Source organism: Variovorax sp. E3, assembly GCF_016082275.1.
In the GTDB taxonomy this organism is placed as follows: Bacteria; Pseudomonadota; Gammaproteobacteria; order Burkholderiales; family Burkholderiaceae_C; genus Variovorax.
This window is the reverse complement of the sequence record NZ_MOWM01000011.1, coordinates 1-106,032: the sequence shown is the minus strand read 5'-3', so window position 1 is coordinate 106,032 and position 106,032 is coordinate 1. Positions and strand designations below refer to the sequence as shown.

General features: G+C 64.0%; 88 protein-coding genes and 20 pseudogenes. 49 read left to right on the top strand and 59 right to left on the bottom strand.

The window, feature by feature from the left end; translation table 11 throughout:
- Positions 1 to 197: 197 nt before the first annotated feature.
- On the bottom strand, positions 198 to 1,127 hold the full coding sequence (locus BMG07_RS06875; RefSeq protein WP_198083926.1) for a LysR substrate-binding domain-containing protein: 930 nt from the start codon (positions 1,125 to 1,127) through the stop codon (positions 198 to 200).
- Between the two features lie 210 nt (positions 1,128 to 1,337).
- Here BMG07_RS06875 and BMG07_RS06870 point away from each other — a divergent pair, with 210 nt between their 5' ends.
- The 6 genes from BMG07_RS06870 to BMG07_RS06845 all read left to right on the top strand — a co-directional run bounded on the left by BMG07_RS06870 (position 1,338) and on the right by BMG07_RS06845 (position 8,189).
- Complete coding sequence (locus tag BMG07_RS06870; RefSeq protein ID WP_198083925.1) at positions 1,338 to 2,192, top strand: alpha/beta fold hydrolase; 855 nt, start codon at positions 1,338 to 1,340, stop codon at positions 2,190 to 2,192.
- 213 nt (positions 2,193 to 2,405) lie between these two features.
- Positions 2,406 to 3,734, top strand: a complete 1,329-nt coding sequence (locus BMG07_RS06865) for a carboxyl transferase domain-containing protein (protein WP_198083924.1) — start codon at positions 2,406 to 2,408, stop codon at positions 3,732 to 3,734.
- A complete protein-coding gene (locus BMG07_RS06860) occupies positions 3,731 to 5,296 on the top strand; it encodes an AMP-binding protein (protein WP_198083923.1) in 1,566 nt (521 codons plus the stop codon). Before BMG07_RS06865 ends, BMG07_RS06860 begins: the two co-directional genes overlap by 4 nt.
- Before the next feature lie 246 nt (positions 5,297 to 5,542).
- On the top strand, positions 5,543 to 6,331 hold the full coding sequence (locus BMG07_RS06855) for an SDR family NAD(P)-dependent oxidoreductase (protein ID WP_198083922.1): 789 nt from the start codon (positions 5,543 to 5,545) through the stop codon (positions 6,329 to 6,331).
- Between the two features lie 27 nt (positions 6,332 to 6,358).
- The gene (locus tag BMG07_RS06850; protein WP_198083921.1) at positions 6,359 to 7,156 is read left to right on the top strand and encodes a hypothetical protein; all 798 of its coding nucleotides are present in this window, start codon (positions 6,359 to 6,361) and stop codon (positions 7,154 to 7,156) included.
- A 103-nt stretch (positions 7,157 to 7,259) separates the two neighbouring features.
- Positions 7,260 to 8,189, top strand: a complete 930-nt coding sequence (locus BMG07_RS06845) for a LysR substrate-binding domain-containing protein (RefSeq protein ID WP_198083920.1) — start codon at positions 7,260 to 7,262, stop codon at positions 8,187 to 8,189.
- A 16-nt stretch (positions 8,190 to 8,205) separates the two neighbouring features.
- Here BMG07_RS06845 and BMG07_RS06840 read toward each other — a convergent pair whose 3' ends face one another.
- Positions 8,206 to 8,892: a GntR family transcriptional regulator gene (locus tag BMG07_RS06840; protein WP_198083919.1), complete on the bottom strand. Its 687-nt coding sequence runs from the start codon at positions 8,890 to 8,892 to the stop codon at positions 8,206 to 8,208.
- A 192-nt stretch (positions 8,893 to 9,084) separates the two neighbouring features.
- Between BMG07_RS06840 and BMG07_RS06835 the strand changes: the two genes are divergently transcribed.
- The 14 genes and pseudogenes from BMG07_RS06835 to BMG07_RS06775 all read left to right on the top strand — a co-directional run bounded on the left by BMG07_RS06835 (position 9,085) and on the right by BMG07_RS06775 (position 21,081).
- On the top strand, positions 9,085 to 10,389 hold the full coding sequence (locus tag BMG07_RS06835) for an ABC transporter substrate-binding protein (protein WP_307866887.1): 1,305 nt from the start codon (positions 9,085 to 9,087) through the stop codon (positions 10,387 to 10,389).
- Positions 10,390 to 10,405: 16 nt separating this feature from the next.
- On the top strand, positions 10,406 to 11,728 hold the full coding sequence (locus tag BMG07_RS06830) for an ABC transporter substrate-binding protein (protein WP_198083918.1): 1,323 nt from the start codon (positions 10,406 to 10,408) through the stop codon (positions 11,726 to 11,728).
- Between the two features lie 11 nt (positions 11,729 to 11,739).
- The gene (locus BMG07_RS06825; protein WP_198083917.1) at positions 11,740 to 12,645 is read left to right on the top strand and encodes a branched-chain amino acid ABC transporter permease; all 906 of its coding nucleotides are present in this window, start codon (positions 11,740 to 11,742) and stop codon (positions 12,643 to 12,645) included.
- The gene (locus BMG07_RS06820) at positions 12,645 to 13,628 is read left to right on the top strand and encodes a branched-chain amino acid ABC transporter permease (RefSeq protein ID WP_198083916.1); all 984 of its coding nucleotides are present in this window, start codon (positions 12,645 to 12,647) and stop codon (positions 13,626 to 13,628) included. The genes BMG07_RS06825 and BMG07_RS06820 overlap by 1 nt, the downstream gene beginning before the upstream one ends.
- Positions 13,598 to 14,341 (top strand): ABC transporter ATP-binding protein, encoded by a 744-nt coding sequence (locus BMG07_RS06815; RefSeq protein WP_198083915.1) that lies wholly within the window; start codon positions 13,598 to 13,600, stop codon positions 14,339 to 14,341. Before BMG07_RS06820 ends, BMG07_RS06815 begins: the two co-directional genes overlap by 31 nt.
- On the top strand, positions 14,341 to 15,015 hold the full coding sequence (locus BMG07_RS06810; protein ID WP_198083914.1) for an ABC transporter ATP-binding protein: 675 nt from the start codon (positions 14,341 to 14,343) through the stop codon (positions 15,013 to 15,015). Before BMG07_RS06815 ends, BMG07_RS06810 begins: the two co-directional genes overlap by 1 nt.
- Before the next feature lie 45 nt (positions 15,016 to 15,060).
- Positions 15,061 to 15,815, top strand: a pseudogene (locus BMG07_RS06805) (glucose 1-dehydrogenase).
- A 26-nt stretch (positions 15,816 to 15,841) separates the two neighbouring features.
- Positions 15,842 to 16,219 (top strand): 4-carboxymuconolactone decarboxylase, encoded by a 378-nt coding sequence (pcaC, locus tag BMG07_RS06800; protein WP_198083913.1) that lies wholly within the window; start codon positions 15,842 to 15,844, stop codon positions 16,217 to 16,219.
- Positions 16,219 to 16,302, top strand: a pseudogene (locus tag BMG07_RS44025) (NAD(P)-binding domain-containing protein); the annotation flags it as partial. The gene pcaC and the pseudogene BMG07_RS44025, both read left to right, overlap by 1 nt.
- A gap of 118 nt (positions 16,303 to 16,420) precedes the next feature.
- Positions 16,421 to 17,116, top strand: a complete 696-nt coding sequence (locus BMG07_RS06795) for an NAD(P)-dependent oxidoreductase (RefSeq protein WP_269758736.1) — start codon at positions 16,421 to 16,423, stop codon at positions 17,114 to 17,116.
- 1 nt (position 17,117) lies between these two features.
- Complete coding sequence (locus tag BMG07_RS06790) at positions 17,118 to 18,338, top strand: alpha/beta fold hydrolase (RefSeq protein ID WP_198083912.1); 1,221 nt, start codon at positions 17,118 to 17,120, stop codon at positions 18,336 to 18,338.
- A 12-nt stretch (positions 18,339 to 18,350) separates the two neighbouring features.
- Complete coding sequence (locus BMG07_RS06785) at positions 18,351 to 19,157, top strand: N-acyl homoserine lactonase family protein (protein WP_198083911.1); 807 nt, start codon at positions 18,351 to 18,353, stop codon at positions 19,155 to 19,157.
- Between the two features lie 14 nt (positions 19,158 to 19,171).
- Positions 19,172 to 19,924, top strand: a complete 753-nt coding sequence (locus tag BMG07_RS06780; protein ID WP_198083910.1) for an SDR family oxidoreductase — start codon at positions 19,172 to 19,174, stop codon at positions 19,922 to 19,924.
- 29 nt (positions 19,925 to 19,953) lie between these two features.
- Entirely contained in the window at positions 19,954 to 21,081 is a 1,128-nt protein-coding gene (locus BMG07_RS06775; RefSeq protein ID WP_198083932.1) for a zinc-dependent alcohol dehydrogenase family protein, read from the top strand.
- Positions 21,082 to 21,245: 164 nt separating this feature from the next.
- Here BMG07_RS06775 and BMG07_RS44725 read toward each other — a convergent pair whose 3' ends face one another.
- The 4 genes and pseudogenes from BMG07_RS44725 to BMG07_RS06755 all read right to left on the bottom strand — a co-directional run bounded on the left by BMG07_RS44725 (position 21,246) and on the right by BMG07_RS06755 (position 26,185).
- The gene (locus BMG07_RS44725) at positions 21,246 to 21,647 is read right to left on the bottom strand and encodes a helix-turn-helix domain-containing protein (RefSeq protein ID WP_374221243.1); all 402 of its coding nucleotides are present in this window, start codon (positions 21,645 to 21,647) and stop codon (positions 21,246 to 21,248) included.
- Positions 21,648 to 22,287: 640 nt separating this feature from the next.
- Positions 22,288 to 23,403 (bottom strand): annotated as a pseudogene (locus BMG07_RS06765) (DUF2855 family protein).
- A gap of 268 nt (positions 23,404 to 23,671) precedes the next feature.
- On the bottom strand, positions 23,672 to 24,112 hold the full coding sequence (locus BMG07_RS06760) for a nuclear transport factor 2 family protein (protein WP_198083909.1): 441 nt from the start codon (positions 24,110 to 24,112) through the stop codon (positions 23,672 to 23,674).
- 50 nt (positions 24,113 to 24,162) lie between these two features.
- Positions 24,163 to 26,185 (bottom strand): annotated as a pseudogene (locus BMG07_RS06755) (FAD-dependent oxidoreductase).
- Positions 26,186 to 26,354: 169 nt separating this feature from the next.
- Here BMG07_RS06755 and BMG07_RS06750 point away from each other — a divergent pair.
- A pseudogene (locus BMG07_RS06750) lies at positions 26,355 to 26,917 on the top strand (PadR family transcriptional regulator).
- Positions 26,918 to 27,006: 89 nt separating this feature from the next.
- On the opposite strand, the gene BMG07_RS06745 reads toward BMG07_RS06750, so the two are convergent.
- The 14 genes and pseudogenes from BMG07_RS06745 to BMG07_RS06680 form a co-directional block, all read right to left on the bottom strand.
- Positions 27,007 to 28,011 carry a CoA ester lyase gene (locus BMG07_RS06745; RefSeq protein WP_198083908.1) on the bottom strand — a complete coding sequence of 335 codons (1,005 nt, stop codon included), beginning with the start codon at positions 28,009 to 28,011 and terminating at the stop codon, positions 27,007 to 27,009.
- 24 nt (positions 28,012 to 28,035) lie between these two features.
- Positions 28,036 to 29,637: a GMC family oxidoreductase gene (locus BMG07_RS06740; protein ID WP_198083907.1), complete on the bottom strand. Its 1,602-nt coding sequence runs from the start codon at positions 29,635 to 29,637 to the stop codon at positions 28,036 to 28,038.
- 19 nt (positions 29,638 to 29,656) lie between these two features.
- Entirely contained in the window at positions 29,657 to 29,983 is a 327-nt protein-coding gene (locus BMG07_RS06735) for a DUF1330 domain-containing protein (RefSeq protein WP_198083906.1), read from the bottom strand.
- Between the two features lie 52 nt (positions 29,984 to 30,035).
- Complete coding sequence (locus BMG07_RS06730) at positions 30,036 to 30,791, bottom strand: SDR family NAD(P)-dependent oxidoreductase (protein WP_198083905.1); 756 nt, start codon at positions 30,789 to 30,791, stop codon at positions 30,036 to 30,038.
- A gap of 12 nt (positions 30,792 to 30,803) precedes the next feature.
- The gene (locus tag BMG07_RS06725) at positions 30,804 to 31,790 is read right to left on the bottom strand and encodes a quinone oxidoreductase (RefSeq protein WP_198083904.1); all 987 of its coding nucleotides are present in this window, start codon (positions 31,788 to 31,790) and stop codon (positions 30,804 to 30,806) included.
- A gap of 27 nt (positions 31,791 to 31,817) precedes the next feature.
- A complete protein-coding gene (locus BMG07_RS06720; RefSeq protein ID WP_198083903.1) occupies positions 31,818 to 32,594 on the bottom strand; it encodes an SDR family NAD(P)-dependent oxidoreductase in 777 nt (258 codons plus the stop codon).
- Positions 32,595 to 32,612: 18 nt separating this feature from the next.
- Positions 32,613 to 34,105 (bottom strand): annotated as a pseudogene (locus BMG07_RS06715) (aldehyde dehydrogenase).
- A gap of 26 nt (positions 34,106 to 34,131) precedes the next feature.
- Positions 34,132 to 35,358 carry a CaiB/BaiF CoA-transferase family protein gene (locus tag BMG07_RS06710; protein ID WP_198083902.1) on the bottom strand — a complete coding sequence of 409 codons (1,227 nt, stop codon included), beginning with the start codon at positions 35,356 to 35,358 and terminating at the stop codon, positions 34,132 to 34,134.
- A gap of 367 nt (positions 35,359 to 35,725) precedes the next feature.
- A complete protein-coding gene (locus BMG07_RS06705; protein WP_198083901.1) occupies positions 35,726 to 36,313 on the bottom strand; it encodes a flavin reductase family protein in 588 nt (195 codons plus the stop codon).
- Between the two features lie 33 nt (positions 36,314 to 36,346).
- On the bottom strand, positions 36,347 to 36,991 hold the full coding sequence (locus BMG07_RS06700) for an NAD(P)H-binding protein (protein ID WP_198083900.1): 645 nt from the start codon (positions 36,989 to 36,991) through the stop codon (positions 36,347 to 36,349).
- A complete protein-coding gene (locus BMG07_RS06695) occupies positions 36,988 to 37,647 on the bottom strand; it encodes an SDR family oxidoreductase (protein WP_198083899.1) in 660 nt (219 codons plus the stop codon). Before BMG07_RS06695 ends, BMG07_RS06700 begins: the two co-directional genes overlap by 4 nt.
- A gap of 64 nt (positions 37,648 to 37,711) precedes the next feature.
- Positions 37,712 to 38,095, bottom strand: a complete 384-nt coding sequence (locus BMG07_RS06690) for a nuclear transport factor 2 family protein (protein WP_198083898.1) — start codon at positions 38,093 to 38,095, stop codon at positions 37,712 to 37,714.
- 69 nt (positions 38,096 to 38,164) lie between these two features.
- Positions 38,165 to 39,334, bottom strand: a complete 1,170-nt coding sequence (locus BMG07_RS06685) for an NADH:flavin oxidoreductase/NADH oxidase (RefSeq protein ID WP_198083897.1) — start codon at positions 39,332 to 39,334, stop codon at positions 38,165 to 38,167.
- Complete coding sequence (locus BMG07_RS06680) at positions 39,318 to 39,968, bottom strand: TVP38/TMEM64 family protein (RefSeq protein WP_198083896.1); 651 nt, start codon at positions 39,966 to 39,968, stop codon at positions 39,318 to 39,320. The genes BMG07_RS06685 and BMG07_RS06680 overlap by 17 nt, the downstream gene beginning before the upstream one ends.
- A 175-nt stretch (positions 39,969 to 40,143) precedes the next feature.
- On the opposite strand from BMG07_RS06680, the pseudogene BMG07_RS41690 reads away from it, so the two are divergent.
- Both BMG07_RS41690 and BMG07_RS41685 read left to right on the top strand, forming a co-directional pair.
- Positions 40,144 to 40,389, top strand: a pseudogene (locus tag BMG07_RS41690) (TetR/AcrR family transcriptional regulator); the annotation flags it as partial.
- 151 nt (positions 40,390 to 40,540) lie between these two features.
- A complete protein-coding gene (locus BMG07_RS41685; RefSeq protein ID WP_269758737.1) occupies positions 40,541 to 40,837 on the top strand; it encodes a hypothetical protein in 297 nt (98 codons plus the stop codon).
- 43 nt (positions 40,838 to 40,880) lie between these two features.
- On the opposite strand, the gene BMG07_RS06670 is transcribed toward BMG07_RS41685, so the two are convergent.
- The 9 genes and pseudogenes from BMG07_RS06670 to BMG07_RS06625 all read right to left on the bottom strand — a co-directional run bounded on the left by BMG07_RS06670 (position 40,881) and on the right by BMG07_RS06625 (position 49,598).
- The gene (locus BMG07_RS06670) at positions 40,881 to 41,672 is read right to left on the bottom strand and encodes an SDR family NAD(P)-dependent oxidoreductase (RefSeq protein ID WP_269758728.1); all 792 of its coding nucleotides are present in this window, start codon (positions 41,670 to 41,672) and stop codon (positions 40,881 to 40,883) included.
- Positions 41,673 to 41,719: 47 nt separating this feature from the next.
- Entirely contained in the window at positions 41,720 to 42,427 is a 708-nt protein-coding gene (locus BMG07_RS06665) for an ATP-binding cassette domain-containing protein (protein ID WP_198083894.1), read from the bottom strand.
- On the bottom strand, positions 42,417 to 43,157 hold the full coding sequence (locus BMG07_RS06660; RefSeq protein WP_198083893.1) for an ABC transporter ATP-binding protein: 741 nt from the start codon (positions 43,155 to 43,157) through the stop codon (positions 42,417 to 42,419). The genes BMG07_RS06665 and BMG07_RS06660 overlap by 11 nt, the downstream gene beginning before the upstream one ends.
- Positions 43,154 to 44,197 (bottom strand): branched-chain amino acid ABC transporter permease, encoded by a 1,044-nt coding sequence (locus tag BMG07_RS06655; RefSeq protein WP_198083892.1) that lies wholly within the window; start codon positions 44,195 to 44,197, stop codon positions 43,154 to 43,156. Before BMG07_RS06655 ends, BMG07_RS06660 begins: the two co-directional genes overlap by 4 nt.
- 8 nt (positions 44,198 to 44,205) lie before the next feature.
- The gene (locus BMG07_RS06650; protein WP_198083891.1) at positions 44,206 to 45,081 is read right to left on the bottom strand and encodes a branched-chain amino acid ABC transporter permease; all 876 of its coding nucleotides are present in this window, start codon (positions 45,079 to 45,081) and stop codon (positions 44,206 to 44,208) included.
- A gap of 129 nt (positions 45,082 to 45,210) precedes the next feature.
- A pseudogene (locus tag BMG07_RS41680) lies at positions 45,211 to 46,403 on the bottom strand (ABC transporter substrate-binding protein).
- A gap of 444 nt (positions 46,404 to 46,847) precedes the next feature.
- Positions 46,848 to 47,867, bottom strand: a complete 1,020-nt coding sequence (locus tag BMG07_RS06635; protein WP_198083889.1) for an alpha/beta hydrolase — start codon at positions 47,865 to 47,867, stop codon at positions 46,848 to 46,850.
- Positions 47,868 to 47,924: 57 nt separating this feature from the next.
- Complete coding sequence (locus BMG07_RS06630) at positions 47,925 to 48,422, bottom strand: nuclear transport factor 2 family protein (RefSeq protein ID WP_307866886.1); 498 nt, start codon at positions 48,420 to 48,422, stop codon at positions 47,925 to 47,927.
- 63 nt (positions 48,423 to 48,485) lie between these two features.
- On the bottom strand, positions 48,486 to 49,598 hold the full coding sequence (locus tag BMG07_RS06625) for an alkene reductase (RefSeq protein WP_198083888.1): 1,113 nt from the start codon (positions 49,596 to 49,598) through the stop codon (positions 48,486 to 48,488).
- 103 nt (positions 49,599 to 49,701) lie between these two features.
- Between BMG07_RS06625 and BMG07_RS41675 the strand changes: the two genes are divergently transcribed.
- Positions 49,702 to 50,304, top strand: coding sequence for a LysR family transcriptional regulator (locus BMG07_RS41675; RefSeq protein WP_307866885.1), 603 nt, complete (start codon positions 49,702 to 49,704; stop codon positions 50,302 to 50,304).
- The gene (locus tag BMG07_RS41670; protein ID WP_307866884.1) at positions 50,244 to 50,645 is read left to right on the top strand and encodes a LysR substrate-binding domain-containing protein; all 402 of its coding nucleotides are present in this window, start codon (positions 50,244 to 50,246) and stop codon (positions 50,643 to 50,645) included. Before BMG07_RS41675 ends, BMG07_RS41670 begins: the two co-directional genes overlap by 61 nt.
- A 146-nt stretch (positions 50,646 to 50,791) precedes the next feature.
- On the opposite strand, the pseudogene ggt reads toward BMG07_RS41670, so the two are convergent.
- The 4 genes and pseudogenes from ggt to BMG07_RS06605 all read right to left on the bottom strand — a co-directional run bounded on the left by ggt (position 50,792) and on the right by BMG07_RS06605 (position 54,591).
- Positions 50,792 to 52,224: pseudogene (ggt, locus tag BMG07_RS06615) on the bottom strand (gamma-glutamyltransferase).
- Positions 52,221 to 52,520, bottom strand: coding sequence for a gamma-glutamyltransferase (locus BMG07_RS41665; RefSeq protein ID WP_269758727.1), 300 nt, complete (start codon positions 52,518 to 52,520; stop codon positions 52,221 to 52,223). Before BMG07_RS41665 ends, ggt begins: the two are co-directional and overlap by 4 nt.
- 54 nt (positions 52,521 to 52,574) lie before the next feature.
- Positions 52,575 to 53,558, bottom strand: coding sequence for a tripartite tricarboxylate transporter substrate binding protein (locus BMG07_RS06610; protein ID WP_198083887.1), 984 nt, complete (start codon positions 53,556 to 53,558; stop codon positions 52,575 to 52,577).
- A 40-nt stretch (positions 53,559 to 53,598) separates the two neighbouring features.
- Positions 53,599 to 54,591, bottom strand: a complete 993-nt coding sequence (locus BMG07_RS06605) for a succinylglutamate desuccinylase/aspartoacylase family protein (RefSeq protein WP_198083886.1) — start codon at positions 54,589 to 54,591, stop codon at positions 53,599 to 53,601.
- Positions 54,592 to 54,740: 149 nt separating this feature from the next.
- Here BMG07_RS06605 and BMG07_RS06600 point away from each other — a divergent pair, with 149 nt between their 5' ends.
- From BMG07_RS06600 to BMG07_RS41635, 11 genes and pseudogenes are all read left to right on the top strand, one after another.
- Complete coding sequence (locus BMG07_RS06600) at positions 54,741 to 54,989, top strand: LysR family transcriptional regulator (RefSeq protein WP_198083885.1); 249 nt, start codon at positions 54,741 to 54,743, stop codon at positions 54,987 to 54,989.
- Positions 54,923 to 55,705, top strand: coding sequence for a substrate-binding domain-containing protein (locus BMG07_RS06595; protein WP_269758726.1), 783 nt, complete (start codon positions 54,923 to 54,925; stop codon positions 55,703 to 55,705). Before BMG07_RS06600 ends, BMG07_RS06595 begins: the two co-directional genes overlap by 67 nt.
- A gap of 280 nt (positions 55,706 to 55,985) precedes the next feature.
- Positions 55,986 to 56,951, top strand: a complete 966-nt coding sequence (locus BMG07_RS06590; RefSeq protein WP_198083883.1) for a LysR family transcriptional regulator — start codon at positions 55,986 to 55,988, stop codon at positions 56,949 to 56,951.
- Between the two features lie 174 nt (positions 56,952 to 57,125).
- Positions 57,126 to 58,373, top strand: a complete 1,248-nt coding sequence (locus tag BMG07_RS06585; protein WP_198083882.1) for a CoA transferase — start codon at positions 57,126 to 57,128, stop codon at positions 58,371 to 58,373.
- Positions 58,374 to 58,547: 174 nt separating this feature from the next.
- Complete coding sequence (locus BMG07_RS41660) at positions 58,548 to 58,889, top strand: hypothetical protein (RefSeq protein ID WP_269758725.1); 342 nt, start codon at positions 58,548 to 58,550, stop codon at positions 58,887 to 58,889.
- 124 nt (positions 58,890 to 59,013) lie between these two features.
- Positions 59,014 to 59,496 carry a hypothetical protein gene (locus BMG07_RS41655; RefSeq protein WP_269758724.1) on the top strand — a complete coding sequence of 161 codons (483 nt, stop codon included), beginning with the start codon at positions 59,014 to 59,016 and terminating at the stop codon, positions 59,494 to 59,496.
- A gap of 355 nt (positions 59,497 to 59,851) precedes the next feature.
- Positions 59,852 to 60,379: pseudogene (locus BMG07_RS41650) on the top strand (CoA ester lyase); the annotation flags it as partial.
- Positions 60,380 to 60,462: 83 nt separating this feature from the next.
- Complete coding sequence (locus BMG07_RS41645) at positions 60,463 to 60,825, top strand: CoA ester lyase (protein ID WP_269758723.1); 363 nt, start codon at positions 60,463 to 60,465, stop codon at positions 60,823 to 60,825.
- Complete coding sequence (locus BMG07_RS06570; RefSeq protein WP_198083881.1) at positions 60,822 to 61,712, top strand: CoA ester lyase; 891 nt, start codon at positions 60,822 to 60,824, stop codon at positions 61,710 to 61,712. The genes BMG07_RS41645 and BMG07_RS06570 overlap by 4 nt, the downstream gene beginning before the upstream one ends.
- A gap of 146 nt (positions 61,713 to 61,858) precedes the next feature.
- On the top strand, positions 61,859 to 62,476 hold the full coding sequence (locus BMG07_RS41640; RefSeq protein WP_269758722.1) for a tripartite tricarboxylate transporter substrate binding protein: 618 nt from the start codon (positions 61,859 to 61,861) through the stop codon (positions 62,474 to 62,476).
- Positions 62,461 to 62,835 (top strand): tripartite tricarboxylate transporter substrate-binding protein, encoded by a 375-nt coding sequence (locus BMG07_RS41635; protein WP_269758721.1) that lies wholly within the window; start codon positions 62,461 to 62,463, stop codon positions 62,833 to 62,835. The genes BMG07_RS41640 and BMG07_RS41635 overlap by 16 nt, the downstream gene beginning before the upstream one ends.
- A gap of 117 nt (positions 62,836 to 62,952) precedes the next feature.
- On the opposite strand, the gene BMG07_RS06560 is transcribed toward BMG07_RS41635, so the two are convergent.
- The 6 genes and pseudogenes from BMG07_RS06560 to BMG07_RS06535 form a co-directional block, all read right to left on the bottom strand.
- Positions 62,953 to 64,449, bottom strand: a complete 1,497-nt coding sequence (locus tag BMG07_RS06560) for a sugar ABC transporter ATP-binding protein (RefSeq protein ID WP_198083880.1) — start codon at positions 64,447 to 64,449, stop codon at positions 62,953 to 62,955.
- Positions 64,430 to 65,545 (bottom strand): strictosidine synthase, encoded by a 1,116-nt coding sequence (locus BMG07_RS06555; protein ID WP_198083879.1) that lies wholly within the window; start codon positions 65,543 to 65,545, stop codon positions 64,430 to 64,432. Before BMG07_RS06555 ends, BMG07_RS06560 begins: the two co-directional genes overlap by 20 nt.
- Complete coding sequence (locus BMG07_RS06550) at positions 65,542 to 67,716, bottom strand: SMP-30/gluconolactonase/LRE family protein (protein ID WP_198083878.1); 2,175 nt, start codon at positions 67,714 to 67,716, stop codon at positions 65,542 to 65,544. The genes BMG07_RS06555 and BMG07_RS06550 overlap by 4 nt, the downstream gene beginning before the upstream one ends.
- A 78-nt stretch (positions 67,717 to 67,794) precedes the next feature.
- Positions 67,795 to 68,618 (bottom strand): annotated as a pseudogene (locus tag BMG07_RS44720) (sugar ABC transporter substrate-binding protein).
- 231 nt (positions 68,619 to 68,849) lie between these two features.
- Entirely contained in the window at positions 68,850 to 69,824 is a 975-nt protein-coding gene (locus tag BMG07_RS06540; RefSeq protein ID WP_198083877.1) for an ABC transporter permease, read from the bottom strand.
- A 367-nt stretch (positions 69,825 to 70,191) separates the two neighbouring features.
- Positions 70,192 to 71,717, bottom strand: a pseudogene (locus BMG07_RS06535) (tannase/feruloyl esterase family alpha/beta hydrolase).
- Between the two features lie 362 nt (positions 71,718 to 72,079).
- Between BMG07_RS06535 and BMG07_RS06525 the strand changes: the two are divergent.
- The 10 genes and pseudogenes from BMG07_RS06525 (at position 72,080) to BMG07_RS06480 (ending at position 85,170) form a co-directional block, all read left to right on the top strand.
- Positions 72,080 to 73,009, top strand: a complete 930-nt coding sequence (locus BMG07_RS06525; protein ID WP_198083875.1) for a LysR substrate-binding domain-containing protein — start codon at positions 72,080 to 72,082, stop codon at positions 73,007 to 73,009.
- A gap of 96 nt (positions 73,010 to 73,105) precedes the next feature.
- Complete coding sequence (locus tag BMG07_RS06520) at positions 73,106 to 74,833, top strand: carboxylesterase/lipase family protein (protein WP_269758718.1); 1,728 nt, start codon at positions 73,106 to 73,108, stop codon at positions 74,831 to 74,833.
- A 137-nt stretch (positions 74,834 to 74,970) separates the two neighbouring features.
- Positions 74,971 to 76,007: pseudogene (locus BMG07_RS06515) on the top strand (AraC family transcriptional regulator).
- A 118-nt stretch (positions 76,008 to 76,125) separates the two neighbouring features.
- A pseudogene (locus tag BMG07_RS06510) lies at positions 76,126 to 77,501 on the top strand (MFS transporter).
- A gap of 129 nt (positions 77,502 to 77,630) precedes the next feature.
- The gene (locus BMG07_RS06505) at positions 77,631 to 78,398 is read left to right on the top strand and encodes a 3-hydroxyacyl-CoA dehydrogenase (protein WP_198083873.1); all 768 of its coding nucleotides are present in this window, start codon (positions 77,631 to 77,633) and stop codon (positions 78,396 to 78,398) included.
- Positions 78,399 to 78,463: 65 nt separating this feature from the next.
- On the top strand, positions 78,464 to 79,204 hold the full coding sequence (locus tag BMG07_RS06500; RefSeq protein ID WP_198083872.1) for a nitroreductase: 741 nt from the start codon (positions 78,464 to 78,466) through the stop codon (positions 79,202 to 79,204).
- Positions 79,201 to 80,852, top strand: a pseudogene (locus tag BMG07_RS06495) (AMP-binding protein). Before BMG07_RS06500 ends, BMG07_RS06495 begins: the two are co-directional and overlap by 4 nt.
- The gene (locus tag BMG07_RS06490) at positions 80,845 to 81,294 is read left to right on the top strand and encodes a MaoC family dehydratase (RefSeq protein WP_198083871.1); all 450 of its coding nucleotides are present in this window, start codon (positions 80,845 to 80,847) and stop codon (positions 81,292 to 81,294) included. Before BMG07_RS06495 ends, BMG07_RS06490 begins: the two are co-directional and overlap by 8 nt.
- A 226-nt stretch (positions 81,295 to 81,520) precedes the next feature.
- A pseudogene (locus BMG07_RS06485) lies at positions 81,521 to 82,867 on the top strand (tannase/feruloyl esterase family alpha/beta hydrolase).
- 1,538 nt (positions 82,868 to 84,405) lie between these two features.
- The gene (locus BMG07_RS06480) at positions 84,406 to 85,170 is read left to right on the top strand and encodes an IclR family transcriptional regulator (RefSeq protein WP_198083870.1); all 765 of its coding nucleotides are present in this window, start codon (positions 84,406 to 84,408) and stop codon (positions 85,168 to 85,170) included.
- Positions 85,171 to 85,224: 54 nt separating this feature from the next.
- On the opposite strand, the pseudogene BMG07_RS06475 reads toward BMG07_RS06480, so the two are convergent.
- From BMG07_RS06475 to BMG07_RS06420, 12 genes and pseudogenes are all read right to left on the bottom strand, one after another.
- Positions 85,225 to 85,861, bottom strand: a pseudogene (locus BMG07_RS06475) (ABC transporter ATP-binding protein).
- Positions 85,862 to 85,916: 55 nt separating this feature from the next.
- On the bottom strand, positions 85,917 to 86,732 hold the full coding sequence (locus BMG07_RS06470) for an ABC transporter ATP-binding protein (protein ID WP_198083869.1): 816 nt from the start codon (positions 86,730 to 86,732) through the stop codon (positions 85,917 to 85,919).
- Entirely contained in the window at positions 86,729 to 87,616 is an 888-nt protein-coding gene (locus BMG07_RS06465) for a branched-chain amino acid ABC transporter permease (RefSeq protein ID WP_198083868.1), read from the bottom strand. Before BMG07_RS06465 ends, BMG07_RS06470 begins: the two co-directional genes overlap by 4 nt.
- On the bottom strand, positions 87,613 to 88,488 hold the full coding sequence (locus BMG07_RS06460) for a branched-chain amino acid ABC transporter permease (protein WP_198083867.1): 876 nt from the start codon (positions 88,486 to 88,488) through the stop codon (positions 87,613 to 87,615). The genes BMG07_RS06465 and BMG07_RS06460 overlap by 4 nt, the downstream gene beginning before the upstream one ends.
- Before the next feature lie 24 nt (positions 88,489 to 88,512).
- The gene (locus BMG07_RS06455; protein WP_198083866.1) at positions 88,513 to 89,766 is read right to left on the bottom strand and encodes an ABC transporter substrate-binding protein; all 1,254 of its coding nucleotides are present in this window, start codon (positions 89,764 to 89,766) and stop codon (positions 88,513 to 88,515) included.
- Positions 89,767 to 89,800: 34 nt separating this feature from the next.
- On the bottom strand, positions 89,801 to 91,129 hold the full coding sequence (locus tag BMG07_RS06450) for an amidase (protein ID WP_198083865.1): 1,329 nt from the start codon (positions 91,127 to 91,129) through the stop codon (positions 89,801 to 89,803).
- 68 nt (positions 91,130 to 91,197) lie between these two features.
- A complete protein-coding gene (locus BMG07_RS06445; protein ID WP_198083864.1) occupies positions 91,198 to 92,589 on the bottom strand; it encodes an amidohydrolase family protein in 1,392 nt (463 codons plus the stop codon).
- Complete coding sequence (locus tag BMG07_RS06440; protein ID WP_198083863.1) at positions 92,586 to 92,834, bottom strand: hypothetical protein; 249 nt, start codon at positions 92,832 to 92,834, stop codon at positions 92,586 to 92,588. The genes BMG07_RS06445 and BMG07_RS06440 overlap by 4 nt, the downstream gene beginning before the upstream one ends.
- A gap of 47 nt (positions 92,835 to 92,881) precedes the next feature.
- Positions 92,882 to 94,357, bottom strand: a complete 1,476-nt coding sequence (locus BMG07_RS06435) for a hydantoinase B/oxoprolinase family protein (protein ID WP_198083862.1) — start codon at positions 94,355 to 94,357, stop codon at positions 92,882 to 92,884.
- Positions 94,354 to 95,442 (bottom strand): hydantoinase B/oxoprolinase family protein, encoded by a 1,089-nt coding sequence (locus BMG07_RS06430; RefSeq protein ID WP_198083861.1) that lies wholly within the window; start codon positions 95,440 to 95,442, stop codon positions 94,354 to 94,356. Before BMG07_RS06430 ends, BMG07_RS06435 begins: the two co-directional genes overlap by 4 nt.
- Entirely contained in the window at positions 95,439 to 97,403 is a 1,965-nt protein-coding gene (locus BMG07_RS06425) for a hydantoinase/oxoprolinase family protein (RefSeq protein WP_269758730.1), read from the bottom strand. The genes BMG07_RS06430 and BMG07_RS06425 overlap by 4 nt, the downstream gene beginning before the upstream one ends.
- On the bottom strand, positions 97,403 to 97,534 hold the full coding sequence (locus BMG07_RS06420; protein WP_198083859.1) for a hydantoinase/oxoprolinase N-terminal domain-containing protein: 132 nt from the start codon (positions 97,532 to 97,534) through the stop codon (positions 97,403 to 97,405). The genes BMG07_RS06425 and BMG07_RS06420 overlap by 1 nt, the downstream gene beginning before the upstream one ends.
- 849 nt (positions 97,535 to 98,383) lie before the next feature.
- Between BMG07_RS06420 and BMG07_RS44715 the strand changes: the two are divergent.
- The 3 genes and pseudogenes from BMG07_RS44715 to BMG07_RS41625 form a co-directional block, all read left to right on the top strand.
- Positions 98,384 to 99,108 (top strand): annotated as a pseudogene (locus BMG07_RS44715) (sensor histidine kinase); the annotation flags it as partial.
- Positions 99,109 to 99,138: 30 nt separating this feature from the next.
- Positions 99,139 to 99,504, top strand: a pseudogene (locus BMG07_RS06410) (winged helix-turn-helix domain-containing protein); the annotation flags it as partial.
- A 203-nt stretch (positions 99,505 to 99,707) separates the two neighbouring features.
- A complete protein-coding gene (locus tag BMG07_RS41625) occupies positions 99,708 to 99,944 on the top strand; it encodes a hypothetical protein (RefSeq protein ID WP_269758717.1) in 237 nt (78 codons plus the stop codon).
- Between the two features lie 245 nt (positions 99,945 to 100,189).
- On the opposite strand, the gene BMG07_RS06400 is transcribed toward BMG07_RS41625, so the two are convergent.
- The 8 genes and pseudogenes from BMG07_RS06400 to BMG07_RS06365 all read right to left on the bottom strand — a co-directional run.
- Positions 100,190 to 101,032 (bottom strand): ABC transporter substrate-binding protein, encoded by an 843-nt coding sequence (locus BMG07_RS06400; RefSeq protein WP_198083858.1) that lies wholly within the window; start codon positions 101,030 to 101,032, stop codon positions 100,190 to 100,192.
- Between the two features lie 41 nt (positions 101,033 to 101,073).
- The gene (locus BMG07_RS06395) at positions 101,074 to 101,808 is read right to left on the bottom strand and encodes an amino acid ABC transporter ATP-binding protein (RefSeq protein ID WP_198083927.1); all 735 of its coding nucleotides are present in this window, start codon (positions 101,806 to 101,808) and stop codon (positions 101,074 to 101,076) included.
- Between the two features lie 81 nt (positions 101,809 to 101,889).
- Positions 101,890 to 102,648: an amino acid ABC transporter permease gene (locus BMG07_RS06390; RefSeq protein ID WP_198083857.1), complete on the bottom strand. Its 759-nt coding sequence runs from the start codon at positions 102,646 to 102,648 to the stop codon at positions 101,890 to 101,892.
- 6 nt (positions 102,649 to 102,654) lie between these two features.
- Positions 102,655 to 103,356 carry an amino acid ABC transporter permease gene (locus tag BMG07_RS06385; protein WP_198083856.1) on the bottom strand — a complete coding sequence of 234 codons (702 nt, stop codon included), beginning with the start codon at positions 103,354 to 103,356 and terminating at the stop codon, positions 102,655 to 102,657.
- A 40-nt stretch (positions 103,357 to 103,396) separates the two neighbouring features.
- Positions 103,397 to 104,149 (bottom strand): SDR family oxidoreductase, encoded by a 753-nt coding sequence (locus BMG07_RS06380; RefSeq protein ID WP_198083855.1) that lies wholly within the window; start codon positions 104,147 to 104,149, stop codon positions 103,397 to 103,399.
- Positions 104,150 to 104,331: 182 nt separating this feature from the next.
- Positions 104,332 to 105,096: a LamB/YcsF family protein gene (locus BMG07_RS06375; protein WP_198083854.1), complete on the bottom strand. Its 765-nt coding sequence runs from the start codon at positions 105,094 to 105,096 to the stop codon at positions 104,332 to 104,334.
- A gap of 16 nt (positions 105,097 to 105,112) precedes the next feature.
- The gene (locus BMG07_RS06370) at positions 105,113 to 105,514 is read right to left on the bottom strand and encodes an acetyl-CoA carboxylase biotin carboxyl carrier protein subunit (protein ID WP_198083853.1); all 402 of its coding nucleotides are present in this window, start codon (positions 105,512 to 105,514) and stop codon (positions 105,113 to 105,115) included.
- Between the two features lies 1 nt (position 105,515).
- Positions 105,516 to 106,032 (bottom strand): annotated as a pseudogene (locus BMG07_RS06365) (allophanate hydrolase); the annotation flags it as partial.

The following is a 106,032-nucleotide window of genomic DNA, read 5'->3' as shown; positions in this document are numbered from 1 at the left end:
CTGATTCCCCTTCCAATTCATAGCGCCGGGCTGAGGCGAGCCCACATTTTCAGTCCGGCCTCTTGGCTCTTTGTCGTTCACGTCAGTGCGTAGTCGCAGGCATGCGGTCATGGCTCGGTAACGGGGCAGCGCCGCTGTTGCCGCCGTAGCTCATTTGTCCGCCGACACCTACCGATCGCCGCGGCCCATGATGGTGACTATGCGGGCCCTACGCGGTACACCCCGCGCCAAGCGCCGGAATTCACGAGACCGCAGACGATGTCGATGACACTTGCGCGCACGACATCTGCTGCTCGATTCAGAGGCACGGCGTCCGACACGCAGATGGCCAACTCGCGCCGCAGACGATGTCTCGCCAGCTGGAGGGCGTCGACCGTCCCCTGCTGAACTTCTTCCGCCACCGCCGCCCACGGCAGCACCGTCAGACCGAGTCCGGCACTCACCAAGCGCACCAGCATGTCGGTTGCGCTGACCTCGCCGACGAGACGGTATCTGAGTCCGAACTGCATGAAAGCCGTGTCGACACGCTGGCGGATCGTACTCGGCGCAGTTGGCAGGACAAGCGGCTGGGCAGCGAGCGCCTTCAAGGTGATCGGCCGCCCGGACGCGACTTCGCCTGCAGGGCGAATGACATACAGATCTTCCATCAGGAGGCGCGTGAGGGCCACTCCGCGGCAAGGCACGGCGTCCACGACGACGGCCACATCGAGCCGTCCCCGCGACACCAGCGTCATCAGTTCGGCGCTCGGACGCTCCACGAACTCGAGCAGGATGCGCTCGTGCGCCGACATGGCTTTCAGCAAGGGCACCGCCAGCATCTTGCCGGTGCTCCCTGGAATGCCGATCGTCACGCGGCCACTCGGATGATCGCTTTCGTCAATGACGGCTGCCTTGGCATCGTCCATCTGCTTGAGCAAGGATCTGGCATGGCGATACAGCACGTCGCCCGCTGAAGTCAGTCGCACGCCCTGGGTGCTTCTGTCGAAGACCCTCGTGCCGAGTTCGGCCTCCAGATTGGCAATCTGCTGAGTCAACGCAGGCTGTGCAATGAAAAGCGACTCGGCGGCGCGGGTCATGTTGCCGAAATCAGCAATCTCGGTGAAGTACTTGAGCTGCTTGAAATCCATCTTCACCCTCTCCATGCATGACGCCGTCGATCTGAATTTCTTATTCGGAGATCGCTATTCCATATTTTTAAATTATTCCATTGAATCCTAGACTGTGGCGCAGGCTCGGAATGAACAACCACCTTGTCCTTCGCTGGCCCCCTGGCGCCCGAGGGGGTCGCCCAGCCATTCTTCCCATCGCTCAACTCAACCAAGGACGAGAACCCGCACATGACCTACGCCGAATCCCAGGGTGCGCGCTTGTATGTCGAGACTGCCGGCTGCGGAACCCCTATTGTTTTCGTGCACGAGTTCGCGGGTGATCTGCGCAACTGGGAACCTCAGGTGCGTTTCTTTGCACGCCGCTACCGCTGCATCACCTTCAACGCCCGTGGCTACCCCCCTTCGGACGTGCCGGAGGATTTGGCGCTGTACAGCCAGGAGCATGCCGTCGAGGACATCGCCAATGTCATGCGCCACTGCGGCGTGGAGCAGGCGCACATCGTCGGGTTGTCCATGGGCGGCTATGCCGCGTTGAACTTTGCTATCGCGCATCCCGCCAAGACGCTCTCCATCGTTGCCGCCGGTGCGGGACACGGCTCCGATGCCGACAAGCGTGATGCGTTTCTCCAGGCCACCGACGCGCTGGCGGACCGCGTGCTTCAGATGGGCATGCAGGATGGAATGCGCGAGTACCTTCACAGCCCCGCCAGGCGGCGCTTCCAGGAAAAAGATCCCCGTGGTTTTGCAGAATTCAATCGCCAGTGCGGCGAGCACTCGGCCACCGGCTCGGCCCTGACGGCGCGCGGGTGCCAGTTGCGTCGCCCTACCCTCTACGCGCTTCAGGACCGTCTCGCTCAATTGAGAGCGCCTACGCTGGTCATCACTGGCGATGACGACGAACTCTGCCTGGAACCCGCCATGTTCCTCAAGCGCACCATCCCCGATGCACGACTATGCGTGATGCCCCGAACGACCCACACGGTGAATCTGGAAGAGCCCGACGCATTCAACCGCGTCGTCGCGGACTTCCTGACTGAGGTCGCTCACACGGGGGCTGAACATGGCGCCCGGGCGCAAGGATGAAAAGGCGCCGGTCAGCGCGGCTGCGATCCTTGTACAGGGTGCGGGCCCAGGAACGGCTCGGCGATGCGGAACGGCGAACGGAAGCTCCCGCGCATCCGCCGTTTGGAAGATTGTGCCGGCCGCGGGAGATGGCCGATCTTGCAGTCTTCCCGGCATGCGCCCGCGCTTCGCACCTGGGCGCAGTCGCGCTCGACGCCGATGGGGGAGGCATGCATGCGATCCCCTGAAGCCCACGCCAAAGCCGCGTGCGCGGCGTCGGTGATGGAGGCGCTGGCCGCCTGCGCCTCGGTTGCCTCCCCCGCCGTCTTCGGTTGCGGAGACCTGAGGTTCAGCTTGCTGACGCTGGAAGGCAGGCCCGCTTTGTGTGTGTGCTTCCACTACGAAGAACGGCAGGGCTCCATCGGGACCCTGGAGGCGAAACAGATCGTTGCCGCTCTCGAGCAAGCACGATCCGATCGATGGGCGGTCGTGTTCCTGATGGAGACGAGCGGCATCCGGGTCACGGATGGCACGGCGGGCATCGCCTCGCTGCGCCGAATCTTGCGCGAAGCGCAAGACGCGCGCATCGACGGCGTCCGCATGCTTGCCGTGGTATCGAAAAGCGCCTTCGGCGGCGCGAGCATGTTGGCGGCCCTGTGCGAGCACAGGCTGATCCAGCCCGGCAGTCTTTTTGCGATGAGCGGCCCCAGGCTCATCACCCAGACCGTGGGACCGCGACGCTTCGATGCAGCCGAACCGGCAAGCGTCCGTGCGCTCATGGGCGGGGACGCCCGCGCGACCACCTCCGATGGATTCCAACTGGTCGAACCGAATCCGGACGCTTGCCGCGAAGCAGTGCTCGACTGGCTCCGCGCGCCGCCTCCAGATCGGGTGAGCCCTGCAACTCTTCGTGCGGCAGGCGTCACGCTGAAGCAACGCCTGCGAGACTGCGAGGCCGTGCTTGCCTCCCCGGACGCGCGCCACCAGTCCTTCGCCAGCCATCACGACGTCCTCCAGGCGCTCTTTCCGGAAGGCCACACACTGCGGGAATCGCATGGCATCGGCATCGCGACCAGCGACGCCCAGCCCGCGCACCGCGCGCTCGTTCTGTCGGCCCCAAGGGGAGTTGACGCGCATCAGGCGCTCGCGCTGGCCGGCGAATTGCTGCACTGCGCTGACGCAACCGCCCTCGCCGGCCATCGAATCAGCGTGCTCGTCGACTCGCCGGGCCATGCATCCACGCCCGAGGACGAACGCCCCGTGCTCTCCGAGTTCCTGGCACATCTGGCGATCACCGTGCGGGTACAGCATCGCCAGGGACGGCGGATCGACGTCATCGTCACGGGCATGGGTGGCGGCGGCATCCAGGGCGCATTGGGCAGCGGCGCCACGTCGGTCGCGATGGCCCGGGGCTCCCGGCTGGTCGTGCTCCCGCCCGCCGCCATGCGAGTCCTCCATAAGGCGCAAGGCGACGAGGAGGGAAACATTGCCGAAGCGCTCGAGACAGCAGCCATCGATTTCCCGTTTCCGGAGCGTTGCGCCACTGCGGGGTCGATCCAATGAGCGACGAAGGCAATTTCTACGACCTCTTCGCGCGCCACGTTCGTGAAGACCCAGGGGCCCCGTGCCTCGAAACTCCCGACGGCGAGGTGTGGACCCGGCGCAGGATGGACGCGCAGTCGGCGCGCTACGCCAACGCCTTGGCACAAGCGGGCTGTACCCCGGGGGACCGCGTAGCAGTTCAGGTGGAAAAATCGCCTCAGGCGCTGGCGCTGTACCTGGCTTGCGTCAGGGCCGGCTACGTGTTCCTCCCCTTGAACACGGCCTACCAGCCCGCCGAGTTGGCGTATCTGATCTCGGACGCTCAACCGCGCGTCTTCATCCACCACGGCGACCGCCCGGAGGTGCTCGAACGACTTGATCCAGGAAAAACACCATCGCGGGTCTTCAGCTTCGACGCGCACGGCGCCGGCTCCCTTGAACGCCTGTTCGCGCCGGGAGGCGACGTCTTCAGGACCGTGCCCTGCCATGGCGACGAAGTAGCCGCCTTGCTGTACACCTCCGGGACCACGGGGCGCCCCAAGGGGGCCATGTTGAGCCATCGCGCAATGTCGCACAGCGCGCTCACGCTCATGGGCCAGTGGCAGTTCAGCCAGGCGGACGTGCTGCTCCATGCGTTGCCGATCTTCCATGGACATGGGCTTTTCATTTCGTCGAACGTGGCCTTGGTGGCCGGGGCGCGGCTGTTGTTCCAACCGAGATTCGATGCTGGTGAAATCGTCGCGGCCCTGCCTCGGGCAACCGTCTTCATGGGCGTTCCCACGTACTACCATCGCCTGCTGGCGGACGATCGGCTCACACCCGCGTCGTGCGACCGCATCCGGCTGTTCACGTCCGGCTCCGCCGCGCTTTCCGCAGAGATCCACAGTGACTTCGAAACCCGCACAGGCCACCGGATCGTCGAGCGCTACGGGGCCACGGAAACGATGATCCTGTGCTCCAACCCGCTCGACGGCGAACGCCGCCCCGGCTCTGTCGGCCTGCCATTGCCTGGCGTGGAGCTGCGGATTGCGGACGCTGAAGATCAGTCATTGCCAACCGGGACCATCGGCATGATCCAGGTACGCGGCCCCGGCCTGTTCAACGGCTACTGGGCCCTGCCGGAGCAGACGCGACAGGAGTTCAGCGCCGATGGCTACTTCCGCACGGGCGACCTTGGCTGTTTCGCAGCGGACGGCTACGTCGCAATCACCGGACGCGCCAAGGACCTGATCATCAGTGGAGGCTACAACGTCTACCCGGCTGAAGTCGAGACGGCGATCGACGAAGTCGGCAATGTCCTGGAATCGGCCGTCGTTGCGATGTCGCACCCGGATTTCGGGGAAGCAGTCGTTGCCTTTGTCGTACCTGTCGATCCGGCAACCCCGCCGACGCCCATCCAGATCATTCAATGGTGCAAGGCCAGGCTGGCGAACTACAAAGTACCGAAACAGGTACACATCGTGGGAAAGCTGCCACGCAACACGATGGGCAAGATTCTCAAAGCACAGTTGCGAGCATGGCTGACAGAGCCGGGTCCAGCCCTGCAGCAATCGGAGCGCCCCGAAACAAGGGCGCCCGAATGAGCGCGTTCTCGTCGGCGAACACATGCCGCGCACATGCGACACCCGCTTGCGCACAAACCGCATCGACAGGAAGAAACGAATCGAAGCCTCAATAAGAGATTGCGATTGCTCGATCGGCATTCCATATTTTCCCGTTATCGCAAATACCCATACATTGGCGCCGTCTGGAAGACGCTGGGTCGAGCCGACCTCTGTGCACCCTCCCCCGTTACCTCCACATCTCACTCTTTTCCTGATGTCACACCCATGAGCGTTCTGAGCAGTCTTTTCGATCCCGAACGCGATGTGGCGCTGGTCACCGGTGCGGGCAATGGCATCGGCCGCGCCATCGCGCAAGGGCTCGTCGCGGAAGGCGTGCGCACCGTGTTTGCGGATGTTCACCCGGAAGCGGTCAGGGCCGCGGTCGCTGCATCGGCCCGCCCAGACTTGGCGGTCCCCTGGGCCGGCGACCTGGCGATCCGCGATGCGCGCGATGCGCTGCTGGCACATGCCCAATCCACGGTGGGCCGGGTTTCGCATTTCGTGCACAGCGCGTCGCCGAAGCGGCATGAAGCGGACCACGCACTGGCGGTGAGGCCAGAGACATGGGAACAGATGCGCGCGGTCAATGTCGACGCAGGCTTCCATCTGGCCCGCGACCTTGCACGCCAACTCATCGCGGCCCGTGCGCCAGGCTCCTTCCTGATGCTGACATCCCTGCATGCCGCCACGCCACGCAACCTGCCGCACTACAGCTCGTCCAAAGCGGCGCTGTCGATGCTGGTGATGGAACTGGCCAAGACCTTCGGCCGCTTCGGCATCCGTGTCAACGCATTGGTCCCAGGGGCCATTGCCGCCGGCGGATTCGTGGCCGATCCTGCATTGGCACGGCACATCCCCCTGGGCCGTCTGGGAAGCGCGGAGGACCTCGTACCAATGGCACTGGCCGTGCTGTCGAGCCGCACCGCGGCCTATGTCACAGGCTCCGAGATCGTCGTCGACGGTGGGCTTTCGCTGACCAACTGGTTCGATGCTCCGTCACTCCAGGAGCCATAGCCCGGCTTCCATTCCAGGAATCACTCCATGAAGAACGAAACCAGCAATCCCAAGACCGTCATTTCCACTGTCGCGGCCTCCGCCCTGATCGACAACCCGGCAGGGGCCTACAGAGTCCTGCCGGCCGGCGCGGCGTACTGCACAGGCATCCTGCCGTACGAAGGCTTCGAGGTTGTTCGTGTGCAGCTCGCACCCTGGTTGCCGCTGGAGCAGGCCTATGCATTCATCGAGGCGCATCTGGCCAGCGTCGGCCGGCCGGTCCAGGCATTCTGCGGAATCGAGATGCGCCAGCCCGCCCCGTTGACGATGGACAATTGGTCCAGCTTCAATGGCCCCTACCTTCAGCGCTTGCACCAATGGGGGCTGATGCACGGCGACTTCAGCGGCGTGTGCCGGTCAAACATCGCGCTCGCCATACAGCCGCCATCAACCGCTTCGGTTTGCGCATTCAGCTATACGAGGCCCGCATCGTCACCGGGCGTGAGTTTCTGTCTTTCCGGCACCGCCGACATCGACCCTCAAGGCAGAGTCATCGCCGAGGGCGAAACGAGTCCTGCCGCGATGCATCGGCGCGCCCGCTACACCATCGACGTGATCGCATCAAGCCTCGCCAAGCTGGGACTGTCGTGGCACAGCGCGAATCAGCTCGCAATCTTCCATGTCCACGAGATTCCCGACCTGTGGGGGCCGGCACTTCTTGGCGAGGTGGGGCAGACCCTGCGCCAGGGCGTGCTCGTCTATCGCGCTCGGCCGCCGATCGCGGGCGGCGAGGTGGAGCTCGAAGCCCGCGGCGCCCGTCAGGACCATATCGTGGCGACCGTGTAAATGCCGCGCCGGTCTTCCTTCTCGACAGCGGACAGCAGGCGCTTCGGCGCTGGCGCCGCCGGCACCGCATCGGCGCGCAGCCGCCGGACGTAGGCGATTCGAGATGGATCTGCGGCAACTTCGCTACTTCCTGCTGGTCGCGGAGGCTGGAGGATTCACGCGCGCCGCGGAACGCGCTCACGTGGCGCAGCCCGCCCTGTCGTCCCATGTGGCACGGCTGGAGGATGAACTGGGCGTCCGGCTGTTTGCGCGAACTTCCAAAGGCGTGGAACTGACGCCCGCCGGAAAGGCACTGTCCGAACACGGGCACGAGCTGTTCAGAAGTGTGGAGCTGGCCAAGGACGCGGCCCGCCATGCCGGCGAAGATGTACAGGGGAATGTGGCCCTGGGCCTGCCCTGCACCATCTCCATGGTGCTCACCCTGCCGTTGGTGACCCAGGTCCGCCGCAACTGGCCGCGGGTGGCTCTGCGCCTCGTGGAAGCTCATTCGGGCTGGCTGCTCGAATGGCTGCTGGACGGCCGCCTCGACGCCGCAGTCCTTTTTGATGCACCGGCCCGCAAGGGGCTCAAGACCGTACCGCTTCTGGACGAGGACCTGTTTCTGGTCAGCCCCATCCGTGCGGCGGGTGAGCGCGACGGCGACACCGCCACCATGGACGAGGTCGCGTCGCTGCCTCTTCTGCTTCCGGCGCGCGGCCACGGCCTGAGGACCGTGATCGAGCGCGCGGCGCAAGCCGCCGATCTGCAGTTGAACGTCGAGGTGGAAATAGATGCCCTGGCAAACATCAAGAAGGCAGTTGCCGCGGGACTGGGTCACACCATCCTGTCCCACGCCGCCATCGCGGGCGAGCTCCAGAGGCAGGAGGTCAGGGTCCGCCGCATCGTCGACCCCGTCGTCATGCGCACCGCCGTTCTTGCCTTTCGAAACGAGCGCGCGCCATCGTTTGCCCGCGACAAGGTGCTGGAGGCGATGCGCCTGCAAGTCACCGAGCTGGTCCAGTCGGGCAGCTGGCCGGCGCGGCTGCACGTGTGATTTCAGCGCGAGCGTGTCACTTCGCTGCGTTCGACGCCTGCACGAAGCTTGCGGCAGCGACCTGAGCCGCCTTGCGCACATGTGCGGCGCAAAGGCTCCGTGCGCGCCGTGTATCCCTTGCTTCCAGGGCATCGACGATCTCACGCAGTTCGGCCAATGTCTGCGGCAAGCGACCGGGCTGGCTCAGTGATCTGCGCCGCAGGAGGGTCACCCTGTTGTTGAGCTGGGTCAGCATCTGCCCCACGATACTGTTGCCGCAACCCTCCAACAGAATCGAATAGAAGCGATTCTTGGCCTCCAGCAATTTCTCGGTGGACACGGGCTGGCCGATCGCCTCCAGCGCATCAAGGGTCTCGCGCAGGCGCTGCATCTGCTGCGCGGTCGCATGTCGGGCAAAGCCCTCGCCCGCCAACGCCTCGAGCGATTCGCGCACGCGATAGATGTCACGCGCCTCCTGCGCGGAAAGGCTCGCAACGGAGGGGCCTCGGTGCGGCACGATCTGGATGAGCCCCTCCGCCTGCAGATGCTGAAGGGCTTCGCGCAACAGCGTCCTGCTGATGTCCAGCGACTCGCACAGCTCGCGCTCGACCAGCTTCGCACCTGGAGGGAAACGCCCGCTCAGGATCGCCTGCCGAAGACGATCCGAGACTTGGGAGCGCAGAGAACTCGACTCGCGCGAAATGGAGAGCACGTCGTCATTCATGGGCCTCGCCTCTCTGGAAAACGCATCGCAGCGAGTATGCCAAAGCCGCATCCCGCCATCCATAACAAAACTGATTGTACGACAATCGTAAATCTGTATTGGACCACCCACGAGGTCCGGCCATAGAGTCTCCGCAAAGGCACACGAAGGTGCCGGACAAATGCAGTTCACAGCTGCGCAAAAGGAGACACAGTGAGACATATCAAGCTATTGCGCGCCATCGGCGCGTTGGTTTGCGGCGCGGCCCTTTCCGTGCACGCACAAACACCGAAGCCCGCCGAACTCAAGATCGGCATCACCACGTTCCTTTCAGGATCGGCCGCGGTGTTCGGCGTTCCCGCCAAGGCGGCGGCGGAACAATGGATCGAAGAGTTCAACGCCGCCGGCGGAATCAACGGCACCAAGCTCGCGCCCGTCTATATCGACGAGGGACTGGGCGGCGACAAACTTCTGTCCGAGTATCGGCGCCTCGTGCAAGACCAGGGCATCAAGGTCATGCTTGCTTCGATCTCCAGCGGGAACTGCAACATCGTTGCTCCGGTCGCGGAGGATCTCAAGGTGCTCAACATCATGTGGGATTGCAGTACTCAGAAGATCCTGGAAGAGCACCGCTACAAGTACGTCTTTCGCACGACGTCGCAGTCGGCACAGCAGATCATCGCGGCGACGATCCACCTGTTGCGCACCAAGCCGGACTTCAAGACGGTCGCCATCGTGAACCCCGACTACGCCTCGGGCCGTGACGCATGGGAGCTGTTTCGCGGCGCGCTCACGGCCCTCAAGCCGGACGTGAAGTTCGTGGCGGAGATTTTCCCGAAACTGGGCGCATCGGACTACTCGACCGAGATCACCCGTTTGGCGGCGATCAAGCCGGACATCGTGTTCTCGAACATGTGGGGTGGCGATGCGGCCACCTTCGTCCGCCAGGCCTCCCAGCGCGGCCTGTTCAAGAACAGCCAGTTCGTCATGCCGCTGCTGGAGAGCTCGCTGCAGCTTCTGGGCAACACGGTGCCAGACGGGGTGCTGGTCGGCATGCAGGGTGACGTCTACTTTGCCGACCCGGAGTTCCAGAACGACCCGAAGGTCAAGGCGTTCGTCGAGAAGTTCCGCGCGAAGACCGGTGCCTATCCGATCTACCCCGTCGGCCACATCACGCAAGCACTGCAGGCCATGGTGGATGCCCATGTCAAGGCGATGAAGGACAACGGCGGGCAGTGGCCGAACACGGAGCAGGTTGCCAGCGCCATGCGCAGCCTGGAATACCGGTCGCTGTCGCGCCCGATCCGCATGCGTGAGGACGGGCAGGCCCTGCAGGGATCGCTGCTTGGCGTCACGAAGATGACGCCCCTGCACCCATTCCCCGTGATCGACCAACTCACCTACATCCCGGCCGAGATGGTCACGGCGCCCGCGGGGCAGAAGTCCACCGACTGGGTCAAAACCCTCAAGCCCGAGCTGCTGAAGTCCCCGCAAATCAAGACAATCGGCGCGCGCTAGTCAAGGACCGTCGGCAATGAAGAACTCCATTCATCATTTCGCACGAAAGCTGACGTTGGCGGCCCTGGCGATCAGCACCGCCGCGACAGGCGCATACGCACAGACCGCGAAGCCGGCCGAATTGCACATCGGCATCGCCACCTTCATGTCGGGCGCCGGCGCGGTTCAGGGCATACCCGCGAAAGCGGGTGCGCAAGTCTGGATCGACCAGGTCAATGCGGTTGGCGGCATCGACGGCGCCAAGCTGGTGCCCCATTTTCTCGACGAAGGCCTCGGAACCGAGAAGCTGCTGACCGAGTACCGGCGTCTTGTTCAGGAGCAGGGGGTGAAGGTCATGTTCGCGGCCATCTCCAGCGGCACCTGCAATACGGTGGCGCCCGTGGCCGAAGATCTGAAGGTCCTCAACGTCATGTGGAACTGCGGCACGGAGAAGCTGCTCGAGGACAGGCAGTACAAATACGTGTTCCGCACCGTCTCCAACGCCGAGATGGAAATGGTCTCGGCAGCCATCCATCTGCTGCGGGTGCGCCCCAACGTCAAGACGGTCGCCGTGGTCAACCAGGACTACTCCTGGGGGCGTGACTCCTGGGAGATGTTCCGCAAGGCGCTACTGACGCTCAAGCCTGACGTGAAGATCGTGGCCGAGCTGTTCCCCAAGCTGGGGGCTCCAGACTACTCCACCGAAATCACGCGCCTGCAAGCCCTCAAGCCCGAGGTCGTCTTTTCCTCGGCCTGGGGCGGCGACCTCGACACCCTCATCCGCCAAAGCACGCAGCGAGGCTTGCACAAGACATCGCAATGGCTGCTGAGCATCGGCGAGGGGTCGATCGAGCGGCTCGGGAAATCGATGCCGCAGGGCGTGATGGTCGGCATGCGTGGCGACGCCTACTTCGCCGATCCCGAGTTCGCGTCGGACCCCAGGCACAAAGCCTTCGTCGGTACCTTCCGCGCCAAGACAGGCAGCTACCCGATCTTCGCCGTCTCCCAGCTCGTCGCGGGCCTGCAGGCCTGGGCCGACGCACATGCCGCGGCGCGCAAGTCCGGCAAGGGCCAATGGCCCAGCACGGAACAGGTGGCACAGGCCATGCGCGGGCTGCAGTTCCAGGGACTCTCGCGCCCGATACGCATCCGCGAGGACGGCCAGGCGATGCAGGGCCAACTGATGGGCATCACCCGAACTGTGCCGGACTACCCCTTCCCGATCGTGGACCAGCTGATCTACGTGCCTGCCGAACTCGTTGCCACACCCGTCGGCCGCAAGAGTTCGGAGTGGATCGGAACGCTCGACCCGGCCATCGTGCGCAGCGATCGCATCCGCGCCATCACCGCTCCACGCTGAGACCGCTTCGCATGACACTCGATCTTTTCCTGCTGGCGCTGGCGGACGGCATCTCCTACGCCGGCCTCCTGTTCCTCGTCTCATTGGGTCTGACGCTCATCTTCGGTGTGATGGGCATCGTCAACGTCGCTCACGGCGCTCTGTACGCCTTCGGCGGCTACACGGCGGCGACCATCACCGCGCTGCTGATCAAGGCCGACGCCGGAACCGTCGTCCTGCTGGCCGGACTTCTGTGCGCGGCACTGGTCGTGGGCGTGATCCTCGGATCGGGCCTGGAAGCCGGGCTGCTGCGCCGCGTCCAGGACAAGGACCCGATCCTGCAACTCCTCGTGACCTTCGCGGCCTTCATGGTGCTCGAGGATGTCCAGCGACTGATCTGGGGAACGGAGCCCTATACGGCGAGTGACATCGTCTCCAGGCTCGGGACACTGGACCTCTTCGACGTGACCTACACGCGGTACCAACTGATCCTGGTTCCGGCGGTGGCCCTTTCGATCTACCTTGGCCTGCTGTACTTCCTGCGACGCACGCCGCTGGGACGCCAGCTCGTGGTGGTCACTCACAACCGGGAAGTGGCAACGGCTCTGGGCATCAACGCGAAGCGGATCGGTCTGTTGACCTTCGTCCTCGGAGGAGTCCTGGGCGCGCTGGGCGGAGCCCTGGCGGCGCCGACCACGTCGCTCGTGCCCGGCGCGGGGACCGACATGATCGTTCTCTCGTTCGCCGTCGTGGCCACCGCGGGACTGGGGCAGATCACCGGCGCACTGATTGCCGCCGTCCTGATCGGCCTGGCCCGTGCCATGGCCGTCTACACCCTGCCAGAGCTCGAGGTGGCCGTTCCCTACCTGATCATGGTGGCGGTACTCCTGGTCCGCCCGAATGGCCTGTTCACGGTCGCCCAGGCCCGGAGGATCTGATGCTGATTCGGTTTCTTGTTTTCGTTGGTTCCGCCCTGGTACTGCTGTTGGGTCTGCTGGCTCCCTGGACCAAGACCCCTGCCATCGTCTCGCTCAGTTTCGGTCTGGCGGCCCTGGGCGTCTCCGTCCTGATGCGCGCAGGGCAGATCTCGTTCGGACACGCTCTGTATGCCTGCGTTTCAGGCTACGCCGTCGCGTTCCTGGCGCGCGCCTGGCCGCAACTCGATGCGCTCACGCTGATCGTTGCGGGAACGTTCGCAAGCCTGTGCGTGGGCGCCATCGTCGGCCTGTTCGTGGTGCGCTACCGCGGCATCTTTTTCGGCATGCTCAATCTTGCCGTGTGCATGGTGCTGTACTCGCTCATCGGCAAGCTCTACACCTGGACGGGAGGCACCGACGGACTGCGCATCGTCCGACCGCACCTGTTGGGCATCGAGCTGGACCGGGGCCATTTCGAGACCGCCCTACTGGTCATTTCGTTGCTGCTCTCCATCGGCCTGGGATGGCTGGTCCAGCGCTACTTCCGCTCCGCGAGTGGCGAAGCCATGGCCGGGCTGAAGACGAACGAAACACGGCTGGAATACCTCGGCCTTTCCGCTCGGCGGATCCTGTGGCAAGGCTACATGCTGTCCGTGGCTCTGGTGGGATTGTCCGGCGCGCTCTTCGCACTGATTCAGGGACTGGTGACTCCCGACATGGGTTCCTGGCTGCGCTCGGGCGAGTATGTGTTCATCGCCATTCTGGGCGGCGCCGGCCATGCATTCGGCGCGTTCGTCGGCGCCCTTGTCTTCGAGCTCGTCAAGCTGTTCGCCGGTGCCTACTTGACCGGCGTCTGGCAGATGCTGCTCGGCGGCACCTTGATCGCAGTGATTCTCGCCGCACCCGAAGGCATCGTCGGGCTCATGTGGCGCCGTTCCACGACGCGGGTCCAACCTGCAAACAAGGAGTCAAGATGGAACCGCTGGTTCGCACGCAAGGCCTGACGCTGCATTTCGGTGGCGTCGTCGCCGCAGACAAGATCGACTTCGAGTTGCATGCGGGCGAGCGCCTCGCGGTGATCGGACAGAACGGGGCTGGAAAGACCACCTTCGTCAACATCTGCACGGGCTTCCTGAAGCCCAGCAGCGGCCGCGTCTTCTTCGATGGTCGCGACATCACGCACTTGCCTGCGCGCGTGATCGTCCATCGAGGCCTGGCGCGCTCCTTCCAGCTGCCTCAGCTCTTCCTGGAACACACCGTACGGCAGTGCCTCGAGATCGCCGCGGCGGCCCGGATGCGTCAGCTCGGCGTCTTCCGCGCGCTTTCCGATTCGGTCGACAAGCACGAGATCGATCACACGTTGGAACTTGTCGGACTTCGCGACCGCGCGAGTCTGCCGGCGTCCTCGCTTCCGGAAGGACACAGGAAGCTGCTCGACGTCGCCATGGCGCTGATGCTGAACCCGAAGCTGCTGATCATGGATGAGCCCACCAGCGGCGTGGCTTCGGAAGACAAGCACACCCTCATGGCCACGTTGATGGGCGCGCTCGAGGAGCGCCGTGTCACCTGCTGGTTCGTCGAGCACGACATCGACATCGTCAACCGCTACGCCACGCGTGTCGCTGCCTGGATTGCAGGCCGCGTCGCCGCGGACGGCCCTCCGGCCGAAGTGCTGCGCAACGAGCAGGTCCGACGTGAAATTCTGGGGAGCGCGTGATGCTGAAACTGGAACACGTGAGTGTGGAGCTGGCTGGCACCAGCGTCCTGCGGTCCGTGAGCGCCGAGTTGCAGGCCGCGACCACCGTGGCGGTGGTCGGGCGCAATGGCGCCGGCAAGACCACCATGCTGCGCACGATCATGGGTCTGTTGGGCGCGAAGGCGGGCTCGATCAGCCTGGACGGCCATGAGCTTGTGGGCCTTGCGGGCCATCGCCGCGCCGCCCTGGGCATCGGCTACGCACCGGAGGACCGTGTCATTTTTCCGACTCTGTCCGTGCTTGAGAACCTGCGCATGCCGTGCGAAGTGCTCCGCCTCGGCGAAGCGGAGATCCGGTTGCGACTCGACTCTGTCTTCCAAGTGGTTCCACAGCTCAAGGAACTGTGCAATCGCTCCGGCGCCGCGCTCTCGGGGGGCCAGGGAAAGATGGTGGCCCTGGGGCGGGCCCTGATGGTCGGCACCCGTGTCGTCTTGCTTGACGAGCCCTTCCAGGGCCTGGCGCCGGTTTTGGCGCTGCAGTACGCCGAAGCCCTGGGGCGATTGCGCCAGCTGCGGCCCGACCTGTGCGTCGTCGTGACCGAGTCGAACGCCAGCTTGCTGGGCGACATCCCCGACCAGACGCTGACGCTGGAGCGCGGCGCCCTGCAGCCCAATGCCGCAGCCTGCGTGGGCTGAACACCTATTCCCATTCCCCCTATCCGTGAAGGAGAGAGCCATCCCATGAGCCAATTGAACAACAAGATCGCCATCGTGACCGGCGCCGCCAGCGGCTTCGGCGAAGGCATCGCCCACGCCTACGTCGCCCAGGGAGCCAAGGTCGTGGTGGCGGACATCAACGGCGACGGCGCCCGCAGGGTCGCGGACGCATTGGGCGCCAGCGCGACCGCCTTCGCGTGCGACGTCTCGGCGCGCCAGGATGTCGACGCGATGGTCCAGCATTGTGTGAACACCTTCGGGGTCCCGGACATCGTCGTCAACAACGCAGGAATGACGCACGACAACCAGCCGATGCTGCAGGTCGACGAAGCGACGTTCGACCGCGTGTTCGCGATCAACGTGAAGTCAATCTACTACATGACGAACGCCGTGCTGCCCGTGCTGCGGGCGCGTGGCACCGGCGGCGTGATTCTCAACGTGGGCTCCACAGCGGGCATTCGCCCGCGCCCCGGCCTCACTTGGTACAACGCCTCGAAGGGCGCGGTCAATCTGCTGTCGAAAGCCATGGCCGTCGAACTGGGCCCCGAAAAGATCCGTGTCAATGCGATCTGCCCGGTGATGGGACTGACGGCCATGTTCGAGCAGTTCCTCGGCATGCCCGACACCCCTGAGAACCGCGCGAAATTCCTGACCACGATCCCGCTCGGGCGTTCTCGGAACCCAGGGACGTCGCGGCCGCGGCGGTTTTCCTCGCCAGCGATAGCGCTGAATTCTTCACCGGCCTCGAGTTCCCCGTGGACGGCGGCCGAACCATTTGATCAATCCACTTCAACAGGAGCATGCAATGAACAAGGAACTTTTTGACAAGGGTCTGAAGACGCGCCGCGAGGTGCTCGGGGCCGAGTACGTCGATGCGTCGATCAAGAACGCCGACGACTTCAACATGCCCATGCAGGAGTTGGTCACCCAGTACTGCTGGGGCGACGTCTGGAACCGCCCGGGCCTGGATCGCCGCACGCGCAGCTTCCTGAACCTGGCAATGATCACCGCCCTGAACCGGCCGCACGAACTCAAGCTGCACGTGCGGGGCGCCATCAACAACGGATTGAGCAAGGACGAGATCAAGGAAGTCTTCCTGCAGACCGCGATCTACTGCGGTGTCCCCGCGGCGATCGACAGCTTCCGCACCGCCAAGGAAGTCTTCAAGGACATGGGGATCTGATGCCCATGCAGAACGTCAAGGTCGGGTTCATCGGCCTCGGAAGCATGGGGCACCCGATGGCAGCCCGCCTCCACGCGGCAGGCTATCCGCTGACCGTGCACGATGCGAATATGGCCAGCGGCGACCGTTTCGCCAAGGCACACCCGGGCGCTGCTGGCTGGCGACCTCGAAGCATTCGGCCCCTGCGACGCGGTGATCCTGATGCTGCCGGACTCGGACGTCGTGGACGGGGTGGTCCTGGGGCAGGCCAGCCGGAAGGGGCTGGCGTCGATTCTGCGCGCCGGCGCCGTGGTCATCGACATGAGTTCTTCGCAGCCCCTGCGGACCCGCCTGCTGGCCCAGGCGCTGAACGACGCAGGCAAGCGCTTCATCGATGCGCCGGTCTCCGGCGGCGTGAAGCGAGCGATCCAGGGCACGCTGGCCATCATGGCGGGCGGGGAAACTTCCGTGATCGAAGCCCAGCGCCCGCTGCTCGCGCACATGGGAACGACATTGACCCACGTCGGCCCGGCTGGTGCCGGACATGCCATGAAGGCGTTGAACAACTACGTCTCCGCGGCGGGCCTGCTGGCCACCGTCGAAGCGTTGCAACTGGGCCGTCAGTTCGGACTCGATCCCGCGGTGATGACGGATGTATTCAACAGTTCCACCGGCAAGAACAACACGACCGAAAACAAGGTCAAGCCCTTCATGCTGAGCGCAGCGTTCAACTCGGGCTTCTCGCTTGCGCTGATGGCCAAGGACCTCGGTATCGCGATGTCCCTCGGACGCGACATCGGCCGCCCGATGCAACTCGGCGAAGAAGTGCTGCAGATGTGGAGAAAAGCATCTGCTGAACTGGGCCCCGGCGCGGACCACACCGAAATGTACCGCTGGCTGGCGGCATCGGGAGACTGAAGTGAACCCCATCGCCGTTCGACTGCGCAAGGCTGCCCAGGCCGCGCTGCGGGATGCAGAGTTCCAGGCCGCCTGCTCGGGACTGGGCGCCACGGTGGAAGCGGTTGTGCTCGGCGACGGCGCCGAGCCGACCACCGTCCACATGGGTGGCGCCGAGCGGGTGCGCCTCTCGGCGGCCCCCGATATCTGGGAATACATCGCACAACCGATCCCTCGGCCAGGCTGGCACTCTTTCGCTGCCGCATCCCGGCAACCCGGCTTCACCGTCGAGGCCGATGCCGTGGCCCGCGCACAGGCGCTGCATGCCATCGAGCGGTGGTTCGAGATCCTGCGCGGCCAGATCGATGCTGGCGCGCAGGATTTCATCGACCGACAGCACCTGACCGGCTCCTATGCGCTCGTGCGCGGCCTGACAGGGGGCCGAGCCGTCTCGTTGTTCCATGAATCCGTCAGTAGAACCGACGCGCCGGCCCTGCTCATGCTGCACACAGCCGGCGCGGACGGACGCCAGTACCACGCCTTGATGGCCGATAAAAAACTGCAGCGCCACTGGAGCCTGCATGCTTTTGACATGCCCGGCCATGGACGCTCGGATCCGCTGCCCGGGGAAGGCTGGGAAGGCTATCGCCTGCGGCGCGACTGGTATGCCGAGATCTGCGTCGCCTTCGTGGCGCAGGTCTTGCGCCGGCCTGTCGTCGTGATGGGATGCTCCATGGGGGCCGCAATGGCACTGCATCTGGCGCGAGAAGCGCCCGAATGGATTCTTGGAGCCGTCGCCCTGGAAGCGCCGCTGCGCTCTCCGGGGAGACGCACGCCGCTGCTGGCCCACGCGCAGGTGAACCAGGCGGCACACAACCCCAGTTACGTGCGAGGCCTGCTGGCCCCCGGCAGTCCGCTCTCCCATCGCCGGTACGCCGCATGGATCTATTCGCAAGGGGGCTACGGCATCTATCCCGGCGACCTCGCCTTCTACAGCGACGATTTCGACGCCGAACGCGATGTTGCGGGACTGGACGGCCGGGAGCGGCCAATCGAGCTGCTGACGGGCTCCTACGACCACTCGGCGACCCCGGCGGATTCCAGAGCCGTGGCCCGGATGATTCCGGGAGCCCGTTTCACGGAGATGCCGGAACTCGGTCACTTCCCCATGACCGAGAACCCGGCCGCGCTGCTGCGGCATCTGCACCCCGCACTGACGCATATTGCAGGCCGGCTGGCCTGAAGAGAGACATCCATGCCTGCCCAACACGAGATCTACGCCCTGCGCTACGCCACGGTACACCGGAAGCGGCGAGACAACTTCATCGTGGCCGACGCGCACGAGGCCGACATGCCGATGGACTACTACGTCTGGCTGATCCGGCGGGGAGCGCGTTGCTGGCTCGTCGACACCGGCTTCAATGCCTCGGCCGCCGCGCAGCGCAAACGCACGATGCTGCGCTGTCCCATCGATTCGCTGCAGCATCTGGGCATCGCTTCGCATCAGGTGAACGACGTGCTGGTCACGCACCTGCACTACGACCACGCGGGCAATCTGGACAAGCTTCCCACCGCACGGATCCATGTCCAGGAACGCGAGCTTCAGTACGCCACGGGACGTTGCATGCGGCACGATGTCTTGCGCCATGCCTACGCCGTGGACGATGTGGTGCAAGTCGTTCGCAGCGTCTATGACAAGCGCGTGGACTTCTACGACGGCGACCACGAAGTGGGGGATGGCGTGCAACTCGTGCATCTGGGCGGCCACACCGCCGGCCTCCAGGCCATCCGGGTCTTCACGGCGCGCGGCTGGGTGGTATTGGCGTCCGACGCGAGCCACTTCTATGCCAATGCGCTCGGCCAGTCCCCCTTTCCGATCGTGCACCACGTGGGCGACATGCTCGATGCGTACGGGCGGCTGATGTCGCTCTGCGAAAGCCCCGATCACTTCATTCCGGGCCACGACCCGCTGGTCCTGCAGCGCTTTCCGCGCCACGGCGACCCAGGCCACGAGATCGTTCGCCTGCACGAGGCACCGCTGGCACCACTTCCCCTTCTGTAAAAAAAGAGAAAAAAATGAACCTCAAAGACAAGGTGGTCCTCGTGACCGGAGGCGGCAGCGGCATCGGTCGTGCGACCGTCGAGCGCTTCGCCGCCGAGGGCGCGCAGGTGGTGATAGCCGATCGCAACCGCGACGCGGCATGCGATCTGGCCCAAGTCCTCGGCGATTGCGCGCTCGGCCTGGAGGCCGACGTGTCCAACCCGGCGTCCGTCAAGGCGATGGTGCAGGCCACCATGCAATGGCGTGGTCAGATCGACGTGCTGGTCAACAACGCCGGATTCGGCATCACGGGATCCGTGATCGAAACCGATGAGGCCGACTGGGACCGCCTGATGGCCACCAACCTGAAGGGCGTATTCCTGTGCTCGAAAGAAGTCATCCCGATCATGGCAAGCGCAGGCGGCGGCGCCATCGTCAACACGGCGTCCTATACCGCATCGGCCGGCATCGCCAACCGCGCGGCCTATGTCGCCTCCAAGGGCGGGATCGTCGCGCTGACACGAGCCATGGCGCTGGACCACGTGGGACAGGGCATCAGAGTGAACGCCGTCGCACCCGGCACCATTGCCTCGCCCTACTTCGACGCCATGTTCGCGCAGTCGGACGACCCTGATGCGTTACGGCGGCAGTTTGACGCCCGTGCGCCCATGCAGCGCATGGGCCGCCCCCAGGAGATCGCGAACATGATTGTCTGGCTCGCCAGCGACGAGGCGTCATTCGCCACCGGTGCGGTCTTCACCGTGGACGGCGGCAGTTCGGCCTGGTAGGCCTTGCACGAAAGGAAAAATCAATGTCCATGAAAATGCGTGCTGCCGTTGTGCATGCCTCGGGCGCGGCGGCACCGTTCGCGCAGAGCCGCCCGATCCAGGTCACCAAAGTGGACCTGGGCAAGCCAGGAGCTGGAGAGGTGCTGGTGCGCATCCGGGCGGCCGGCCTCTGCCACTCTGATCTGTCGGTGATCAACGGTGATCGGCCGCGTGCCATGCCGATTGCACTGGGACACGAGGCCTCCGCGGAAGTCGTCGAATGCGGGGCGGACGTTGGCGACCTGACACCAGGCGACCACGTGGTGCTGGTCTTCGTGCCCAGTTGCGGATGCTGCCTGCCCTGCATGGAAGGCCGACCGGCCCTGTGCGAGCCGGGGGCCGCAGCGAACACCGCCGGCACGCTGCTCGGCGGGCACCGGCGCCTGTCCCTGGCTGGATCACCGCTGAATCACCATACCGGCGTCTCCTGTTTCGCCGAGTACGCAGTCGTCTCCCGCCGCTCCTGCGTGCGTCTGGACATCGACATCTCGCACCGGGAGGCCGCGCTCTTCGGATGCGCGGTTCTCACGGGCGCCGGCGCGGTGATCAACGCGGCGCGGCCGCGCGTGGGACAGTCGGTCGCCATCGTGGGATTGGGCGGCGTGGGGCTCAGCGCCCTGATTGCCGCCGTGGCGGCAGGCGCGGGCGAGGTGATTGCGCTTGACCTGAACGAGACCAAACTGGAACTGGCGCGCGAACTCGGCGCCACGCTCACGATCCGCGCCAACGCGCCGGGTGCCGTGGAGTCGGTCAGAGAGCGCACCAAGGGCGGTGCCGACTTTGCCCTGGACATGGCCGGGGCGGTGCCCGCGTTCGAGCTCGCCCATCTCATCACCCGCCGCGGAGGAACCACCATCACATCCGGGTTGCCGAATTCCTCCGCGTGCTTCCCTCTGGCGCTGTCGCAATTGGTCGGCGAGGAACGCACCGTGCGCGGCAGCTACCTGGGCTCCGGCGTGCCGGCGCGAGACATCCCGAGCTACATCGCGCTGTACCAGCGCGGCCGGCTTCCAGTGGACCGCCTCATGGGGCGTGTCTGGACCTTGGACACGCTCAACGAAGGCTTCGACCACCTGCACTCGGGCTCGGGACTGCGCGATGTCGTCCTGATGGACTGAGATTGAGTGGGAGGATGTACTTGCGCCGAGCGTCGCGACGACCCAGGGCACCTGAGCGAATGCCATGACGCAACTGCAACTTGAACTGCGCAGAGTGCCTGCGATACAGACCTCTTGCGGCCATGGACCGTCTCCTTCTATGACGGCCCAGCCAGCGTATCGGTTCATCTTGCGCCAGTGGTCCAATCGATGGTTTCCCCCACCGATTGATCCACACGAGGCGGCTTCAGCCGGAGAGCCTTGAGGTGGCGCGCCACCGTGGTCTTGCCAATCCCGATTTCTGCTGCCAAGCCACGCGTGCTCCAAGGGGTCGAGTCGCCAGCAGGCTTGGCGTGCAGAGTCTTGTGGATCAGTTCGGCCACTCGCTCGTCGTCCACTGTGCGTGGGCGCCCCGGACGAAGCTCATCGTAGAGCCCGCAGATGCGATCCCGCGTGGACCGTCGTCGCCATTTGTTGGCGGTACCGCGATCAATACCCAACGAGCTGGCGGCCGGGTGCTGGCCTTGCCCCTCTCGCAGGTGAGCGCGATCTCGCCATCGCGCGTGTGTGCGTTCGGGATGGGGCATCTCCAAAAATGCCCTAAACCGCATGCATCTTCAGGGCCGGAAAATTGACGGGACAGGAGGCTGATCGTCGTTCATTGCGTCGTGCGCTGATGGAATCGGCGGCCATTTTCATCCGGAGCGGACGATCTGTCGTCTGTCGTTCTTGCCGCGACGTCGACGACTAGAAGTTGTTCGCAGTGAATTTTGGGATGTCCGCGCCATCGCCAACAAGGCCTCCGCGCGGCTGGCAACGAACTGAGCAAGGCCTCGCACGAAGGCGACTCTTCTTCTTTGTACGCAGTGTCCGCCGCCTGCGCCGGCGCCTCTTGAAGTGCGAACTCGCAGAGTCGCTAGCTCACGTGCGAAGTACCTACGGTCGATGTCCATGCGCACGCATAAGTCTGCAAGCGCGAACGAGCGCCCCGCGTCCAGCTCGAACTCATCCCCGTATGCCATCGCCAGGTCGTGATGAAACGCCTCGTATGCACGACGCTCACCAGTTCATACAGCGACGTCGGAGTGAGCCCTGTGCGGTCGACGAAGAATGAAATGTTCTTGCCGTGCGAATCGCTGTTGCCCAAGAGCAGGGGCGTGACCGCCCCAAGGACCAGGCCCTGCATCCATCCAGCGTCAAGAGGGCTCTTGAGAGGACGCGTACCCGTCACAGTCCGTCAGCTTGTTTGTGAAGCGAGAGAATATGGCCGGTGCGCGGGTCACCTTTTCCCCCTAGCACCTTCGCGTAAGCCGCCTGCACAGCCTCACTGCCACGGTGGTGTTCGACGAGCAGCCATGGCGTTCTCGCGTCGGTCACCGTGGCAAGGAAGGTGCGCCAGGCGGCCACCATGCGCCGGCCGAATTCGTCCGCGCCCCATTCGGTGGTACGGCTTTCGATCTGCGCCGGTACGAAGAAGCGCGTCACGCGCGGACCGGGGAAGATCATGCCAGCACCCTTGGCAGCCAACTTCTCCACGTGCGTGCCACCTATCGCGCAGATGCTCTTGAGGTTTGCGAAGCGCTCATGGATGGTGTTGCGCAGCCCTGCATTGCCGGCGAAGTCGATGTAGACGCAGGCCGTGTCGGCCGCGATGCTGTCGAGCGCGTCGTAGGTCACCAGACGGTCGTAGCAGCCCAGGCTCTCGCAGAAGGCCACGTTGGCAGGCGACGTCAGGCCGATCACCTCAAGCCCCGGGCGCTGGTGCAGCTGGAAGGCCGTGCCGTAGGCCGTCTTGCTCGATGCGCTCGACAATAGCAGGGTGCCAGCGCCAAAGAAATCGTTGTCGGCAATGAACTCGTCGATCAGCCACGAAGTGATGAACTACGGGCGCAGCAGCGCCTGCAGGTCCTCCGTGCCGGTGATGTAGAGCGGGTCGGCGTTGCAGCGAAAGTACTGGTTGTAGAACACATGCAACCCGACACGATGCGGCGTCGCGTCGATCAAACAGGCAGGCGAGAGCTGATCGGGGCTCAGCACTGCGCTCGACGCCAGCGGCCAGTAGCCGTACAGCCGCTCGCCCACGGCAACGCCTGGGTGGCGCGATTGCACCACGCTCGCGAAGCCCCACACCGGGATGCTGCCCCAGCCTTCTTGCTCGGAAGGAAAGAATTGCCAATAGCCCATCACGTCGCCCAATGCGGCGTAGGTGATGTTGTTCGAGGTGAATGCAAAGCTTTCTACGCGCACGCGCACCTGACCATCGGTCAACGGCTGGTCGGTGGCCGTGTGCCGGCGCGTGATGGAAAGGTTGTCCTTGCGGACCAGAAGGCTGGTGGTACTCATGGTCTCGATCTCTACAGTTCATTTAAGGGCACACGGCCACATTGGTTGAGATTGCGGAAAGGCGCTATCGCGTTGCTTGTTCAAGGGTTCCCTTGTGAGGCAACGCGTCATGAAAAGAACGCCTCGGCTCGCGGCCGAGGTGCATATCTTGAAATTCTTCGGCTCCGCTCAGGAAGCGAAGACTTTATGGGTAGGCCGCAAACAGGGACTCCGCAACGTATCGGGTGCGCCCTATCTTCTCTTGCTGGTTGCTGGCTTTTGAAATGCCTCAGGCCTTGACTTTGAAGGCGGGAAGCTTGTCGCCCAGGCGTTTTCCCATCTCGGCGGCCAGTGCTTGCAAGCCGCTCATCGGACGGACCATGACTTCGAACTCCGTGATCTGTCCCTGCGCGTCGAAGCGTATGAAGTCGATACCTTTGAGCTTCTTATCACCAATGTGCGCACTGAACTCCAAAACGATGTCCAAGCCCTCGTCGCTCGCCAGTTGCCGGTGGTAGGCGAAGCCTTCAAACACCTGGATCACCGTAGACAGCGCCAGGATCAGTGCGGGTGCGGATGAGTAGGCCGACATCGCGATCGGCGAGCGAAAGATTGAATCCGGATGAACGATGGTGTGCAAATCACCGAGGTCTTTCTTTTCGATCATCTGATGCCAGAGCTTGAGCGAACGGGCAACTGCAGGATGGGTATTCTTGGGGAGCTGTGACATGGAGGATTTCCTTGAGGTCGGACTAAAGAAGCATGCGCGATTGCTTTTTTTCAGATGCGAGCGGCCAGGGTGATGCCCTGGAGAATCGCGCGCTTCGCGTCGAGTTCGGCGGTCACATCCGCGCCACCGATAAGATGCACCGAAAGGCCGGCCGCGATCAGCGCGTCGTACAGTTCTCGCTGAGGTTCCTGGCCAGCGCAGATCACGATGTTGTCGACGTCCAGCACGCGCTTCGCCATTGACGGTCACATGCAGCCCCGCATCGTCTATCCGGTCATAGGACACTCCTGAACTCATTGATACGCTGCGCGCCTTCAGCGAAGTGCGGTGAATCCAGCCGGTGGTTTTGCCAAGTTGATCGCCAACCTTGGTCGCTTTGCGCTGCAGCATATGCACGCGGCGCGCGGGGGCTTCCATCTTTGCAGGGCGCAGCCCCCCCGCCGCTGCGTAGCTGGTGTCGATGCCCCACTCCTCATAAAACTTGACCGGTGCGACGGCGCCACTCTCCCCGACATGCGTCAGGTATTCGCTAACGTCGAAGCCGATGCCTCCCGCGCCGACTACCGCTACCCGCTGCCCGACCCGCTTGTCGTCGCGCAATACGTCGAGATAGCTCAAGACCTTCGGGTGGTCGCTCCCTTTGATGTCGGGAACACGCGGTTGAATTCCGGTCGCGATCACCACCTCATCGAACTCGGCCGGGATAAGTTGGTCGGCGCCGATGCGCGTGTGGAGCTTCACCGTCACACGATGGAGTTCGAGTTGTCGTGCGAAGTAGCGCAGTGTTTCGAGGAACTCCTCCTTCCCGGGCACTTTCTTGGCAATGTTGAGCTGGCCACCAATCTCGCTGCTGGCGTCGAACAAGATTACTTCGTGACCACGCTGGGCCGCGGTGACCGAGAAGCTCAGGCCTGCCGGGCCGGCGCCAACCACCGCAATACGCTTGCGTATCTGGGTCGGTGTGATGGTCAGTTCCGTCTCGTGACACGCGCGCGGATTGACAAGACAGGACGTGATCTTGCCGGCAAAGGTGTGATCGAGACAGGCTTGATTGCAGGCGATACAGGTGTTGATCTCGTCGGCTCGTCCTTGGCGCGCCTTGCGCACGAAATCGGCATCGGCTAGCAGCGGGCGCGCCATGGACACCATGTCGCAGTAGCCCTCGACGAGCAACCGTTCGGCCACCTCGGGCGTATTGATGCGATTGGATGTCACCAGTGGAATACCCACGTGTCCCATCACACGCTTCGTCACCCACGCATAGGCCGCGCGCGGCACCTTGGTGGCAATGGTCGGTATGCGCGCCTCGTGCCATCCGATGCCGGTATTGAGGATCGTCGCACCAGCGGCCTCGATGGCTTGGGCCAGCCGGATCACTTCTTCCACTGTCGAGCCGCCTTCCACGAGATCGAGCATGGACAGCCGGTAGATGATGATGAAGTCGCGTCCCACCAATTCGCGCGTACGGCGCACGATCTCGATCGGAAAGCGCATGCGGCTGTCGTAGCTACCGCCCCATTCGTCCTCACGCTGATTGGTGCACGCTGCGATGAATTCGTTGATGAGGTAGCCTTCCGAACCCATGATTTCCACGCCGTCGTAGCCGGCGTGTCTCGCAAGTACGGCGCAGCGCGCGAAATCGCTGATGGTCTGCTCAACTTCTTCGGGCATCAGTGCATGGGGATCGAAGGGGTTGATCGGCGCTCGAAGCGCGCTCGGCGCAACCAACTCGGCCTGGTAGGCATAGCGTCCGAAGTGCAGTATCTGCATGGCGATCTTGCCGCCTTCCGCATGTACCGCCCGAGTGACAGCGCGGTGGTGTTCGGCCTCGTCTTCGTTCACCAGCATCGCGCCGCCTTTCATTGGCCGCCCTCGCTCATTGGGCGCGATGCCACCGGTGACGATCAGGCCCACCTCACCTCGGGCGCGCTCGGCATAGAAAGCGGCCATGCGCTCGAAACCGTTCGGAGCCTCTTCGAGACCGACATGCATGGAGCCCATGACCACGCGATTCCTCAAGGAGGTGAAGCCCAGATCGAGCGGAGAGTTCAGGTGGGGATAGTGGCTCACGATTGTCTTGTCCTGTTTATGCAACTGGTTGCGCAAATGTATTCGACTTTTCGCCGCAATGCAACTGGTTGCATAGACGGTGTGAGCCGGCTGGAACGAGCTGACAGGGAAGAAGGTGTGTGACGATTGAGGCAAGATGTCGCGTTTTCAACCGTTGCCGCGTCTACCTCCGATGTCCCTGCCTCATGCACTCCTTACGGCCCTGGTCGAACACCCATGCTCGGGCTCGGAGCTCGCGGAACGGTTCGACCGATCGATCGGGTATTTCTGGCACGCCACGCACCAGCAGATCTATCGTGAACTGGCCCGCTTGGAAGAGGCGGGCTGGATAAAGGCTCTCCCCGCGGAATCAGGAAGGGGACGCAAACGCCAGTACCGGGTTCTTGCTGCAGGCCGCACAGAACTACGACGGTGGGTTGCGCAGCACGAAGATCCCAAACCCTTGCGTGACGAACTGATGGTCCGCTTGCGTGCAGAGGCAGCCATCGGCCCGACCGGTCTGCACGAGGAGATCGCGAAGCGGATGGTGGTGCACCAAGACAAGCTGGCGGTGTATCAGGACTTTGAGCGGCAAGACTTCGCAGACAGCCCCCGAGCCGCGACCGACGCCTGCAGCACCTTGTCTTGAAGGCCGGAATGCTGCATGAAAAGCTCTGGCTGCAGATCACGCAGGAGGCCTTGGAAATTCTCGCGTCTCCCACGTCGGACCGAACGGCATCTTCCAGCGACACGTAGCCATTGCATGCTCCACGGGCCTGACACCGTGGGCGGCGCGAAGGTCTCCCTGTCCGCATCGGTTCCGACACCATGCACAAGGGCCTGGTCTATTCAGCGCCTGCAAAGAAGCGCTCCAGCGCTCCCAGAGGAATAGCCACGCCAGTGATCTTCGCGCGCTTGAGGATGCTCCAGAAGTACCGGTATGTCGCGCGGTCATGCAACTCGCCCTTGTACTGGATGGGTCCCCAGGCCTCGTCCTGTGCCGCCAAGAGGATCGCACTTGCATCCTCGATTTCGTGCAGGTCCGGCCGCATGGCCTCCACGATCGGCTGGATCTGGGCAGGATGGATGCTCCACATGCGCTGGAACCCGAACTGTTGCCGCGCGCGTCTCGCATCGGCGCCGATGGTCGCTGCGTCTTTGAGGTTCAGACACACGTTGTGGGCGGGAACCACGCCTGCCGCGATCCCGGCCGCCACCACGTCGGCCTTGGCGCGCAAGAGCAGCGCATGCTCGAACTGTCCGGGGCTCCTCAACGCCTCGGCGCCGATGGCACCGTGGTGACCGCTGACGAAGTCCATCAATCCGAAATCCAACACCTCGACGTGAGGCAGTTCGGCCAACTCGAAGACGCTGCGAAGCGCTCCATGGGTTTCGATGAGGATGTGAACCGGCAAAGCCGTGGGGCGCCCCGCGCGGCGCGCAACTTTCTGCACGTACTCGATGACCTCGGAAGCGCCCGTCACCGAGGTCGACTTCGGAATGGTCACGTAAGCAAGCCGAGCGCCGGCTGTTCCAACGACCGTATCGACGTCAGCCCGCCAAGAGGGGTGCGTGCTGTCATGGATGCGCACGCCCAACCGGCCAAAGGCGTTCTCCGGCGATGCGATCAGCGCCGCCACCGTCTCGGCGTGCCGCGCCTCGTTGCCGGCCTGCGCACCGTCTTCGCAATCGCAGGTGATGTCGAATACCGGCCCCAATTCCCGCTGCAGCGACATGGCCTTGCGAATCAGCTTCTCGCTTCCGGCGAAGTGCTCGCACACCGGAAGGACCGGAATCGTTTTTTCCCCCGGGAACAGCGCCTTGTCCGGGTGGGTGATGTCTATCGGCATGATCGCTACCTTGGTTGTGCCTGGCTATCGTGCCGCGATGATCATGTCCGAGGCCTTCTCGGCCACCATGATCGTCGGAGCGTTGGTGTTACCGGATGGGATCCGGGGTATCACGGAAGCATCGACCACGCGGATGCCTTCGAAACCGTGCAGCCGCAGCTCGGGGTCCACGACCGCATCGGCGTCCGAACCCATGCGGCACGTCCCGACAGGGTGGTACATGGACTGCGCGTTGCCGCGCAAGTACGCCGCCAGCTCGTCATCAGACTGGTTCCCCTTGCCAGGCATGATTTCGCCGGTGAAGTGCGGCTTGAACGGCTCGGCCTGGAAGATGCGCCGGATCACGCGCAGCCCCTCGATGAGCGGCTTGAGGTCGCGCTCGTCCGTCAGGTAGTTCGCCACCATCTTCGGCGCAACCCGTGGATCGGATGACCTCAGGGTGACGGCGCCGACGGAATGCGGGCGAAGCAAGGTGCAAGAGGCCGTCACCGCCGGTTCGCTGTCCGCCTTGTACATGCCCGATTTGCTGATCATGCTGAAGGGCCGCATCTGGACTTGAAGGTCTGGATCGACGGCATCGGGGTCGGTGCAATAGAAGAGCCCCACCTGCGCCGCCGCCGAGTTCAACAAGCCTTTGCGCGTGGCCAAGTACTTGGCCACGTCCGGAATCATCCGCAAGTTGCTCGAGATCGTACGGTTGATCGAAAAGGACGGGTCTACAGACACCAGGCAGTGCGCGTAGATGTGGTCGTGAAGATTCTGGCCAACGGACGGCATGTCGTGTTTGACCGCGATGCCCAGCGAGCGCAAGTGTTCAGCGGGACCGATGCCCGACAGCATCAGAAGCTGCGGAGAATTGATCGTTCCGCCTGCAAGCAAAACCTCGCGCGATGCCCGCACCGTGTGGGTCTGTCCGGCGTGCCGGTAACGCACGCCCGTCACCCGCCGCCCTTCGACTTCCAGACCTTCCACAGCCGCACCGGTGCGTACCTGAAGATTCTTCCTGTCCCGCACGGGGTGCAAGAACGCCCGGGCCGCCGAGTCGCGGATTCCGTTGTGGATGGCGAACTGCAGATATCCGACGCCCTCCTGCCTGATGCCGTTGAAGTCGTCATTGCGCGGAATGCCGAGCCGCTCGGCCGCGGCGACGAACGCCCGGGACGCAGGGTGCGGTTCGACAAGGGCCGACACGTGCAATTCGCCGTCTCCTCCGTGCAGCGCGGTGGCGCCTGCAAAATGGTTCTCGCTTCGGCGGAAGTACGGCAACACGTCCTTCCATCCCCAACCCGGGTTTCCGAGCGCTTCCCAGCCATCGTAGTCGGCCGGTGTGCCACGCATGTACACGTGGCCGTTGATGGAACTGCTCCCTCCCAGCGTCTTGCCGCGCGGCCAAATGATCTTCCGGTTGTTCAAGCCGGGCTCTTCCTCCGACTCGTAGCCCCAGGTGAGTTCCGGGTGACCCACGACCCGGGGTACTCCCGCTGGCACCTTGAGCCAGATGTTCCGGTCTTCTCCCCCGGCCTCGAGGACCAGCACCCGGTATGCCGAGTCGCGCGAGAGGCGGTTCGCCAGCACGCAGCCAGCCGATCCCGCGCCGATGATGACGTAGTCGTAGCTTTCGTTCACGGTCAATTCCTCGACGCGATCAGCCTTCGACCGCGGCACCGCCGCCAACCGTGCCTTCCAGCACATAGAGGTGGGCGCTCGCGGAATCGAATCGGTACCCGATGACGCCTTGGTAGTCTGGCGAGTCGTAGAACTCGTTGGCGCGCTCGGGGCTTTCGAACTCGAGCAACACCACGCGCTTCACAGACCGGTCACCCTCGCGCACCGCGGGAGCGCCTCCGGACACGAGGAATCTGGCGCCGTACTTCGCGAGCACGGGCTGAACGCGCGGCGCGTACTCCGTGTTGAAGTACGCCTGATCGGAAACTTCGAGTTCGGCAAAGATGTAGCCCTTGGGAGTCGGCATGTTGTTTGTCTTCAGAGATGAATGATCGGCTGCACCGCAGCCGCGTTGGTTGTCAATGGATGTGCAATCCGCCATTGACGTCCAGCACCACGCCCGTGACGTAGCTGGACAAGTCCGATGCAAGGAACAGCATGGCATTTGCGATGTCCAGGGGCACGGCCAACCGTCCCATTGGCACAGTGTGCGCGACATGCTGCTTGCCTGCCTCGTCGATCTTTCCGTCCAGCAGCCCGGTCTCCACCAAGCCGGGCGCTACGGCGTTCACCCGAATGCCGTCCGGCGCCAGTTCCCTTGCCAGTGCCTTGGCGAACGACTGAACGCCTCCTTTGGCCGCCGCATAGTGCGGTCCGCCGAGAATGCCCCCGCCCCGCTGTGCGGCGATCGACCCCATGCAGACGATGGAACCCGCCTGCCTGCCGCGCATGTGGGGCACGACCGCCCGCGACATGTTGTAGGCACCGCGCAGGCTGACATCCATCACCAGGTCGTAGTCTTCGGCCGTGCTGTCCATCACCCGTTGTGACTGGCTCACACCGGCGTTGTTGATCAGGACATCGACATGCCCGAACTGCTCGAGGATCTCGCCCACGACCTGATTGCATCGGGCAGCGTCGCGCACGTCGCACGCCCAGCCTTTGTGCCGCGTCCCGATGGCATCGGCCGCACCCTGCGCCGCGCTGGCGTCGAGGTCGAGCAACGCCACGATCGCGCCTTCCTGAGCGAAGCGCGACGCCGTCGCCCAGCCAATACCCCGCTGCGAGGCGGAGCCCGTGACGACAACGATCTTGTCTTGGAGGAGGAATGCCATCAGAGAGCCTTGTCAGGGGATCAGCACGACGGAACCCAGCGTCTTGCCGGCCACGATGTCGGCGTGAGCTCGCGCGGCTTCGCGCAGGGGGTAGGAATTTCCCACGCGGATCTTCAACGTGCCATCCTTCACCAGGTCAAACAGCGCCTTCGCCCCGGACCGGAAGTCTTCTGCATCCGCGACGTACTGGGTCACCGTGGGCCTGGTGATGAAGAGCGATCCCTTGGTACGCAACTCCATCAGCGAAACGTCTCCCGGGTCGCCAGACGGCCAACCGTAGGACACCACAAGGCCGAACCTGCGTGCACTGTCGAGCGAACGCGAAAACGTCTCCTTGCCGATGGCTTCGTAGACGATCGCAGCACCCTTGCCATCCGATACCGCCTTGACCTTGGCAACGAAGTCGCCATCGGGCAGCAACACCACGTGCTCGCACCCGAAGTCACGCAAAGCCTGGGCTTTTTCCTCGCTGTCGACGGTGCCGACCACCGTCGCGCCCAAGTGGCGCAGCCACTGAATCAGGATCAGACCGACCCCGCCCGCCGCGGCATGCACGAGTGCAACGTCGCCCTTGCCGACGGGACGCAGTCGGGTCGAGAGGTACCAGGCGGTCAGACCGCGAAAGAGCGCGCCGGCGGCAAGATCGGCTGTCAGACTTTGATCCGGCAACGCCACCACGCGCTCGGCCGGCACGATGCGCTGCTGCGCGTAGCTTCCGGCCGTGAAGTACATGTACGCAACGCGCTCACCTTCCTTCACGTGCGTGACGTCGGCACCGACCTCCACGGCCACGCCAACGCCAGCAAACCCCAGCCCCGTCGGCAGGGTCGCGGGCAGCAGGCCGCCCCGGATTTGCGTGTCGATGTAGTCGACGCCGATCGCTTCGTGCCGGATGCGGACCTCGTTCGGGCCCGGCTTGGCAACAGGCTCGTTCACCCACTGCATGACATGGGGCTCACCCGTCTTTTCGACGACGATGCGTCCGTAGGTCTCGGTCATAGATATCCTTCAGTTAAAGAGTCGAAGCTATTGCGCGGTCCAGCCGCCGTCGACGAGGAGGCAGTGGCCCGTCACCATGCCGGCCGCCGCTGAAGCGAGGTAGAGCGCGGCTGCCGCGATGTCTCCAACGCTCGCCATGCGCCCCATGGGAATTCGGGACACCAGTTCGTCGTGCTTGTCCTGGGTGTCAACAATCCGCCTCACCAGGGGCGTATCAACGAAAGTGGGGCCCACGCTGTTCACCCGGATGCCGTGGCATGCAAGCTCCACAGCCATCGCTTTCGTCAAGCCCTCGACAGCGTGTTTGTTCATGCAGTAGACCGTTCGATCGGGCGATCCGACGTGTCCCATCTGCGACGAGATGTTGACGACCACAGCGTTGCGCGCTGCGCGCGCGGGGTCCTGCAGCATCTTGCGAACGGCGGCCTGGGAGACGAGGAAGCACGCGCGCACGTTCAGGTCGTTCAACGCGTCCAGATGCTCCTCGGTGACGTCGATGAACGGCTCCGGAATGTTGCTGCCCGCGTTGTTCACCAGGATGTCAAGCGCCGGCAGTCCTTCGATCAGCCCGCGAACGATCGCGGTCTGCGTCACGTCGCAAGCGTGGGCGTGCACTTGGCACCCGGCCTGCCTCAACGCGCTCGCGTTCGCGTCGAGCTGGTGCGCGTCAAGCGACACCATGTGCACCGTCGCTCCGGCCGCGGCGAACGCCGCGGAGATGGCCGCACCGATGCCGGCACCGGCGCCGGTGACGAGCGCCGTCTTGCCGTCAAGTCGAAAGGAAGGGATTGAAGCCACAGTCATGGACCAGTCCTCGGGCGTTCAGCGGATGACGAACGGATCTGGCGTCTCCTGCGCGGTGCTGATCCACACCGCCTTCGTCTGCAGGTACTCGTTGATCGCGTCCATGCCGTTCTCGCGGCCGATGCCGGAGCGCTTGTAACCGCCGAAGGGCGACATGTAGCTCACGGCGCGGTACATGTTCACCCACACGATGCCCACCTTCAGACGCTTCGGAAGGGAAACCGCGCGCCGGACGTCCTGCGTCCAGACACCCGCCGCCAACCCATACAGGCTGTCGTTGGCGATCTTCACCGCTTCGTCCTCGTCCTTGAAGCGGATGATGCTCAGGACCGGGCCGAACACTTCCTCCTGCGCGATGCGCATGTGGTTGCGCACACCGGTAAAAATGGTGGGTTCGACGAATTGGCCGCTGCCGCACTCGGGCCGGTCGGCGGACTTGCCACCGAGAACGCAAGTCGCTCCTTCCGCGCGGGCGATGTCGATGTACTCGAGGATCTTGCGGTATTGCGGCTGCGTGGTGACGGGGCCGACTTGCGTCGTTGTTTCCTTCGGATCGCCCATGCGCGCCTTGCGGGCATAGGCCACCAATCGCTCCACGAATTCGTCATGGATCGAATCCTGAACAAGTAGCCGCGAACCCGCGACACAGGTCTGTCCTGTTGCAGCAAAGATGCCGGAGATGGCCCCTTTGACCGCATCGTCGAGGTTCGCGTCCGCGAAGACGATGTTGGCGGATTTTCCACCCAGCTCCAAGGTGACGTGCTTGAAGTCCCGCGCCGCCGCTTCGTAGATCTTCTGCCCACCGAATTCGCTGCCCGTGAAGCCGATCTTTGCCACCTTGGGATGCGACACCAGGCGCGCGCGACCTCGTTGCCGAAGCCGGTCACCACGTTGAGGACGCCCGGCGGAATGCCGGCTTCAAGGGCCAGCTTGCCGAGCTCGATGGCCGACACCGACGTGTACTCCGACGGCTTGAGGACGAACGTGTTGCCTGCGGCAAGGCCAGGCGCCAGTTTGTTGACGGCCAGCAGCAGCGGCGAATTCCATGCCGTGATCGCCACACACACTCCCAGCGGTTCGTGCGTGGTGTAGCTGAACGTGTCGGCCTTGTCGATCGGCAGGACGGCCCCCTGGATCTTGTCGGCCAGGCCGCCAAAATACCGGAAGTACTGGGGCAGGTACCCGACCTGGGCGCGCATCTCGTTGATCAGCTTGCCGTTGTCCCGCACCTCGATGCCCGCAAGTCGTTCCGCGTCCCGGGCGATGAGGTCCGCAAAGCGGTAGAGCAGCAATCCGCGAGCGCTTGCGGTCAGTTGCCCCCATGGGCCGTCGAGCGCGGCACTGGCCGCCTCGACCGCACGATCCGCGTCGGCCTGCTTGGCCCTGGGCAGGGTTGCCCACACTTCGCGCGTATAGGGATCGGTCGTTTCGAAGGTCTCGCCGTCCAGCGCTGAAACCCACTCTCCACCGATCAGCATCAGGTAGTTCTCTACCGTCTTTTCATTGCTCATGACCATGCACCGTTCGTGTTCAAAGTTCAGATCGCGCCCGACTTGCGGGCCTCTTCAAGCTGGCCCTGCGACATGTGCAAGAGCTGCCCGTAAACGTCGGCGTTGTCGGCGCCCAAGGATCGGCCGGCATGTCGGAACGACGCGGGTGTCTCCGAAAGCCGCGGGACCGGCGCCGGCAGCACGAGTTCGCCCACGCGCGGGTCCTGGACGGTCATCAGGTTGCCGCGTGCGCGGTACTGCTCGTCCTCGAAGATCTCCTTGATCGAGTAGATCTGAGCGCACGGCACGCCCCCGGAGCGGGTGGCGGCGATCACGTCCTCGAGCGTGCGTTCGCTCATCCACTTCGCGACCAGGCCGTTGATCAGGTCGCGGTTCTCAACCCGGATGGCGCTGGTGGGGTACTGGTCGAAAAGCCGCGGCTGGTCCATGAGAACGGTCAGCCGTTCGAACATCTTGTCGTTCGTGCACGCCAGCGCGACCCACTCACCCGTGCGGGTCCGGTAGTGGCTGTGAGGCACGACGTTCACGGTGTCGGCGCCCATGCGTTCGCGCACCGTGCCGTACTTCGCATAAGCCGGCGCGATCTCGTCGAGCAGGCGGAAGACCGATTCATACAGCCCCAGGTCGATGAACTGACCACGGCCGGATTGATCCCGGGCGCGCAACGCCGTCAGCACGCCGATCGCTCCCCACATGCCGGACACGTAGTCGGCCATCGAGGTCGAGCCAGGCACCACGGGCGGTCCGTCCGCCTCGCCGGCAAGCCACGACAAGCCTGCGAAGGCGTGTGCGATGCGGGCGAAGCCCGGTTCACCGCGCTTGGGCCCGGTCTGTCCGTAGGCGCTGATTCGCAGCATGACGAGGCCCGGGTTCACCTCTCGCAGTGCTTCGTAGCCGAGGCCCCACTTCTCCAAGGTGCCTGGCCGGAAGTTCTCGAGGACCACGTCCGACGCCTTCACGAGTTCGCGGAACATCTGCGCGCCCTGCGGGCTGCGCAGGTCAAGCGTGACCGCCTTCTTGTTGCGTGCTTCGCTCATCCAGACCAGGCTGTCGCCGCACTCGGTGATCGTGCCGAATTTGCGCAACGCGTCACCGCCGTCGGGTTGCTCCACCTTGATGACCTCGGCGCCGAAGTCGGCAAGGATCGTTCCGCAGAACGGCGCCGCCACGAAAGTGGCGATGTCCAGGACACGGATGCCTTTCAACGCACCCGGTGCAAGTTCTTGTGCGCTTTCGTTTGATTCAGGCACCATGATCGTCTCGCGTTGTGTACGACACCGAAGCCTGTGCGCGGCCTCGTTGCGTGTGGTCTGTGGAGTTCATTCGCCAACTTTAGGGGCGGCATGATCAACACACAAACGCGTTTATTCCATCGATTGTGCAGTTCAATTGCACAGTGATGAGCCCGCGCCTTCAGCCGCATGGCGTCTCGAGCTTGCATGGGCGAAAGCGCCGCGCTGGGGCCCTGCGGCTGCGGCTGTCGCAAGCGAACCGCACAGCCGCGCGTGTGCCTCGCCACTCGCATCCCGCGGCTGCCCTGGACCCGACAAGCACGGTCGTCACCTTGTCCAGCGCACCCCGACGATCAATGGAAACGACTTCGCACCCGTTTGCGGGCGGTCAAGCGCTGGTGGCCGGGTGAGCGTTCTTCGCTTCACCGATCGCATAGAAGCGGCCGCCGGCGATGTAGTGAAGGCTGCGCCAGGACGGATCCGCCGTCTCGAAGTTCCAGTGCCCATGGCTGAACACGCGGGTATCGGCCCAGGCGCCGACGATCTCGCCGATGAACAGGTCGTAGCGGTCCTGGTTGTGCGGCTCGGGCATCACGCGGCATGCGAGCCAGGCCGAGCAACCGGCCACGAAGGGCTGCTCGTGCCCGTCGATGTTGAACAGCTCGACGCCGCTGCGCGCGAGCTTGTCCGGTTGCTCGGCCAGACTGCGGTGCCCCACCTGGTAGGTCAGGTCGAGTTGCGCAACGGTCGGCACCTGGATCACGAAGCCGCCGCTTTGCTCGACCAGCTCGCGGGTGCTGGCGATCTTGTCCAGCACCACGGTGAGCTTGGGCGGCGCGTAGTCCAGCGCGCACGCCCAGGATGCGGCCATCACGTTGTCCACGCCGCCATGGCGTGCGGAGACCAGGATCGTGGGGCCGTGGTTGATCAGGCGGAACGCCTTGTCCAGCGGCACCGGTGCAATATGTGGGTTCATGATGGTGGGTCCGGGTGGTGCATGCACGGGCACTCAAGCCATTTTCTCGGACGCAATGACCCTCACGCCTGGCTGCGGCGCCAGGGCCGCTTCGAGCAGTGACCGGGCAATGTTGGCGGCCGGGTTCAGCCGCCAGCGCCGAGGCAGCAGCGGTCCCGCAACTCGCAGCGCACTGACGATCACGCGCTCTCCCAGGCGGAACTCGTCGCGGTGGCCTCCGATCACGCCAGGGCGTACCAGCGTCAGTGCATCAAAACCGACCTGGCGCAGCGCATTCTCCAGCTCACCCTTGACCCGGTTGTAGAAGAACCGCGAAGCGGCATCCGCACCGATTGCCGAGTTCAGGACATAGGTCGGCGTGCCGTGGGCGTGAGCCCATCGCGCCACGGCCAACGGGTAGTCGTGGTCAACGCGGCGGAATGCCGCCTCGGACCCCGCCGTGCGCAGGGTGGTCCCCAAGGTGCAAATGACGGCGTCGGCGCGCCACCAGCCGGCCTCTTCGTCCAACCGCTCATAGTCCACCGGCGGCGACGACAACCTGGCATGCATCGGCAGCGCCCGCCGGGTCGGCGCGACGATGGTGTCCACCCGCGGGTCGGCCAGCGCACGTTGCAGCACGTGACGCCCCACCAAACCGGTGGCACCGACCAGCAGCAATTTCTTGGGGGTCTGCGTCATGCGCGAGAGAACCGTTCGACGGACTCGCCCACCGGCGTGTCGCCCTGGGTCAACTCGATGATCACGCGGCCCACCGCGGGGCGTTCGATGATCTCCAGCAGCGTCGCCGCCACATCATCGCGCGGCACCTCGCCGTAGGGAATGGCCAGGCCCGCGCGCACCTTTCCGGTACCAGGCGCGTCCACCAGCGTGCCCGGCCGCAGAATCACCCAGTCCAGGTCGCTCTCGGCCAGATGCACGTCCGCCAGCTTCTTCACGCGCATGTAGTTCTCGAACGTCTGCGAGACTTGCTCGCCACGAAATGACTCGGGGAAGGCCGACACCAGCAGAAAACGCCGCACGCCGGCCTTCCGCGCGGCGGCCACCGCCAACACCAGGCCGCGCCCGTCGATGGCGTTGGTCATCTCCTGGCCGCCCTTGCCGCCGGCGCCCGCGCAGAACACCACCACATCGCTGCCGGCCATGAGGGTGGCCAGTTGCACGGCATCGAGTTCCAACAGGCTGCCCAGCACCGGCGTCACCCCCAGCGCCTCGAGTTCCCCGGTTTGCGCCGGGTTGCGGTGCAACGCCCGAACCGGATAGCCGCGCTCGCGCAATTGCCTGGACAGGCGACGGGCAATCTTGCCAGCGCCGCCTGCGATGAATACCTGACCCATCATCGATTTCCTTTCATGTGATTGGAGAGTGGGTAGCGCCTCGAGGGCTTGCCGGGACGAAGGATCAGGGCGCCACGTGGGTGTGGAAGATCTTGCTGATCACCGTCCACTTTCCTTCCACTTTCAGCAGGTGGAAGAAATCGGTGAAGCAAAAGCCCGAGACGTCGTTGGTGTCAATGCGCGCGCTGGCGGCGGTGCCGACGATATCGACTCTGACGATGACACCCTGGGCTTCGGGCGACGGGCGGAACCCGCTGTCGATGCCGTCGAACAATGTCTGGATCGCTCCCCCGGTCAGCTTGCCATCGCCATCGACGCTGAACATCGTCGCCTTGTCGCTGAAGGCCGGCTTCATGATGCTGCTCTTGGCCTGCTTGCAGCCTTCGTTGTACTTGTTCAGCACCTCCACAATGGCTTGGTACTCGGGGACGTAGGTGGGTTTGCTCATGATTTCACTCCTGGTTTTTTGGACAAAGTCGATCGGGGAAAAAGCCGGCCGCTGCCGGCCGCGCGGGCGTCAAACCGTGCAGCCGTCCGCAACGGTTTTTTTCGTGGAGACCCAGGGTCCCAACTGGCGAAGCTTGTCTTCGCGGTGATCCAGCCACCAACCGGCCTGGATGTTCCAATCGGCATGCGCCGCATCCGGGCGGGCCGCCCCGAGCGTCTGCTGCGCATGCAACGGAAAGTGCGGATCGCGCAGCGCCGCATGGCCGAGCGCGACCAGGTCGGCTTGCCCCGAGGCGATGACCTCTTCGGCCTGGCGCGGGTCGGTGATCATTCCCACGGCCATGGTGCCGATGCGTGCCTGGCGACGGATCTGCGCAGCGAATGGCACCTGGAAGCCGTATCCGCTGGGGTACTCGAAAACACCGAAGCCGCCGGAGGAGCAATCGACGACATCGACGCCGACCGCCTTCAACGCCGCGGCGAAAGCCACGCTGTCGTCGATCGTCCAGCCACTGCGGCTGCCGTCGACAGCCGACACGCGAACGAACAGCGGCTTGTCCCGCGGCCAGACTTCGCGCACCTCGCGCGCGATCTCCAAGGGCAGGCGGATGCGGTTCTCGAAGCTGCCACCGTAGTGGTCGCTGCGATCGTTGGTCAGCGGCGACAGGAATGCGTTGAGCAGGAAACCATGCGCGCAGTGCAGCTCCAGCACGTCGAAACCTGCCCGCAAGGCGCGGCGCGCGGCGGCGACAAAATCCGCACGCACCTTCGCGATGCCCTCTGCATCCAGGGCCTCGGGTACCAGCCAGCCCTTGGCCGCTGGCCGCGCGCTCGGCGACACCACCGGCCACGGGTGCTCCCCGCGCGCGACATCCCGTTCGTCGAGCGGACCATTGCCTTCGAAGGCTCGCTGGATGCTGGCTTTGGGGCCGGCATGCGCAAGCTGGATGCCGGGTGTCGCACCGTAGGCCTTGGCGAAAGCGGCAATGCGCGACAGGCCTTCGATGTGGGCGTCATCCCACAGGCCAAGGTCGCCATGCGTGATCCGCCCGTTGGCCGAGACCGCTGTCGCCTCCACCATCAGCAGACCGAAGCCGCCGAGGGAAAACCGGCCGTAGTGGGTGGTGTGGTAGTCGTTGACACGCCCGTCTGTGGCCGTGTACTGGCACATCGGGCTGAGGGCGAAGCGGTTTCGCAGCGTCACGCCGCGCAAGGTCAAAGGCTCAAAAAGTTTGCTCATGGTTTCGTTGTCGAGGGATGGATTGATGGATTGCCCGGCGCGCGAAGCGGGCGATGGACCACAGCGCAAGAAGCGCCGCGACCAGCCCACCCCATGTCAGCCAGAGCGTGTAGGGGGTTGGTGGTGTCTGGCCGCGCAGGAGTTGCGCGATGTCGGATACCGAAGATCCCAGGTAGACGGACAGGAAGGTGCCCGGCAGCAGTCCCAGCCAGGAGGCCAGCAGAAAATCGCGCGCACCGATGCGGCTGGCGCCCAGGGCACAGCTCAGCGGCGCGAACGGCACGATGGACGCGAGCCGCAGCAAGAGCGCGATGCGAAAACCCTTCTGCCCCATCGCTTGATCCACGGCAGCGAAATGCGGGTGCCGGCCAAGGCGGCGGAGCACCCAGGGTCTTGCAAGGTATCGCGTGATGCCGAAGGCCAGCAAGGCCGACAGCAGACTGACCGGCGACACCAGCAACGTTCCCAGGAGCGGCCCGTACAAAAAGCCGGCAATGGCCGTCAGCGGCGTGGCCGGCACACAGGCGAGCGTTGCCAGAAGGTAGATGGCCGCGAACAGCAGCGCCCCGAGTACGCCGAGCGCGCGAAGCGCATCCACCCCCACAATCACTTGCTGCAGGATCGGTTCGATCATGCGGCCGCTCCGGCTGGAGATCCCGGGTGGGAGTGCATCAGCTGTGCGACGAACGGACCTCGCACGATCCCGAAGCGCATGACCAGCACTGCCTCTTTCAGAAAATCCGGGCCCCACCCTGCCATAGTTATTTAGCGATGACTACAAAATCGATATTGTATAGTGGACGCTACAGATGTCGTCAAGTTCCTCAGAAATTCCCCAGGCAAGAAGCACCATGTCGAGTAACAGATCGCCCACGGAGCCCCCTCAGAACAAGGGGGGACGTCCTCGCGGCTTCGACCGCGACCAGGCGTTGACGCGTGCACTCGATGTGTTCTGGCGCAGGGGCTACGAGTTGGCATCGGTGGCCGAGTTGTGTTCGGCAATGGGGATCAATCCGCCCAGCCTCTATGCCGCCTTCGGAAACAAGTCGAAGCTGTTTCTGGAAGCGGTGAACTTCTATGAGCATCGCTACTGGGATGCAACCTGGGAGGCGCTCGAAGCCGAACCCGACATTCATCGGGCCATCGCGAGTTTCTTCGATGCCTCCGCTCGCATTCTTCTGTCGCCGCAGGCGCTGTGGCTGCCTGGTGGCGCTGGCTGCAGTCAGCGTATCCGACGAGTCGGTCGAAGTGAGGGAGGCGATCGATGCATTGCGCCGCGAAGGCAAGGCGATCTTCGTCAAGCGCCTCAAGCGTGCTGTCAAGGAGGGTCAGCTTCCTGCGCAGACAGAACTGAAGTCGTTGGCGGGCGCGCTCAACACCATGCTTGAAGGGCTGTCGATTCAGGCACGCGACGGACTGAGCACGTCTGAAATGAGGCGCCTCGCGGCGCATGCAGTGCGCTTGCTGCCGGCCGGCGCATGCGCCGAGGTGACCGCTGCCTAGCGGCAGTGCCCCTCGCAAAGGCAGGCAGCAGGCTGCGCCGTGGCTATTGCGCGGTCCACCCACCGTCGACCAGGAGACCGGCACCCGTGACCATGCGCGCCGCCGGAGACGCAAGATAGACGGCGGCGGCGGCGATGTCCTCGACCTGCCCCATGCAACCCATCGGAATTCGCGAAACGAGGGTGTTGTATTTCTCGGGCGTGTCCACCACGCGGCGTACCAGCGGCGTGTCGATGAAGGTCGGACCGATGCTGTTCACCCGGATGCCGGCAGGGGCCAGTTCCACCGCCATCGCGCGTGTCAAGCCGACCACCGCATGCTTCGTCATGCAGTACACGCTGCGCATTTCGGAGCCGATGTGCCCCATCTGGGAAGCGATGTTGATGATCGATGCGCCCCGGGCTTTCCGGTCACCGTGCTCCTTCATCTTCTTCACCGCGGCCTGCGCCACCACGAAGTACGCGCGCGTGTTCAGGTCCATCAGGTAGTCGAGGTGCTCGTCCGTCACCATGTCCACGGGCTCCGGGATGTTGGAGCCTGCGTTGTTGACCAGGATGTCGAGCTCGGGCAGCCCTGCGATGACCGATCGAATGGCTTCGCTGTCCGTGACGTCGCACGGCTTGACGTCGGCCGACCCGCCCAGGCCGCGGATCCGCCCGGCCACCGCTTCGAGGTCGCTCCTGGTACGTGCGACCAGCACGACGTGAGCTCCTTGCTCGGCCAGCGCCTCGGCCATGGCGGCCCCCAGGCCCTTGCTGGCACCTGTGATCAAGGCGGTGCGACCGTCGATGCGGAAGCGCGATGCGATGGAGTTGGGTGTATTTGGTTTGTTCATGGTGTCTGCCGATGAGGTTTTGGGATGCGAAGCCTGCGGGTGGGTTGCTACATGCCCAGAAACGCCTTCCTGATGCTTTCGTCGTTGAGAAGATCCTTGCCGGTGCCTTCCATCACGATGTGTCCGTTCTCCAGCACATAGGACCGATCCACGATCTGAAGCGTCTTGCGCACGTTCTGCTCGACCATGAGGATCGTGATGCCACGGTCGTTCAACTTCTTGATGAGATCGAAGAGTTCCTGGACCAGCAACGGCGACAGCCCCAGAGAAGGCTCGTCGAACATCAGCAGCTTCGGCTTGCTCTGCATCGCTCGCGCGATGGCCACCATCTGCTGCTCGCCGCCTGAAAGCGTCTTGGCGATCTGCGTGCGGCGCTCCCGCAAGCGCGGCAGGAGCTGATAAGCCTCTTCGAGGCTCTCCTTGCGGACCTTGCGGGCCGCGGGGTGGGTCGAGCCGAGAAGAAGGTTCTCCTCCACGGTCATGAGCGGGAAGAGCCTGCGACCTTCTGGAATTTGCACGATGCCCAACGGCACGCGTTCGTACGCAGGTACGCCGAGTACGGACTTCCCCTCGAACTCCACGTGTCCGCTCGTCAGCTTGAGCAGGCCGGACATCGCGTTCATGAAGGTCGTCTTCCCGGCTCCGTTGGAGCCCAGGATGCTCACGATCTCACCTTGCCTGACGTGCAGGCTGACGCCGGCAAGTGCCTGCATTCCGTCGTAGTGCACCGACAGATCCTTGACCTCAAGCAGCATGGTCGACTCCCAGATACGCCGAAATGACTTGTGGATTGCGGATCACCTCATCAGGCGTTCCTTCGGCGATGTTCTCGCCGTAGCTCAGCACCAGCACGCGCTCGCACAACGCCATCACCGCGCGCATGACGTGCTCGATCATGACGATCGTCACGCCGCGGTCCCGGATGGTCCGCACCAGCGTGATGGCTTCCTCGACCTCGCTCGGCGTGAGCCCGGCCAGGATCTCGTCGAGCAGCAGGAGCTTGGGTTGCGTCGCCAGGGCTTTTGCAAGTTCCAGCCGCTTGCGGTCCACGATGGAGAGGTTCTTTGCGATCTGGTTGATGCGGCGGCCGAGACCGAGCTCGTGAACGATGCGCTCGGCCCGCTCGACCGCCTCGTGGCGGTTGGAGGTTCGCGCGAATGCGCCGACCACGACGTTGTCCAGAACCGTGCGGGACGGGAACGGCTTGACGATCTGGAAGGTCCGGCCGATCCCCAGCTTGCACAACTCGTGGGGCGGGTGCCCCGTGATGTCGGTGCCGCCGAACGTGATCCGGCCGCTGTCTGGCGGGATGTAGCCGGAGATCTCGTTGAACAGCGTCGACTTGCCCGCGCCGTTGGGACCGATGATCCCGTAGATCTGCCCCGCCTGGACCTTGAGGGACAGGTCCTTGGTCACGACCAGCCCGCCGAATCGCTTGTTGAGGCTCTCCAGGACAAGCATCGGTTGTTCAGCCAGAGCGCTCATTCGGCCACCCCCGCCACTTTTGTGGACGATTGCGAGGGCGCCACCGTCTCCTTGGTCGCGGCCGACGTCTGCGGGCCCAACCCGAGCAGGCGCAGAATCGGATGGATGATGCCCTGACCCGGCGGCATGAACAAGATGACCGACACCACCGCCAAGCCGTAGATGATGAGGTGCAGCCCTGAACTCGAGCTGCCCAGATACAGTTGCGTGATGGTCGCCAGCGTCGTCAGCACGATCGATCCGACCAGCGGTCCGAAGACCGTGCCGAGACCTCCGACCACGGCCAGGAACACCATCTGCACCGACAGGTCGATTCCTGCGATGTTGGCGGGCTCCGCGTAGCGGATCAACTGCACGAAGAACGTGCCGCCAATCGCCGTGAAGAAGGCCGACACGCCCGCTGCAACCAATTTGGTTCGCGCCGTGTTGATGCCCAGCGCCTTGGCCGCATCCTCGTCCTCCTTGATGGCGGTGAGGTAGTAGCCGAGTTTGGACCGGTCGATGTACCAGCAGACCAGCAGCACGATGGCCAGGAAGGCAAGGATGATGTAGTAGTACGGCACCTTGCTCAGGAACTGGAAATCCCACAGCCCGGCATCCGGAATCATCGGAACGCGCAGTCCCTCGGCGCCCCCCAGGTCGACAGGGCCGATCTCCTTGACGGTTTGAAGCAGCATCGACAGCGCTTCGGCGAACGCGATCGTCGCCAGTGAGTAGTAGGCCCCCTTCAAACGAAAGCTCGGGATGCCGATCATCACCGCCATGAAGGCCGCCGCAAAGGCCCCGACGATCATTCCGATCCACGGCGACAGCCCGAAATGCAGGGCAAGCAGCGTGGACGTGTAGCCTCCGATCGCCATGAAGGACGAGTGCCCCAGGGACAGTTGGCCGGCAAAGCCGCCCACGATGTTCCAGCTCGTGGACAGGTAGGCGTACAGCAGGATCATCACGACGCTGTGAAGCACGAAGGGGCTCTCGATCACCGCGGGCACAAACAGTGCAACCGACGCGAGGACGATGACGGGTAGGTATTTCTTCATGACGGCCCTCAGTGGTCGTGACGCGAACCGAACAGGCCCGACGGTCGAATGAACAAGAAGATCAGGAAGGCATAGAGCACCACCACGGACGACAGGGTGCTTGGAACCCAGAGCGTGCACAGTGACTCCACGATGCCGATCAGCAGCCCGCCCAGGAGAGCCCCCGGGATGCTGCCCAGCCCGCCCAGCAGCACGGTGAGGAACGCCTTGATGCCGAAGATGCCGCCGATGGAAGGGTGGACGTTGTAGAAGGGAATGAGCGCCACGCCCGCGGTACCCAGAACGGCCAACCCGATGCCGAATGCCATGTTGAAGACTCGGGGCACGTTCACTCCCATGAGCAACGCCGTGTTCCTGCTCTGTCCAACCGCGCGAATCGTGCGACCGAGCTCCGACTTGTGAAGGAAAACGTAGAAGGCGATCGATACCGTGACGGCGAGAACGAAGGCGTACAGCTTGGGCATGGCCACGATCACGGAGCCCCACTGAACCGTTTGGGTCGCAAACGTCGTGGAGATGGAGTGGTAGTTCGGTCCGAAGATGGCGAGAAAGACGTTCTCGATCAACACGCTCAAGCCGAAGGTCAGAACCAGGGCGCCGATCGGCTCGCGCACATCCGACTCCTTGTTGAGTACCCGCTGGATGAGCGCCCAGTTGATCAGGTAGCCTATCGCGAACATCGCGGGGACGACGATGATCAACGAGAGGTAGGGGTTGAGACCGAGCTTGGTGACGCTCATGTACGAGATGAACATGGACACCATCAAGAGCGCACCGTGGGCGAAATTGATCACTCGCATGATCCCGAACACCAAGGTGAGCCCGAGGGCGATCAGGCCGTAGATGGCGCCGATCAGAATGCCTTGAACTAAGAGTGATAGCACGACAGGACCTCAAAGGTTGGGGTGGAGGCACCGGCATGGGCTGGTCCCACCCGTGCCGGATGCGGGCGGCGGCGGTCCCGCCGGCCCGCGTTGCCGGCCAGCGAGTTCGCCGCTACCGCGGAACGACGATCAATATTCGGCGGGGAACGTGTACTTCTGACCTTCGCGCGCCTGGGCAGCCGGACCGACGGTCACTCGTTCGACCTTGCCGTTCACCCGCTTGAACTGCACCAGCACCATGCTGCTGGTGTCGGGGAAGGTGCCGGTCCCATCGAATTTGACGCGATTCGAATAGATCTGCGAGGGGCCGGATTGAAGGTCCGTGGCCGCAAAGGCATCTCGGATCTTGTCCGACTCCAAGCTGCCCGCGCGCTCCAGAACGTCTTTGATCACGTACACCCCGGTGTACTCCTTGGCGGTCTCGTTGTTGAGCAGCACACCGTACTTGTCGCTGAACTTCTTCGCCACGTCTTTCGAGAAGGGCCGGTTGACGTCGGGCTCCCATGCCGACACGTCGAACACGCCCAGGGCGGCGTCGCCGGCATTCTTGAGGTAGTCCGGATCCGATTGCGCCGCAGAAGTTGCGAAGAAGGCTTTGGGCTTGACTCCTTGCTCCTTGAAGCTCTTGGCCATCATCACAGCCGCCGGCATGAACGAATTGGCCAGCAGCACGACGTCGGGCTTGGCAGCCTTCACCTTGGTGACCACAGGCGAGGGGTCGCTGGTCTTGGGGTCAAAGGGCTCGTCCAGGACGATTTGCCAGCCGTGCGAGGGAATGAGCTTGCGCCATTGCAGGGCAGCACCCTGCCCGTAGCCCGAGTTTCGAAAACGAGCGCAACCGTCTTTACCGGGGAATTGGATTCCTTGGCCATCGTCTGTATGAAATCGAGCTGCGCGGCGATGCGCATCGACGTCTTCTCGGCAAGACGGAACACGTACTTGAAGTTGGGTCGGTTGGTGATCGAATCGTCCGAAGAGACGGGCACCCACCAGACTTTCTTGTACCGTTCCGCCACCTCCGAAGCCGGCAGCGTGACACCCGAGTTGTAGGCGCCTGCCAGGAACTCCACCTTCTCCTGCGCGATGAGTCGCTCGGCCTCCTGCACAGCGACTTGGGGCTTGCTCTGCGTGTCCGCGTACACGATCTTCAACTTGGCGCCACCGAGGGCCTTGATGCCGCCGGCGCCGTTGATTTCCTCGACGGCCATGTCCACCGCTCGCTTGCTCTGCTGGCCTTGAGGCGCGCTGTCGGCGCTCATCGGAAGCAGGTAGCCAATCTTGATCTCCTTCACCTGGGCAAAGCCGGGGCCTGCGAAACCCATGGCGCCGGCGAGGGCGAGGGTCGTCAGGGAATTGAATCGCTTTTTCATATCGGTCTCCGTTTATTGCGATGGTCCGTACCTTTGTTCTCGCCGCTTCGTCATCCTGGATGCCGCGGGACACGAAGGCCGTGTGGCGAACAGTGAAGTGCACTCGCTTCGCCGCAGCCGCGGTGAAGTTCGCAAGGGCCAGCTGCAACGGGCCGCGATACCTCGCCCGGTCCGTTCGGCAACTTGCCTTCCACTTGTCCGCGCCGACTTTAGGATTGAACAAAGGCTGAGACAAACGCGTTTATCTTCTAGATTGTGCGGTTTGACCGCACAGTCGGCAGATGCGGATTGCCAATGAAAAAGCCGGGTCAGTTCGATGACCCGGCTTTGTCAAGAATTGCGGACACGTTTCCCGCTTCAACGAAGAAGGCAAGCGGCCGCGCCGCGCCTTTGGAACTATTTGCCCAGATTGGTCTTGAGTTCTTGCGATGCCTGCGCGACCGCGCTGCGGGGCGCCGGCAGATGGCTGAACGCATTCGACAGCCCAAAATCGTGAATCATGCCGTTGTAGCGCACCGACTTCACATGCACACCCGCGGCGTCGAGCTTGCGACCATACGCTTCGGCTTCATCGCGCAGGACATCGAATTCAGCGGTCTGGATCAGTGTCGGCGGCAGGCCCTTGAGCTGCTCGGCCGTCGCCTGCAGCGGCGACGCGTAGATCTGCTTGCGTGCCTTCGCGTCGCTCGTGTAGTGGTCCCAGAACCATGCCATCAAGTCCTTCGTCAGGAAGTAGCCGTTGGCAAACTCCTTGTACGACGGCGTGTCGAAGTTCGCATCCGTCACCGGGCACAGCAATACTTGCGAACGCAGCGCAGGTGCGCCCTTCTCGTTCGCCATCAAGGCGACCACGGCGGCCAGATTGCCGCCCGCGCTGTTGCCGGCCACGGCGAGGCGCTTGCCGTCGATGTGGATCTCCTGGCCATGCTCGGCCACCCATCGGGTCGCGGCATAGGCTTGCTCGACGGCAACGCCGTATCCCGCCTCGGGCGACAAGGTGTAGTTGACGAAGACCGCCACCGCGCCCGAACCAACCACCAGGTCGCGCACCAAACGTTCGTGGGTCGGGAAGTCCCCCAACACCCAGCCGCCGCCGTGGAAGTACATGAACGCGGGCAGCGTCCTGTGTTCGCTGCCTGCCGGGCGCACGATGGTGAGCTTCAGGTCGCCGTCATTGACACGGATCGTCTTCTCGCTGACGTCGGCCGCCGGCAGGGCTACCTTGGCGGCGGCCTGGGCTCCCACCAATGCGGCGCGGGCTTCGGCCGGCGTCATGGCGTCGAGCGTCTTGACGCCTTCAAGGGATTGCAAGAATTTTGCTACGTTGTGCTCGACGCCCGGCAGGTCGGCTGCACAAGCGCTGCCGGCCGCCAGTGACAGGGCGGAAACGGCGAGAGCGGAGGCGAGGGGTTTCATGTTCTTTTTCAGGGAGGGTGATGCGAACGCCGCAGACGGCGCAGATGCGGGCGCTGGTCAAGGCGCCGCGTGCGTCTGGAAGATCTTGCTGACCACTGTCCACTGCCCATCGACCTTCAACAGATGGAAGAAGTCGGTGAACGAAATGCCTGACATATCGTTGGCGTCGATGCGGGCGCTGGCCGCCGTGCCGACGATCTCGATGCGGGTGATCGCGGCCGTGGCTTCAGGCGACGGACGGAAACCCTTGTCGACGCCCTCGAACAGAATCGGAATCGCGCCGCCGACCAGTTTGCCATCAGGGCCGACGCTGTACATCGTCGCCTGGGGGCTGAAAGCGGACTTCATGATGCTGCTTTTGGCCTGCTTGCAGCCTTCGATGTACTTGTTCAGCACTTCGGAGATGGCTTGGTAGTCGTGCACGTACGTCGGTTTGCTCATGGTTTTTCCTTGGTTGGCTTGTGGGCGGCTTGGCGAATCCGCGGCCTGGGCGGTTGCACCCATGCCAATGGCGATCGCCGCGAAAATCAAAGTCTTGATGAAAGTCGTCTTCACTTCGCTACTCCTGCTGAGGGTCGCGATGACCCGTCGATTCCACATCGAATGGTGGGTGGGCATTCAAACCGCGCAACCCGCAAGCGCAGGCCAGTCGGTGTAACCCTTGGCGCCGTTGCCGTAGTAGGTTTCGCGCGGGGCCACAGCCAGTTCAGCGCCCGCCTTCAAGCGATGCACCAGATCGGGATTGGCAATGAACGGACGGCCGAAGGCGACGGCATCGACCTTTCCGTCCAACCGGCGGTTCACCGCCAGCGCCAGGTCATAGTTGTTGTTGCCGATGTAGGGGCCTTTGAACCGCGCGCGCAGTGCATCGAGGTCCACGCCTTCGGGCACAGATCGCGAGGTGGCCGTGGCGCCCTCGACAAAATGCATGTACGCCAGTTGGAAGCGATTGAGTTGCTCGATCAGATGGCCATACGTCTGCATGACCTGGCTGTCCAGAGGCGTGTTACCCGCATCCGGCGTTACAGGGGAGAGTCGAATGCCGACGCGGCCGGGACCCCAGACTTGCACCACCGCCGCGGTCACTTCCAATGTGAGCCGGCTGCGGTTTTCGATCGTGCCGCCGTATTCGTCGCTGCGCTGGTTTGTGGAATCGCGCAGGAACTGGTCCAGCAGATAGCTGTTGGCCGAATGCACTTCCACGCCATCGAAGCCGGCGCGCTTTGCGCATTCCGCGGCGTGCCGGTATTGCTGGATGATGCCGGGAATCTCGGACGTTTCCAGTGCTCGCGGCATCGAGACATCCAGCATCCCCTTTTCGGTATAGGTCTGCCCTTGCGCCCGAATCGCCGAAGGTGCCACGGGAGCTGCTCCGTCCGGCTGCAGGTCCACATGCGAGAAACGCCCTACGTGCCACAGTTGGCACACGATCAAGCCACCGGCTGCATGCACAGCGTCTGTCACTCTTTTCCAGCCCGCGACCTGTTCTTGCGTCCAGATGCCTGGCGTCAACGCATAGCCCAGCCCCTGCGCGGAAATGTTGGTCGCCTCGCTGATGATCAAACCCGCGCTGGCCCGCTGTGCGTAGTAGCGGGCGTGCATGTCGTTGGGCACGCCATCGGGGCCCATTCGACTGCGCGTGAGCGGCGCCATGACAATGCGGTTTGCGAGCGCCAGCGCACCCATCGCCACTGGCGAAAAGAGATCGCTGGGAGAACTTCTGAGCGTCATTCTGTATTTCCTTCGGCATTCACGTTGCATGAAGAATTCATGCGATACCCGCAGTATTGGCGCCGGCGATAATGACGTAAATAGTCAGAAGCGCAGATACGGTATGAACAGAAAGCTCACAATCAAAGACGTGGTGGCGGTCCCGCCACCGATGCATCTTCCAGGGCTTCTGACGTTCGAGGCGGCGGCCAGGCACTTGAACTTTGCCCGGGCCGCGGCAGAACTGGGCGTCACCCCCACCGCGGTGTCGCGCACCATCAAGACCGTGGAAGCGCAATTGAATGTGCGGCTATTCAACCGCACCACGCGCAGCGTCAACCTGACCGAGGCTGGCTCGTCACTGAATTCGAAAATCGCACCCGCGCTTGCATTGATCAAGGACTCCCTGTCGGAAGCCTTGCTGGCGAACGACCAGCCGTCCGGCACCGTGCGGATCAATTCCTCGTACGTCGCATACCGCATGTTGATCGAACCCCATATGGACGCCTTCCTGGCGAAGTTCCCGTTGATCCATGTCGAGATATCGTTGGACAACGTGCTCGGCGACATCGTCAATGCCGGCTTTGACGTCGGCATACGGATGGGCAAGAAGGTGCAGAACGACATGGTGGCCATGCAGTTGGGGCCCGCACAAAAAGAATCGTGGTGGCCGCCCCGGACTATTTCCAGGGCCGCAAGGAACCCAGGTCCATCGATGACCTGCTGAACCACGACTGCATTCGACAACGCTATTCCGTAGGAGGCCGGTGGTTCGAGTGGAAGTTCGATTCGGCGGGTCAGATGATTCAGATCGACGTGCAGGGGCGTCTTCTATTCGACGAAATGAGGTCTGTCGTCGAGGCGGCCGCGCGAGGGCAAGGCATCGGTTTCGTATTCGAGGATTTTGTGGAGCAGGAGTTGGCCAGCGGCCAGTTGCGGCAAATTCTGAAGCGGCACAGCGGCATGGACGATGCGTTTCATCTGTACTACCCGCATCGCAAGCACATGCCAGGAAAGCTGCGCGCATTCGTTGATTTCATGCTCGGTGCCAATTGTCTTGTGCCATGAGCCGAGGTTTTTCTCGGTATGCGATAGAGCGCAGAGAAGAAGCCTGCGCACGCTGCGTTGTCGGGCGAGCAGGCCGTGCGAGACATGGCGCGAATGAAGTTCGCATCGCTTATCCGCGATAGTCGACCTGGCCCGCAGTAGTGCGATCAGGGCAGGCCCGCCGCGGATCCCGCAGGCTCCCGGTTGTCGTGCGCGCCCGTCATCCGTCCGGTCTTCGGATCGACCACGATCGCGTCGAGCACGTTGAGTACCTTGTTCGGAGCATCGGCCGTGAAGCGGTGTCCCATTCCCAGCAACAGCTTGCGCGCATCGGGTGGCACCGCCTGCCCTTCCACGAAAACGGTGTCGGGCAGCCACTGGTGATGGATCCGGTCCGCATCGACGGCATCCTTCACGCTCATGCCGTGATCGATCACGTTCGAGATCGCCTGGACCGTGCCGCTGATGATGCGCGGCCCGCCTGCGGCGCCCACGACCATGAAGACCTTCCCGTCCTTCAGGATCACCGTGGGCGCGAGGGAGCTCAGCGGACGCTTCTCGGGCGCGATGGCGTTGGCCTCGCCTTGCACCAGCCCATAGGCGTTGGGCGCGCCGACCTTCGCGGCAAAGCCGATCATGGTGTCGTTGAGAAAGAAACCGGCCTTGCCGGCGATCTTGCCGGTGCCGAACCACTGTCCGAGCGAGTAGGTGATCGCCACGGCGTTGCCGTCCTTGTCGACAACGCCGAAGTGCGTCGTGTGCTTCTGCTCGCCCGGTGCCGGCGGGGCCGAGATCTCCGACGACGGTGTGGCGCGCCCGGCCGATATGCGCGTCCGCAGCGCGGACGCGTAGGCCGTCGAGGTCAGGCGGTCGATCGGATTGGTCACGAACCGGGGGTCCCCCATCGCAAGGTTGCGGTCCGCGAAGGCGAGTCGCAGCGACTCGACCAACGTGTGCAGGTTGGCGCTCGATCGATAGCCCAGCTCGCCAACCGGAAAGCCTTCCAGGATGTTGAGGGTCTCGCACACCGATGTCCCGCCCGAGCTGGGCGGTGCGCTCGAGATGATCTCGTGCCCACGGTACCGGCAGCGCACCGGCGCATGGTCCAGGGCTTGGTACCTGGTGAAGTCGGCGTTCGACAGGATGCCGCCACCTTTGCTGCTGGCGCGCACGATCTCGTCGCGATCCAGCCCCGGTAGAAGGCATCGGGCCCCTGCGCGGCGATCGACGCCAAGGTGTTCGCGAGCTGGGGTTGCCTGAAGCGCTCGCCCACCGCATACGGACGCCCATTGTTCATGAAGTACTTTTTGATCAACGGTTCCGATGCCGCGAGTTCTGTCAGCATGTCCGAGTAGTGCACGACGTCGTCCCACTGCCCGACGACGAAACCCTCGCGAGCAATGCGGATCGCCGGCTGCACCAGCGTCGCGAGCGGCCGCGTGCCAAATTTCGCCCGGGCCCGCTCCAGGCCGGCGACCGTGCCGGGAACGGCGACACCGGGCCACGATCTTTCACCCGCATCGCCTGCGATGTTGCCGCTGGCATCAAGGAACATGTTGCGCGTCGCCGCCAACGGGGCGGCCTCACGGAAGTCGATCATGGTCTCTCGGCCGTCAGCCATACGCACGACCATGAAACCGCCGCCGCCGATGTTGCCGGTTGGGGCATGGTCACGGCGAGCGCATAGCCGATGGCCACCGCGGCATCGACCGCATTGCCTCCGGCCTGCAGGACCGACACACCCACATCGGTGGCCAGGCGATGGGCACTGGAGACCATGCCGTTGCGGCCTTCCGCCGGGAAGGCGGACACCGCGTGGGACGCACCGGCCGACAGCAGTGGGACCGTACAGGCCAGCACTTGCAGTGCCGCACGTGCCAGGGTGGAATGGATCATGGCTGTTTCTCCTTGCGTCATTGCGGAAGCGCTGTCGGTTTGCGTGGTGCCGGCTCAGTCGACGTGGGCGCCGGACTCTTCCACGATTTTTTTCCAGCGTGCGAGGTCACTGGAGATCGATTGCCTGAACGCTGCAGGCGTCGCCAGATAGGGTTTCGCGCCCTGTGACGCCAACCCCTGAATGACGGCGGGGTCACGCAGGGCTTGCCGGGTCGCATCGGCCAAGGCGGCCACGATGGCAGGCGGTGTCGCGGCGGGCGCGAACAGGCCGTACCACGGCGTCTCGCCGAAGCCTGGCACCGTCTCGGCAATGCTGGGGACGCCCGGGAGCGACTCCAGCCGCTCCTTGTTGGCGACCGCCAGCACCTTGAGCTTGCCGCCCTTGATGAAGGCCCCGGACGAGGCCAGCGCTTGGTAGGCGATGGAGACACGTCCGCTCATGACGTCGGTGGCTGCGGCGGGCGCGCCGCGGTAGGGAATGTGCGTGATCTGCACGTCCGCCGCCCTGTTGAACATCTCTCCCAGCAGATGGTTGAGCGTGCCGTTGCCGGCCGAGGCAAAGGTCAGCTCGCCGGGCTTGGCCTTGGCCAGCTCGATCAGCTCATTCACGTTGTTCGGCGCAAAGGTCGGCGCGGCCACCAGCACCATCCCGCCGGTGGCGAAGGGCGCAACGGGCACGAAGTCCTTCTCGGGCGAGAAGCCCGGGTTCTTGTAGAGAAACGGATTGACGAGGTGGGCGCTGCTCACGTTGAAGAGCAGCGTGTAGCCGTCCGCCGGCGCACGGGCCGCGGCCACGATGCCGATGTTGCCGCCCGCGCCCGGACGGTTGTCGACCACCACCGACTGCTTCAGGAGAGTCGACATCTTTTGCGCGACGATGCGCAGCACGACGTCGCTCGCGCCACCCGCGGCTTGCGGCACGATGATGGTGATCGGCTTCTGCTGCGGATAGGTCTCTGCGGCGTGCGCCTGCATGCCTTGGAGAAGCGCCATCCCACCGGCGATCAGTGTGCAGGCCATGCGTCGGGTCGTTGTCATCGGGTTTCCTTGATTGAAGATCGAAGTGATGGGCCCCGGCCTAGACGGGCTTGCCCAGGTGGAACAGGCAATCGCCGACCTCGCACGCGGCCATCGCCCGTTCGCAGATCACGATGCCGTCGGTGGCGAAGTACGCCTCCGCCGGCGGGCGCAGCGGGGTTTCCGGAAAGTAGACTCGCCCGGCCAAGTCGCCTGCGCGCACCCGGTCTCCCAAGGCCACCGCTGCTTCGAAGATGCCGTTCGCCGACGCGTAGACGAAGGCCTCCGGCGGCACGCTCACGAATTGCACGGCGCCCGGCGGCGCGATGCCGTCGGGTGCGATGGCGCCGAAGTGCGCCAGCACGCGCATGACGCCCTGCTCGCACAGGGCGCGGTAGGCCGGGTCGACCCAGCCTCGCCCGCCGAGCTCCGTGCCGATGCGGATGATCTTGTTGCGCAGGGCCGCGTCGTAGCTCGTGCCCATGCCGCCGCGCCCTTCGAAGAGAACGCCGTAAGGCGCACCGAAAACCGCCATGAGCGCTTTGCTCTGCGCAAGCAGTTCAGGGTTGTCCGCCGCCAGCGAGACGGTGGACGGCAGGTAGTTGAGCGAGGAGCCGCCGCTGTGCAGGTCGAGCACCACATCGACGCGGCTGAACAGCTCGGTCTCGATGAAGTGCGCAATCATCTGCGAGGGCGTGCCGCTCGCATCGCCGGGAAAGATGCGGTTGAGGTTTTCGCCGTCCAGGGACGAGGTTCGCAGTCCGGCCTTGGCCGCCGGATAGTTTGCCATCGGCAAGATGAGGATCTGGCCGCGCACCGCATCGGGCGTCAGCGACTGCGCCAGACGTGTCAGCGTGACCTGCCCTTCGTACTCGTCGCCATGCGTGCCCGACATCAGCAGCACCCGCGGCCCGTCGCCGTTGCGGATGCTGACCAGCGGGATCGGCAGCCAGCCGTAGGCCGAGCGATGCACGGAATGCGGCAGCCGTGCATGGCCGGCGTGCTTGCCGTTCTGGTCCAGGGGAAAATCGATACTGATTCGGCTTCTGGGCATGTTTGGGTTTCCGGTGAGAGCGGCCGCAGCGGGTGTCTGCTGGCGATGAAATTCATTGTGTTGGACTGCCCACCGTCGTGCAAAATCAAATCGCCCATAGCAATTCCAAAAAGCTATCGCTGATTTTTTCTCCTTCTTTCCCTCGCCCAATGACGCCCCCCCAGACCGTGATCCACAACCGCCTGCTGGCCAAGGTGAGCTACCGGCATCTGCAGGCCGTCATGCTCACGGCCGAGTTCGGAAGCACCCACAAGGCGGCCGAGGTGGCGGGCATCAGCCAGCCCAGCGTGACCAAGTTCCTGGCGGCGGTGGAGGCCCTCATCGACGACGCTTGTTCGAACGCCATGCCCGCGGCATGCGTCCGACGGCGGCATGTCGCGCGATGCTTCCTTTCTTAGAAGCGACGCTCAAGCTGCTCGCGAACGGTGCGCAATCGCTGCACGACGTCCAGTCGGGCGCGGCGGGTTCGCTCCACATTGGCGCCCTACCGGCGGCCTGCCGCGGCGAAATCATGGCGGGCGTCGCGCAGTTCTCCGGGCGCTGTCCGCAGTTCCGGATCCATCTCGAAGAGAACAACCTGTCGGCCCTCCACGAGCACCTGGACGACGGCGTCTACGATGCCGTGCTCGTACGCGCACCGAGTCCATTGCACGATCGCCACCGCTTCCATGGCCTGCAGGAGGACTACTCGATCGTGCTGGCGCGCAAGGGCCACCGGCTGGCCCGCAGGCGAGCGCTGACGCTGCAGGAACTGGTGCGGGAGAGGTGGCTGGTCCTGCCGACAGGCAACACCAGCCGCACTATCTTCGAGAGCTGGTTTTCCGCCATGCCGGGGCGCCCCGACATCGTGAACATCAGCACGCCCTCCCTGTCGGCACTCACATCCCTGGTCGCGGAAGTCGATGCCTTGATCGTGCTGCCCCGAAGCTTCGCGATTCCCGCGCTGGCATCGGGGCAGCTGTGCGCCTTGAACGTGGCGCGCTGCGACCCCCTGCTCCCGCTCGGCATCCTGTGGCAGCCCGCGAAGGCCAGCGTTGCGGCGCAGACCTTCGTCGACTGGATGATCGCGCGGTCGAAGCGAGGGGATGAGCTGGGGACCCAGACCTGCCGCTGAAGGAAGGATGTCATCGCTGGGCGCGGCGTGACCGCCGGCTTGCCGTTTCAGCCCAGGCCTGAGGAGGATGGGCAGGAGTGATCCGCGCCGATGGCCGCCGCCACGTCCACGCCTTCCGAGGATTCATCGCAAATACCATTGGACAGGGTGGTCAACGCGCACGTGAGTCAACCGACTGCACGGTGCCCGTGGTCGTGAACAGATGGACAATCAAAGCACATGACGAGATGGCGCGACCCCGCTTGATCGAGTCGCCAACCTGTGGAGACACCTTAGTTTCATGAAACAAGTCAACGCACCTGTCGCCAACGTCAACCTCAAATTGCTGCAGACGTTCTTGCTGGTCAGCGAGCACAGCAGCTTTCGAACCGCGGCCGAGAAGACCTTTCGCTCTCCCTCCGCTGTCAGCGCGCAGATACGCCAGCTCGAAGACCAGCTGGGGGTTGCCTTGTTTCATCGAACGACGCGAAGCGTGCGCCTGACGGGCGAAGGACTGCAACTCCTGGAGTGCGCGCAACGGGCTCTTCAAGAAGTGGATTCAGGGCTGCGAAAGATCCAGGAATCGGCGGATGTCCGAAGAGGCCGTGTCGCGCTTTCCTGTTCACCCACGATCGCGGAGACACGTCTTGCCAGGGTGCTTGCGGCTTTCGAAAAGGACTTCCCGGGCATCGAGGTGTCGGTCAGGGAATTGACCTCCGCGGCGCTGTTCGAAAGCGTGCGTCGTCGGGAGGTGGACTTCGGCATCGGCCCCAGCACCGAGACCAGCGAGTTCACCTTCGAACCGATCCTCGACGATCCGTTCTATGCCCTCGTCCCCAAGCGTTTCGTCACCACCAGCAAGTCGACGATCTCGCTGTCAACATTGGCCAACATGCCGATGCTGGTGCTCAACACGGCCACGGCCCTGCGGGGGATGCTGGAAGCCACGTTGAAAGAACGCAACCTCACTTTCTCCAATCGGTACGAATTCACCCAGGCGCAGACACTCATCTCCATGGCCACCGCGGGACTGGGCGCGGCGATCTTGCCCAAGGTCGCCCTGCCGGAAAAGCTGCATCCCTCCGTGTACTCGCTTCGGATCGTCAACCCGCCATTGCTGCGCCAGGTTTGCATCATCACGCTGCGTGGCCATTCGCTGTCACCCGCCTCCGTTCGTCTTGCGGAACTCTTGCGGCAGCTGATCGCGCTGCCGAGCCCCCTCAGCGGACCTGCGAGGCGCAAGCGTGGGACGTCTTCCCTCAACTGAAAAGCCCGGCTGCGACGCATTGGCATTGTGCGTTCAAACCGCACAATCGACACGATAACTTCGATTGTCAGGGCCTTCACGCCACTCTAGAGTTCGTCCCATCTTCCGGCGCACGCCGGACTTCGCAGCACGTTGAAAGCCCCACGCTTTCGGTGCGACCAGATGGAGACAGCCTTGGATTTCAATCTCTTGCGCGGTTTGCGCGTCGTGGAGAGTTCCGCGTTCATCGCAGCGCCACTTGCCGGGATGACGCTTGCCCAGTACGGCGCGGAAGTCATTCGGATCGACATGGTTGGCGGCGGCATCGACTATGCGCGGCAACCCATGATGCCTGGCGGGCGCAGTCTTTACTGGACGGGCCTGAACAAGGGCAAGAAGTCGATCGCCGTGGACATTCGCCAGCCTGCCGGGCGCGAACTGGTGCAGGCCCTGGTCACCGCGCCCGGCAACGGCGGCGTCCTGCTCACAAACATCGGTGTGCCCTGGCTTTCGCACGCGCACCTGTCCGAGCGTCGCAAGGATCTCATCACCTGCACGATCGAAGGCAATCCGGATGGCACGACCGCGGTGGACTACACGGTCAACTGCGCGGCGGGCTTTCCCGCCATCACCGGCAACGGATCGATCGATTCCCCGGTCAACCACGCACTGCCGGCGTGGGACATCGCCTGCGCCTACCAGGCCGCATTCGGGATCGCCGCGGCAGCGGCGAATCGCCAGGCGACCGGTGGCGGAGCGCAAATGCGGCTCGCCCTTTCCGATGTGGCGTTCTCCACCCTTTCTCACCTGGGCATGCTGGCCGAAGCGGAACTGCTCAACCAGGAAAGAACGTCCCTCGACAACTTCCTCTATGGGGCTTTCGGGAAAGACTTCGGGACGTTCGACGGCCACCGCGTTTACGTCGCCGCCATTTCGCTGGGACAGTGGAAGAGCCTCGTGGCCGCCTGCGCGATGCAGGGCGCATGCGAAAAGATCGAGCAGGAAGCGCAACTGAATCTGGAGAAAGAAGAGGACCGCTTTGCGGCGCGTCTGGCCATCGCGGCCTATCTCGAGGGATGGTTCAAAACCAGAAGCTTCGCGCAGGTGCGCGAGACCCTGGACACGCACAAGGTGTGCTGGGGTCCCTATCAGACGGTCATGGAGGCGCTTGCGCGCGACCCGCGCCTGAGCGAAGCCAATCCCATCTTCACACGCGTGAACACGGCAGGCGTTGGCAGCCACCTTGCGGCGGGCGGCACGCTTCGCATGGGCACCACGCACACCGGCTCGCCGGTACCCGCGCCGCTTCTTGGACAGCACACCGACCAGATCCTGCAGGAAGTGCTCGGGTTGAGCGGGGCCGCACTGGGAAAGCTGCACGACGACGGCATTGTTGCGGGCCCTGAACGCGACCCCCTTGTGAATCAACCTCTGAGCGTCTGAGGCAGCAAGCGGGATGCAAAACGCAGAACCTGGACAGCGTTGGCATTGGTCTTACTTCCTGCCAAGGCCGCGCCACTCCACCCTCGGCTCCGACGGGCATCGGGCTGGCAGCGAGGCGCGCTTGCCACGATCGCTTCGGCGCAGATCGGCTGACGCCCCTTTCAGGAGACCGAGTTGACCAGACACCCATTCAAGAGCAACTTCTTCGAGGATTTTCGCCTCGGCCAGATCATCCACCACGCGACCCCTCGAACAGTCAGCGACGGCGACATCTCGGCCTACCTGGCCCTCACGGGATCGCGGTTCGCGATCCATTGCGCGGACACCGTGGCCCGCGAACTGGGCCACCCTCAACGGCCACTGGAAGACCTCCTGGTGTTCAACATCGCATTCGGCAAGACCGTCCCCGATCTGTCCGTCAACGCGGTTGCGAACCTGGGCTACGCGGACCTCGATTCCTGGCCCCCGTGTACGCGGGAGACACCTTGTCCTGCGAGAGCGTGGTCATCGGACTGAAGGAGAACTCCAGCCGCCTGACCGGTGTGGTCTATGTTCGATCCACCTGCTACAACAAAGACGGCGTCGTGGTTTTGACCTGGGTGCGCTGGGTCATGGTTCACAAGCGACGCGTGATGCCAAAGTGGCCGAGTCGTTCGTTCCGCAACTTCTCGCTTCGGTCCCCAAAGACGAGCTGACGGCGCGTGCCCGCATTCGCTCCTGCGAAGCGCTGGAGGAGTGGTGCGAGGCGTCGGGTTCGTCGCAACTCTGGGATGCATACGCCCCTGGCGATCGCTTCGACCATCCGTTGGGCGTGACCATGGAGCATGCCGACGACATGGCCGCCGCTCGCCTGTATCAGAACAACTCGCGCCCCCACTTCGATGGATTCGGCATGCGTCGATCGCAGATCGGCCAGCGCCTGGTCTACGGCGGACACGTCATCTCGGTGTGCCGCGCACTGTCCCATGACGGCCTGGAAAACGCCCTCGAGATCCTGGCCGTGAATGCAGGGACGCACGTATCACCGACGCTTGCCGGAGACACGCTCTACGCCTTCACGGAGGTTGTGGACCGATTCAAGCTGCCCAACCGGACAGACGTCGCGCTTTGCGCCTGCGCCTGATCGGCTTGAAAGACACGCTCCCCGCGGACGCGAGGTGGCCTCGACATCCATGCCTGACGGTGGAAGCGCCTACCACCCCGCCGTGGTGCTCGATCTGGACTACGTCGTGGCGGTGCCGCGCAAGGCGCAAGGCGGCAACCGCCATGACTGACTGCATTCGCGCGCCCCTTGTCGAGCAGGCCGGGAGGGGGCCAGCGCCGAAAGGCCGAGCGCCGGTCGATGAACCCCGGGCACATGCGTCTGCCGCCGCGCATCGGAGGCGCTTGTCGAGCGGACACGGATATCGCGCCGGGCCTGCCGCTTCGAACCTCTTTCCTTTGGCCATCGACGTTGCTCCACTTACCAAGCTGTTTTCATGAGCGCCACCTTTTTCCCTTCTGCTCCAACCCGTCTTCAAAGGTCCCAGCTTGCCGTGCCGGCGTCCAGCCCGATCTACTTCGAGAAAGCGGCGCGGTCCGCCGCCGATGCGGTGTTCCTGGACCTGGAGGACGCCGTTGCCCCCGCCGAGAAAGCCAAGGCCCGCAACCTCGCCGTTGAAGCGCTGAACGACATCGACTGGGGCACGAAGACCGTGCAGGTCCGCATCAATGGGCTCGACACGGAGTACATGTACAAGGACGTCGTGGCCCTGGTCGAAGCGTGCCCTCGCCTGGACATGCTGGTGCTTCCAAAGATCGGGGTGGCCGCGGACGTGTACGCCGTCGACATGCTGGTTTCGCAGATCGAGGCGGCGACCCGGCGGGACCGGCGAATCGGCTTCGATGTGCTCATCGAAACCGCTCTCGGAATGGCCAACGTGGAGTCGATTGCCGTGAGCTCGAAGCGCCTGGAGTCGCTGAGCTTCGGGGTGGGCGACTATGCGGCAAGCACGCGCGCGCGATCCAGCGGGATCGGCGGCGCAATCCCGAGTACGGCGTCCTGTCCAACAAGAACGGCAGCGAGGCCAGGCCGTTCTACCCCGCCGACATGTGGCACTACGCGCAGTCTCGCCTGGTCGTTGCATGCCGCGCCTACGGATTGCGTCCCATCGATGGCCCCTACGGCGACTACGCGGACACGCACGGGTTCGAGGCGGCATCTCGTCGGGCCGCGGCCATGGGGTTCGAAGGCAAATGGGTCATTCACCCCTCGCAGGTGTCAGGCGCCAATGACGTCTTCGCCCCGAGCGCCGCCGAACTTGCTTACGCCCACCGGGTCATGGAAGCGATGAAGACTGCGCAGAGCGAAGGCCGTGGCGCGGTCAGCCTTGACGGCAAGCTCATCGACCTGGTCAGCATCAAGATGGCCGAGAACCTGCTCGACAGAACCGGGCGGTCGAGGACGCCATGAGTCTCTTTGCCGCCCCTCGTTCAGCGGCACGGCCCAGGCGTTCGGCGTTGTATGTTCCGGGCGCCAACGCCCGCGCCCTGGAGAAAGCGGCGACGCTCGCGTGCGACGTCGTGGTCATCGACCTCGAGGACGCGGTGGCCCCCGCGTCGAAGGCGCAGGCCCGTGACAACGCCGTGCGCGCGCTGGGAGCGCAGTTCGGCCATCGCGAGGTCGTCGTGCGCATCAACGGTCTTGCAACGCAGTGGGGGCACGACGATGTAGCCGCCATTGCGCCACTGGCACCCGCGGCGATCCTGTTGCCCAAGGTCGAGTCTGCGGCAGATGTCCAGGACCTGGCGGCAGTGCTTCGACGCTCGGGAGGTTCTTCAGACCTGCGCATCTGGGCCATGATTGAAACGCCGGCCGCCTTTTTCCGCTTGCCGGAGATCGCCGACGCGGATCCACTGATGCAGGCGTTCGTCCTTGGAACGACCGACCTTGTGGCCGACCTCAGGGGCCGCCACACGGTGGACCGCGCCGCGTTGCTGCCTTTGCTCGCTTTGGCAGTCTGCGCGGCAAGGTCGCGGGGCCTCGTCGCCCTGGACGGCGTCCACCTGAAGATCGACGACGAACCAGGGCTGCTTGCGTCGTGCCGGCAAGGGCGCGACCTCGGTTTCGACGGCAAGTCCGTGATCCATCCTTCACACATCGGCCCCACCAACTCGGTGTACGGGCCTGCCGCCGACGAGTTGAAACGCGCCCGTCAACGCATCGAGGCGTTCGAGGCGGCCGTCGCGTCCGGTACGGGCATGGCGGTGGTGGAGGGAGCACTTGTCGAAGCGCTGCACGTGCGCGAAGCCCGGCAACTGCTCGAACTGGCAAGCGCAATCGAAAAATTGTCGGGCTGACTGTTCCGCCGCGTCCCACCAGCGCGTGACGACGGCGTGAGCCGTGCGCGTGGGCTTCGCTCTCCGCTGGACGGGCAGCCTCTTCCCGGTGCTCAGGGTGTCTCGCCAGAAACGCCGCAAGGCACTCAACAACCGATAGGACTCACATGCACACCAACAAAGCCAGCACGCTCGGAATCTTCCTGGCGATCTCCTGTTGCTTGCCCGCCCACTCCGCCGATGGCTACCCGGCCAAGCCGGTCAAAGTGGTCGTCCCGTGGACGGCTGGCCAAGCGACGGATGCAGCGGCGCGCGCCGTCTCGGAACGGCTCAGCGCATCGCTTGGTCAAGCATTCATCATCGACAACAAGGCCGGAGCGGGCGGCGCGATCGGAAGCGACTTCGTGGCCAAGGCCCTCCCGGACGGGTACACGCTGCTGGCCGGCTCCACGGGCTCAGTGACCGTAAGCCCCCTTCTGACCAAGACAAACTACGACGGCAAGAGTTTTGCTCCGGTTGGTGTCATCGCGACCGTGCCCTACGTGCTTGTCGCGGCCAACTCGTTTCCCGCGAAGGACGCGCAGGCCCTGATTGCACTGGTGAAGGCGAACCCGGAAAAATACACTTTTGCCACCTCAGGTGGAGGCTCCATTGGGCACCTGATCTCCGAACTATTTTTGGCCAGGATCCACGGCAAAGCCACGCACGTGCCGTACAAGGGGAGCAGCGCCGCGCTGGTCGACGTGTTGTGGCCGGCCGCGTCGACTTCATGTTCGACTCCGTGACCTCCGTAGCCCCACACGTCAAGTCTGGCAGGGTGCACGCCTACGCCCTCTCTTCGGCCAAACCCAGCTCTGCGCTTCCACAGATACCGACATTGGCGGCTTCCACCAGCTTGAAAGACTTCGATGTTTACGCCTGGATTGGCTTGATGGCGCCAGTCGGGACGCCAGAGCCGATCCTGACGAAGCTGAACCGCAGCATCCAGGCGGCAGTTTCGTCGCAAGTGGTGCGCGACCAGTACCTGACGCTGGGCATCGAAGCGGTTGACAAGTCCGGCCCCGCGAACATGGCCGAAGTGATGGAGGCAGAGCGGGTCCGCCTTGGCGGTTTGATCAAAGCCGCGAACATCAAGGCGGATTGAAGGGCCGAGCCGTCACGCAGCCCCCGTTGGGCGCCGCTGTCCAAAGGAGCGGCGTGCATGGCGCGCGAGGGAGCAGGCACGCGGCCGATGGCACATCGGTGCGCGCCCTTCGGGCGCTCAATGAACGGCCGCGTACATGATCTTCTCGTCGGTCGCGGCCTTGGCATCGAACTCTTCCACGATGCGGCCTTTGCGGGCCACGAGGATCCGGTCCGAGAGGTTCAGGATCTCGGGCAGATAGGAAGAGATGACCACCACGGCCAATCCGTCGTCGGCAAGGTCGTTGATGAGCTGATGGATCTCCGCGATCGCGCCGACGTCGACGCCGCGGGTCGGCTCGTCGAAGATCACCAGCTTGGGCTTCTGGATCAGCGACTTGGCAATCACCACCTTCTGTTGGTTGCCCCCCGACAACTCGATCACGCGTGCCTCGCCGCTGATGGCTTTGATGTTCAACGACTGGACCCATTCATTGGCGGCCTTCGCCGTCTCGTCCTTTCCCAACCACCAGCGGCGCTTGCGATCCGCCGCGAGCGAACCCAGGTGGATGTTCTGGGCGATCGACATGGTTTCGAAGAACCCGTCCAGTTTTCTGTCCTCGGTGATGTAGATCACGCCGTCCGCCATCGCCGTGCGCGGGACCCGGTATCGCACCGCTCGCCCCTCGAGGAAAATCTCGCCCCCGTGAAAATGGTCGCGCTTGGTGACGCCGGCGATCACGCGAGCCATTTCCGTCCGCCCCGATCCGATCAACCCGAAGATCCCCGTCACCTGCCCCGAGAAGATGGAAAAGGAGCTGTTGCGCACCATGCGTCCCATCGACAGGTTCTGGACGCCCAGGATCTTGCGACGAGCCTTGCGGACCTTCCGATCGTGCTGGCTGTAGATCTCGTTGGACAAGGTACGCCCCACCATGGCCCGAATGACCGCTGCCCGGTCGAACTTGCTGGCGTCGTCGCTGGTCACCAGCGTGCCGTCGCGCAAGACGGTCAGTCGATCGGAAACCGCGAGGGCTTCTTCGAGCGCGTGCGTGATGAAGACAATGGTCACGCCGCTGCTTTTCAGCCGCTTGATCAAGGAGAAGAAGTGCCCCTTCTCCTCCGGCGTCAACGTTGCCGTGGGTTCATCGAAGATGATCACGCGCGCCTTGTGGTGGACCGCGCGTGCGATTTCCACCATTTGCTTCTGCGCCGCGCCGAGCTGGCTGACGTTCAAGGTCGGGTCAACGGGAAAGTTCAGCGATTGAAGGAACTGCTGGGCGGCGATGTACAGCCCACGAAGTCGGTTGAACGTGTTCTCGTTGCCCAGGTAGATGTTCTGCGCCACGGTCAGCGAAGGCACCAGGCTGGTCTCTTGAAACACCATCGCAATGCCGGACTGCAGCGCTTCCAGCGGCGTGTTGAACTGCACCCGCTTGCCCTCGAGCCAGATCTCGCCGGACGTGATGCCGACCACGCCGGCCAGCATTTTGGTCAGCGTCGATTTGCCGGCGCCGTTCTCCCCCAACAAGGCATGGACTTCGCCGCGGCGCAGTTCCAGCGACACGTCGCGCACCGCCACCACGCCGTGGAAGGCCTTCGTGACTTTCCGGAATTCAATGAACGGCGATTGCATCAACTGCTCCAGCTTGAACCTTGTCGTCGAGGACGAACAGCCCTCCCGCACCGCGGGACGCGAACACCACCCCCTGGCCGATTCCAGCGACGCTGGTGATGCCATGCCGATCCCCATCCGAGCGGCTGTGGAAACTGGCTTCGGGCTGAAGCCTGTCGTCCAGCTTCACCAGCAGGCCATAGGACCGCGTCGGCGCCCACGGTTTCAGCATCCCCATCTGTTTCACCGCGCCTCCCTGGAGCGGCTCTTCGTACGACCGCCCGCTGCGATAGGCTGGCGCGACCCAGAACTCCGGCGGGATCGTCTTCAGCATTTCGGTCCGGTACCTGTCTTCACGCAGCACGAACTCGATCAACTGACTTCGCGGAGCGAACACGCACAGCCAGGCAGATCCGTCCGCGCATCGCGCGAGGCGGCCGGGGTAGCCTGGCAGGTCGGCGACCTGAGTTGTCCGCTTTCCGTCCGACAGTGAGATCGTGACGACGCGGTGTTTCCAGGCTTCCGACACGACGACGGTGTCGCCTGCCGCGAGGACGCCGGCCGGATGTGCCAGTCCGCTGGCAAGCTGCTCGATGCGGTCGCCCTTCAGGTGGAGCTTCCAGATGGAACCCGAGCTGTTGCGCTCCAAAAGATCCGCCTGCCATTGCGCCTGTGTCCTTGTGGCCGATCCGTTGGCGACCACGATCTGGTCCTCTCCAACGAAGTCGATCGCGGTGATGCATTTCAGACCGCGCTGTTCCGCGGCCGACAGTTGCGTCGGCACCTGGTCGCGAAAGACGAGAACACGGCCGCTGTGCAGTGCGACCGCCAACTGTCCGCCGGGCGACGCGGCAAGTGCGCACGCCACATCGGGCAACGGGTGGTGCAGCTCGGCCTTCGCCCCTGGAGCCAGCCGCCAGACCGCACGACCCACGGTGAAGAAAAGCACGCCTGCACAGCTGACCAGGTTGTCCGCGCCGCTGTCTTGCAGCAACGGCGTCGCGTGTTCCAGCAGGCGGTTGGGCTGGAGCGCGCCGTCCATCGAAGGCACGGTCACACTGTGCCGCCCACGGCCAAAGAAGCGATCGAGCACACCGGAGAAGGGGTTCAACATCATGATTTCTGCCAGTAGCTGTCGTAGCCGGTCCAGTCCGCATTGGCGCCACGAAGCTCCAGGCGCCCGATGCGATTGTTCGTGATGCCGCCTATGTACAGGTGGCCTCGGTCCTCGCGCATGGAGGTGATCATGGGATGGCTCTCCCCGCCGAAATCCCAGAGCGTCTCCAGGATCTGGCCGGCGGCATTGAACTTGACGATGCACCCTGTGTTGATGTTCGGATACAGCCATTCGTCTTCCGGAAGGCGCCGCGCCATGCGCTTCCTGAAATCGGGCATCTTCAGGGCCAGGTCGAGTGCCGGTCCGCGCATGCCCATGATGGCGAGCCAGTACGTGCCGTCGGATGCCCGGTTGATGTTGTCGGGGTAGCCCGGCAGGGCCGGGATGACCACTTCCACTTGCCCTGCCTTCGGCCCGGAGATCCAGTACCGACTGATCCGGCACAACCAGCTCTCGGCGAAAAAGATCGACATGCCGTCGTGAGACAGGCACATGCCGTTGGGAAACACCAGATTGCGAAGGACGGTCTTCGTCCTGTTCGTTTCGGGGTCGTAGCAGATGATGCGGCCATTGCCGCGGCCCTCCAGGGCGTCGACCGGCCAGGTGTGCATCTCGTAGCGGACGGTGGCTTCGCTGAAGTACACCTTCCCGTCGGGGGCGATGTCCAGGTCGTCAGGCAGCCGAAGGCGCGAATCGTCCACCACCGACCAGGCGGAGCGGTTGGTTTCGTCAGTCAGCTTTCTGCAAACGCCAGCCTGATCGATGGCGTAAACGCCCATGCCGCCCACGCACACGTAGAGGTCGCCGTTCTGCGCGAACGACATCCCGAGCGGATGCCCGCCGATGTGGCAGAAGACTTCGGACCGCGCGAAATCGGGACCGAAGAACCTGACGATGTCGCCAAGCCGCGTGCCCGTGTAGAGGTTCCCCTGGCGATCGAGGATGACGTCCTCCGGGCCCTCGATTTCGCCGAGCCCGATGGCATCGGAGGAGCGCAACCTCGTGTTGATCGCGTATGGCGAGCCTGACACGTCGGCCTTGGGTGCCTCCGGCATGGCGACGAAGGTCGGGGAAACGTAGACCTTGCTCAGCACCTTGTCGCGGTTCTTGACCCAGCGCACGTCCACGGCCACCGCAAAAGCCAACATCAGGCCAAGGACCGCTTGGCCGGCGCCGCTGCTCAACCCGAGCCGGACGACGCCGCTGGTGAGGATGACGACGGTTGCCGCGCCCATCGCTGCCTTGGCGACCGAGCCCCGGCCGCCGCCCAGGCTGGTTCCGCCCAGCACGGCGGCGGTGAGCGCGACAACCTCCAGCCCCGAACCGGCGTCCGTGTTCAAGCTGGACAAGCGCGCAGCGTAGAGGTAGCCAGCCAGGCCGGTCAGGGCCCCGGAGATCACGTAGGTCGAGCAGATGGTGCGCTTGACGTTGATGCCGATGTTGTGCGCCGATCTGCGGGAGCCTCCGGCCGCCATGATGCGCCACCCGTACTTCAGGCGGCTCAGGTAGATGTGGAAGAACGCCGCCACCACGACGAAGATGATCAGGCTCACAGGCATGCCCAGGTAGCGGTTGAGCCCCAGGACGTCCCACGCGGCCGACGGAACGAACTTGGAGGTGATCTCGACCGAGCGGCTGAGCAGCAGCATTTCGACCACCGATCGCAAAAGGATCAGCGTCACGAGGGTGGTCAGGAACGCGCGCAGTCGCAGGTACCCCACCAGGATCCCGTTGACCAACCCCACGGCTGCGCCCGCCGCGATCGCGATGGGGGCCGCGGCGTAAAGCGGAACCCCGTAGATGCTTGTCAGCGCCAACGTGCAGAAGTTGGCGAGCGCGAAGTTGGAGCCGATGCTCAGGTCGATGCCTCCGCCGATCAGGACAATCGACATCGCAAGCACCAACAAGCCGATCTCGCCGAACTGGCGCAAGGTCTCGGTGAAACTGGCCGGTGCGAACAGATCCGGAAGCAGCGTGCCGAAAAGGCAGACGGTGGCAATGAGGAAAAAGAAGGGCGCGGCGTTGTCGATCCACCGCTTCGCGAGCACCTCGCCGAGCAGGTGGTCAGGGAACCACTTGTAGCGCGCCTGTTTGACGCGCTCGCTCCATGACAGCGTGGGTGGACGGGCTCGCACCGGCACGTCCGCCGGCTGGGTATAGGTAGGGTTCATTTCAGGGCTCGCCCGCGTCAGGTCTGCCTCGATCGCGCATGGAGGCAGACCTGCGTCGCTGTGGTGTGGTTGACGAACTCAGCTCTTGAGGTCTTGCAGCGAGTAGCAAGCGGTCGGACGGGGCTTGTCCTTCGTGATGACGTCCAGGGTGTTGAACAGGTTGGTCTTGATCGTGCCGGCCGGCGTCCTGGACTGGAGCAGGAACTTGATCATCGTGTTCAGATCGCGCGACTGGAGCGCTGCGTTGTAGCTGACGTAGGCGAAGTATTCGCCGTCGGCCACCTTGGCGCATTGGGACCGTTCGCCGCCGCCCGACGTGAAGATCGAGACCTTCCCTTGAAGGCCGGCGGCTTTCACCGCAGCCGCGTTGCCCACGTCCTGGCCGTCCCAGAAACCGATGATCCCGCACAGGTCCGGATTCTGCTGGAGCACCGTCGACGTCGCGGCGCGCGCTTGGCTGCCTGCGTGTCACCACCCTGCGTGGAGACGACCTTGATGTCCGGGTTTTTGCTCAACACGTTCTGCACGCCCTTCATCTGGTAAATGTTGGACGCGGCCGTGATCGTGAGCTGGCTGATGGAGACCTTGCCGGAGCCGCCGTTCTTCGGGCTGCATTTCTGGACCGCCAGTTCGGCCACCTTCTCACCCAGGGCCACCCAGTCCGGCCCGACGAAGGCCTCGGACAGCGCCGAGGACTTCAGGTTGATCTGGAGCACCGGAATGCCAGCGGCCTGCGCCCGTTGGATCAGGCGAGCGTACGCCTGGATGTCGGGGTTGTGGAGCACGAGCACATCGGGTTTCTCCGTGATGAGCTGCGTCACCGCCTGGGCGCCGGCGTCCGTCGACCAATTGGGATCCCTGACGTCGAACTTGTAGCCCAAGTCATCGGCCTGCTTTTTCATGCCGGCCGCCCAGGCTTCGGTCAGGTCCAGACCCATGCCGAGCGGCACGAAGGCGACGCGCTTGCCTTTGAGTGCCGCATAGGTCGGCGCCCGCGTCGGGTCATCGATGCCCTCCTGGGCCCGTGCGGTGAACGCGCTCAGGGCGAGCAAAGTTGCAACGGCGAGTTGGGTGTGGATCTGGCGCATGTCAATCTCCTGCTGTGCTGTTTGTGTATGTTTGCAATGGGCAACTCAGATGTCGCCTTGCTGCCCGGTTTGCTCGTCACGCGGGTTGACGATGCCGTCGATGACGATGGCGACAAGAAGAATCACCGCCTTGACGATGTTCTGAAACGTGTAGGGCATGTCCATGATGGTGAGACCGTTGAACAGGATCCCGACCAGCAACGTGCCGACGACCACGTTGCTGACTTTTCCCTTGCCGCCGCTCAGGCCCACCCCCCCAAGCACCGCCACCAGGATCACGTCGTAGATCATGGTGGAGTTGGCGATGCGGGTGTCGATGCTGGTCACGGTCGCGACGGTGATGAATCCGGCCGCGAACGACACCAGGCCGGAGATCACGTACTGAAGCACGATGAGGGGTCGGGCTGCGATGCCGGTGATGCGCGCCGTCAGGTAGTTGTCGCCGATGGCGTAGATGAACCGACCCAGTCGGGTGCGGTTCAAGAACAAGCTGGCGGCGAAGCAAACGGCAACGAAGAACAGGACCGAGATCGGAATGCCGACGATCCGTCCGCTCCCGAAATAAGCGATCGCGTCGCTGTCGGGTGGAAGGTGCACCAGGTCGGCGCCCACCAATGCGTAGTGCCCGAAGCCATAGATGAAGATGCCCATCGCCAGGGTCGCGAAGAGGGCGGGCACTTCGATGTACGCGACCAGCACGCCGCTGATGGTGGCCATCACCAGGGCAAAGCCAAGGCCGCAGGCGAGCGCCAGTTGCATCGGCGTGCCTTGCTCCATGAGCTTCACCGCCCATGCGATGGAGATGGCCATGTTCGACACCATCGCCAGGTCGATGCCGCGACCGATGATGACAATCGCCATACCGATGCCCAGAATGCCCAGCACGGATACGTTGCGAACAAGGTTCAGCAGGTTCCCGGTCGTGAGGAAGCCGGTGAGCAGAAAAGCGAACGCCGCGAAGAGCAACACCGCCAGCCCCAGAACGATCGTCTCTCGTTCGAACTTCAGGCGCGATGTCATGGGGCAATACCCCGCGGCCTTGCGCTCGAGACGTGGCGGTCCGACGTCATCTTCGATTGCGTCGGAAGCCGCTTCTTACAAGCCTTTTTGTGCAACTTTGTCTCCTTCTTCGGCGCTCGAGCACTGGCTTCGTGCTGATTTCTGCCGACTGTAGGAGTGCTGCGCACATGTCGCAAACGACTTTATGAGTTCGATTGTGCAGATTTGCAGCACAGTCGCAGACGAGGAAAGACGCGGCACCGCAGCCTGTCGGTTGCGCCGAGGCCGACTACCGGCGTTCGGCGCTTTCGACGACCAAGCCAAGAACCCCGATACGAACAGCACGGGCATCACCTTGGCCCGACAAGGCCAAGATGGATGACAGCTCTCAGGGCTTGCCGCCCGTTGGCAATACGCATGCGTAGTTGCGAGGCTGCTCCGGGTCACCGCCCTGGTACACCGTGGCTTGCGGATAGGCACAGATGGCGCGGTTGTACTTGAGGGTGTTCCCCACCCTCTTTTGCGCGCCCAGGCGCTCGGGAGTTTTGCCGGACTCCACCCATTCGATCAGCGGTGTCATGGCATCGATCTGATCCGGGCCGTAGCCGCCAGAGCAGTGCGACACGCCGGGCACAAAGAACATCCGGTAGAACGATTGCGCTTGCTGCAAGCCCATCTGCCGGACGATCTCGTCGTAGTAGTCCATGCCCATCACCGGGTTCAACGCCGCATCGGCCAGGCCCCAGTAGGTCAGGATCTTTCCTTTGCGGGCCTTGAATGCATCGAGCGTGGGCTTCGGGTTCCAAAGATCGTTGATCGTGGCCGCGCGGTCCGGGTCGCGGTTGAAGTCGAACTTCTTCCAGTCGTAGCCTGCATCCTGCTGCGGCAGGAAGAACAGGTTCTTCATGTAGCTTTCGCTGAACACCGAGAGCGCATTGGCGGAGCCGTCTGCATTGATGATCCAGCGTGTCGCGGTGCTGGCTTCTTCCATGCCAGGGTATTGCGGGAAATAGCTTTTGCCCTTGATCACCGGGCCATTTCGGATCTTGGCGAGGGCGTCGGTCTCAGCTTCTGTGAAGCAGTTGGCGTCAACTGCGCCCGTGCACTTGGGCAGGTCGCGCTTCGCGTCGAAATCACAGCTGCGCGGGTCGGCCAGCAGCCCGTCGACCGCACCGTCTTTTGCATCGCAGCGTGCCAGTACGGCCTTGAACACGTTGCCCAATTTTTCTTGTGTCAGCGTCGGCACCGCGTCCAGTGCGAGCTGATTGGACAGGCCCTTCATCATCACATCGCTCCACCGCAGCGTAGGTGCGGCGGCGGCAATGCCGTCGAAGCCTCCGGAAAGCGCGACGCGGCCATCATCCCCTGCCGGCCGCCTGTCGAGCAGCCTTGCCAGTAGCTGTAGTCCGCGGCCCGCGCGTAGAACGTGGCGGCCACCTTCTTGGCCAGCGTGATGGTCTCGTGGACGGCTCGGTAGCCGTGGTCCTCGACCTTGTTGCGCTGCTTGCTCGCGAACGACGCGAGAGGCTCTTTGGCCGCAAGGTGGCCGGTGTCTGTACGCACTGTCGCGAAGCCTTTGGACAGGCCGGCCTCGCGTGACTCGACTTCAGGTCCGGAATCTACGGCTTCGCCCGCGAAGCCGCCATTGCCGAACATGAACAACCGGCCGTTCCATTTCAGTGGCAGGTTGAACTCGAAACCGATCTCCGCCGGAATGATGCCGCTGACTCGGCAATGCGCGGGCACGGCCCCGTTGGCCTCGACGAGCTTCGCGGAGATGACGATTCCACCGCTCGCAAGGGAAGAGAGTCCGGCGCACTCGGCGTTGGAAGAATGCGGCGTCGCGGTGTAGTCGATGGAAGACTCGGCTGAGCGCGTGAAGCCGAACGTATTGCCGCGCGCAGCTTCGGCCATCGGAACGGCGCCAAGAAAGAGCAAGACCCCAAGGAGCCTGGCCGACAAGTGAGCGCGTTGGGCGCGTGGCGACTGGATGGTTTGGTTCGACAACAAGCTTCACCTCATGAAATGAATGAAAGAAGACAGGAACACAACTTGGGGAACACCTGCTTGAGGCGGTGATACTTCAGCTCTAAACTATTGAATCCTATTGAATAGATTCATGAAAGATGGGGTAATCCCTCGCTGCGAGAACCGCATGAACCGAGGCGACTGATGCCCGCGGTCTCGGCGGCGCGCTCGACCGTTCGCCTGATGATTCGGATCTTGGATTCACGACGCAGATGTGAAGGCTTCGCTCCCACGACATAGGGTCCGCCATGCAAGAAATAACTGACCTGCCGCACGACCTGATGATGCTTGTCGAAGTCGTCGAAGCAGGAGGATTTTCAGCGGCCAGCCAGCGCACTGGAATCTCCAAGTCGCGACTGAGTCGTCGCATCGCTGCCCTGGAAGAGCGTCTGGGGGTGGCGCTGTTGATGCGCAACGCGCGCCACTTCGAAGTCACCGAGAAGGGCAAGGAGATGTTTCAGCGCGGCCTGAACATCCGCGACGAAACGCGTGCGGCGCTCGCGGCGGCACAGGAGGGCTGCGGCGAGCCCAGTGGGCTCCTGCGCGTGGCCTGTCCGATCGCCCTGGCTTCGTTTCTGATCGGCGACGTAGCGATCGCGTTCGCGCGCGCCTACCCCCGCGTGACGCTGACAATGAAGACCACCGACGGAAGCGCGCCGGATGAACACGTCGACCTGACCATCCAGCCGGCACGGCGTGCTTTGGCCGACTCCAGCATGGTCGCTCAGCAACTGATGGCGACACCGTATGGGCTGGTGGCCTCGCGGCAACTCATCGCCGAGACCGAGCTGGCGGTAGAGCCGGGGCAACAGAGGGAGTGGCCCACCGTCGGCTGGAGCTTCGACGAGCACGCGGCAAAGTGGACTTTGTGGGGCCCGCAGGGCGAAACCTGCGTCGTCCCGGTGAAGCCCAGGCTGTACAGCGACAACCTGCTGGTGATACGCAAGGCGGCGATTGCCGGCATCGGTGTGGCGCAGTTGCCGCTGGTTCTGTGCCAGCAGGACATCGACGAAGGTACCTTGGGCATCGTGGCGCCGGGCTGGGCGCCTCTCCCGATGGCGGTGTACGCGATATACCCGTCCCGCCATCACCTCACGCAGGCGGGCCGGCTGTTTCTGGCGGCGCTTTCACAGGCGCTTTCGCCGGGCGGCGTCAAGTTACGCGCGAGTGGAATCTAAAGTCCTGAAATTGCAACGGTTGTTTTGATGCGTCCTGCCATACGCTGAGCTCAGCAGTCCTTCCATGGTGGATGAGACGCAGAAGGAGACAGTCGCATGGATACCCGACCCACTCGCCGAACGATCAACACGCACTCACGCCGAAGCTTCATGCTCGGCGCCGGCAGCGCGCTGGCACTGCCCCTGATCGGGTGCGGAGGCGGCGGCGCAGGCGCGGGCGCAGAAGTGGGAGGCGCAGTGGGGGGCGGTGCCGGCATCGAGCGCCCCTTGGTGGCCGAGACCAGCTCGGGCGTGCTGAGCGGACAGATCGACGGACAAGTCATTTCGTACAAGGGCATCCCCTATGCCCAGCCCCCGGTGGGCCCCTTGCGATTCAAGTCGCCCAAGCCAGTCGACTTCACCGGCGTGCCCCGCGACGCGAAGGCGTTCGGCGCGGCCAGCATCCAGACCAACACCACGTGGATCTACGAGCCGGCCACCAACCAGAGCGAGGATTGCCTGTCGCTGAATGTGTGGGCGCCCACGACAGGCGTCAGCCTGCCGGTGGTCGTCTGGCTGCATGGCGGCGGCTTTCGTTCGGGCGCCACCAGCATGTCGCTGATGGACGGCCAGAAGCTGGCACAGAGGGGTGTGGTGGTGGTGACGGTCAACTACCGCCTGGGTGCGCTGGGCCACCTGGCCCACCCGGACTTCGCGGACCCGGACACCGGCGCCACCGCCAACTGGGCTGTGCAGGACCAGGTGGCCGCCCTCCAATGGGTGAAGGCCAACATCAAGGCGTTCGGCGGCGATGCCGACAACGTCACGCTGGCGGGCCAGTCCAGTGGCGCGATGAACGCCATCATGATCGCGCAGAACCCCAAGTGGCGCCCACTGGTGTCACGACTCTATCTGTTGAGCCCGCCCAACATCGCGGCACCCTACGGCTTGTCGCTGGCGGACGCAGCGACCTACACCGAAGTGATCGCGCAGAAACTCGGCACGAATCCCAAGGGACTCATCGGCCTGCCGGCGATGGATGTGCACACGGCCGAGCTTGCGCTGTTCGGCGCTCCGCTGCCGGCATCCGTCACAACGGGCCGATCGGGGCGGTACAGGATCGCGCCCATCGTGGATGGCAGCACGTACATCTCGGACTGGACGAGGACCCCCTTCCCGGCCAGCCTGCCTGTCATCGTCACCAATGACTTGACCGAGGGGTCCTTCTTCACCGACCTCTACGACAACCTGGCCAAGAGAACAACGACTCCACCGCTGCCTGCGACGAATGAGGCGCTGGCTGGCCTGGTCGCGGGCCTTCTGGTCAGCATGGGCGTGGCTTCGGACCAGACCGCGAACCTCATCTCGACATACCGCCAGGCCGCGATGGCTGACGGGCGTGCCGATGTTCCGGGCGACCTCTGGACGGAGATCTTTGGCGACTCCCTTCGCCGCAGCGTTGGTGTGCGCCTGGCCAACCAAGTGGCTGCCGCTGGCGGAAGTGCGCGGCTGGCGACATACATGCACGCCATTCTGCCGCCGGCCCGCGGCGTGCCCCACTGCGCCGAGCTGCCCTTCCTGTTCGGCACCTACGGCTTGCCGTACTACAAGGACAAGGTCGGTGCGGGTCCGGTGGAGGCCGAACTCTCGCAAAAATGGATGCGATCGTTGACCTCCTTTGCAGCAAACGGCAGCAGCGTGTTCTCGGACGACACGCCGTGGCCCGTCTATGCCGCAGACCGCTCCGACTCCGCCCGCATTGGTGATGTGGGCGCCGGCGTGTCCTTCGGCTCGCCTCCCAAGGTGGCGCAGTTGGCGATCTGGGACACGTTGCTGGGATTCTGACGGACCGGCCGCGCCAAGAGAGGGCACACTCGCCTAGACTGGCGGCGGCGTGATAACGCCAGCCGCAAGCGTTGACGCCCGCCCTGAATCGTGCCGAGCATGCCCTCCTTGATCAAAGCCATTCGCCGGGAACGAGTATGAAGTCCGCTGGAATGAAGGGAACCGTCGCGATCGAACTCGTGCATGAAGCGCTTCATGCCGCGCAGCTTCGCAACCTGGACATCACCCATGTCCTGGAGCTCGCCAAGCTGGATCGCGAGTTGCTGAGCTCTCCGCGCGCACGCATCTCCGCGGCGGCGTATTCGCGCATGTGGGTCGCGCTTGCCGATCTCATGGACGACGAGTTTTTCGGTCTGGACAGCCACGGATTGCGGCGCGGAAGCTATGCACTCATGACCCGTGCCGCTGTCAGCTCGGACAACCTCGAGCACGCCCTGCGTCGCATTCTCCGGTTCCTGCGATCGACGCTGGACGATTTTCGTGGCGAGTTGATCCGCACGGACAGCGAAGCTCGCGTGATCCTGCACGACGGCGGCGTGCTGCGCCGGTTGTTCGGCTACGGCACCTGGTTCATCCTCGTGCACGGCCTGGCGTGCTGGCTGGTGCATCGGCGCATTCCCTTGAGCGAGATGCAGTTTCGGTGTGCGCCCCCCGCCGACGACAGCCACTACCGCACACGCTTCTGCGACAACCTGAGCTTCAATGCCAAGACCACGCACATCGTGTTTGCGAGCGAGCTGCTGGATCTGAAAATCGCCGAAACGCCTGAAACGGTCGACAACTTTCTCCGCGCGCCCCCGCGAACCTGCTCGTCAAGTATCACAACGACGCCAGTACAAGCGCCCAGATCCGAAAGAGCTTGCGCAGCCAGATGCCAGACGCGTGGCCCGAGCTGGAAAAGATCGCTCAGGCATTGCGCCTTTCCAGTACAACCCTCCAACGCAGGCTGCAGCAAGAAGGGTTGAGCTATCAACGGTTGAAGGACGACCTGCGCCGGGACATTGCCATCGACCTGCTCTCGAGCGCGTCGCTGACTGTGGCGGAGGTTGCCGCTCAGACTGGATTTCAGGAAACGAGTGCGTTCCATCGCGCCTTCAAGAAGTGGACCGGCGTCAGCCCCGGCGCCTATCGCTCCTCCAGCAACCCGGCGCAGGAGCGCTCATCGGGCCTGTAGCCCCATGTCCTGACGCCCCGCCCATATCGAGGTCCTTGGGCATGGGCATCGAACAGTTGCAGAAATAACCTCCGGTCGACGCCGCGCAAAGCGGCGAACACCAACAATAGGAGACAACATGCAACAAGTCGATGTGCACGCTTGGCGGGTCGATCGCGCTTCAATAAATTCCACGGGCTCGTGCTTTTCTGGTCCGTGCTGATCCTCATCATCGACGGCTACGACCTGGCCGTCGTCGGTGCAGCGCTCCCGTCGATCATGAAAGAGATGGGGATCGATGCGACCAGCGCCGGCATCATGGCCGGGTCAGCGCTGCTCGGGACCATGCTGGGCGCCATCTTTCTTGGCACCTTGGCGGATCGAATCGGGCGTCCTCGCATGATCGCGGTGTGCGTCGCGCTCTTCAGCCTTTTCACGGCCGCCGCCGGTTTGACCCACGAGCCGGTCAGCTTCAGCATCGCCCGCTTCATCGCGGGCCTGGGCATCGGCGGCGTGCTCCCCATCGTGACGGCGCAGATGGGCGAGTTCGCGCCATCCAACCTGCGCACACGCCTGGTGACCCTGGTGTTTGCCGGCTACTCCGTGGGCGGCATTCTTGTCGCCCTGAGCGCCAAGCAGCTGATCGAAGGCTACGGATGGCAGTGGGTGTTCTACGTGGCAGGACTTCCCGTGCTGCTGATCCCGCTCATCCTCAAGACGATGCCGCAGTCGCTGTCGTTCCTCGTCAAGAAAGGCGACCAACGCCAGCTCAGGGCCATGGCGGCCAGGATTGCGCCCGGGCAGGCGCATGCCATGGACACGATCTACGGCGGATCGCCCACCGACAAGGTGCGCTCAGCCCCCATACGCAGCCTGTTCGAGGAAGGCCGCGGGCTCAGCACCGTGATGATCTGGGTCGCATTCATGACGGGACTTTTCATGGTCTATGCGCTGAACTCGTGGCTCACCAAACTGATGGCCATGGCGGGGTACAGCCTCGGGTCCGCCCTGAACTTCGTGATCGTCTTCAACGTCGGCGCCATTGTCGGCGCGATCGGCGGAGGCTTGCTGAGCGACAAGTTCAGCATCAAGCACGTCCTGATCGGCTTCTATGCCGCAGGTGCCTTGTCCCTGACCGCACTCGCCTACACGAAGTCGACCGAGCTGCTGTTCCTGGCCGTGTTCATTGTGGGTGCTTCCACGTTGGGCACGCAGCTTCTGGCATATGCATACGCCGGCGATTTCTATTCGCCGGCGACACGGTCGACGGGTGTGGGCTTCGCGTCCGGCGTGGGCCGCATCGGCGCGATCGTCGCGCCGGTTCTCATCGGATGGCTTGTCTCCTTGAAGCTCCCCCTGGAGCAGAACTTCATGGCGATCGCGCTGGCCGGACTTTTCGGCGCTATCGCGGTCAGCTTCGTGAACCAGTCGCGAGCCGATTCGACGCGCACCAGGGCCGTGAATGCACCAGCCGGCCAGCAAGCAACAGGCCGCATTCAAAGAGGGTCGGTGTAGATCTGAGTCCCTTCGGGTGTCCGTACGCCCCACGGTAATGACGTGATCGGACATGGCCGAGAAGGCACACGGTGGATAGAGTGAACCGACATGGCGCCTTGCAGATGGGCGAGCGCGAAGGAGACAAGAATGCAAGCAAGAGATCGTGGTTTCGTGATCACGGGTGCAGGTTCCGGCCTGGGCGCCGCGACGGCCCGGCGCCTGGTGAGGGCAGGAGCCCGCGTCCTTCTTCTGGACCGGGACATTGCCGCGGCGCAAACCCTTCGTGGCGAGCTGGGAGACCGGTGTATCGCGGTCCGCGCCGATGTCACGTCGGCAGCCGATGTCGAGCAGGCGCTGCATCTCTTCCGCGAAGCCTTCGGCGACCTCCACGGCGCCGTCAATTGCGCCGGGGTTGCGCCCGCCGAGAAGGTTCTTGGGCGCGAGCGCCCGCATGATCTGGATGCCTTCGCGCGCACGGTCCAGATCAATCTGGTCGGCACCTTCAATGTGCTGCGGCTGGCGGCCGCGCAGATCGCGAAGAACAGCGCCGCCGAAGACGGCGAGCGCGGCGTGATCGTCAACACGGCGTCGGTGGCCGCCTTCGATGGCCAGATCGGCCAGGCGGGATACGCCGCCTCCAAGGGAGGGATCGCGGCCATGACCTTGCCCGTTGCAAGAGAACTCGCGCGCGTGGGCATCCGGGTGGTGGCCGTGGCACCGGGGATCATGGAGACGCCGATGCTTTCGGCCATGCCGGCCGAGGTGCGGCAAGCGCTGGGACAGATGGTGCCTTTCCCTGCGCGACTGGGCCGTCCGGACGAGTTCGCGGGCCTGGTGCTGCACATCATCGAAAACCCGTACCTCAACGGCGACGTGATTCGCCTGGACGGTGCGATCCGCATGGCCCCCAAGTAACCACCGAGTACGCCGCGCCCCTGATGCGCGGCAGAAAAAGATATGCAAAGAGAAAGATTGTCCGAATGAACCGAGCGACCGCGCCTGCATTGAGCGCAGAAGTCCTGCGAGAAGCCGTGGATTGGGCCATCTCCAGCCGGCGCAGCGTACGTGCCTTCTTGCCCACGCCCGTGCCCCCAGAAGAAGTCGAAGCCATCCTTTCGACGGCGCGCTACAGCGCCTCCGGCATGAACATGCAGCCGTGGCGCGTGCATGTGCTGACCGGCGAGGCGAAGGCAAAGCTGTCCGCGGCACTGGCCGAGCTCGATGACGACCCGGAAGAATCGCGCAACCTGCAGGAGCCTTACGACTACTACCCGCGCGAATGGTTTTCCCCGTATCTCGAACGGCGCCGAAAGGTGGGCTGGGACCTGTACGGGCTGTTGGGCATCGCCAAGGGCGACAAGGAGCGCATGCACAAGCAGCATGGGCGTAACTACCGATTCTTCGATGCACCTGTCGGGCTTTTCTTTACCGTGAGCCGAGAGCTTGCTGAAGGAAGCCTACTGGACTATGGCATGTTTCTGCAGAGCGTGATGATCGCCGCGAGGGCACGGAATCTTCACACCTGCCCCCAAGCGGCCTTCCTGAAGTTTCATCGTCAGATCACCGACTTCCTGGAGATTCCCGTCGGGCAGATGCTCGTGTGCGGCATGAGCCTTGGCTATGCCGACCTTGCTTCCGTCGAAAACTCGCTCGTCACCGAACGTGAGCCCGTTTCGACCTTCACGACGTTTCACCACACCGCCAAGGAAACAAGATCATGAGCGTGAAGTCCTATGCAACGGGCCTTGACCGCTGCGAAGCGAACCATGTGCCCCTGACGCCGCTCGGCTTCCTGGATCGGGCCGCCCTGGTGCATCCCCAACGCGTGGCCGTGGTGCACGGCGAGCTGACGCGCACGTGGGAGCAGACACGCGAGCGCTGCTATCGGCTCGCCTCGGCGCTCGTCGCGCGAGGCATCGAGCCGGGCGACACCGTCTCCGTGCTCGCACCCAATACGCCGGCCATGCTGGAAGCGCATTTCGGCGTGCCACTGGCCGGCGCGGTTCTGAACGCCATCAATCACCGGTTGGACGCGGAGGGCGTCGCGTTCATCCTGCGGCACGGCGAGTGCAGGCTGCTGCTGGTCGATCGCGAGTTCTCCGCCGTCGTCGCCGCGGCACTGAAGAAGCTCGACGATCCGCCGTCGGTGATCGACATCGAAGACCATCTGGCGCCGCCTGGTGAATGCATCGGCGAAACCGACTACGAATCGCTGCTGGCCAGCGGCGATCCGAGCTTCGCGGGCCGCTGGCCCTCCGACGAGTGGCAGCCGATCGCCCTGAACTACACCTCCGGAACCACGGGCGATCCCAAGGGCGTGGTGGTCAGCCACCGCGGCACTTACCTGATGAGCCTGCTGCAGAACACCAACTGGGCTGTTCCGCGGGCGCCGAGGTATCTGTGGACGCTGCCCATGTTCCACGCGAACGGGTGGTGCTTCACATGGGCCATCACGGCAGCGGCCGGTACGCACGTCTGCCTGCGCCGGGTGTCCGCCGAAGCGGTGCTGCGGGCGATCGACCTGCACCAGGTCGATCATTTCTGTGCCGCACCGATCGTCATGGCCATGCTGGCCGACGCTGCGCGGCACACGAAGCTGAGCCGGCCGGTGCGCGTACTGACCGCGGGATCGCCTCCGCCGATCGCCGTGCTGGACGCGGTGATGGCCATGGGCTTCGAGGTGGAGCATGTCTTCGGCATCACCGAGGTGTCCGGCACGCCGGTGAGCTGCGTCTGGCAGGACGGCTGGGACGACCTCCCGCCGGCGGATCAAGGCAAGCTCAGGGTGAGGCAGGGCGCGCGGGCCGCCATGTTCGAAGGCCTCATGGTCGGCGATGCGGACACGCTCGATCCTGTCATTCGCGATGGCAAGACTGTCGGTGAACTGATGCTGCGCGGTAACACGGTCATGATGGGCTACTTCAAGAACGAGTCGCCACGCGCAAGGCACTCGCCGGTGGATGGTTTCGCACCGGCGACGTCGCGGTGCTCCATGAAAACGGCTATGCGCAGATCACCGACCGTTCCAAGGACGTGATCATTTCGGGCGGAGAGAACATCTCATCCGTCGAAGTCGAGGACGTGATTCACGGACACCCCGCCGTGCTGCACGCCGCCGTGGTCGCCCAACCGGACCCGAAGTGGGGCGAAGTCCCCTGTGTCTTCATTGAGCTGCGGGCCGGCGTTGCGGCGCCCGCCGAGGAGGAGATCTTGAAGTTCTGCCGCGAACGCCTGGCCCACTTCAAATGTCCGCGCCGCGTCGTGTTCACAAGCCTTCCCAAGACCGCCACCGGAAAAATCCAGAAGTTCCGTTTGCGCCAGGAAGCCGGAAGCGCCGAAGCCATCACCAGGCTGGCAGCCCATGATTGAGCTGATGGCCGCGGCGGGGCACGAAGTCCGGGCCGGCTACAGCTTCTCGCGCATCCATCGCTTCGACGACGAGCAGGTTCGCACGTTCGCTCGTATCGCCGGGGACGAGAACCCGCTGCATCACGACGCGGAGTTCGCACGCGGCACGCGATTCGGCGGATTGATCGCGAGCGGCGCTCACACGACGTCGCTTCTGATGGGCCTGGTCGGCTCCCACTTCGCCAAGAGAGGCGATGTGCTGGGCATGAGCTTCTCGGTCGACTTGCTGTATCCCGTATCGGCGACCGAGACGGTCACGCTGGCGTGGGTCGTGACATCGACATCGGCCACCGCGAGGCGCAAGAACGCAAGCGTTCTTGAAATGGAGGGCTCGATGAAGGACGCGAACGGGCGGGTCAGCGTGCTCGCGTACGGCCGGATCTTGTTCGACCCGCAATCCTGAGTCGAGGTCATGCCCCAAGGGATGACCTGTTTCGCTCGGGCAGGCAGGCGCCTGCCCATTTTCAAAACGAGCCATTGGAGACAGAAGAAATGATCGATTCGCACACACCCTCTCGCGCCGGGTCGGCGGCCTTCGCCCCGCCACGCGGCATCTCACAGGCAAGCCCGGATCCGGGCGCTCCTTGAAAAAAGCGGCCGCGCTGTTGTTGCTGCCACCCCTTGCACTGATGGGTTGCGCCAGCGTTTCTTCAGGGTCGGCGCCCGCGGTGCCAGTGGCGGTCAAGTCGGCCGAAGCTGCATGCACGGCGCTGCAGGGCCAGACTTTCGAGGGCGCGGTCGTGACCAAGGCACGATTCTTCCCGACGGCTGGCGCGGTGCCCGAGAACTGCCTCGTGCGCGGTGAGATGGCCCAGGACCTGGCCTTCGAAGTCAGAATGCCGACGGCGTGGAACCACCGGACCGTCTTCATGGGTGGCGGCGGATTTGACGGCGCGATAGCCGCCAGCGCGTACAGCCCGGGCCTTGCCGAACGCGGCTATGCCACGATCGCGACGAACCACGGGCACACTGCGATGTCCCCGATCCGCGATGGACGTTTCGCACTCGACACCGAAATGCTCAACGAGTATGCGTATCTGGCGGTTCCCAGGGTCCTTGCTCCGGCCAAGGCGATCATGAAGGCCCGTCTGGGCAGCACGGAAGTCGCCAGCGCGAAGATGGTGTAGGAAGGTTGCTCCGGCGGCGGCCGCCAAGGCCTGATCCAGGCGCAGCGATATCCGGACACATTCGACGGCGTCATTTCGCGCGCACCCGCGAATGCCTACACGCCGCAGTTCCTCTACTACCAGAAGCAGCTCAAGCAATTGGCCAAGCCCGGCGCAGCCCTGAGCAAGGCAAAGGTCCAGACCATTGCCAACGCCGTGATGGCCCAATGCGACGGACTCGACGGGCTCAAAGACAATGTCATCGGCAGGCCCGACCTTTGCACGTTCAACCTTTCCGCGCTCAAGTGCACAGGCGCGGAGTCGGATTCGTGCCTGACACCTGCCCAACTGGAATCGGCCAGGACGATGTATGAGCCCACCAGCGTGGCAGGAGGCCGCTACACATGGCCAGGATTTCCGTTTGGAGGAGAAACGGTCGAACCGGCGCGCATGCAGGCCTGGGGTGGATCCGGTCCGACACTGCTTGGCGGCGACTTCATGAAATACTTCGTTGCCCAGAGCGCCAGCGCGGATCCCCTGCAGATCGACCCGGCGCAGTACACATCGCGCCTCGACTATCTCGTGGGCCTGATCGATGCGGTGGACCCGGACCTCTCGCAGTTCAGGGCGCACGGGGGCAAGCTTCTGCTTTGGCACGGCATGACGGACTGGCTGATCACGCCGCACAACACCACGCACTACTACGACAAGGTGGTTGCGTCAGCGGGCGGCCAAAGCGCGGCGGACCAGTTTGTCGAGTACTACCAGCGCCCGGGGTGGATCACTGCGTCAACGGCCTCGGTGTCGGACAAGGCGCTGACAAGGTCGATCTGGTCGGGCCCATGTTCGACTGGATCGAAAAGGGCGTGAAGCTTCGAGCAAGAGAATCGTGGCAACCAACAGCCTGGCGGCGCCGGGAACCAAAGCCATGCAACGCCCGCTTTGCAAGTACCCGCAGTACGCGAAGTACAACGGAAGCGGCGACCCGAACGCCGAATCGAGTTTCACGTGCACGGCCCCTTAGCCGCTCGGCATGGTGGAGGCGACTTTACGCCGATGCACTTCAAACCTGTGCGGCTTGTCCGTTCGAACTCTCGCGGTTGAAGGCCTGGAAATTCGAAGCTCATGCCGAGCAGCGGCAGACGTTTGAGGCCAAGGCGGCCGAGGACGAAGCCCAACTTGACCGCCCAACTCGCTACGCTGCAGGATAAGGAAAAACCGGTCGACGCGACTCTCCCGCCAAGCCGAAGACCCAGCCGCGCCGAAAGCCGTTGCCGGATCGCCTGCGCCGGGTCGACTACCATCACGAAGCGGCCGACACCACCTGCGGCTGCGGCCGGCCGCTAGCTGTGAAGTGCCAACAGGTTCTTTTGAGACATCGAGAGACGTGAGATGGGCGCCACAAGGTTGATGCCGTGGTGCGGTCGACGCCAGTTGTAGAAGTGATTCCACAGCGGCAAGGCTTCGCGGCGTTGGTCTGAGTTCGCGTAGGCGTGCCCATAGGTCCACACGCTTGCCGGCCGCTTCCTCGGCCACATACCTTACTGTCGACTGGAGGCGATCAATGCTCACTCGGGCGTCGTGCCCGATGAACGCCTCCTCCACGAAGACGGTCGGCAGCACCCATGCGATCAACCTGTCGCCCAAGGACAGCGTCAGGATCGAGCGCGCGGTTGAGATCGAAGGGCCCGCGAAGCATGGGTTCGGTCACCCCAGTCATCAGTCTGGCTTCTTACTTGCGCGCTTCGATCCGGTGAGATCTTTGGCCTGTCTTCGTAGAAGAACACTACGGCGCCCGATACTGGATCGGCATAGATAGCCTGTGTACTGCGGCCACCCTCATTCTCCACTTTCCAAACGAGGTACAGTCTCTCCATCGGCATTCCGCAAGCGATTGCGAACCAACCGCCAACCAAGAAAAGCAAAAGCAAAAGCATTAGAGGGACGATCATTGCGGCCTCGCAGCATCGGATGATTTCAGGATTTCAGGATTTCGGCAGTAGGCCAAGAGGTCAAGGCTTGGCCTCCATGTTTGCACGCGGGGCGCTCTCCCGGTAGCTGTCCTCGCGGTCCAACTGCTTCATATTCAACTATCGTTATGTCGGCTAAGAGTGCTTCGGGACGCCGATCACCGACTTTTGAATGATGTCGCTGAGAGTCAAATAGGTGAGGCGTTCCCAGGCAACCGATCGGATCGAGCTTGCGCGTTTCATCCTTCTTCCTTCGACGTTGCCCGCCGAAAAGTGACGCCGGGCTCGTTTCCACGTGGGGAACTAAGTTGCAAGAAATCAATATACGGGGTAGCTGGCGACACCGTCAATCGGGGTTACGTTGATGCTGCAACGAAGTTGACCAATGAGCAACGGTGCCACTAAAATTTGCACGTAGTTGCTTTATGGGAAACTGACATGAAGGCTCTCTCGAATGCATTGAAGGTGTACAACGCCTTCACCACGAACCGTGGCCGGTGGAGCGTCACGGGGCTTTGCGAGCACACAGGTCTGACTAAAAGCCATGTGTCCAGAATCCTTGCTGAGTTCCGGGATGCGGGTCTTCTGATACAGGATCCGGACACGCGCGAGTACACAGTGGGCCTGCCTGCCATTACTTTAGCCGGTCATTTCCTCGGCTCACAGCCACTGGTTCGTGAGGCCGTCGGCCCAATGCGCCGTCTCGCCGCCGAACTCGATCACACGGCAGTATTGGGAGTGCTTAACGAAGGACAGGTCCTGCATCTGCTTGAGGTGCAGGGTGCGCACTTCACGGACGTGGGCATGCGCGTCGGGATGGTGGTCCCCGCCCACGCAACTGCCATCGGCAAGGTGCTGTTCGCCTTCAGCGGAAGCAACGGGGAACTTATTCTTCCGGAGGGCGAATACTCGCGGTTCACTCCGAACACGATCACGACTCGCCGCGACCTCACCGCGGAACTCAGGCAGGTACGCAAGGAAGGCGTTGCCCGCACAGAGGGCGAGACGGTGGTCGGTCTAGGCGCGACTGCCGTTCCGATTCTGGAAAGAGGCGAGCGCATCGCAGGCGCTATCGGCTTAGTGTTTCCTCGACACACGGTTAATGCAAAGGACCGCGACGCCCACATCAAGCGGCTGCAAGGGGCGGCACGCGAAATCTCCGGCCGCCTGGGCGCCGTGGTTTACCCGTTCGGGGGCCTCTGACTCCGTGGGCGGAGGTCTCGCGCTCAAATCGCTGGAGTCATGCTGGTCTTGCGATCACTTCTGCCCCATGTACGCCTTGCGCAGGTCCGGATTGCCCAGCAGGTCCTTTGCCGCCCCCTCCAGGACCACCCTCCCGTTCTCGAGGACCGCGCCCCGCTCAGCGAGTTCGAGGGCATTGCGAACATGCTGTTCCACCAACAGCACGGCAATGCCGAGACCCTGCAGCTCCCGCAGCAAGCGGAAGACTTCCTTCACCACGATCGGCGCGAGTCCAAGCGATGGTTCGTCGAGTATCAACAGTTCCGGACAGGCCATGAGTCCGCGCGCAATCGCGCACATCTGCTGCTCGCCCCCGCTCATGGAGCCACCCAGTTGCTTACGTCGCTCGGCCAGCTTCGGCAGCAATTCGTAGACTCGTCGCAGTGACTGTTCGCGGTGTGGTCGCGCCCGGCGGGCGTACGAGCCGAGCAGGAGGTTGTCTTCCACGGTCATGAATGGGAAGACCGACCTGCTCCGGGACCATGATGAGTCCACGTTCGACGATCGCATCGGGCGTCAGGCACTCGATGTGATCACCGGCAAATTCGACGGCACCCGAACGCCGCTGTGTCAAACCGCAGATGGTGCGCAGGAGCGTGCTCTTTCCCGCGCCGTTGGCACCGAGCAGGGTAAATGTGCTTCTGGCAGGCATCTCGAGGCTGACATCGCGCAGCACCTGCGCCTCGCCATACCAGGCGCTGACGGAATCAATTCTCAACATCGCCAAGGTCCTCGCCTAGATACGCTTCGATCACCCGCGGGTGGCGCAGCACCAGCTGAGGAGATCCCGATGCGATCAGCTCACCGCTGGCCAGCACATGGAGTTCGTCTGCAAGCGCCGTGATCGCGTCCATGATGTGCTCCACCAGCACAATTGTCATTCCTTCCTGCCGCAGCCCAGCAACGAGTTCGATCATCTCGCGCATTTCGGTGAGATTCAGTCCGCCCATTACCTCGTCCAGCAGCAGCACCTTGGGTTGGGTGGCAAGGCAGCGGGCAAACTCCAGCCGTTTCAGGTCCGACAGCGTGAGGGAATGCGCCGGTTGGTCGGCGCGTGCCACCAGCCCGGTGCGCTGCAGCGCGCCGCGCGCCGTCTTCTTCGCCTCGGCAGTGCTGCTGATCGAGCCGAGCGCCCCCACCATCGCGTTCTCTAGCACCGTGAGATGCTGGAACGGTTTGACGATCTGGAAGGTGCGCGCAAGGCCCATTCGGTTGCGCTGCTCCGGAGAAGCGGACGTGATGTCGCGGTCACCGAAGCGAACCGTACCCTCGTCGGGGCGCGCGAAGCCGGTGAGCACGTTGAAGAAGGTCGATTTGCCTGCGCCGTTCGGGCCGATGAGCCCGACGATGGAACCCTCCCGGATTCCCAGAGTTACGTCACGCAGCACTGTCAGGCCTCCATAGCGTTTGAACACGCCCTGCGCCTCGATGAGGTGTGGACGCACCGCTGCAGCCGACAGGGCGTGCGGCGACGAGGGCGGGATGAGCGGGCGTTCCACCAGGGGGATCTGCGTAGCGATCATGTGCGGGTGGGCCGCCGCTGCGGCAGAAGTTTGGCCACGCCATCCGGCAGGGCCAGCAAGATTAGGATCACGGCAACGCCGTAAATGAAGCCATGCAACCCGGCGAGGCCGCCACCGAACCAGCCGCGCAACAGATGCTCCAGCGGCACGACGACGAGCGCACCGAGGAGCGGCCCGAATGGGTTACCGAGCCCGCCGACAATCGCGATCAGGGCGGGTTGCACGGAAAGCATGAACGACAAGGTGCTGTCGGGATCGATGAACAACGTGTACTGTGCGAACAAGGAGCCACCAATCGCCGCCATTGCTGCACTGATGGCAGTGGCCTGGATACGGGTTGCATAGGCGCTAACGCCAAGCGACCGCGCGGCATCCTCGTCCTCCCGCACGCTGAGCAAGAAAAAACCGAGGCGCGATCGGCGCGTCCACACGCACGCTCCGATAACCAGTGCTGCGTAGACCACCGCCAAAAGCACGTACGGAACCTTGTTCGCAAAGATCATGCTCGCCAGAGCCGGCGGCTGCTCGAGAAGTACGCCCTCGGAACCGTGCGTCACGCCCTTGAAGTAGACGACCAGGATCCGCACGATCTCGGCGAACGCGATCGTCATGAGGGTGAAGAAAGGCCCGCGCGTGCGCAGGCTGACCGCCGCCAGCACCGCGGCCAAGGCCGCCGCGAACGCGGCGCCGGCAAGCAGGCCCACCCAGGGAGTCAGACCAAGGTCCGCGAACAACAATGTCGACGTATACGCTCCGATGCCCATGAACGCAGCGTGCCCGAGCGAGAACTGGCCCGCGAAGCCGGCGAGAAAGTTCCAGGAGCCCGCGACACCTGCCCACACCAAGGTGAGGAACACGATATCCAAAAATAGGTTAAGAGTCATTTCAGTCCGATCTCCTCGGCACCCCGTTGCCCGAACAGGCCCGCCGGACGTACCGCCAACACCACCATGAACAAAAGAAAGTAGACAAGTTGCCGCAGCGCGCTGTCCATGAAGTAGGCGGAGGCCTGCTCAATGACTCCGATCAGGAGCCCGCCAAAAAGTGCGCCATGGAGACTGCCCAGCCCGCCGAGGACCACGATAACGAACGCCGCGGTGACGAACTCGACGCCCACCGTGGGGTACACCGCGTAAATGGGCATCATCAGGCAGGCCGCGAGTCCCACGATGGCCGAACCGATCGCGAAGGTGATGAGTTGCACGCGATCGACATTGATACCCATGAGACGCGCGGTCGCTCGATCCTGCGCTGTCGCGCGGATGGCCCGCCCGAAGTCAGTCCGACCGAGGAACAGGAACAGGGCTGCGGACGTCGCAAGCATCGCAGCGAACGCGACGGTCCGCGTGACCGACACGCTCACTCCCATCACCTGCCACACGCTTGTTTGGTACGGCACTTTCACCGAGAGGTAATCGGCCTTGAATACAAGTAAAGCGAGGTTCTCCATGGCGATGGCGAGTCCGAGCGTCACGAAAATCTTCACGTGCGCTGGCGCCGCCAGCGTGTACCGGATCAGCCATCTTTCGCACAGTGCACCGAACAGGAACAGCGCAGGAACGACGATGAGAATGCTCACGTACGGATCGAGGCCATACCGCCAGAGCGTCAATGCCGCATACATCCCCAGCATCAGGAAATGCCCGTGCGCGAAGTTGATGATCCGCAGCACGCCAAAGACGAGGTTCAGGCCGAGCGCAACCATCGCGTAGATGCCGCCGACCAGCAAACCGTTGACGAAGATTTGAACAAGCATCGTGCAATCCGGTAGTCGCAACCGTCAGTCGACGCGCACGAGCTTGCCGGCGGAGACGTTGTTCGGCCAGACCAGCACCTGCTTGCCGTCCTGCCACTGTGAGATGCCGATGAAGGCGCGCGTATTTTGCCCCCCATGACCACCGGAAGCGTTCGGCGGCGTGAACTTCAGCCCCCATCCGAGGGCGGTGGTGCCCACCGGAACGTCCACTTCAAGCGCAGCCTTCCGGATAGCCTCAGCGTCGAGCTTGCCGGCACGAGGAAGCACATATTTGAACAGCATCCACGCCGACTCGAATCCTGGCGCCGCGATACTCGACGGCGGCGCACCATAGGTCTTGCGGTATCGGTCGTGGAACTCTTCGCGCAGCTTGCGAGCGGCCGGCGACAGCTTCTCCGGACTCAGACCAACGGGGAGGTCCACGGACATCATGCCGTTCGCATAGGGCCCGACATCGGGATAGAACTTGGGCAATGCCATCCCCACCCAGCCGACGACAGCCCGCGTGGGAAGGCCGAGTTCCTTTGCCTGGCGGGTGAACAGCACCGCGTCGTTGGCATAGTCGACCGAGAGGATCACGTCGGGCTTGGCTTCCTTCATCTTTAGCACGACCGACGACAGGTCCGGCGCGCGACCGGAATACTGCTCATCCAGCACGGGCGTAAGGCCGTGAGATTTCAACTGATCGGTCAGGACCTTGTTCAGCGAATTGCCAAAAGCGCCGTCTTCGTACTTGATCGCGATCTTCGCGGACTGCTTGGTCTTTCCCTGAGCTGGGATCAACTGGTCCACCGTGAAATCCACCATGGCCTTGCCCCACTCGGAGCCGGGAGGCGCGGTGCGGAACGTGTAGCGGTAGCCGCGGGTCGTGAGTTCCTCGACAGACGACGCGGGCTCCCAAAATATGACCTTGGCGCGCTCGAGTGCCTGGCTTGCCGGTAGCGAGAGGCCGCTCGAATTCGTCCCGAACACGACTTGGATGCCCGAATTGGCCAGGCGCTCGGCTTCGGAACGCGCCTGTGCGGGCGTGGTTGCGTCGGCGCGCTCGAAGACGACGGGCGCACCCAGGATCCCGCCTTGCTCGTTGATCATTTCCGCCGCAATACTGGCGCCCCGAAAGGTTTCCTGTCCCAGGAAGGCCAGCGGCCCGCTGAACGGGAAGAGCGCACCGATTTTCCATTCCTTGGGGCGCTCCTGGGCCGCCGCAGGGCCGCCGATTGCCAGCGTCGCGCCGAGTGCCCCCACCAGCAGCCACGTGAGTTTTCTGTGCTGTTTCATGCTCAATCCTTTCCTGGGCGATTTGCCCTTTGCGTCACTTTCCATCGTTCGCAAACCATCGCCGCTCGTGCCACCTCGTCCGGGCCTGAAGCGCCCGTGCGACGCCAAGGACGCGCGCATCGCAGTGGCTCCTGCTAGCAATCTGCATGCCGATCGGCAACCCATTCTGGTCGAAGCCTGCCTGCACAGAAATGCTGCACAGGTCCAGCAAGTTCGCGATGCGTGAGTACCGCGCCGGCGGACGCGCGTGATTCAATCGCGCGACGCGCTGTGCCGTCCACTGCGTCGTCGGGGTGACGAACACGTCGAGGTCTCCGAAGTCCCGCTTGAAGAAGGTCTTCAATTCATCACGCGCGCGCAAAACCCGAACGTACTCGGCGCCACTGATGGACCGGCCAGCCAGCATGCGGGCACGAACTGCCGGGTCCATGGGGGCGAGTTCGTCGCTCGCCAAATGCCCCCAGCTGGCGAGTGCCTCTGTGACGATGATCGTGTTCACAATCTCCGCCTGATCGTCGAGGTTCCCGCGGATTTCGAGCGGCCGCAGGTGCGCGCCGTCCTCACGGAACTTCGCCATGATCTGGCAATACGCCGCCAGAATCTCGGGCTGCACCCCGGCGAGGTGATCGTCAGAGAGGTAGCCGATCCGCACTCCAGCCAACGAGAGGGCTTCAATGGAATCCAGAGTGCAGGTGTCGTCGCCAATAAGGGCTGCAAATGCGACTGCAGCGTCCTCGGCGGCCGGAACCAGCAAGCCCACGGTGTCCAGGGTTGTGCTCAAAGGAACGATCCCGGCGGTGGAGATGCGCCCGACCGTCGGCTTGAAGCCAGTGACTCCGCAGAACGCCGCAGGCACCCGCACTGAACCTCCAGTGTCCGTGCCAATGGCCAGGGGAACCATGCCCGCGGCGACCGCCACGGCGGATCCGCTGCTCGATCCGCCGGGCGACAGGTGCTCCGAATCACTCCAAGGGTTCCTCGGTGTCCCCATGACATCGTTGGTACCCCAGGATCCCAGGGCGAGTTCCACCATGTGCGTCTTGCCGACGATGATCGCGCCGCACTCCAGCAAGCGCTGCGTGATCCAGGCGTGCCGGGTTGCGCATTCGCCGCTCAACAGCGAGGAACCGGCCCGGGTCCGTCTGCCAGCGAAGTCAACGTTATCCTTCAGCGCGACGGGAATGCCATGCAGCGCGCCAAGACGTTCGCCCGCGCGCAGGCGCTGGTCCGCGACGCGCGCCGCTCGCATCGCCTGGTCCGCGTAGACCTCCGAGAACGCGTGGAGATACCCATCGAGTCGCTGGATCCGGGCGAGTGTCTGCGTCGTCAGGTCAGACGCACTCCACTCTCCAGAGCGCAGCATCGCGCCAACTTGCAGGAGGCTCGGAAAGCCGGGGCCGCCGGGGTTCGTGCTTACCATGTGTGCCCCACTCAAACCGTCGGCCAGACCAACCGCGGGCCGCAGTGGATACGTTGCAGAATTTCGCGCGACCGCTCTCGCGCCTCGCGGACGTACTCCTTTTCGTCAACTAACAACATCCGGCGGTCTTCCATCACCAGGCGCCCGTCGATGACGACCGAGCGGACGGCGGAACCACTGGACGAATAAACCAGGTTCGCGACAGGAGTGGTGAGCGGGTCCGGCTGCCACTCGATGCCGTCGGTGTCGACGACCAGCAGGTCGGCGCGCTTTCCGACTTCGAGAGAACCGATGTCGCGGTCCCACAACTGGCTGCGCGCGCCGTTCAGCGTCGCCATCTCGAGCGCGCGGTGCGCGCCAATGACCGTTGGATCCGCCTTCGCGTCCTTGTGCGCGCACGCGGCCAAATACATCACGCGGACCATGTCGAGGAAGCGGCTCACCGCCGCCGCGTCGGTGCCCAGGGTGATGCGAACGCCCGCGGCAACGAGTTCCGGGAATCGCCCGTGGGACACGCCCCCAAAGCCACCGAACATGCTGGCTGACGGACAATGGCAAACGGAGACATCGAAGCGTTTGAGCACCTCGATGTCCGCTTCGGTCACAAATCCCATGTGAACGAGCTGCGTGGAAGGCCCGAGGATTCCGGCGCGATGAAAACGCTCCACGGGGGAGTACCCCCAGGTCTCCATCGCCGAATCGAACTCGCTGCGCGAGGTGGCGCAATGCGCTTGGATGCCCACGCCCATCGCGTCCGCCTGCTCCTTCACCTGACGGCACAGCTCGTCGGTCACGTGGGACCCGCGCACGAGCGAGAACGAGGCACGCACGCGGCCCTGGTTATAGCCGTGCCAATCCTGCACCGTCTGCACACTCTCGGCCAACGCCTCGGCCGTGTTCCAGTGGTACTGCGTCGGTGCGCTGGGGTCGTGCACGTCCCACGTTAGGTGCGAAACAGTGCCGCGGATCCCGACCTGCGCCGCTGCCTTGGCGACGCCGGCAGGGTGCATGCTTCCCGGGTCCCAGAAGCAGGTCGTGCCGTGCTTCACCATCTCGATGAATGTGCCCATACAGGCGACACGCGTCTCTTCCTCGTCGAGCCCAGCTTCGAACGGCCAGACGCGGTCGCGCCAGCGCTGCGGATAGCGCATGTCGTCAATAAAGCCCTTCGAGAGGAAGTGCGGTGCGTGGTTGTGACAGTCGACGAGCCCCGGAAGCACCAGCTTGTCTAGCGCGCCTAAGGTCTTCTTAGCCTGGAAGCGTTGCTCGAGGTCACTCGCCTTGCCCACGGCCACGATCTGACCGTCGAGGACCGCAACGGCGCCGTCGCGCACAATGTCACGCCGCGCGTTCATCGTTGCGACCGCGCCTGCGCGGATGAGCAAGTCGACTTGCCGCGTCACGCCGTCACACCTTCCGTCTTCGCGGCTTTGCGCTTTTGGGCACGAAACGCATCCGTGGCCGCACAGTCCACCTCGAGCCTCGCGGCATCGATGACGACGCCGTAGTCGCCCCGCGCCTTCTCGATGCTCACCAAGTCGTTTACCACGTCGTTCAGGACGTGCGCGGGATCGCGCTGGAGCGGTTCACCCCACCCGCCGCCGCCGCCGCTTTGCGCGAAGACAAGGTTGCCGGCCGGGACCGCCACATCGAAACAGCCACCTGTCACCTTTAGTTCGTCTGGTGATCCGGCGTTCAGGACGAAGTAGTTCCCAGCTCCGCCGGCGCCTCCGAGATAGCCTGGACCGGATGGTCATAGCCCATTGAGTAGACGATGGCCTTCACATCCGCTTCCATTCGGCGCAGATAGTGCATGGCAGGTGCTCCCCGGTGCAGGCCAGGCGCAGCGGTGTCCTTTGCGTACTCAACGCTCACGTATGTCCAAGGGAATTGCCGCTCGTACATTTCGAGCGACGGCAGCTTGAGTGCACAGAAGGTCGCCGCATAGCCGCCCCATCCGTCGGTGCTCTTCGACCCACCAGCGCTCATTGGAGTCGCCCAGAGATCGCTTGCCACGAAAAAGCGGCCGGTCCGGGTGTTGGTGCCGTACACGCGCACATTCGCGATATCGACCGTGGCGCTGGACACCAGGTCCGGCGTGATGTGCTCGAACGCCTTCATCACCGCTTCGCCGATATCCCCCCCAATGCAGACAGTGGAGTGTCCCACTGGTGCCGGCGCTTCGCAGTTGACCACCGACTTGGGCGGTAGCACCACTTCCACAGGCCGGAAGTAACCGGAATTGACCGGGATGTCAGGGCATAGCGAGACCAGCGTGGCGAAGATGTTGGAAATCGTATTGGCGGCGACGCTGTTGACGAAACCCGGAACCTGACCGGCCGTTCCCGTGAAGTCCACGATCAGGCCGTCACCCTTGACGGTGACGGTCGCGTGGACCGGAACCTCGCCTCCGCCGGCGAAGTCGTGATCCAAGATGCTGGTGGCGTGATAAGTGCCGTCAGGCCACTTCTGGATCTCGGCACGCAACATCCTTTCCGTGTAGTCCAAGATGTACCGCACGCTCTTACACACCGCCTGCGGACCGTACTTGCGAAGCACATCTTCGATTCGCCGTGCACCGATCGCGCAGCCGCCCATCATCGCTTCGATGTCGCCGGTGATCTCGTGCTGCACCCGCGTGTTCGCAAGGATCAGGCCGAGTATGTCCTTAACCGGTTCACCTCGATCGCGCAGCTTCACAGGCGGGACACGGAAGCCCTCCTGCCAAATCTCGCGCGCGATGGTGTTGTAGCCGCCCGGCGCACAGCCGCCCACGTCATTGACGTGGCCGCGTACGGAGGTGAAAAACATCGGCTTGCCCTCCACGAACACGGGCTTGACGATGGTCCAGTCAGGAATGTGACTGCCGCCGTAATAAGGGTCCGTCACGAAGAACACATCGCCTTCGTTGATGTCGCCTTGGTAAATCTGCAATGCGATTTCCACCGATCGGAGCGCCGCGAAGATATGCGTCGGGAGCGACTGGGCCCGGGCGACGAGGCTCACACCGCGCTCGTCGAGGTAGAAAATGCCAGTGGAGTAGTCGTGCGCCTCCGAGAAGATAGGCGATATCGAGGTGCTTTCGACCACGTGGCTCATCTCGCCGCTGACTGTTTCCAGATAGTTGCGAACAATTTCGGCCGTGATGGCCTCAGAGTGGGTAACGTTCATTGCGGGATCTCCGATTCGATGGACAGAAGGCGGCTGGCGGAATCCGCGTCGAGCTTTCCGGTGCTCCAGTCGAGCGCACCAACAGTCTCGCGCCGCAGCCAAGCCTGCATGGCATCTTTCGGCGCATGCCGGCCGAGGACGGTCGCGGCCGCCTCACAAGTTGCCGCGTGCAACGCAGCGCCCGTCGTCTCGCGGCCAAGTCCAACGCCAGCCGCGGTGGGAGCCGCGAGCAATTCACCCTGTATCTGCACCTCAATGAGACTCGCCAATGCGCCGGTCTCAACGCGCTGTGCGCCCAGGACGGCGGCGACAGCGGCGACCACAAGGTCACGCGACGCGTGTTCTCCGAGATTGACAGGCAGCCAACTGTGCGCCGGACCGCTCGTCACTATCCGCAGACGCTCGCCGAGTGCGTAGACCTCAACCTTGATGTCCTCCAGCGCCGCCCACCCCGCCGGCAATGCCACCTTGCTCGATGCAGTGGCCACCTTGCCTGCCACGCGTTGGAGCTTTTCCACCAGGGTGGCACTATCAAGGCTCCAGGCCTGCTCGAAGTCCGAAGGAGACGCCACCCGACCGAGTTCCAGAGCAGCATTCGCTGCGGCGAGCGCCAGGTGCCGGGTCGCTTTCGGCGTACGGCTGTTCAGGCGCAGCAGGTCCGAGACCTCGCGACGTTCCCGCCCGGCCCGAAGCAGCTTGGCCCGAACGAACCGCGCGGCCTCAGCCCATCGATCCACAGCCTGCGGGGAGTAGCCGCCCGGAAGCCAGCCGCCGAGGTCCGGCACGTTCACGCGGCTGGCAGTCCAGCCCGAGATCTTCCCGCCACCAAAGCGCGGAGCCACCGCAGTCAATTGGGACCCATGGGTGGCCCCCTGGTTGACGTCGTTCAGGATCGCGACGTCGCCGTCTTGCCAGTCGTCTCCGAAAAACTCCTGCACGGTGCTAATGCTCGCAGCAAGGCTTGGTGCGGCATCACCGGGCCATGTGGCGACCATGCGGCCGTCGGCGTGCATAACGGCCGCCTTGGCCGCCACGTTGAAGCCGCCTTGAAGTGCGGCATTCAGTTTGTCGATTACGGTCTTCATTGGCCGCGCTCCTCCGGAATGTCAATCTCAAACACGTCGTACTCGTTGATGCGGCACATGTCTTGAGGCTGCAGCACGATAGTGGTGTCGGTCGCCTCGATTACGGCTGGACCGGCGAAGTGGTGGCCGGGGTGCAGCTTGGCGGCGTCGTAGATAGGTGTGTCGATCCACTCGAACCTGTCTCCGCCTGCATCGAAGCAGACCTTCCGGCGCTGCTTGATGGCCGCTTCCGCGGGGCCCTCGGCCTTCTCGCGCGACTTCGACACAGTCGCTCCACGGGCGCCGATCACATCCTGCCGGACTGCAAGGATTTCGATCGGGGCACCAGGATTGGAGAACGCGTAGCGCTGCTTATGCAGATCGTGAAAGCTCTCCACGGTCTGCGCCAAGATGGCCGCGGGCGAACCCGGGCCCACTGGCATGGGGGTCGCGAGCTCGTGCACCTGCCCTGCGTATCGCAGTTCCGCGAAGCGCTCCACCACCACCCCTTGCACTCCCGGGAGCTTGCCCAGATCGGAGGAGGCGCTCTCCGCAAGTTGGTCGAGTTGCGCCACGAGCTTGTCGGCATCCAGTTCCTCTAAGCGCCCGGAAACCGGTAAGAGCTGAGGCCGGCGCAAGTCCGCGAGGAGCTCGCCAAGCGCGCAAAACACGCTCGCGGTGCGCGGCACTAAGACCTTGCGGATTCCGAGGTCTCGTGCCTGCGTGCCGACGGTGATGCTGCCGGCGCCGCCGAACGACATCAGCGCGAAGTCACGCGGATCGTGGCCTTCCGCGACCGAGACGTAGCGGATGCCGTTCGACATGTTGTTGTTGATGATGCGCAGCATGCTGTACGCCGCCTCGTCCACGCCCATTCCCAGAGGCTCGGCGACGTTCTTGCGGATCGCTTCCGCAGAAAGGTCACGGTGCAGCTTCATGCGCCCGCCGAGGAAGTAGTCGGGGTTCACATAGCCCAGGTACAGGAACGCATCGGAGGAAGTAGCGCTGGTGCCACCCGCGCCATAGCATGCCGGCCCCGGCCGCGCGCCTGCGCTTTGCGGCCCCATGCGCAGCGCGCCCCCGGCGTCGACCCATGCGATGGAGCCACCACCTGCACCGATCGTGTGGATTGCCAGCATCGGGATTCCGACGAACTGGCGGTTGAACCACGTCTCCGTGCGCGTTTCGGGCGTGGCGTTGCGTACGAGCGAGACGTCGTAACTCGTGCCGCCCATATCGACGCCGATCACGTTGGGGTACCCGCACGCCGTGCCCACGCGCGACATGGCGGCGACACCACCGGCCGGGCCTGACAGCAGGAAGGCGCAGCCCATGCGTCCTGCCTGATCGGGCGCGGTGTTGCCGCCGTTGGACTGCATCACCAGCAGCTCGTTGCGAAAGCCGTTCTCGCGAAGCTGGAGCATCAGCCGCTCCAGGTACGTACGCAGGAGGGGGCTCATCGCCGCGTTCACCACCGTGGTGCTAAACCGCTCGAACTCTCGGATCTTCGGAAGCACCTGCGACGAGACGAACACGTCGATCTCCGGCATCTCCTCGCGCAGGATTTCCGCCGTTCGGAGTTCGTGAGCCGGATTCAGAAAGGAGTTTAGGTAGCAAACCGCCACGGACTGAATGCCTTCGTCGCTCATCTTGCGAGCCGCCTCGCGCACCTCCTCTTCTGCGAGCGGCAGGATCACCTGCCCGGCGGGCCCGACCCGCTCACAGATGCTCAGGCGCCAGCGGCGAGTGACGAGCTCCTCGGGCGGAGCGAGCTGCAGGTCGAACAACACTTCCTTGTACCCACGGCGCAGTTCGACGACGTCACGAAAACCTTTCGTCGTGAGCATCGCCGTGGGCACGCCCTTGTTCTGCAGCATCGCGTTGGTGGCGACGGTCGTACCGAAGTTGATTGCGGCCGTGCGCGCAAGAATCTCGCGAACGCCGAGACCCTGCCCCTCCGCCATCAGCCGGAGCGCGTTCATCACGGCTTCGGACTCGTTTCCAGGTACGGACGCACCTTGCCCTGCGCCAAGGCGCCACTGGCGTCCTGGACAACGATGTCGGTAAAGGTGCCGCCGACGTCTATCCCGATCTTGAATGACCCTTGGTCCATCTCCGTGCTTCCTTTCAAATGCGGCTCGCTGAACGACGCCGCTGCGAGTGACCGGGCAAGAGGTACTTGCCTTGGCCTGACGTTTGTTTCCCAATGAGCAACTTGGTTGCAGAAATTTTGGAGCAGGCTCGATGCTGCGTCAACCCCCGGGTAATTCCCAATCCGTCACCGACGTGCAATCGAACATCCAGGCGCTGGGGAACATCGGCTTTAACTCGGGCTGAGGCGCGGAGAACAAGGCGAACTCCGCGGCCGTCCTCGCAGGTTTGGGCGTGGGTATTGGCAACTCGAAGCTGTACACAGCCGACGCGCAGAAGTTCCAGTCGGTCGCGATGGATCGCCGGTCGCACACGGCGAGCCCTTCAAGAGATTCGTGCTCGATGCGGATGCCTCGGACGCAAGGGCAGCATCCGCACGTGAGAGCCTCGGCATCGATCTGGGCGCGCTGGCCTGTGCGCTGCTCGAGCAAGAGCCTCCACCGCAACGGGGCGCAACCGCAGAGCTGCGTGCAGCCCAAGCAGTCGCCCGCGTGACATGACACAGCGAAAGTTGGTGAGGCAAACGAGGGAGTTGGCACGGATGCGCAGGCAAGTCAGATGGTTGCTTCTCGGCGCAGCAATACTGGGCATTGGCGGCTTCGCAGTTGTTTGGCATGCGGCAGCGACGTCGCGCGACTCTGGACTCTGAACTGGCACGCGACTACCTGATAACGGCATCTTGCATGCGTGGCAAGTACAGGTCAGTCGGGAGACGACCACTGGGGACGCCTGCGTACACAGCACTTCACGCAGGCGAACACAACGGGATGGCATTTTTCCCGCTGGCCAAGACCACGGTACATGCACGCATGATGAGTTCGATCGGGTCGCCGAGCACTTCAATGCGATGGCGGCCGAACTGCAGCGGCACCGGCACAACGCCGACACCGCGCGCCGCCGACTCGAGGAGGCCGTGTTGGAGCGCACCTGCGAACTGAGCGTCGCTCACCAGACGCTGCAGCAGATCGACCAGCGCCGCCGCCAACTGCTCGCCGACCTCAGCCACAAACTGCGCACGCCGGGCACCGCGATTCGCGGCGAGGCAGCGATCGCCCTGCGCGGCGCCGACAAGCCCCTCCCCGAGTACCGTGAGACGCTGACGCACATCATGCGCGACGTGAATCAGCACACGGGCGTCATCGACGATCTTCTGCTGGTTGCCAAGGCGGAAGCCGATCAGTCAGTCCGCTCGCGGTTAGGCTGCAGGCCGATGCCGGCCGCCTCCGGAAAGCGCTAGCAATCTTGCTCGACAACGCCGTGCGCTACTTGCGCCACGACGGCACAGTGCGGGTAGCTGGCAACGGGACGGCGACCTCGTGCGGGTGATGGTCGCGGACGCAGGGATCGGCCTCGGCGCCGACGAATTGCCGAACGTGTTCGACCGCTTTGTGCGCGGCCGCCGCGCGCGCGGCCAATCGGCCAATGGAAACGGCATCGGGCTATCGATCGCGCGGGCCATCGTGGAAGCCCACCAGGGCCGCATCGTCATCGACGAGTGTTCCGCGGCAAAGCACCACGGTGCGCCTTGAATTGCCGCTGCGCCCGTCCCTCTTTTCCACCCTGATACAACAAAACAACATGAACGTCCTGGTTGTCGAAGACGACGCGCGTCCCCGATGTTCTGTTGCGGGCCTGGGCACCGACGACTACCTCACCAAGCCTTTTGCGTTCAAGGATTTGCTGACCCGCATCGAGGCGCTGCTCCGCCGCTTTCGTGAGCAACGTCCCAAAGCCGCCTCGCTGCAGATGGCCGACCTCGTGCTCGACTGGGAGCGCATCCTGTCCAACGTGTGGGCACCAACGAAGACGCGCTGACCAACATCGTCGACGTCAGGTGCGCCGCCTGCGCGCCGAGGTCAACGACGGCCATCCCGTGCCCTGCTGAAGACGATGCGCGGCCTTGGTTATCGACTGGATGCCGCGCCCGGCTGATGTTTGCCCATTCATCCGATGTTCATGTGCGCGTCACCCCGGATTCATGGCGCGCCAAAGGTGGCATTCATAGAGCGAACGAAGAATGAAGTCCTGTCGCACTGGCGATACAGCACCGAAAACCCCCGTGACAGATATCTCATTGCAAGAAGGAAAACATCATGGATGTGCTTCGCTAACTCTCTCTTTCGGCCACCACCGCCGTGGTCCTTGCCATCTCGACGTCGGCTTTCGCCCAGCCGTCGGCAGCGGACGTTTGCGCGCCGGCCACCGAGCTGCGGATCGCGACACTGTTCAACCGCTGGAGCAACTCGCCCCGCACGCTCGGTGCCAACAAGATCCCAGCCAACTACGCGGGCGACGGCGTGCTGCTGGCGACCGCGTCGAACGCCCCGCACACCCCCCGGCAGCAATCCATGGTTACTTCGTCAAGCTCCTGAAGGGCGAACCACAAGACTCAATCGACAAACGGCGCATCAGGATTGGCTGCAACGTGGTGCAGGACCTCTGCACCTACACCGTCAAGCTCAACGGCGGCAAGATCGTGCACGCTCGCTACACGTACGTCTATGAGTAGGTGAAAGGCCCGTGGCTGATTGCCCTCACCACTCGTCGGCGATACCCGAAGAAGCCGTCGCGGGCAAGCGGGCAGGCCGGTGCGGCAACGCCGCCCCGGCACGGTTCATCAGGGCAACAGCTCGAACTTGAGATCGGCCAGCGGCGTGACTTTTTCTTCGCGCACCATCTTGTATTCGGTGTTCGGGCCGAGCCACTTGGCCCAGAGCTTGTCCAGCTCGCCCGACTTCTCCAGCGCATAGAGCGCGGCGTTCACCTTGGACAGCAGCACCGGCTCGTCCTTCTTCATGCCGATGCCCACGGGCTGCAGCACCATCGGGTCCTTGATCATCTTCAGCGCCACACCCTCGGTCTTCGACTGGTTGACCAGCTTGGTGATGGTCATGGTGTTGGCGACCATGCCGACCGACTTGTTCTGCTGCACCGCCATGAAGGCCGAGCCCGTGTCCTGGAAGGTCACGGGCTCCGAGCCGTTCATCTTGATCGACAACTCCGAGGTCGAGCCCTTCGTGGAGCTCAGGCGCTTGCCCTTGAAGTCGGCCTTGGCCGTTCCCGGGTCGGACGCTTTCACCGCGAGCATTTCCTTGGCCACGTAGTACGGGTCGCTGAACTGGATCTGCTCGCCGCGGCTCTTGGTGTAGGCCAGGTTGGCGATGGTCACGTCGACGCGGCCGAGCTTGACCTCGGGCACGCGCGCCTCCACCGACAGCGGCGTGACCTTGGCCGTCAGGCCGAGTTCCTTGGCGAGCGCATTGCACAGGTCGACGTCATGGCCCACCATTTCGCGCGTTTTCGGATCGGGCGCCGCGAACGGCGGCACGTCGGCGAAGGTGCCGCAGCGCAGTTCCTTGCGCTGGCTGATGTCGCTCCACTGGTCGGCATGCGCCAGGAAGGACACGACGCAAAGACAGGCGCCGATGGCGGTGAGACGGAAAGCGGTTCTGGTCGACATGGTGAACTCCAGGAGGAATGCAAAGAGGAAGAAACGAAGACTCAGTGCGCGCGCAAGTCCGACAGAAAGCGCTGCGCGCGCGGGTGCTGCGGACTGCTGAAGAAAGTCTCGGGGTCGGCCTTCTCGAGAATGCAGCCCGCGTCCATGAACCAGACGCGGTCGGCCACCTCGCGGGCGAAGTTCATCTCGTGCGTCACGCACATCATGGTCATGCCGTCGTTGGCCAGGCTGCGCATCACCGACAGCACTTCGCCCACCATTTCGGGGTCGAGCGCGCTGGTGGGTTCGTCGAACAGCATCGCGGGCGGCTCCATGGCAAGCGCGCGTGCGATCGCCACGCGCTGCTGCTGGCCGCCCGAGAGTTGCGCCGGGTACGCGCCGGCCTTGTTCGACAGGCCCACGCGTTCGAGCAGTTGCGCCGCCCTTGCCTTCGCCTCGGCCCGCTTCACACCCAGCACGCGCATGGGCGACAGCATGATGTTCTCCAGCACCGAGAGATGCGGAAACAGGTTGAAGCTCTGGAACACGAAGCCGATGCGGCTGCGCAGCTTGTTGAGCGCCGCGCTGCTCATCTTGGCGTGGATGTCGTGGCCGTCGAACAGCAGCTGCCCCGACTTCACTTCCTCGAGGCGGTTGACGGTGCGGATCAGCGTGGACTTGCCCGAGCCCGAAGGCCCGCAGACCACCACGACCTCGCCCTTCTTGACTTCGGCGTTGACGTCCGCGAGCGCCTGGTAGTCGCCATACCACTTGTTGATGTTGGAGAACAGGATCATGGTGTCATCCCCTGGGGGGTGTGCAACGGGGTTCATGGCGCGGTCTCCTGGTCTTGTAGTCGATGGCCGTCGAACGCGGCCTCAAGGGTTCGCCGCCACCGGCGGCGGCAGCGAAACACCGTCTTCGGGTGCCTTCACGGCGGTTGCGCCGAGCCGCTTGCGGGCAATGCGCCGCTCCAGCCACTGCGCGAGCTGCGTGAGGCTGAAGCAGACGATGTAGTACGTCATCGCAAGGATGAAGAACACCTGGAACGGCTTGGTCAGCAACTGGTTGTTGATCTGGTTGGCCGCGAAGGTGAGTTCCTGCACGTTGATGACGTAGCCCAGCGTGGTCTCCTTGATGGTGGAGATGAACTGGCTCAGCATGCTGGGCAGCATGTTGTAGAGCGCCTGCGGCAGGATCACGAACCACATGGTGCCCAGATGGCCGTGACCCAGCGCGCGCGCCGCCTCGGTCTGGCCCTTGGGCAACGCCTGGATGCCGGCGCGCACCACCTCCGACAGGTAGGCGCCCTCGTAGATCACCAGCGTGCACAGCATCGTGGTGAAGCCCGACACGTCGCGCCCGATCAGGATCGGCACCAGGAAGTAGACCCACAGGATCACCATGAGCAGCGGCACGCCGCGCACCACGTACACCAGCACCGTGGCCGGCCAGCGCAGCAGGCGCCAGGGCGACAGCCGCGCGAGCGCCAGCAGCACCGACAGCGGGAACGCCAGCACGATGCCCAGCACCGACAGGATCAGCGTGGCGACGATGCCGCCCAGTGGCCCGCTGGGGTACTGGCCGACGAGCAGCAGCAGCCAGTTGTCGCGGAGGATTTCAAAGACGCTGAACATGGCTTGTTACCTCGCCCCAACGATGCGGTAGCGCCGCGACAGCCAGCCGCCCGCCGCCATGATGAGCAGCGAGCACACGAGGTACAGCACCGTCGCCACGCTGTAGGCCTCGAAGGTGCGAAAGCTCTGGCTCTCGATTTCCTTCACCGCATGCGTCAGCTCCGCCACGCCGATGGCCATGGCCAGGCTGCTGTTCTTGAAGAGCGACACGCTGTGGTTGACCAGCGCCGGCACGGCGTTGCGAATCGCCTGAGGCAACATCACGTGGCGCATCGAGCCGATGTAGCCATGGCCGAGGGCACGCGCGGCCTCGGCCTGCCCGGGCGGGATGGAGCGCAGGCCCGAGCGCATGTCTTCGCTGAAGTAGGCGCCCTGGCACAGGCCGAGCGCGACGATGGAAAGAAGGGTCTCGGCGTTGTGCACCGACAGCCAGCCCTGCAGCGCATCGGGTAGCAGGCTGAAGATGCCGAAGTACCACAGCATGAGCTGCACCAGCGTCGGCACGTTGCGGTGATAGGAGACGTAGCCGGCCACCACGCGCCCGGCCAGACGGTTCGGCGTGAGCCGCACGACCAGCAGCACGATCGCCATGGCCATCGCCAGCAGCCAGGAACCGGCCGCGATCTTCAGCGTCTCCAGCAGGCCGTGCAAGAGCATCGCACCGAACTCCGGCTTCAGCAGGATCGCCAGCAGGTTGAAGTCCTTCATGCGCTGTTCCTTGGCGTGGCGTGGGGGCCCGTGATGCCGATCAGGCCTGCGGCGCTTCCGGCCGCGCGGTCGAGAGCCCGCCGGGGACCTGCAGCGTGGGGGTGATTTCCATGTGGCCCACGTTCACCGCGATGGGCGCCGCGATGGCGAAGGCGATGGCGTTAGCGATGTCTTCCGCTTGCGGCAGTTCGTAGCCTTCGACGAAGCGCTGGTGGGTCTCTTCGGTGTCGCCGTGCACGTGCGCGAAGATGTCGGTGGCCACGCGCCCCGGGCAGATCTCGGTCACGCGCACGCGCTTGCCGAACACGTCGATGCGCAGCTGGCGCGACAGCATGCGCACGGCCGCCTTGGTCGCGTGGTACGTGCTGTTGCCGCCGAAGTTGTAGGCCGCGGCAATCGAGCTGATGTTGACCACGTGGCCGCGGTCGCGCGCGACCATGCCGGGCACCACGAGCCGGCACAGATGCAGCACGGCGCGCAGGTTCACGTCCACCAGCAGGTCGATGCCCTCGGCGTCGGCCTTGAGGATGGAACCGGGACGGTCCACGCCGGCGCTGTTGACCAGCACGTCGAATTCGATCTCTTGCGCAAGGCGGGTGACGCCGGCGAGGTCGCTCACGTCGATGGCGTGCGCAATGCAGCCCGTGCGCGCGGCCAGCTCGGCCAGCTTGTCGGCGCTGCGTGCCAGCGCATGGACCTTCAGGCCTTCCTTGCACAGGCGCTCGACGACGGCGGCGCCGATGCCCGAGGAGGCCCCTGTCACCAGCGCAGTCTTGTAGTCGGAGAACGGCATGTTGATTTCTTTCGTTGGAACAGCAGATCGACTGCCTGGAATTCACTGTATCGAGCGCCTGTTCGCGGCGCCAAGACCGTTTGACTGTGGAGCGATAAGCCGCCCTTATGTCGCCCGGGATCGGTGCATATGACCAAGGGTAAGCACCATGTTCATACGCCGAACGGAAAGCCGCGGGCCCTTCAGGCCGATTGCCTGGAAATGGGCACCACCCGCCCTGCCTGCTCGACCACGCCACGCACGGCGCGGGCCAGGTCCACCGCGCCGGGCGTGTCGCCGTGCAGCAGGATCGAGTGCACGCGCATCGGGATCTTGCTGCCCGTGCAGCTGGTCACGGTGCCCTCTTCCAGCAACTGGCGCACGCGCGCCAGCACCGCGTCGCGGTCGTGGATCACCGAACCGGGCAGCTTGCGCGGCACGAGCAGCCCGTCGTCGCCGCAAGCGCGGTCGGCCAGGAAGGTGGTGCGCACGCGCAGGCCGCAGCGCGCGGCCGCATCCTCGATGGCGCGGCTGGCGGAAGAACTGACGATGAGCGAGGGATCGAAGTCCGCCACGGCGCGCACCAACGGCTCGGCGAGCGCGGCGTCGGCCGCGGCCATGTTGCCGAGCGCGCCATGAAAGCTCATGTGCGTCATGCGGTGGCCCGCGGTGCGCGCCATGCCTTCCAGCGCGCTGAGCTGATAGAGCACATAGGCCACCAACTCCTTCGGCTCGATCTGCATCGGCCGGCGGCCGAACCCGAGAAGATCGGGAAAGCCCACATGCGCGCCCACGTCGACGCCACGGGCGCGCGCCATGCGCACGGTGCGGTCCATGATGACCGGGTCGCCCGCATGGAAACCGCAGGCCACGTTGGCGGAAGAGACGATGTCCAGCAGCGCCTCGTCCTCGCCCATGCGCCAGGGGCCGAAACCTTCGCCGAGGTCCGCGTTGAGATCGATGTCCATCGGATGTCCTTGCTCGTCAGAGGGGATGCAGTTCGACCAGCGGCATGCCGTAGCCGACAGGAAGGCCGTGGGCCACGCACATCGCGGCGATCTCGCCGGCCTCGGCCGTGGTCACCGGCAGCAGCAGCGGGCCGATCTGCAGCAGGCCGACCGTTTGGCCAGCCGGCACCTGTTCGCCGATGCGCGCCAGCGGTGCGTCGGCCAGCGGATGGCTGCGCAGGAACACGCCCACCGAGGGCGCGCGAACGACGGTCGGGGCGACGGCGTCGGCCGCATCGAGCAAGGGCAACTCCACGATCTCGCCCCCTTCCCGCCCCAGCCGCAGGCTGCCATGCGGCGTGTGCAGCTCGAACAGGCCGATGTCCGTATCGGCCAGCCATTCGGCGAATTGACCGGCCTGCAGAGCGACCTCCTTCATGTCAGTGCCTTGCCGCGGGCGCGCCGCGGTGCAGTTCCACCATGCGCGCCACCTTGCCGAGCCAGGCGTGGGCTTCGTCGAGCGCGGCCACGGCCTCGTCCCAGGTGGTTTCGATGAAGCGCATGCGGCTGCCGATGGGGGCCTGGCCGAGGCGCCACATGTCGGCCTCGATCACGGTGCCGAACTTGGGGTAGCCGCCGGAGGGCTGGGCGTCGCGCATCTGGATGATCGGATGGCCGCTGTGCGGCACCTGGATCACTCCGGGCACGATGCCGTGCGAGCGCAGTTCCATCGGCGCGATGGGGCGCAGTGCTTCGCCCTCCAGCCGGTAGCCGTAGCGGTCGCTCTGCGCGGTAATCTTCCACTCGCCAGCCCAGAAAGCCTCACGCGAGGCCGGCTCGAAGGCCATGTACTCGGCCGCGGGCAAGACGCGCACGGCGGCCACGCCATCGCGCTGCAGCGGCAGCGCGAGCGCGGGCGGCACCAGGCCGAAACCGGTGCGGCATGCCTGGTCCGCG

Excerpts from the sequence above, each read along its gene's own strand:
- BMG07_RS06875 (WP_198083926.1), bottom strand. The coding sequence starts at position 1,127 with ATGGATTTCAAGCAGCTCAAGTACTTCACCGAGATTGCTGATTTCGGC.
- BMG07_RS06870 (WP_198083925.1), top strand. The coding sequence starts at position 1,338 with ATGACCTACGCCGAATCCCAGGGTGCGCGCTTGTATGTCGAGACTGCC.
- BMG07_RS06865 (WP_198083924.1), top strand. The coding sequence starts at position 2,406 with ATGCGATCCCCTGAAGCCCACGCCAAAGCCGCGTGCGCGGCGTCGGTG.
- BMG07_RS06860 (WP_198083923.1), top strand. The coding sequence starts at position 3,731 with ATGAGCGACGAAGGCAATTTCTACGACCTCTTCGCGCGCCACGTTCGT.
- BMG07_RS06855 (WP_198083922.1), top strand. The coding sequence starts at position 5,543 with ATGAGCGTTCTGAGCAGTCTTTTCGATCCCGAACGCGATGTGGCGCTG.
- BMG07_RS06850 (WP_198083921.1), top strand. The coding sequence starts at position 6,359 with ATGAAGAACGAAACCAGCAATCCCAAGACCGTCATTTCCACTGTCGCG.
- BMG07_RS06845 (WP_198083920.1), top strand. The coding sequence starts at position 7,260 with ATGGATCTGCGGCAACTTCGCTACTTCCTGCTGGTCGCGGAGGCTGGA.
- BMG07_RS06840 (WP_198083919.1), bottom strand. The coding sequence starts at position 8,892 with ATGAATGACGACGTGCTCTCCATTTCGCGCGAGTCGAGTTCTCTGCGC.
- BMG07_RS06830 (WP_198083918.1), top strand. The coding sequence starts at position 10,406 with ATGAAGAACTCCATTCATCATTTCGCACGAAAGCTGACGTTGGCGGCC.
- BMG07_RS06825 (WP_198083917.1), top strand. The coding sequence starts at position 11,740 with ATGACACTCGATCTTTTCCTGCTGGCGCTGGCGGACGGCATCTCCTAC.
- BMG07_RS06820 (WP_198083916.1), top strand. The coding sequence starts at position 12,645 with ATGCTGATTCGGTTTCTTGTTTTCGTTGGTTCCGCCCTGGTACTGCTG.
- BMG07_RS06815 (WP_198083915.1), top strand. The coding sequence starts at position 13,598 with ATGGAACCGCTGGTTCGCACGCAAGGCCTGACGCTGCATTTCGGTGGC.
- BMG07_RS06810 (WP_198083914.1), top strand. The coding sequence starts at position 14,341 with ATGCTGAAACTGGAACACGTGAGTGTGGAGCTGGCTGGCACCAGCGTC.
- pcaC (WP_198083913.1), top strand. The coding sequence starts at position 15,842 with ATGAACAAGGAACTTTTTGACAAGGGTCTGAAGACGCGCCGCGAGGTG.
- BMG07_RS06795 (WP_269758736.1), top strand. The coding sequence starts at position 16,421 with ATGCTGCCGGACTCGGACGTCGTGGACGGGGTGGTCCTGGGGCAGGCC.
- BMG07_RS06785 (WP_198083911.1), top strand. The coding sequence starts at position 18,351 with ATGCCTGCCCAACACGAGATCTACGCCCTGCGCTACGCCACGGTACAC.
- BMG07_RS06780 (WP_198083910.1), top strand. The coding sequence starts at position 19,172 with ATGAACCTCAAAGACAAGGTGGTCCTCGTGACCGGAGGCGGCAGCGGC.
- BMG07_RS06775 (WP_198083932.1), top strand. The coding sequence starts at position 19,954 with ATGAAAATGCGTGCTGCCGTTGTGCATGCCTCGGGCGCGGCGGCACCG.
- BMG07_RS44725 (WP_374221243.1), bottom strand. The coding sequence starts at position 21,647 with ATGCCCCATCCCGAACGCACACACGCGCGATGGCGAGATCGCGCTCAC.
- BMG07_RS06760 (WP_198083909.1), bottom strand. The coding sequence starts at position 24,112 with ATGTCACAGCTCCCCAAGAATACCCATCCTGCAGTTGCCCGTTCGCTC.
- BMG07_RS06745 (WP_198083908.1), bottom strand. The coding sequence starts at position 28,011 with ATGCCGATAGACATCACCCACCCGGACAAGGCGCTGTTCCCGGGGGAA.
- BMG07_RS06735 (WP_198083906.1), bottom strand. The coding sequence starts at position 29,983 with ATGCCGACTCCCAAGGGCTACATCTTTGCCGAACTCGAAGTTTCCGAT.
- BMG07_RS06730 (WP_198083905.1), bottom strand. The coding sequence starts at position 30,791 with ATGGCATTCCTCCTCCAAGACAAGATCGTTGTCGTCACGGGCTCCGCC.
- BMG07_RS06725 (WP_198083904.1), bottom strand. The coding sequence starts at position 31,790 with ATGACCGAGACCTACGGACGCATCGTCGTCGAAAAGACGGGTGAGCCC.
- BMG07_RS06720 (WP_198083903.1), bottom strand. The coding sequence starts at position 32,594 with ATGACTGTGGCTTCAATCCCTTCCTTTCGACTTGACGGCAAGACGGCG.
- BMG07_RS06710 (WP_198083902.1), bottom strand. The coding sequence starts at position 35,358 with ATGGTGCCTGAATCAAACGAAAGCGCACAAGAACTTGCACCGGGTGCG.
- BMG07_RS06705 (WP_198083901.1), bottom strand. The coding sequence starts at position 36,313 with ATGAACCCACATATTGCACCGGTGCCGCTGGACAAGGCGTTCCGCCTG.
- BMG07_RS06700 (WP_198083900.1), bottom strand. The coding sequence starts at position 36,991 with ATGACGCAGACCCCCAAGAAATTGCTGCTGGTCGGTGCCACCGGTTTG.
- BMG07_RS06695 (WP_198083899.1), bottom strand. The coding sequence starts at position 37,647 with ATGGGTCAGGTATTCATCGCAGGCGGCGCTGGCAAGATTGCCCGTCGC.
- BMG07_RS06690 (WP_198083898.1), bottom strand. The coding sequence starts at position 38,095 with ATGAGCAAACCCACCTACGTCCCCGAGTACCAAGCCATTGTGGAGGTG.
- BMG07_RS06685 (WP_198083897.1), bottom strand. The coding sequence starts at position 39,334 with ATGAGCAAACTTTTTGAGCCTTTGACCTTGCGCGGCGTGACGCTGCGA.
- BMG07_RS06680 (WP_198083896.1), bottom strand. The coding sequence starts at position 39,968 with ATGATCGAACCGATCCTGCAGCAAGTGATTGTGGGGGTGGATGCGCTT.
- BMG07_RS06670 (WP_269758728.1), bottom strand. The coding sequence starts at position 41,672 with ATGAACAAACCAAATACACCCAACTCCATCGCATCGCGCTTCCGCATC.
- BMG07_RS06665 (WP_198083894.1), bottom strand. The coding sequence starts at position 42,427 with ATGCTGCTTGAGGTCAAGGATCTGTCGGTGCACTACGACGGAATGCAG.
- BMG07_RS06660 (WP_198083893.1), bottom strand. The coding sequence starts at position 43,157 with ATGAGCGCTCTGGCTGAACAACCGATGCTTGTCCTGGAGAGCCTCAAC.
- BMG07_RS06655 (WP_198083892.1), bottom strand. The coding sequence starts at position 44,197 with ATGAAGAAATACCTACCCGTCATCGTCCTCGCGTCGGTTGCACTGTTT.
- BMG07_RS06635 (WP_198083889.1), bottom strand. The coding sequence starts at position 47,867 with ATGAAACCCCTCGCCTCCGCTCTCGCCGTTTCCGCCCTGTCACTGGCG.
- BMG07_RS06625 (WP_198083888.1), bottom strand. The coding sequence starts at position 49,598 with ATGACGCTCAGAAGTTCTCCCAGCGATCTCTTTTCGCCAGTGGCGATG.
- BMG07_RS41675 (WP_307866885.1), top strand. The coding sequence starts at position 49,702 with ATGAACAGAAAGCTCACAATCAAAGACGTGGTGGCGGTCCCGCCACCG.
- BMG07_RS41665 (WP_269758727.1), bottom strand. The coding sequence starts at position 52,520 with ATGATCCATTCCACCCTGGCACGTGCGGCACTGCAAGTGCTGGCCTGT.
- BMG07_RS06610 (WP_198083887.1), bottom strand. The coding sequence starts at position 53,558 with ATGACAACGACCCGACGCATGGCCTGCACACTGATCGCCGGTGGGATG.
- BMG07_RS06605 (WP_198083886.1), bottom strand. The coding sequence starts at position 54,591 with ATGCCCAGAAGCCGAATCAGTATCGATTTTCCCCTGGACCAGAACGGC.
- BMG07_RS06600 (WP_198083885.1), top strand. The coding sequence starts at position 54,741 with ATGACGCCCCCCCAGACCGTGATCCACAACCGCCTGCTGGCCAAGGTG.
- BMG07_RS06590 (WP_198083883.1), top strand. The coding sequence starts at position 55,986 with ATGAAACAAGTCAACGCACCTGTCGCCAACGTCAACCTCAAATTGCTG.
- BMG07_RS41645 (WP_269758723.1), top strand. The coding sequence starts at position 60,463 with ATGTGGCACTACGCGCAGTCTCGCCTGGTCGTTGCATGCCGCGCCTAC.
- BMG07_RS06570 (WP_198083881.1), top strand. The coding sequence starts at position 60,822 with ATGAGTCTCTTTGCCGCCCCTCGTTCAGCGGCACGGCCCAGGCGTTCG.
- BMG07_RS41640 (WP_269758722.1), top strand. The coding sequence starts at position 61,859 with ATGCACACCAACAAAGCCAGCACGCTCGGAATCTTCCTGGCGATCTCC.
- BMG07_RS41635 (WP_269758721.1), top strand. The coding sequence starts at position 62,461 with ATGTTCGACTCCGTGACCTCCGTAGCCCCACACGTCAAGTCTGGCAGG.
- BMG07_RS06560 (WP_198083880.1), bottom strand. The coding sequence starts at position 64,449 with ATGCAATCGCCGTTCATTGAATTCCGGAAAGTCACGAAGGCCTTCCAC.
- BMG07_RS06555 (WP_198083879.1), bottom strand. The coding sequence starts at position 65,545 with ATGATGTTGAACCCCTTCTCCGGTGTGCTCGATCGCTTCTTTGGCCGT.
- BMG07_RS06550 (WP_198083878.1), bottom strand. The coding sequence starts at position 67,716 with ATGAACCCTACCTATACCCAGCCGGCGGACGTGCCGGTGCGAGCCCGT.
- BMG07_RS06540 (WP_198083877.1), bottom strand. The coding sequence starts at position 69,824 with ATGACATCGCGCCTGAAGTTCGAACGAGAGACGATCGTTCTGGGGCTG.
- BMG07_RS06525 (WP_198083875.1), top strand. The coding sequence starts at position 72,080 with ATGCAAGAAATAACTGACCTGCCGCACGACCTGATGATGCTTGTCGAA.
- BMG07_RS06520 (WP_269758718.1), top strand. The coding sequence starts at position 73,106 with ATGGATACCCGACCCACTCGCCGAACGATCAACACGCACTCACGCCGA.
- BMG07_RS06505 (WP_198083873.1), top strand. The coding sequence starts at position 77,631 with ATGCAAGCAAGAGATCGTGGTTTCGTGATCACGGGTGCAGGTTCCGGC.
- BMG07_RS06500 (WP_198083872.1), top strand. The coding sequence starts at position 78,464 with ATGAACCGAGCGACCGCGCCTGCATTGAGCGCAGAAGTCCTGCGAGAA.
- BMG07_RS06490 (WP_198083871.1), top strand. The coding sequence starts at position 80,845 with ATGATTGAGCTGATGGCCGCGGCGGGGCACGAAGTCCGGGCCGGCTAC.
- BMG07_RS06480 (WP_198083870.1), top strand. The coding sequence starts at position 84,406 with ATGAAGGCTCTCTCGAATGCATTGAAGGTGTACAACGCCTTCACCACG.
- BMG07_RS06470 (WP_198083869.1), bottom strand. The coding sequence starts at position 86,732 with ATGATCGCTACGCAGATCCCCCTGGTGGAACGCCCGCTCATCCCGCCC.
- BMG07_RS06465 (WP_198083868.1), bottom strand. The coding sequence starts at position 87,616 with ATGACTCTTAACCTATTTTTGGATATCGTGTTCCTCACCTTGGTGTGG.
- BMG07_RS06460 (WP_198083867.1), bottom strand. The coding sequence starts at position 88,488 with ATGCTTGTTCAAATCTTCGTCAACGGTTTGCTGGTCGGCGGCATCTAC.
- BMG07_RS06455 (WP_198083866.1), bottom strand. The coding sequence starts at position 89,766 with ATGAAACAGCACAGAAAACTCACGTGGCTGCTGGTGGGGGCACTCGGC.
- BMG07_RS06450 (WP_198083865.1), bottom strand. The coding sequence starts at position 91,129 with ATGCTGCGCTCTGGAGAGTGGAGTGCGTCTGACCTGACGACGCAGACA.
- BMG07_RS06435 (WP_198083862.1), bottom strand. The coding sequence starts at position 94,357 with ATGAACGTTACCCACTCTGAGGCCATCACGGCCGAAATTGTTCGCAAC.
- BMG07_RS06430 (WP_198083861.1), bottom strand. The coding sequence starts at position 95,442 with ATGAAGACCGTAATCGACAAACTGAATGCCGCACTTCAAGGCGGCTTC.
- BMG07_RS06425 (WP_269758730.1), bottom strand. The coding sequence starts at position 97,403 with ATGAACGCGCTCCGGCTGATGGCGGAGGGGCAGGGTCTCGGCGTTCGC.
- BMG07_RS06420 (WP_198083859.1), bottom strand. The coding sequence starts at position 97,534 with ATGGACCAAGGGTCATTCAAGATCGGGATAGACGTCGGCGGCACCTTT.
- BMG07_RS06400 (WP_198083858.1), bottom strand. The coding sequence starts at position 101,032 with ATGTCGACCAGAACCGCTTTCCGTCTCACCGCCATCGGCGCCTGTCTT.
- BMG07_RS06395 (WP_198083927.1), bottom strand. The coding sequence starts at position 101,808 with ATGATCCTGTTCTCCAACATCAACAAGTGGTATGGCGACTACCAGGCG.
- BMG07_RS06390 (WP_198083857.1), bottom strand. The coding sequence starts at position 102,648 with ATGTTCAGCGTCTTTGAAATCCTCCGCGACAACTGGCTGCTGCTGCTC.
- BMG07_RS06385 (WP_198083856.1), bottom strand. The coding sequence starts at position 103,356 with ATGAAGGACTTCAACCTGCTGGCGATCCTGCTGAAGCCGGAGTTCGGT.
- BMG07_RS06380 (WP_198083855.1), bottom strand. The coding sequence starts at position 104,149 with ATGCCGTTCTCCGACTACAAGACTGCGCTGGTGACAGGGGCCTCCTCG.
- BMG07_RS06375 (WP_198083854.1), bottom strand. The coding sequence starts at position 105,096 with ATGGACATCGATCTCAACGCGGACCTCGGCGAAGGTTTCGGCCCCTGG.
- BMG07_RS06370 (WP_198083853.1), bottom strand. The coding sequence starts at position 105,514 with ATGAAGGAGGTCGCTCTGCAGGCCGGTCAATTCGCCGAATGGCTGGCC.